The organism is Micromonospora sp. BS32 (assembly GCF_059089345.1).
Genome location: NZ_JBSSHR010000002.1, coordinates 333813 through 446351, shown reverse-complemented (window position 1 = coordinate 446351; position 112539 = coordinate 333813). Strand labels below are relative to the sequence as shown.

Annotated in this window: 102 protein-coding genes, 3 tRNA genes and 3 pseudogenes (2 of these 108 running past the window's edge); 59 read left to right on the top strand and 49 right to left on the bottom strand. The window is 72.1% G+C overall.

The window, feature by feature from the left end; genetic code table 11:
• A protein-coding gene (locus tag AC5RWQ_RS04850; RefSeq protein ID WP_494281511.1) for a hypothetical protein crosses the window boundary here: on the top strand, positions 1–280 show its 3' portion. It extends 1748 nt beyond the left edge of the window; only the last 280 of its 2028 coding nucleotides appear in the window; the start codon falls outside the window, past its left edge; its stop codon occupies positions 278–280.
• 16 nt (positions 281–296) lie between these two features.
• On the opposite strand, the gene AC5RWQ_RS04845 is transcribed toward AC5RWQ_RS04850, so the two are convergent.
• The 3 genes from AC5RWQ_RS04845 to AC5RWQ_RS04835 form a co-directional block, all read right to left on the bottom strand.
• Positions 297–1787, bottom strand: coding sequence for a glycosyltransferase family 87 protein (locus tag AC5RWQ_RS04845; protein ID WP_494281510.1), 1491 nt, complete (start codon positions 1785–1787; stop codon positions 297–299).
• Positions 1788–1903: 116 nt separating this feature from the next.
• On the bottom strand, positions 1904–4705 hold the full coding sequence (locus AC5RWQ_RS04840) for a transglycosylase domain-containing protein (protein WP_494281509.1): 2802 nt from the start codon (positions 4703–4705) through the stop codon (positions 1904–1906).
• 185 nt (positions 4706–4890) lie between these two features.
• Positions 4891–5349 carry a DUF5318 domain-containing protein gene (locus AC5RWQ_RS04835; protein ID WP_494281508.1) on the bottom strand — a complete coding sequence of 153 codons (459 nt, stop codon included), beginning with the start codon at positions 5347–5349 and terminating at the stop codon, positions 4891–4893.
• A 174-nt stretch (positions 5350–5523) separates the two neighbouring features.
• Between AC5RWQ_RS04835 and AC5RWQ_RS04830 the strand changes: the two genes are divergently transcribed.
• A complete protein-coding gene (locus AC5RWQ_RS04830; protein WP_494281507.1) occupies positions 5524–6162 on the top strand; it encodes a PadR family transcriptional regulator in 639 nt (212 codons plus the stop codon).
• 23 nt (positions 6163–6185) lie between these two features.
• Complete coding sequence (locus AC5RWQ_RS04825) at positions 6186–7265, top strand: inositol-3-phosphate synthase (RefSeq protein WP_494281506.1); 1080 nt, start codon at positions 6186–6188, stop codon at positions 7263–7265.
• A 73-nt stretch (positions 7266–7338) separates the two neighbouring features.
• On the opposite strand, the gene AC5RWQ_RS04820 is transcribed toward AC5RWQ_RS04825, so the two are convergent.
• The 3 genes from AC5RWQ_RS04820 to AC5RWQ_RS04810 form a co-directional block, all read right to left on the bottom strand.
• Positions 7339–8241: a hypothetical protein gene (locus AC5RWQ_RS04820; RefSeq protein ID WP_494281505.1), complete on the bottom strand. Its 903-nt coding sequence runs from the start codon at positions 8239–8241 to the stop codon at positions 7339–7341.
• Between the two features lie 184 nt (positions 8242–8425).
• Positions 8426–9340 (bottom strand): hypothetical protein, encoded by a 915-nt coding sequence (locus AC5RWQ_RS04815; RefSeq protein WP_494281504.1) that lies wholly within the window; start codon positions 9338–9340, stop codon positions 8426–8428.
• Positions 9341–9444: 104 nt separating this feature from the next.
• Positions 9445–9924, bottom strand: coding sequence for a methylated-DNA--[protein]-cysteine S-methyltransferase (locus AC5RWQ_RS04810; protein ID WP_334492414.1), 480 nt, complete (start codon positions 9922–9924; stop codon positions 9445–9447).
• 145 nt (positions 9925–10069) lie between these two features.
• Here AC5RWQ_RS04810 and AC5RWQ_RS04805 point away from each other — a divergent pair, with 145 nt between their 5' ends.
• From AC5RWQ_RS04805 to AC5RWQ_RS04795, 3 genes are all read left to right on the top strand, one after another.
• Positions 10070–10591 (top strand): NfeD C-terminal domain-containing protein, encoded by a 522-nt coding sequence (locus tag AC5RWQ_RS04805; protein ID WP_494281630.1) that lies wholly within the window; start codon positions 10070–10072, stop codon positions 10589–10591.
• Between the two features lie 28 nt (positions 10592–10619).
• Positions 10620–12122 carry a flotillin family protein gene (locus AC5RWQ_RS04800; RefSeq protein WP_494281503.1) on the top strand — a complete coding sequence of 501 codons (1503 nt, stop codon included), beginning with the start codon at positions 10620–10622 and terminating at the stop codon, positions 12120–12122.
• A gap of 162 nt (positions 12123–12284) precedes the next feature.
• Positions 12285–12704: a hypothetical protein gene (locus AC5RWQ_RS04795; RefSeq protein ID WP_494281502.1), complete on the top strand. Its 420-nt coding sequence runs from the start codon at positions 12285–12287 to the stop codon at positions 12702–12704.
• Positions 12705–12884: 180 nt separating this feature from the next.
• On the opposite strand, the gene AC5RWQ_RS04790 is transcribed toward AC5RWQ_RS04795, so the two are convergent.
• Positions 12885–14348 (bottom strand): CCA tRNA nucleotidyltransferase, encoded by a 1464-nt coding sequence (locus AC5RWQ_RS04790; RefSeq protein WP_494281501.1) that lies wholly within the window; start codon positions 14346–14348, stop codon positions 12885–12887.
• Positions 14349–14476: 128 nt separating this feature from the next.
• Here AC5RWQ_RS04790 and murJ point away from each other — a divergent pair, with 128 nt between their 5' ends.
• The 7 genes from murJ (at position 14477) to AC5RWQ_RS04755 (ending at position 23020) form a co-directional block, all read left to right on the top strand.
• Positions 14477–16234, top strand: a complete 1758-nt coding sequence (gene murJ / locus AC5RWQ_RS04785) for a murein biosynthesis integral membrane protein MurJ (RefSeq protein WP_494281500.1) — start codon at positions 14477–14479, stop codon at positions 16232–16234.
• A 447-nt stretch (positions 16235–16681) separates the two neighbouring features.
• Entirely contained in the window at positions 16682–18277 is a 1596-nt protein-coding gene (locus tag AC5RWQ_RS04780) for a protein kinase family protein (RefSeq protein ID WP_494281499.1), read from the top strand.
• 43 nt (positions 18278–18320) lie between these two features.
• Entirely contained in the window at positions 18321–19106 is a 786-nt protein-coding gene (gene sigM / locus AC5RWQ_RS04775; protein WP_494281498.1) for an RNA polymerase sigma factor SigM, read from the top strand.
• On the top strand, positions 19103–20164 hold the full coding sequence (locus AC5RWQ_RS04770; RefSeq protein ID WP_494281497.1) for an RsmA family anti-sigma factor: 1062 nt from the start codon (positions 19103–19105) through the stop codon (positions 20162–20164). Before sigM ends, AC5RWQ_RS04770 begins: the two co-directional genes overlap by 4 nt.
• A gap of 178 nt (positions 20165–20342) precedes the next feature.
• Positions 20343–21296: a thioredoxin-disulfide reductase gene (trxB, locus tag AC5RWQ_RS04765; protein ID WP_334492428.1), complete on the top strand. Its 954-nt coding sequence runs from the start codon at positions 20343–20345 to the stop codon at positions 21294–21296.
• Positions 21297–21330: 34 nt separating this feature from the next.
• Positions 21331–21654 (top strand): thioredoxin, encoded by a 324-nt coding sequence (trxA, locus tag AC5RWQ_RS04760; RefSeq protein ID WP_334492429.1) that lies wholly within the window; start codon positions 21331–21333, stop codon positions 21652–21654.
• 208 nt (positions 21655–21862) lie between these two features.
• Positions 21863–23020, top strand: coding sequence for an N-acetylmuramoyl-L-alanine amidase (locus AC5RWQ_RS04755; protein ID WP_494281496.1), 1158 nt, complete (start codon positions 21863–21865; stop codon positions 23018–23020).
• Between the two features lie 9 nt (positions 23021–23029).
• Here the strand turns inward: AC5RWQ_RS04755 and AC5RWQ_RS04750 are convergent, their stop codons facing one another.
• Entirely contained in the window at positions 23030–23698 is a 669-nt protein-coding gene (locus AC5RWQ_RS04750; protein ID WP_334492433.1) for a GNAT family N-acetyltransferase, read from the bottom strand.
• A gap of 293 nt (positions 23699–23991) precedes the next feature.
• On the opposite strand from AC5RWQ_RS04750, the gene AC5RWQ_RS04745 reads away from it, so the two are divergent.
• Together AC5RWQ_RS04745 and AC5RWQ_RS04740 are read left to right on the top strand one after the other, a co-directional pair.
• Positions 23992–25299, top strand: a complete 1308-nt coding sequence (locus tag AC5RWQ_RS04745) for an aminotransferase-like domain-containing protein (protein ID WP_494281495.1) — start codon at positions 23992–23994, stop codon at positions 25297–25299.
• Between the two features lie 7 nt (positions 25300–25306).
• Positions 25307–26287: a D-alanine--D-alanine ligase family protein gene (locus AC5RWQ_RS04740; RefSeq protein WP_494281494.1), complete on the top strand. Its 981-nt coding sequence runs from the start codon at positions 25307–25309 to the stop codon at positions 26285–26287.
• A gap of 342 nt (positions 26288–26629) precedes the next feature.
• Here AC5RWQ_RS04740 and AC5RWQ_RS04735 read toward each other — a convergent pair whose 3' ends face one another.
• The 9 genes from AC5RWQ_RS04735 to rpmH form a co-directional block, all read right to left on the bottom strand.
• Positions 26630–27433 (bottom strand): hypothetical protein, encoded by an 804-nt coding sequence (locus AC5RWQ_RS04735; RefSeq protein ID WP_494281493.1) that lies wholly within the window; start codon positions 27431–27433, stop codon positions 26630–26632.
• Between the two features lie 1884 nt (positions 27434–29317).
• Positions 29318–30334 carry a ParB/RepB/Spo0J family partition protein gene (locus AC5RWQ_RS04730; protein WP_494281492.1) on the bottom strand — a complete coding sequence of 339 codons (1017 nt, stop codon included), beginning with the start codon at positions 30332–30334 and terminating at the stop codon, positions 29318–29320.
• A 27-nt stretch (positions 30335–30361) separates the two neighbouring features.
• On the bottom strand, positions 30362–31714 hold the full coding sequence (locus AC5RWQ_RS04725) for a ParA family protein (protein ID WP_494281491.1): 1353 nt from the start codon (positions 31712–31714) through the stop codon (positions 30362–30364).
• Between the two features lie 231 nt (positions 31715–31945).
• On the bottom strand, positions 31946–32647 hold the full coding sequence (rsmG, locus tag AC5RWQ_RS04720) for a 16S rRNA (guanine(527)-N(7))-methyltransferase RsmG (protein WP_494281629.1): 702 nt from the start codon (positions 32645–32647) through the stop codon (positions 31946–31948).
• A gap of 118 nt (positions 32648–32765) precedes the next feature.
• Complete coding sequence (locus AC5RWQ_RS04715; protein ID WP_494281490.1) at positions 32766–33359, bottom strand: Jag family protein; 594 nt, start codon at positions 33357–33359, stop codon at positions 32766–32768.
• Positions 33360–33573: 214 nt separating this feature from the next.
• Positions 33574–34584, bottom strand: coding sequence for a membrane protein insertase YidC (yidC, locus tag AC5RWQ_RS04710; protein WP_494281489.1), 1011 nt, complete (start codon positions 34582–34584; stop codon positions 33574–33576).
• Between the two features lie 3 nt (positions 34585–34587).
• The gene (yidD, locus tag AC5RWQ_RS04705; protein WP_494281628.1) at positions 34588–34839 is read right to left on the bottom strand and encodes a membrane protein insertion efficiency factor YidD; all 252 of its coding nucleotides are present in this window, start codon (positions 34837–34839) and stop codon (positions 34588–34590) included.
• A gap of 32 nt (positions 34840–34871) precedes the next feature.
• Positions 34872–35288 carry a ribonuclease P protein component gene (gene rnpA, locus AC5RWQ_RS04700; protein ID WP_494281488.1) on the bottom strand — a complete coding sequence of 139 codons (417 nt, stop codon included), beginning with the start codon at positions 35286–35288 and terminating at the stop codon, positions 34872–34874.
• A 35-nt stretch (positions 35289–35323) separates the two neighbouring features.
• Positions 35324–35461, bottom strand: a complete 138-nt coding sequence (rpmH, locus tag AC5RWQ_RS04695) for a 50S ribosomal protein L34 (protein WP_067300964.1) — start codon at positions 35459–35461, stop codon at positions 35324–35326.
• A gap of 634 nt (positions 35462–36095) precedes the next feature.
• Between rpmH and dnaA the strand changes: the two genes are divergently transcribed.
• The 5 genes from dnaA to AC5RWQ_RS04670 all read left to right on the top strand — a co-directional run bounded on the left by dnaA (position 36096) and on the right by AC5RWQ_RS04670 (position 42670).
• Entirely contained in the window at positions 36096–37937 is a 1842-nt protein-coding gene (gene dnaA, locus AC5RWQ_RS04690; RefSeq protein WP_494281487.1) for a chromosomal replication initiator protein DnaA, read from the top strand.
• A 784-nt stretch (positions 37938–38721) separates the two neighbouring features.
• A complete protein-coding gene (gene dnaN, locus AC5RWQ_RS04685; RefSeq protein WP_334492453.1) occupies positions 38722–39855 on the top strand; it encodes a DNA polymerase III subunit beta in 1134 nt (377 codons plus the stop codon).
• Between the two features lie 38 nt (positions 39856–39893).
• Positions 39894–40766 carry a phosphogluconate dehydrogenase (NAD(+)-dependent, decarboxylating) gene (gene gnd / locus AC5RWQ_RS04680; protein WP_494281486.1) on the top strand — a complete coding sequence of 291 codons (873 nt, stop codon included), beginning with the start codon at positions 39894–39896 and terminating at the stop codon, positions 40764–40766.
• A gap of 16 nt (positions 40767–40782) precedes the next feature.
• Complete coding sequence (gene recF / locus AC5RWQ_RS04675; RefSeq protein ID WP_494281485.1) at positions 40783–41916, top strand: DNA replication/repair protein RecF; 1134 nt, start codon at positions 40783–40785, stop codon at positions 41914–41916.
• Positions 41906–42670, top strand: a complete 765-nt coding sequence (locus AC5RWQ_RS04670; RefSeq protein WP_494281484.1) for a DciA family protein — start codon at positions 41906–41908, stop codon at positions 42668–42670. The genes recF and AC5RWQ_RS04670 overlap by 11 nt, the downstream gene beginning before the upstream one ends.
• A 7-nt stretch (positions 42671–42677) precedes the next feature.
• Here the strand turns inward: AC5RWQ_RS04670 and AC5RWQ_RS04665 are convergent, their stop codons facing one another.
• Positions 42678–42908 carry a hypothetical protein gene (locus AC5RWQ_RS04665; RefSeq protein WP_494281483.1) on the bottom strand — a complete coding sequence of 77 codons (231 nt, stop codon included), beginning with the start codon at positions 42906–42908 and terminating at the stop codon, positions 42678–42680.
• 101 nt (positions 42909–43009) lie between these two features.
• On the opposite strand from AC5RWQ_RS04665, the gene AC5RWQ_RS04660 reads away from it, so the two are divergent.
• Positions 43010–43483 carry a MarR family winged helix-turn-helix transcriptional regulator gene (locus tag AC5RWQ_RS04660; protein WP_494281627.1) on the top strand — a complete coding sequence of 158 codons (474 nt, stop codon included), beginning with the start codon at positions 43010–43012 and terminating at the stop codon, positions 43481–43483.
• Positions 43484–43533: 50 nt separating this feature from the next.
• On the opposite strand, the gene AC5RWQ_RS04655 is transcribed toward AC5RWQ_RS04660, so the two are convergent.
• On the bottom strand, positions 43534–44088 hold the full coding sequence (locus AC5RWQ_RS04655; protein ID WP_494281482.1) for a hypothetical protein: 555 nt from the start codon (positions 44086–44088) through the stop codon (positions 43534–43536).
• Between the two features lie 525 nt (positions 44089–44613).
• Between AC5RWQ_RS04655 and gyrB the strand changes: the two genes are divergently transcribed.
• The 6 genes from gyrB to AC5RWQ_RS04625 all read left to right on the top strand — a co-directional run bounded on the left by gyrB (position 44614) and on the right by AC5RWQ_RS04625 (position 50592).
• The gene (gene gyrB, locus AC5RWQ_RS04650) at positions 44614–46560 is read left to right on the top strand and encodes a DNA topoisomerase (ATP-hydrolyzing) subunit B (RefSeq protein WP_334494012.1); all 1947 of its coding nucleotides are present in this window, start codon (positions 44614–44616) and stop codon (positions 46558–46560) included.
• Positions 46561–46690: 130 nt separating this feature from the next.
• Entirely contained in the window at positions 46691–49213 is a 2523-nt protein-coding gene (gene gyrA / locus AC5RWQ_RS04645) for a DNA gyrase subunit A (RefSeq protein WP_334494014.1), read from the top strand.
• A 3-nt stretch (positions 49214–49216) separates the two neighbouring features.
• Positions 49217–50095, top strand: coding sequence for a DUF3566 domain-containing protein (locus AC5RWQ_RS04640; protein WP_494281481.1), 879 nt, complete (start codon positions 49217–49219; stop codon positions 50093–50095).
• Positions 50096–50237: 142 nt separating this feature from the next.
• Positions 50238–50311 (top strand) — tRNA-Ile (locus AC5RWQ_RS04635).
• A gap of 45 nt (positions 50312–50356) precedes the next feature.
• Positions 50357–50485 (top strand): DLW-39 family protein, encoded by a 129-nt coding sequence (locus AC5RWQ_RS04630; RefSeq protein ID WP_218105107.1) that lies wholly within the window; start codon positions 50357–50359, stop codon positions 50483–50485.
• 31 nt (positions 50486–50516) lie between these two features.
• Positions 50517–50592 (top strand) — tRNA-Ala (locus AC5RWQ_RS04625).
• 6 nt (positions 50593–50598) lie between these two features.
• Here the strand turns inward: AC5RWQ_RS04625 and AC5RWQ_RS04620 are convergent.
• Positions 50599–51363, bottom strand: coding sequence for a site-specific integrase (locus tag AC5RWQ_RS04620; RefSeq protein ID WP_494281480.1), 765 nt, complete (start codon positions 51361–51363; stop codon positions 50599–50601).
• Between AC5RWQ_RS04620 and AC5RWQ_RS04615 the strand changes: the two genes are divergently transcribed.
• Positions 51343–52017 carry an HAD family hydrolase gene (locus tag AC5RWQ_RS04615; RefSeq protein ID WP_494281479.1) on the top strand — a complete coding sequence of 225 codons (675 nt, stop codon included), beginning with the start codon at positions 51343–51345 and terminating at the stop codon, positions 52015–52017. The genes AC5RWQ_RS04620 and AC5RWQ_RS04615 overlap by 21 nt on opposite strands.
• 230 nt (positions 52018–52247) lie before the next feature.
• Here AC5RWQ_RS04615 and AC5RWQ_RS04610 read toward each other — a convergent pair.
• From AC5RWQ_RS04610 to AC5RWQ_RS04585, 6 genes and pseudogenes are all read right to left on the bottom strand, one after another.
• A pseudogene (locus AC5RWQ_RS04610) lies at positions 52248–52463 on the bottom strand (tyrosine-type recombinase/integrase); the annotation flags it as partial.
• Between the two features lie 30 nt (positions 52464–52493).
• The gene (locus AC5RWQ_RS04605; protein WP_494281478.1) at positions 52494–53093 is read right to left on the bottom strand and encodes a site-specific integrase; all 600 of its coding nucleotides are present in this window, start codon (positions 53091–53093) and stop codon (positions 52494–52496) included.
• A gap of 193 nt (positions 53094–53286) precedes the next feature.
• Positions 53287–53769 (bottom strand): annotated as a pseudogene (locus AC5RWQ_RS04600) (GrpB family protein); the annotation flags it as partial.
• A gap of 174 nt (positions 53770–53943) precedes the next feature.
• Positions 53944–54720 (bottom strand): annotated as a pseudogene (locus tag AC5RWQ_RS04595) (transposase family protein); the annotation flags it as partial.
• A gap of 57 nt (positions 54721–54777) precedes the next feature.
• Entirely contained in the window at positions 54778–55353 is a 576-nt protein-coding gene (locus AC5RWQ_RS04590) for a hypothetical protein (protein WP_494281477.1), read from the bottom strand.
• A gap of 255 nt (positions 55354–55608) precedes the next feature.
• Positions 55609–56262: a hypothetical protein gene (locus AC5RWQ_RS04585; RefSeq protein ID WP_494281476.1), complete on the bottom strand. Its 654-nt coding sequence runs from the start codon at positions 56260–56262 to the stop codon at positions 55609–55611.
• Positions 56263–56477: 215 nt separating this feature from the next.
• Between AC5RWQ_RS04585 and AC5RWQ_RS04580 the strand changes: the two genes are divergently transcribed.
• Positions 56478–57131 (top strand): HAD family hydrolase, encoded by a 654-nt coding sequence (locus tag AC5RWQ_RS04580; protein ID WP_494281475.1) that lies wholly within the window; start codon positions 56478–56480, stop codon positions 57129–57131.
• A 7-nt stretch (positions 57132–57138) separates the two neighbouring features.
• Here AC5RWQ_RS04580 and AC5RWQ_RS04575 read toward each other — a convergent pair whose 3' ends face one another.
• Positions 57139–57531, bottom strand: coding sequence for a VOC family protein (locus AC5RWQ_RS04575; protein WP_494281474.1), 393 nt, complete (start codon positions 57529–57531; stop codon positions 57139–57141).
• A 30-nt stretch (positions 57532–57561) separates the two neighbouring features.
• Entirely contained in the window at positions 57562–57822 is a 261-nt protein-coding gene (locus tag AC5RWQ_RS04570; protein WP_494281473.1) for a DUF7660 family protein, read from the bottom strand.
• A gap of 163 nt (positions 57823–57985) precedes the next feature.
• Between AC5RWQ_RS04570 and AC5RWQ_RS04565 the strand changes: the two genes are divergently transcribed.
• A complete protein-coding gene (locus AC5RWQ_RS04565) occupies positions 57986–58939 on the top strand; it encodes an L-threonylcarbamoyladenylate synthase (protein ID WP_494281626.1) in 954 nt (317 codons plus the stop codon).
• 30 nt (positions 58940–58969) lie between these two features.
• On the opposite strand, the gene AC5RWQ_RS04560 is transcribed toward AC5RWQ_RS04565, so the two are convergent.
• Together AC5RWQ_RS04560 and AC5RWQ_RS04555 are read right to left on the bottom strand one after the other, a co-directional pair.
• Positions 58970–60475 carry a protein kinase domain-containing protein gene (locus AC5RWQ_RS04560; RefSeq protein ID WP_494281472.1) on the bottom strand — a complete coding sequence of 502 codons (1506 nt, stop codon included), beginning with the start codon at positions 60473–60475 and terminating at the stop codon, positions 58970–58972.
• 137 nt (positions 60476–60612) lie between these two features.
• Positions 60613–60903, bottom strand: coding sequence for a hypothetical protein (locus AC5RWQ_RS04555; RefSeq protein ID WP_494281471.1), 291 nt, complete (start codon positions 60901–60903; stop codon positions 60613–60615).
• A 165-nt stretch (positions 60904–61068) separates the two neighbouring features.
• Here AC5RWQ_RS04555 and AC5RWQ_RS04550 point away from each other — a divergent pair, with 165 nt between their 5' ends.
• On the top strand, positions 61069–61488 hold the full coding sequence (locus tag AC5RWQ_RS04550) for a CBS domain-containing protein (RefSeq protein ID WP_334491798.1): 420 nt from the start codon (positions 61069–61071) through the stop codon (positions 61486–61488).
• 92 nt (positions 61489–61580) lie between these two features.
• Here the strand turns inward: AC5RWQ_RS04550 and AC5RWQ_RS04545 are convergent, their stop codons facing one another.
• On the bottom strand, positions 61581–66050 hold the full coding sequence (locus AC5RWQ_RS04545; RefSeq protein WP_494281470.1) for a cation-translocating P-type ATPase: 4470 nt from the start codon (positions 66048–66050) through the stop codon (positions 61581–61583).
• Positions 66051–66268: 218 nt separating this feature from the next.
• On the opposite strand from AC5RWQ_RS04545, the gene AC5RWQ_RS04540 reads away from it, so the two are divergent.
• The 5 genes from AC5RWQ_RS04540 (at position 66269) to AC5RWQ_RS04520 (ending at position 69780) form a co-directional block, all read left to right on the top strand.
• Complete coding sequence (locus AC5RWQ_RS04540; protein ID WP_494281469.1) at positions 66269–66529, top strand: hypothetical protein; 261 nt, start codon at positions 66269–66271, stop codon at positions 66527–66529.
• An 80-nt stretch (positions 66530–66609) separates the two neighbouring features.
• Positions 66610–67986: an MFS transporter gene (locus AC5RWQ_RS04535; RefSeq protein WP_494281468.1), complete on the top strand. Its 1377-nt coding sequence runs from the start codon at positions 66610–66612 to the stop codon at positions 67984–67986.
• A 132-nt stretch (positions 67987–68118) separates the two neighbouring features.
• Complete coding sequence (locus tag AC5RWQ_RS04530) at positions 68119–68904, top strand: SDR family oxidoreductase (RefSeq protein ID WP_494281467.1); 786 nt, start codon at positions 68119–68121, stop codon at positions 68902–68904.
• Positions 68905–68941: 37 nt separating this feature from the next.
• The gene (locus AC5RWQ_RS04525) at positions 68942–69136 is read left to right on the top strand and encodes a hypothetical protein (RefSeq protein ID WP_494281466.1); all 195 of its coding nucleotides are present in this window, start codon (positions 68942–68944) and stop codon (positions 69134–69136) included.
• Positions 69137–69231: 95 nt separating this feature from the next.
• On the top strand, positions 69232–69780 hold the full coding sequence (locus AC5RWQ_RS04520) for a YbaK/EbsC family protein (protein ID WP_334491804.1): 549 nt from the start codon (positions 69232–69234) through the stop codon (positions 69778–69780).
• 56 nt (positions 69781–69836) lie between these two features.
• Here the strand turns inward: AC5RWQ_RS04520 and AC5RWQ_RS04515 are convergent, their stop codons facing one another.
• The 5 genes from AC5RWQ_RS04515 to AC5RWQ_RS04495 form a co-directional block, all read right to left on the bottom strand.
• Positions 69837–70469 (bottom strand): DsbA family oxidoreductase, encoded by a 633-nt coding sequence (locus tag AC5RWQ_RS04515; RefSeq protein ID WP_494281465.1) that lies wholly within the window; start codon positions 70467–70469, stop codon positions 69837–69839.
• Between the two features lie 20 nt (positions 70470–70489).
• Complete coding sequence (locus AC5RWQ_RS04510) at positions 70490–70915, bottom strand: SufE family protein (RefSeq protein WP_494281464.1); 426 nt, start codon at positions 70913–70915, stop codon at positions 70490–70492.
• Between the two features lie 64 nt (positions 70916–70979).
• Positions 70980–71405, bottom strand: a complete 426-nt coding sequence (locus tag AC5RWQ_RS04505; protein ID WP_494281463.1) for a CBS domain-containing protein — start codon at positions 71403–71405, stop codon at positions 70980–70982.
• Positions 71406–71462: 57 nt separating this feature from the next.
• On the bottom strand, positions 71463–73232 hold the full coding sequence (locus AC5RWQ_RS04500) for a proline--tRNA ligase (RefSeq protein WP_494281462.1): 1770 nt from the start codon (positions 73230–73232) through the stop codon (positions 71463–71465).
• A 213-nt stretch (positions 73233–73445) separates the two neighbouring features.
• A complete protein-coding gene (locus AC5RWQ_RS04495) occupies positions 73446–74825 on the bottom strand; it encodes a hypothetical protein (RefSeq protein ID WP_494281461.1) in 1380 nt (459 codons plus the stop codon).
• A gap of 383 nt (positions 74826–75208) precedes the next feature.
• Here AC5RWQ_RS04495 and AC5RWQ_RS04490 point away from each other — a divergent pair, with 383 nt between their 5' ends.
• Together AC5RWQ_RS04490 and AC5RWQ_RS04485 are read left to right on the top strand one after the other, a co-directional pair.
• Positions 75209–75979: an SGNH/GDSL hydrolase family protein gene (locus tag AC5RWQ_RS04490; protein WP_494281460.1), complete on the top strand. Its 771-nt coding sequence runs from the start codon at positions 75209–75211 to the stop codon at positions 75977–75979.
• 2 nt (positions 75980–75981) lie between these two features.
• On the top strand, positions 75982–76428 hold the full coding sequence (locus AC5RWQ_RS04485; RefSeq protein ID WP_494281459.1) for an imidazolonepropionase-like domain-containing protein: 447 nt from the start codon (positions 75982–75984) through the stop codon (positions 76426–76428).
• A 20-nt stretch (positions 76429–76448) separates the two neighbouring features.
• Here the strand turns inward: AC5RWQ_RS04485 and AC5RWQ_RS04480 are convergent, their stop codons facing one another.
• Both AC5RWQ_RS04480 and AC5RWQ_RS04475 read right to left on the bottom strand, forming a co-directional pair.
• Positions 76449–77660 carry a hypothetical protein gene (locus AC5RWQ_RS04480; protein WP_494281458.1) on the bottom strand — a complete coding sequence of 404 codons (1212 nt, stop codon included), beginning with the start codon at positions 77658–77660 and terminating at the stop codon, positions 76449–76451.
• Complete coding sequence (locus tag AC5RWQ_RS04475) at positions 77653–78183, bottom strand: RNA polymerase sigma factor (RefSeq protein WP_494281457.1); 531 nt, start codon at positions 78181–78183, stop codon at positions 77653–77655. Before AC5RWQ_RS04475 ends, AC5RWQ_RS04480 begins: the two co-directional genes overlap by 8 nt.
• Positions 78184–78297: 114 nt before the next feature.
• Here AC5RWQ_RS04475 and AC5RWQ_RS04470 point away from each other — a divergent pair, with 114 nt between their 5' ends.
• Complete coding sequence (locus AC5RWQ_RS04470) at positions 78298–79200, top strand: sulfurtransferase (protein WP_494281456.1); 903 nt, start codon at positions 78298–78300, stop codon at positions 79198–79200.
• A 48-nt stretch (positions 79201–79248) separates the two neighbouring features.
• On the opposite strand, the gene AC5RWQ_RS04465 is transcribed toward AC5RWQ_RS04470, so the two are convergent.
• Positions 79249–79818 (bottom strand): TetR/AcrR family transcriptional regulator, encoded by a 570-nt coding sequence (locus AC5RWQ_RS04465; RefSeq protein WP_494281455.1) that lies wholly within the window; start codon positions 79816–79818, stop codon positions 79249–79251.
• A gap of 101 nt (positions 79819–79919) precedes the next feature.
• Here AC5RWQ_RS04465 and AC5RWQ_RS04460 point away from each other — a divergent pair, with 101 nt between their 5' ends.
• Positions 79920–81083, top strand: a complete 1164-nt coding sequence (locus AC5RWQ_RS04460; RefSeq protein WP_494281454.1) for an FAD-dependent oxidoreductase — start codon at positions 79920–79922, stop codon at positions 81081–81083.
• Here the strand turns inward: AC5RWQ_RS04460 and AC5RWQ_RS04455 are convergent.
• A complete protein-coding gene (locus AC5RWQ_RS04455; protein ID WP_494281453.1) occupies positions 81055–82386 on the bottom strand; it encodes an MFS transporter in 1332 nt (443 codons plus the stop codon). The two genes, AC5RWQ_RS04460 and AC5RWQ_RS04455, sit on opposite strands and share 29 nt — an antisense overlap.
• A gap of 97 nt (positions 82387–82483) precedes the next feature.
• Between AC5RWQ_RS04455 and AC5RWQ_RS04450 the strand changes: the two genes are divergently transcribed.
• The 6 genes from AC5RWQ_RS04450 (at position 82484) to AC5RWQ_RS04425 (ending at position 91340) form a co-directional block, all read left to right on the top strand.
• Positions 82484–83110 carry a TetR/AcrR family transcriptional regulator gene (locus AC5RWQ_RS04450; RefSeq protein WP_494281452.1) on the top strand — a complete coding sequence of 209 codons (627 nt, stop codon included), beginning with the start codon at positions 82484–82486 and terminating at the stop codon, positions 83108–83110.
• A gap of 90 nt (positions 83111–83200) precedes the next feature.
• On the top strand, positions 83201–84538 hold the full coding sequence (locus AC5RWQ_RS04445) for an acetyl-CoA carboxylase biotin carboxylase subunit (protein ID WP_494281451.1): 1338 nt from the start codon (positions 83201–83203) through the stop codon (positions 84536–84538).
• A gap of 199 nt (positions 84539–84737) precedes the next feature.
• Positions 84738–85658, top strand: coding sequence for a hydroxymethylglutaryl-CoA lyase (locus tag AC5RWQ_RS04440; RefSeq protein WP_494281450.1), 921 nt, complete (start codon positions 84738–84740; stop codon positions 85656–85658).
• 212 nt (positions 85659–85870) lie between these two features.
• Positions 85871–87403 (top strand): acyl-CoA carboxylase subunit beta, encoded by a 1533-nt coding sequence (locus tag AC5RWQ_RS04435; protein ID WP_494281449.1) that lies wholly within the window; start codon positions 85871–85873, stop codon positions 87401–87403.
• A gap of 83 nt (positions 87404–87486) precedes the next feature.
• Positions 87487–88641: an acyl-CoA dehydrogenase family protein gene (locus AC5RWQ_RS04430; RefSeq protein WP_494281448.1), complete on the top strand. Its 1155-nt coding sequence runs from the start codon at positions 87487–87489 to the stop codon at positions 88639–88641.
• 113 nt (positions 88642–88754) lie between these two features.
• On the top strand, positions 88755–91340 hold the full coding sequence (locus AC5RWQ_RS04425; RefSeq protein ID WP_494281447.1) for an ATP-binding protein: 2586 nt from the start codon (positions 88755–88757) through the stop codon (positions 91338–91340).
• Positions 91341–91551: 211 nt separating this feature from the next.
• Here AC5RWQ_RS04425 and AC5RWQ_RS04420 read toward each other — a convergent pair whose 3' ends face one another.
• Both AC5RWQ_RS04420 and AC5RWQ_RS04415 read right to left on the bottom strand, forming a co-directional pair.
• Entirely contained in the window at positions 91552–93165 is a 1614-nt protein-coding gene (locus tag AC5RWQ_RS04420) for a hypothetical protein (protein ID WP_494281446.1), read from the bottom strand.
• A gap of 664 nt (positions 93166–93829) precedes the next feature.
• Positions 93830–94333 (bottom strand): MarR family winged helix-turn-helix transcriptional regulator, encoded by a 504-nt coding sequence (locus AC5RWQ_RS04415; protein ID WP_494281445.1) that lies wholly within the window; start codon positions 94331–94333, stop codon positions 93830–93832.
• A 102-nt stretch (positions 94334–94435) separates the two neighbouring features.
• Between AC5RWQ_RS04415 and AC5RWQ_RS04410 the strand changes: the two genes are divergently transcribed.
• Positions 94436–95017, top strand: coding sequence for a YceI family protein (locus AC5RWQ_RS04410; RefSeq protein ID WP_334491826.1), 582 nt, complete (start codon positions 94436–94438; stop codon positions 95015–95017).
• Between the two features lie 244 nt (positions 95018–95261).
• Entirely contained in the window at positions 95262–96740 is a 1479-nt protein-coding gene (locus tag AC5RWQ_RS04405; protein ID WP_494281444.1) for a glutamate-cysteine ligase family protein, read from the top strand.
• Positions 96741–96840: 100 nt separating this feature from the next.
• Here the strand turns inward: AC5RWQ_RS04405 and AC5RWQ_RS04400 are convergent, their stop codons facing one another.
• Positions 96841–98202 carry a hypothetical protein gene (locus AC5RWQ_RS04400; protein ID WP_494281443.1) on the bottom strand — a complete coding sequence of 454 codons (1362 nt, stop codon included), beginning with the start codon at positions 98200–98202 and terminating at the stop codon, positions 96841–96843.
• 145 nt (positions 98203–98347) lie between these two features.
• Between AC5RWQ_RS04400 and AC5RWQ_RS04395 the strand changes: the two genes are divergently transcribed.
• Entirely contained in the window at positions 98348–99028 is a 681-nt protein-coding gene (locus AC5RWQ_RS04395) for a PASTA domain-containing protein (protein ID WP_494281442.1), read from the top strand.
• A gap of 101 nt (positions 99029–99129) precedes the next feature.
• The gene (locus AC5RWQ_RS04390; RefSeq protein WP_494281441.1) at positions 99130–100026 is read left to right on the top strand and encodes a PASTA domain-containing protein; all 897 of its coding nucleotides are present in this window, start codon (positions 99130–99132) and stop codon (positions 100024–100026) included.
• A gap of 10 nt (positions 100027–100036) precedes the next feature.
• Here the strand turns inward: AC5RWQ_RS04390 and AC5RWQ_RS04385 are convergent, their stop codons facing one another.
• Complete coding sequence (locus tag AC5RWQ_RS04385; RefSeq protein ID WP_494281440.1) at positions 100037–100534, bottom strand: hypothetical protein; 498 nt, start codon at positions 100532–100534, stop codon at positions 100037–100039.
• 97 nt (positions 100535–100631) lie between these two features.
• A complete protein-coding gene (locus AC5RWQ_RS04380; protein ID WP_494281439.1) occupies positions 100632–100916 on the bottom strand; it encodes a hypothetical protein in 285 nt (94 codons plus the stop codon).
• A 632-nt stretch (positions 100917–101548) separates the two neighbouring features.
• Between AC5RWQ_RS04380 and AC5RWQ_RS04375 the strand changes: the two genes are divergently transcribed.
• The 3 genes from AC5RWQ_RS04375 (at position 101549) to AC5RWQ_RS04365 (ending at position 103195) form a co-directional block, all read left to right on the top strand.
• On the top strand, positions 101549–102430 hold the full coding sequence (locus AC5RWQ_RS04375) for a helix-turn-helix domain-containing protein (protein ID WP_494281438.1): 882 nt from the start codon (positions 101549–101551) through the stop codon (positions 102428–102430).
• Positions 102400–102621 (top strand): DUF397 domain-containing protein, encoded by a 222-nt coding sequence (locus AC5RWQ_RS04370; RefSeq protein WP_494281437.1) that lies wholly within the window; start codon positions 102400–102402, stop codon positions 102619–102621. Before AC5RWQ_RS04375 ends, AC5RWQ_RS04370 begins: the two co-directional genes overlap by 31 nt.
• A 163-nt stretch (positions 102622–102784) precedes the next feature.
• Positions 102785–103195, top strand: coding sequence for a hypothetical protein (locus AC5RWQ_RS04365; protein ID WP_494281436.1), 411 nt, complete (start codon positions 102785–102787; stop codon positions 103193–103195).
• Here the strand turns inward: AC5RWQ_RS04365 and AC5RWQ_RS04360 are convergent.
• The 4 genes from AC5RWQ_RS04360 to AC5RWQ_RS04345 all read right to left on the bottom strand — a co-directional run bounded on the left by AC5RWQ_RS04360 (position 103160) and on the right by AC5RWQ_RS04345 (position 105970).
• Positions 103160–103780: a hypothetical protein gene (locus AC5RWQ_RS04360; protein ID WP_494281435.1), complete on the bottom strand. Its 621-nt coding sequence runs from the start codon at positions 103778–103780 to the stop codon at positions 103160–103162. The two genes, AC5RWQ_RS04365 and AC5RWQ_RS04360, sit on opposite strands and share 36 nt — an antisense overlap.
• A 119-nt stretch (positions 103781–103899) precedes the next feature.
• Positions 103900–104706 (bottom strand): WecB/TagA/CpsF family glycosyltransferase, encoded by an 807-nt coding sequence (locus AC5RWQ_RS04355; RefSeq protein WP_494281625.1) that lies wholly within the window; start codon positions 104704–104706, stop codon positions 103900–103902.
• A complete protein-coding gene (locus tag AC5RWQ_RS04350) occupies positions 104703–105776 on the bottom strand; it encodes an NAD-dependent epimerase/dehydratase family protein (protein ID WP_494281434.1) in 1074 nt (357 codons plus the stop codon). The genes AC5RWQ_RS04355 and AC5RWQ_RS04350 overlap by 4 nt, the downstream gene beginning before the upstream one ends.
• 108 nt (positions 105777–105884) lie before the next feature.
• A tRNA-Leu gene (locus AC5RWQ_RS04345) sits at positions 105885–105970 on the bottom strand.
• A gap of 219 nt (positions 105971–106189) precedes the next feature.
• Here AC5RWQ_RS04345 and AC5RWQ_RS04340 point away from each other — a divergent pair.
• The 6 genes in view from AC5RWQ_RS04340 to AC5RWQ_RS04315 are tightly spaced (at most 30 nt apart) and all read left to right on the top strand, a layout consistent with a single transcriptional unit that may run on beyond the window.
• A complete protein-coding gene (locus AC5RWQ_RS04340) occupies positions 106190–106984 on the top strand; it encodes an FHA domain-containing protein (RefSeq protein ID WP_334494092.1) in 795 nt (264 codons plus the stop codon).
• Positions 106985–106990: 6 nt separating this feature from the next.
• Positions 106991–107476, top strand: coding sequence for an FHA domain-containing protein FhaB/FipA (locus AC5RWQ_RS04335; RefSeq protein ID WP_494281433.1), 486 nt, complete (start codon positions 106991–106993; stop codon positions 107474–107476).
• The gene (locus AC5RWQ_RS04330) at positions 107473–108915 is read left to right on the top strand and encodes a PP2C family protein-serine/threonine phosphatase (RefSeq protein ID WP_494281432.1); all 1443 of its coding nucleotides are present in this window, start codon (positions 107473–107475) and stop codon (positions 108913–108915) included. Before AC5RWQ_RS04335 ends, AC5RWQ_RS04330 begins: the two co-directional genes overlap by 4 nt.
• 30 nt (positions 108916–108945) lie before the next feature.
• Positions 108946–110433: an FtsW/RodA/SpoVE family cell cycle protein gene (locus tag AC5RWQ_RS04325; RefSeq protein WP_494281431.1), complete on the top strand. Its 1488-nt coding sequence runs from the start codon at positions 108946–108948 to the stop codon at positions 110431–110433.
• Positions 110430–111935 carry a peptidoglycan D,D-transpeptidase FtsI family protein gene (locus AC5RWQ_RS04320; RefSeq protein WP_494281430.1) on the top strand — a complete coding sequence of 502 codons (1506 nt, stop codon included), beginning with the start codon at positions 110430–110432 and terminating at the stop codon, positions 111933–111935. Before AC5RWQ_RS04325 ends, AC5RWQ_RS04320 begins: the two co-directional genes overlap by 4 nt.
• A 1-nt stretch (position 111936) precedes the next feature.
• Positions 111937–112539, top strand: the start of a protein-coding gene (locus tag AC5RWQ_RS04315) for a serine/threonine-protein kinase (RefSeq protein ID WP_494281429.1). It continues 825 nt past the right edge of the window; 603 of the gene's 1428 nt are visible here — the first part of the coding sequence; the start codon lies at positions 111937–111939; its stop codon lies off the right edge, out of view.

Below are 112539 nucleotides of genomic sequence, written 5' to 3'. Positions count from 1 at the left end.
CGACCAGCCGGTGATGCTCTGGTCGACCAGCTGGTTCCAGGACCTGGTCAACGGCGGCAGCGGCTTCACCCCGACCCTGCAGGACGACGTGCGTCGGGTGACGCTCTCCTTCCCCGACCAGACCAGCGTCGACTACCTGCGCACCCTGGGCGTGCGCACCGTCGTGGTGCTGCGCGACCAGATCGTCGGCACGCCGTGGGAGGTGACCGTCGACGCGCCGGTCGACCGGCTCGGCATCACCCGCGAGGAGGTCGGCAACGCGGTCGTCTTCCGTCTCTGAGGCGGCTTCGGGCGGCTCAGTTGGCGGGGGAGAGCGCAGGGCCTTGCCGGCGGGCGGGGAGCCAGGGGGCGTCGGGGGCGCCGTCGAGGACGCCGCCGTCCGGGTCGTCGGCGTAGGTCTGGCGTACCGCGTCACGCTCCGGGTGCAGGATCTCCTTGACCACCAGCACGCAGAGCAGCGCGACGGTGCCCAGCCGCAGCGTCGCGGCCAGCACGAAGACCCCTTCGGGGAAGACCGGCCGGGTGGTCGAGGCGCCGAGCAGCTCGCCGTAGAACGCGACGAAGTAGCAGACCTCGGCGAGCTGCCAGGCCAGGAAGGCCCCCCAGCGGGGGCGGGCCAGCACCGCCAGCGGCAGCAGCCAGAGCACGAACTGCTGTGACCAGACCTTGCTGAAGATCAGGAACGCGGCGACCACGAGGAAGCAGAGTTGGGCCAGCCGCGGCCGGCGCGGCGCCCAGAACGCCAGCGCGGCCACGCCGAGGCAGGCCAGCCCGAAGAGGGCGTACGACAGGTAGTTCAACGTCGGGATGTGGGTGTTCAACCACTGGAACGGCCCCTGATCGCCGGGGCCACCGCTGTTCACCTTGCCGTCCAGGTACCGCCCCACGTACCAGAGCGTGCCCCAGTCGATGGGCCGCGTGGTGTTCAGATCGAAGAAGCGGCCCCAGTTGTCCGGGTAGGCCGTGGCGGGGAGGACGTTGACCGCGACGACCGCCACCACGGCAGTGCCGACGGCGGTCAGCGCGGCCCGCAGCCGGTCGGCGCGCAGCGCGAGGACCAGGATCGGCCCGAGCAGGAAGAGCGGCCACATCTTCGCCGCGCCGGCCAGGCCGAGCAGCACCCCGGCCGTCGCCGGACGGCGTTTCGCCCAGGCGGCCAGCCCGAAGGCGGCCAGCCCGATGGCGAGGAAGTCCCAGTTGACGGTGGCGGTGAGGAAGAGCGCGGGGGCCAGCGCGAAGAGCGCGGCGTCCCAGGGTCGTCGGCGGCGCAGGGCGAGGATGACCGCAGCCGTGGCGACGGCCAACGCGCTGAGCGTGAGCGCGTTGAGGTTGTAGAACCACTGCCCCTGGTTGAGCTGCGGGTCGTCGGCGCCCAGGGCGTGTACCGGCAGGCCGATCGCGCCCATCATGTAGCCGGTGAGCACCGGGTACTCCACCGGGTGGTCCCGGTACGGGACCTTGCCCTCGTTGAGGCCCTCGGCGTAGTAGAGGGCGAGCACGTCGGTGTAGCAGAGCCGGGTGTACTGCACGTTGTTCTGCCAGGCGCCGTCCTGGCAGGGGGACTTCTGCACCCAGTGCAGCGCCAGGGTCAGGCAGACCAGCGCCAGCACGATCCGGGTCGCGGTCCAGAACCGCCGTTCCCGGCCGGCGGGCCGGTCGAGGGCGACCGCGTGGTCGCCGAGCGGGCCGCCGATCAGCTCGGCGGCACCGCGCACGAAGCCGTCCGAGCGGGACGGGTGGTCGCTGGTCCCGGCGTCGTCGATGCCGGCCGTCGACTGGGTGCTCATGGAGAGGCATCCTGCCGTACGACGGGGGCTCCCGTCCCACCCCGGAGGCAACGGGTGGAAAAAGCCCGACGGCGACCGGACGGGTGTCCGGCCGCCGTCGGCGGTGTCGCGCGGTGCTACTCCCGGGTGCGGGGCGGCAGGGTCGGCAGGATGCCGCCGCCGTTACCGCCGCCGCCCGGCCGGGGATCGGTCGGGTTGTCCGGGCCCTGGTTGCCGCCACCGTTGGGCACCTGCGGGCAGAACAGGCCGAGCGGGCCGCAGTCCTGCGGCTGGGTGGGCGGCGGCGGCGGCGCGGCCGGCTCGACGCCGTTACCGGCATCCTCGTCGCCCATCCCGGTCGGGTCCTCGATCTTGTCGGCGTCGGGGTCCACCCCGGCGATGGAGAGCGCGTTGTCCATGTACCGCTTCCACAGCTTCGCGGGGAACATGCTGCCGCCGACGTCCTTGCCGTTCTCGTCCTGGATGATCGGCTTCTTGACGTCGCGGCTGCCCACCCAGACCGCGGTGGCGATCTCCGGCGTGTAGCCCACCATCCAGGCGTGCGCGTTGTGCTTCGTGCCGTTGTACTCCCAGGTACCGGTCTTGCCGGCGGCGTCCCGGCCGTCGTCCAGCGCGGCGTGGTTCTTGCCGGGGATCTCCTTGAGCACGCCGGTGACCTCGTCGGCGACGTCCTTGCGGATGCGCTGCTGCGGGCTGAGCTTCTCGCCGGTGCCCGGCACCTTCTCCCACTTGCCGGAATCGGTGTTCTGCTTCTCCACGCTGAGCACGAAGTGGGCCTTGTTGTACTTGCCGCCGTTGGCGAGCGTGGCGAGGCCGTTGGCGTGGTCGAGCACCGTGATCGGGTACTGGCCGTAGCCGACCACCCGGTCGAACTTCTCCGGCGCGAGGTCGGCCGAGTCGTTCTTCATCAGGTCGTACGCCTTCGGCGGGTCGACCGTCCACATGGTGGTGACGCCGGCCTGCTTGGCCATGTCCAGCACCGTCGACGGCTTGATCTTCTCGGTGACGTGGAAGAACGGCACGTTGTACGACTGGACGGTGGAGTACTGGAGGGTGCACCACTTGCCGCAGGTCTTGGTCACGTCGCGGCCGGCGTTCTGCACCTCGTTGGCGAAGTTCTCGGGCTTGAACGGGGTGGCGTCCCAGTGCGACTTGATCGAGATGCCAGCGTTGATCGCCGCGGCCAGGGTGTAGACCTTGAACGACGAGCCCGGCGGGTGACCACCGGTCAGGTCGCCGTTCTTGTCGGTGTTCTTGCCGGCGTAGTCGTAGCCGGTGCCGTCGTCACCGCCGTAGTAGGCGAGCACCCGGCCGTTGCGCGGGTCGACCGAGACCACCGCCGACATCAGGTTCTTGGGCTGGCCGTCGAAGACGGAGCCCTTGGCGTCGGGGCGGGCGGCCTTCTCCACCGCGTCCTGCATCTTGGGGTTGATGGTGGTCTTGATCTTGTAACCGCCGTCGCGCAACTCCTCGACGCAGCTCGGCTTGCCCGGCGCGTTGGAGTTGGTGCAGATGCCCCACTGCTCCAGTTCCTCGCGGACGTAGTTGACCACGTTGCCCCGGGGGCTCTTCACGCCGAAGCCGGAACCGGGGTCGACGGGCTTCTGCAGGGTCTTCGTCGGGTAGACGGTGGGCCGTTTGGCCGCGTCCAGCCAGCCCTTGGTGACCATGCCCTCCAGGACGTAGTTCCACCGCTCCTGTGCGGCCTGCGGGTTGATCGCCGGGTCGTAGCCCCGGTGGGTGTCGCTCGGCTCCGGCTGCTTGATCAGCGCGGCGAGCACCGCGGCCTGGTCGACGGTGAGTTTGCTGACGTCGGTCTTGAAGTAGGTCTGCGCCGCCGCCTGGATGCCGTACGCGCCCCGCCCGAAGTAGATCACGTTCAGGTAGTGCTGCATGATCTCGTCTTTGCTGTACTCGTCGTTCAGCTTGGAGGCGAGGATCGCCTCCTTCACCTTCCGCGCGTACGTGTCCTGCTTGAGGTTGTCGTAGGCGTTGCGGGCGTACTGCTGGGTGATCGTCGAGGCGCCCTGCTTGTCGCCGCCCGAGACGTTGTTCCAGGCGGCCCGGACGATGCCCTTGTAGTCGACGCCGGAGTGCTCGTAGAAGTTCCGGTCCTCGGCCGCGGCGACCGCGTGCTGCACGTGCGGCGGGATCTGCTGGATGGTGACGAAGGTGCGGTTCTCGTTGCCGAGCTTCGCCAGCGATGTCTTCCCGTCGCTGGCGTAGATGGTCGTGGAGAGCGGCAGCGGCACCTCGTTGGGCAGCACCACGGTGGTCGAGTAGTAGGTGAAGCCGACCACGCCGACGCCGGCGAGCATGATGAAGACCGCGAAGCCGGCGATCATCATGTTGATCCGCTTGCGCTTCTTCGCCCGAGCGGCCGCCGCCGGGTCACCCGGCCCGCGACCGCCGCCGGAGCCGCCCCGCCCCGGCCCGTTCGGGCCGCCGGGGCCGCCTGGGCCACCGGGGTAGGACGACATCCCGGCCCGGCCCACCGTGGCCCGGCCGGCCGAGCCGACCGCAGCCGCGCCGACGCTCGCCCGCCCGGCGGAACCCACCCCGACCGATGCGCGACCGGCGGGGCCCGGGGCCGGGGAGACCGGCACCGAGGCCCGACCCGCGCCGGCCCGACCGGCCGCCGCGCCCGGTCCCGCCGGAGAGACCGGCACCGAGGCCCGACCCCCGCCGGCCCGGCCGACCGAGGCCGACCCGGCCGCGCCCGTCGCGCGCGGCGGCGGCACCGCCGCCGAGGCCCGGCCCGTCGGCGAGCCGACCGACGCCCGCCCGGCCGGCGCGGCGCCGCGTGCCTCACCCGCCGGGCGGCGGTACGGGTCGTCGCCGCCCGGTCCGGAGCCGCCGTTCGCGCCCGGTACCTGGGCCCGCGCACGCGGGGAACTGGGATCGCCGTACGAGTTCATTCCTCACACCCTGCCGGTCGCGGTGGGACGCGGGGGCGCCACCACCGGGTTGCCGTGAGTTGACACACGCGCGAAGGATCCGTCGCGCGCTGCACTATCGGTATCAATCGGGCCAATCGGGCCAGCAGGCTGTCGGTCGGGGTGCCCGTCGATCACGGCACCGGGTACGACCGGTCCAGCCAGGTTCACCGTTGCGCCTCTCGCCTTCGCCCATGGTTCGTGCCGACGCCGGGGGCAGTCACGCCGCCCACCGTGCCAGACTCGGACCCCTCCTCGGCCAGCCCGTCCCGGCCGAGCAGGTACTGCTCGACGAGATGGTTCCAGTCGCAGCCGAGGCAAACCTCCACCACGAAAACCTGGAACTCACGCAGCGTCATCGCCAACGCGGGCAACTCCGCCAAGGTACGCGCCTGGCCGGCGGACTGGCGGAGTTCGTCGCCGTAAATGTAGTGGACGCGGGTCAGGTTCTCGCTCCGGCAGATCGGGCAGCGCTCCTCGGTGGGCTCACCGTGGAAGCGGGCGGCGTTCTTCAGGTACGGCGAGGCGTCGCAGACGTCGTACGTGCCGACCCGGCCGGCCAGGAGTTCACGCAGCACCGCTCGCTTCCGGAGCGAGTAGTCGACCACCTGGCGCTGCGTACGCATGCGGTGAAGGGTACGCGGTCCGAACGGGTCAGGCGACCACCGTCACGATGCGTGAGGAGAGCGGCGCGGAACGGGGGTTTGCCCTGATGGTTGGTGAGGTACTAACGTGCGATGTATCGGTCCGATACATCGCGGCGGTTAACGACGCGTGCCGGGGGTAGGAAGGGATGGCCCGTGCTCGAGCTCGCCATCCTCGGCCTCCTGCAGGAGTCTCCGATGCACGGCTACGAACTCCGCAAGGAGCTCACGGCCAAGCTCGGCGCGATCCGGGCGGCGATCAGCTACGGGTCGCTCTACCCGACCCTGCGCAGGTTGCAGGCGGCGGGCTGGATCACCGAAGCCGCCGAGACGCCCGCGTCCGCCGAGGAGGTTCCCGCCCTGACCAGCCGGCGAGGTCGGGTGGTCTACAAAATCACCGCGGAGGGCAAGGAACGCTTCGGCCAGCTGATCGCGCAGGCCGGGCCCGAGACGTACGACGACACGGGCTTCGGCGTGCACTTCGCGTTCTTCGCCCGGACCGACCAGGCGACCCGACTCCGCATCCTGGAGGGTCGCCGCCGCACGATCGAGGAGCGTCGCGAAGGACTTCGTGACGTGCTGGGCCGCGCGGCCGAGCGCCTCGACGCGTACACCCTGGAACTGCAACGCCACGGGCTCGACGCCTGTGAGCGCGAGGTCCGCTGGCTGGAGGAGCTCATCGCCAACGAGCGCTCCGGCCGTGCCCCGACAGTCCCGCAAGCCGGGACGGCCGGCGGCCGACGAGAAGACAACAGCCCGCCCCCGCCTGGAACGTCCAGGAAAGAGCGGCCGTGATGAAGAAGAAGGAGGCAGACGCTATGGGCTCCGTCCGCGTCGCCATCGTCGGTGTGGGTAACTGCGCCTCGTCCCTCGTGCAGGGAGTGGAGTACTACCGCAACGCCGACCCGAACGACCGCGTCCCGGGTCTCATGCACGTCACCTTCGGCGACTACCACGTATCGGACGTGGAGTTTGTCGCGGCGTTCGACGTGGACGCCAAGAAGGTGGGCATGGACCTCGCGGAGGCGATCGTCGCCAGCGAGAACAACACCATCAAGCTCTGCGACGTGCCGCCGACCGGCGTCAGCGTGCAGCGCGGCCCGACCTTCGACGGTCTGGGTCAGTACTACCGCGAGATCGTCGAGGAGTCGGACGCCGAGCCGGTCGACGTGGCCCAGGCGCTGCGCGACGCGCAGGTCGACGTGGTCGTCTCCTACCTGCCGGTCGGCTCCGAGCAGGCCGACAAGTTCTACGCCCAGGCCGCCATCGACGCCGGTTGCGCGTTCGTGAACGCCCTGCCGGTCTTCATCGCCTCCGACCCCGAGTGGGCGAAGAAGTTCGAGGACGCGGGCCTGCCGATCGTCGGCGACGACATCAAGAGCCAGGTCGGCGCCACCATCGTGCACCGCGCGCTGGCGAAGCTCTTCGAGGACCGCGGTGTCGAGCTGCTGCGCACGTACCAGCTCAACTTCGGCGGCAACATGGACTTCATGAACATGCTGGAGCGCACCCGCCTGGTCTCGAAGAAGATCTCGAAGACCCAGTCGGTCACCTCCCAGATTCCGCACGAGATGAGCAAGAGCGACGTGCACATCGGCCCGTCGGACCACGTGCCGTGGCTGGACGACCGCAAGTGGGCCTACATCCGCCTGGAGGGCCGCTCCTTCGGTGACACCCCGCTCAACGCCGAGCTCAAGCTCGAGGTGTGGGACTCCCCGAACTCGGCCGGTGTCATCATCGACGCCGTCCGGGCCGCGAAGATCGCCCTGGACCGCAAGATCGGTGGCCCGATCCTGTCGGCCTCGTCGTACTTCATGAAGTCCCCGCCGGTGCAGTACGCCGACCACGACGCGCACGCCGCCGTCGAGTCCTTCATCAAGGGCGAGGTCGAGCGCTAGGTCCGCTGACACATCAGCGCCGACGAGGGGCCCGGGTCCGTACGGATCCGGGCCCCTCGTCGCGTACGCGGTGTTACTTCTTCGTCGCCCAGGACGGCTTGGGTGCGGCCTCCGACGCCAGTCCGGCGCTGACCGGCAGGATGGCCGGGTTGACCTCACCACTGGCGAGCGCGAAGGCGGTGATGTCGATGATCACGTGGGTGGTCCGCTGGGCGTAGACCGAGATCCACTGCCCGGACGTGCTGTAGGCGGCCCCGCTGACGAAGAAGTTGGACAGGGTCTGGTTCGCCTGGAAGTTGATCGTCGCGGCCGTCGGCACCGGGCCCGGCTTCGGGAAGACGGTCACGAAGCCGCCCTGCAGCGCGCCGGTCACCGTCAGGTTGCCGTAGACGGCGTCGAAGCCGTAGGCGAAATCCGCCAGGTGGATCTGGATGGTCTTGCCGGCCAGCAGCCGACCGGAGCTGTCCAGGTTGCCGCTCGGATTCGCGATCCGGGCCCGCCCGGCCGACGTGCGGGTGTCGATCGCGCGCTGCGGGACGACCGGCACCAGGCTGTTGGAGTTGATCTCGGTTCGCACGTACGCCGAGTAGGTCTCGACGCCGTAGTTGACGGACGCGGCCCAGAGCGTGCCGTCCTCCGTCATGGTGAGGGAGCCCATCTCGGCCTTGTCCGACGGCCGATCCCCGGCCGGGGTGAGGCAGAGTTGCGGACCCACGTACCGCACCCCGTCCTGCTCCTCGACCTTGGCGTTCTCCACGCGCAGGGTGGCGAAGCCGAGGTTCGAACTGCGCAGCACGGTGCTGGGGACGCCGGCCTCGTTGACCTGGCCCTGGAGCACCGGATCACCCGGCGCCGCCTGGGCCGGGCTAGCGGTGGCGGCACCCACCGCCGCGGTGCCGGCGAGGCCGGCGGCGACGGTGCCGGCCCGGCGCAGCAGGCGGCGGCGGTTGACGGCCCTGTCCTCGTTCTCAGTCATGATGATCCCCCGTGTGATCGATGACGTGGATAGCGTCCGTCGATGATGGCGGGAATCGACGGAGGCCACATCGACCGATCGGTCCGTCCGCCACGACCAGGCCCGGCGACGGCGAGGTCGGGTGCCGACCACCGCGAAGGGGTCAGGTCCGCGCGGACCTGACCCCTTCGTGACGTACGTGGCTCTACTTCGCCCAGGACGGCTTGCTCCGGCTGGCGATCCTCGCCCGCGGGTCCTGCGCGGCCAGTTCACCGTCGGCGGGCAGGATCGCCGGGTTGACCTGACCGGAGGCGACCACGAACGCGGTCGCGTCGAGGATCACGTGGGTGGTCCGCTGGGCGTAGATGGCGACCCAGTCACCGAGCGGGGTGATACCGCTGAGGAAGAAGTTGGACAGGGTCTGGTTGGCCTGGAAGTTGATCGTGGAGGCCGCCGGCACCGCGCCCGGGTACGGGAAGACCGTCACGAAGCCGGCCTGGAGCGGACCGGTCACCGTCAGGTTGCCGTAGACGGCCTGGCCCAGGAAGACGAAGTCCTCCAGGCTGACCTGGATGGTCTTGCCGGCCAGCAGCCGCCCGGAACTGTCCAGGTTGCCGGACGGGTTCATGATCCGGTTCCGCCCGGCCGCGGTCCGCGTGTCGATCACCCGCTGCGGAACGACCGGCACCAGGCTGTTCGAGTTGAAGTCCGTCCGCAGGTAGTCGCGGAACCGGTAGTCCCCGTCCGCGCCGGTGACCGCCCAGATCGTGCCGTCCTGGCTCATCGACACCGAGCCGACCTCGGCGACCTCGGAGATGATGTCACCGGCGGGCGCAAGCCGCAGGGCAGGGCCGGCGGTGGTGTTTCCGAACGGGTCGGTGCCGGTGGCGGTGTTCGCCAGCCGCAGCGCGGCGCTGGAGGTGACGGCGTTCTGCACGGTGGTCGAGGAGCCGCCGGAGTTGTTGGTGACGCCCTGCACCACCGGCTGGCCCTGATCGGCCTGGGCCGGGGCGGCGGTCGCGGCGCCCACCGCGGCGGTGCCGGCGATGCCGGCCGCGACGGTGCCGGCCCGGCGCAGCAGCCGGCGACGGTTGACGGTCTGGTCCTGGTCGTTGCTCACAGTGGTTCCCCCGTGCGGTCGCGAAGTGATCGAGGCTTCCATATGTCGAGGGAACGTGCCGCCGCGTCGTCGGGTTGCAGTCGGCGACCAGTTATTTTCGGCAGTCAGGACCAGGCCCGTCGCAGGGCCACCCCGGCCTCCAGCTCCAGCAGCCGCACCTTGCGCGGCAGCCCGCCGCCGAACCCGACCAGCTTTCCGCCGGCGCCGACGATCCGGTGACACGGGACGATCACCGGGATCGGGTTGCGGTTGCAGGCCACCCCGACCGCCCGCGCAGCACCGGCGTCACCCACCCGGCGGGCCACCTCCCCGTAGGTCAGCGTCTCCCCGTACGGGATGCGGGTCATCTCCCGCCACACCGCCCGCTCGAAGTCCGACCCGCGGAGCACCGCCACCGGTACGCCGAACTCGGTCAGCTCGCCGGCGAAGTAGGCCCGCAGCTCGTCGACCGCGCGCCGGGCCAGCGCGTCACCGGGCTGGTCGGCCGCCGACTCCACCCGGCCGAAGTGCGCGCCGCGGACCGCCTCGGCGTCGGTGGCCACGGAGAACTCGCCGATCGGCGAGTCGAGCACGGTCCAACGCATGCCGCCATTCTTCCCGACCGCTCCGACACCCCGCCGACCCCGGGGAGGTGACCCCGCCGGATCGTCAGTCCGGCCGGAACTGACCGACCGGACAGTGTCCATCGCGCCGAAATGACCGGGTGAACAGTTGCGGCACGTCGATACCGTGCAGGTCGTGGCCACGGGGACGCTCATCTTTCTGATCATCGGTGGAGCGGGTGTCGCCGTGCTGGCGCTCTCCCTGCTCGGCGCCGAACTCCTCCACTTCGGTCACCCCGATCTCGACGGTCCGGTCTCGGTCGAGGCGGTCACCGGCTTCCTCGGCGCGTTCGGCTTCGGCGCCGCGATCGTCAACGAACTGCTGGGCGGGCGTACCCCGGGGATGATCGCGGCGGCGGTGGCCGGCGGCGCCCTCGCCGCCGTGCCGACCGCGTGGCTGGCGACCCGACTGAGCCGGGCGGCGCGGAACATGCGTACCGACGCCACCCCCACCCGCGACGACCTGGTCGGAGCGATCGGCCTGGTGGTCACCCCGGTGCCCGCCACCGGCTACGGCGAGGTGCGGGTGCGCGTCGCCGGCCAGCCGGTGAAGCTCAACGCCCGCGCCGACCACCCGATCCCGGTCGGCGCGCGGATCTTCGTGGTCCAGGCGCTGAGCGAGACCAGCGTCCACGTCGAGTCCTACTGAACCCCCTCGCAGAGACGGAAGTCTGCCCATGTTCCTCGTCATCGCCATCGGCGGCGCGGTCCTCCTGGTCCTCGTCCTCGTGCTTTTCGTGCTCTCCCGGATCAAGGTGGCCGGGCCCAACGAGGCGTTCATCGTGACCGGGCGGAAGGGCCGGACCACGCAGACCGCCGACGGGGGCCGCTCCACCGACACGTCCGGCCAGAAGGTCGTGCTCGGCGCCTCGGTCTTCGTCCTGCCGGTGGTGCAGAAGCTCCAGTCGCTCGACCTGTCCAGCCGGCGGATCGACGTGGGCATCCGGGGCGCGGTCAGCAAGCAGGGCATCCGCGCCGACCTGCACGGTGTCGCAATCGTCAAGGTGGGCGGCACCGAGGACGCGATCCGGGCCGCCGCCCAGCGGTTCCTGCACCAGCAGGCCGAGATCGACAACTTCACCCGGGAGGTGCTCGCCGGCGCGCTCCGCTCGATCGTCGGCCGGCTCACCGTCGAGGAGGTCATCCGGGACCGGGCGGCGTTCGCCAGCGCCGTCGCCGAGGAAGCCGAGCACTCGATGACCAACCAGGGGCTGGTGCTGGACACCTTCCAGCTCCAGGACATCCTGGCCGAGGGCTCCTACCTGCAGGACCTCGGCCGGCCGGAGGCGGCCCGGGTGCTCAAGGACGCCGCGATCGCCGAGGCCCGCGCCCGGCAGCAGGCCGAGCAGGAGCGGCTGCTCGCCGAGGAGGCGATCGCCGAGGCCAACCGGAACCTCTCCCTCAAGCAGGCCGGCATCCAGGCCGAGATCGACGCCGCCAAGGCGCGGTCGGCGGCGGCCGGGCCACTCGCCCAGGCCGAGCGGGACCAGGCGATCCTCTCCGAGCAGCAGAAGGTGGCCGAGCGCAACGCCGAGCTCAAGCAGCGCCAGCTCGACACCGAGGTGCGCAAGCCGGCCGACGCCGCCCGGTACAAGGTCGAGCAGGAGGCGGAGGCGGCGCGCAACGCGGCGGTGCTGAACGCCGACGCGCGGCGGCAGGCCACCATCGCGGCCGCCCAGGCCGAGGCCGAGCAGGCCCGGCTCACCGGTGAGGGTGAGCGGGCCCGCCGGGCCGCGCTGGCCGAGGCGAACGCGATCGAGGGCGCCAAGGAGGGTGAGGCCGAGCAGCGCCGGCGTACCGCGATCGCCGACGCGGTCGAGCGGGAGGGTCAGGCCGAGGCGGCGGCCATCCTGGCCAAGGGGCAGGCCGAGGCCGAGGCGATGGCCCGCAAGGCCGAGGCGTTCGCCGCGTACGGCGAGGCCGCGGTGCTGGACCTGCTGGTCAAGGTGCTGCCGCAGGTGGTCGAGGCGGCCAGCGCCCCGATCGGCGCGATCGACAAGATGACCGTCATCTCGACCGACGGCGCCTCGTCGCTGACCAAGTCGGTGGCCGGCAACGTGGCGCAGGGCCTCCAGCTCGGCAGCGACCTCACCGGCATCGACCTGACCGGGCTGCTCGCCAAGCTGGGCGGCGCGCCCACGAACGGCCGGAGGACGGTCGAGGGAGGTGTCGAAGACTGACCCCGGCAGTCGATTCCATGCGGCGTGAGACGGCCTCTCATCGGGACACCTGCATGCGCCGATCGTTGCTAGCATCCCGATCACGCTGAACGAAGATCAGCACTGCCGCGCGGCACAGGTACGGGACGCCGGACCTCCCCTTCGTCGCTCTTGGAGGATCCCATGAAGAAGCCCGGTTCAAGGAAGCTTGTTCGACTGCTGGCCGCAGCGGCACTCGGTGCCCCGTTGGCGGTCGCCCCAGCGCTGCCGGCGTACGCCAGCACCTGCTACGACGGAGCCGTGCAGTGGTGGGCCAATCAGGCCGGCTCCGCCAACCAGTTCTTCCCGTCGTCGACCGGCTACTACACGACATCCAGCCGCTGTGCTGACATCAACTTCCGCCTGGGCAAGGAGTCCTTCACCGGCTACGTCCGGGTCTGCTTCACCAGCGCCGGCTACTGCAACAGCTGGAAGCGCTACGACGGCTCCGGCAACTGGCTGGTCATCGCCAGCACCGTGCAGGACGGCACGCGGTTCCGCGTGGAACTCGATTTCGCTGCTGCTGACTACGGCACCTATCCAGCCGGGCACATCGCCTACTGAGGTGAGGCGGCGCAGGCCGGGCGGACCCTTCGGGCGTCCGTCCGACGCGGCCGGCACCGTCATCCGTAGAACCGACGGCGTCCGCCGGTTTCCCCTGCTGGGGACTCCGGCGGGCGCCGTTGTTCGGACGGTCAGATGACCGCGACGACGAACTTCTCGCCGGTGCCGAGACGGCCGGCCTCAGCCGAGGACGCCCTGCTCCCGAGCCCAGCTCAGCAGGGCCGCCTCCGCCTCTTCACGGTCCAGCGGGCCGCGCTCCAGGCGCAACTCCTTGAGGTACTGCCAGGCCCGACCGACCAGTGGACCCGGCGGTAGGCCGAGCAGCTCCATGATCGCGTTGCCGTCGAGGTCGGGACGGACCCGGGCCAGGTCCTCCTCGGCGGCGATCCGAGCGATCCGCTCCTCCAGCGCGTCGTAGTCGGCCGCGAGCTGGGCCGCCTTGCGCCGGTTGCGGGTGGTGCAGTCCGAACGGGTCAGCTTGTGCAGCCGGGGCAGCAGGTCCTCGGCGTCGGTGACGTACCGGCGCACCGCCGAGTCGGTCCACTCGCCCCGGCCGTAGCCGTAGAAGCGCAGGTGCAGGCCGACCAGCCTGGTGACCTGCGAGGTGACGTCCTTCGGGTACCGCATGGCCTTCATCCGGGCCTTGGTGAGCCGGGCGCCGACCACCTCGTGGTGGTGGAAGCTGACCCGGCCGTCCGTACCGACCGCCTTGGTGGCCGGCTTGCCGACGTCGTGCATGAGCGCGGCCATCCGGAGCACGAAGTCGCAGCCGTCGGTCTCGTACGACACCACGTTGCTGACCACGGTGAGGGTGTGCTCGTAGACGTCCTTGTGCTGGGCGTGCTCGTCGATCTCCAGCTTGAGCCCGGTCAGCTCGGGCAGGAAGCGCTCGGCCAGCCCGGTGTCGACCAGCAACCGCAGCCCGGTGATCGGGTCGGCGCCGCAGAGCAGCTTGGTGAACTCGTCACGGATCCGCTCGGCGGTGATCCGGTCCAGGTCGGCGGCCATCCGGCCCATCGCCTCGCGCACGTCGGGGTGGACGGCGAAGCAGAGCTGCGCGGCGAACCGGGCCGCGCGCAGCATCCGCAGCGGGTCGTCGCCGAACGACTCCCGCGGCGTGCCCGGGGTACGGACCACCTTGGCGGCGAGGTCGTCCAGGCCGCCGTACGGGTCGGTGAAGCGGTGGTCGGGGAGGCTGACCGCCATCGCGTTGATGGTGAAGTCGCGCCGCTTCAGGTCGTCGGTGAGGTTGGTGCCGTACACCACGATCGGGTTCCGGCTGACCTGGTCGTACGCCTCGGCGCGGAAGGTGGTGATCTCCAGCTGCAGGCCGTCGCGCTGGGCCCCGATGGTGCCGAACTCCCGGCCGGTCTCCCAGATCGACTCGGCCCAGCCCCGGAGGATCCGCAGCGTCTGGTCGGGGTGCGCGTCGGTGCAGAAGTCGAGGTCGTCGCCGAGCCGGCCGAGCAGGGCGTCGCGGACCGATCCGCCCACCAGGTGCAACTCGTGCCCGGCGTCGGCGAACCGGCGGCCGAGCTCGTCGGCGACCGGCGAGACGCGGAGCAGCTCGGCGACCGCGTTGCGCTGCGCGGCGGTGAGCTCGCGGCGGTCGGCGGCGTGGGATTCGGAGGCAGCTTCGGACATGGGATCGCCAGCCTATCGGGCCGGGGCGGGATCTGGTCCGCCGGGCGCGGGTATGCGGTGACCGTTGACTAAGGTCTTGAGCGTGCGGACCGGTCCTCCGGCGCCGACGTACCCCTTGGAGGCTGGAGATGAGCGGCGGGCTCTACCGCAGCGCGAACGCCACGCCCGACGGCGCCATTCCGCCGACGGATGAGGCGACGTTCATCTCGGCCGAGCCGCTGAACCAGCCAGCGGTGGAGGCGACCGCGCCGCCGCCGGAGGTGGTCGGCGAGACCAGTGCCGCGGCGAACAGCGCGGTGATGGCGGTCGGCAGCCTGATCAGCCGGGGTACCGGGTTCATCCGGAACCTGATGATCGGCGCCGCGCTCGGCAGCCTGGTCGGCGACGCCTTCACGACCGCCCAGTTCCTGCCGAACCAGGTCTACGAGTTCCTGCTCGGCGGGGTGCTGACCAGCGTGCTGATCCCGGTACTGGTCCGGCGCCGCCGGGCGGACCCGGACCACGGTGAGGCGTACGCCCAGCGGCTGCTCACCCTGGCGGTGATCGCGCTGGCGGCGGCCGCCCTGATCGCGGTGATCCTCGCCCCGGTGCTGACCCTGCTCTACGCCAGCGGCAAGGACGACGACTACCGGGGCCTGGTCACCAACCTGTCCTACCTGATGCTGCCGATGCTCTTCTTCACCGGCCTCAGCGCGCTGATCGCCGCGGTGCTGAACACCCGGGGGCACTTCGCCGCGCCGATGTGGGCGCCGATCCTGAACAACCTGGTGGTCATCGGCACCTTCGGCCTCTACATCCTGGTGTACGGGGCGAAGGCCCTCCAGCCCGGGCAGCTGGGCTGGGAGCGGATCCTGCTGGTCGGTGGCGGCACCCTGCTCGGCGTGGCGGTGCAGAGCGCCGGCCTGCTGCCGGCGCTGCGCAAGGTGGGCTTCCGCTGGAAGTGGCGGTTCGACTTCCGCGAGCTGGGGCTGCGTGAGCTGGCGAAGCTCGGCGCGTGGATGTTCTGCTACGTCGCGGTCAACCAGCTCGGCCTCTTCGTGGTGGTCAACCTGCTCACCCGGGCCGCCGGCAAGAACGGCGACGGCGAGACGCGGGCCGGCATCCTGATCTACAACAACGTCTTCCTGCTGCTGATGATGGCGCACGGCATCATCGCCGTCTCGATCATCACCGCGCTGATGCCCCGGATGAGCGCCGCCGCCGCGGACGGGCGTTTCCGGGACGTCACCGCGGACCTGTCCCGAGGCACCCGGATGGTCACCGCGGTGCTCGCCCCGATCGCGGTCTGCTACGCGGTGCTGGCCGGCCCGATCTCCGTGGTCGTCTTCCGGTACGGCGCGTTCAGCGGCGACGACGCCGTGGCCACCTCCACCGTCCTGCTGGTCGCCGCGGTGGGCCTGGTTCCGTTCGCGATCAGCCAGCTCTTCACCTTCGCCTTCTATGCCCTGCCGGACACCCGCACCCCGGCGCTGGTCAACATCCCGGTGGTGGCGTTGCGGGTGCTGCTGCAGGTGGGGCTCTTCATCGCCTTCTCGGCCACGTTCGCGGCGGCCGGCATGATGCTCGGCAATGCCATCTCGTACGTGGCCGCAGCGGTCATCTCGGCGCTGCTGCTCCGCCCCAAGGTGGGCCGGATCGGGCTGGGCGGCATCATGCGCACCATGGGCAAGGTGGTCGTCGCCGCGCTCGGGGCGGCGCTGGTCGGCCTGGTGGTGGTGAACCTGCTGCCGGGCGACCCGGCGAACCTGAGCTGGCTGGCCGGGGTGGTCCAGCTGGTGATCGGTGGCGCGGTGATCGGGCTGACCTATCTCGGGCTGGCCATGGTGCTGCGGATCGGCGAGATCACCGAGGTGGTCGGGATGGTCCGCCGGCGCCTGGGCCGCTGAGTCGGGCGCGACGGGGTCGGCCGAGGGCGGTCGGCACGCAGTGTGAACGAGGATCACCAGCCTGGGGACACGCCTGTGGATAACTCCGCGTTTCCCCGGTGAGCAACCGAATCGGCCTGTGGACAACCAACCGTACGGATGAGCATGGCCGGCTGTTCGGGGGGAACCTGATCCGATGTCGCCGGTCGGCGGCGCCCGGGCTGGCCCGGGCGCCGGAGGCTTGTGGTGAACCTCTAGATTGGCCAGTACATGTGCCAGCAACGTGGGCGAGAACGGCCACGACCGGACAATTACCCAACATTCGGATGGTCCGCCGGGCGCGGCGGGAAGATGACATGTCGGGATGACGGGCAGTCCGGGTAAGGTCGCTCTCGACGGATACGGCAGACGGCCGGCGCCCGCGTCGGCACCATTGCCGGTTCCTTCGAAGGCGGAGCGGGAAGCCACATGCCCAGCAGCGTGGGTCCATCGATCGACACGATCACCGAGGGAGGACTGGTGACCCAGGTCGGCGAGGGTCAGGAGGCGGAGGAGACTGCTCCGCCCGTCATGACCTTCGGTGCTCCCACGGCCGGCGAGATCCTCGCCGAGCGGTACGAGCTGGTCGAGCACATCAACAACGACAGCGCCGGCCGGTTGGTCTGGCGCGGCGTCGACGTCATCCTGCGCCGGCCGGTCGCGGTCGTGCTGCGCTACCCGGGCGGCGAGCTGGCCACCGAGATGCTCCAGGCCGCCGTGGCGGCCAGCCGCGTCATCCACCCCAACCTGGTCGGCGTCTACGACGCGATCGACGAGGACGACCGGGCGTACGTGGTCCGCGAGTGGGTCGACGGCCACTCCCTGCGCGAGCTGGTCGCCGACGGTCCGCTCGACCCGGCCCGCGCGACGGCCATCGGCAACGCGGTGGCCAGCGCGCTCGCCGCAGTGCACGCCACCGGCATGGTGCACGGGAACGTCCACCCCGGCACGGTCATGATCAGCGACGACGGTCGGGTGGTCCTCGCCGACGCGCGCACCGACGGCGCGGACAGCCAGGAGAACGACATCCGGGCGGTCGGCGGCCTGCTCTACTTCGCGCTGACCGGCCACTGGCCGCACGCCGAGGCCCCGCTGCACGGCGCTACCGCCGGCCACGGCCGGGCCGCCATCCCGGACGCGGTCCGCGACGGCAGCGGCGCCATCGCCGCGCCCCGGCAGGTCCGCGCGGGGGTGCCCGCGTACCTCGACGACCTGACGATGGATCTGCTCGACGCCGAGATCAATTCGCCGTCGTCGGACGTGCTCGCCGCCGAGCTGGCCCGGCTCGACGTGCCGGCCGACGAACACTTCCTCGACCACGGCACGCTGCGCTTCACCGCCGACCCGGGCGACGAGCCGTCGCCGCTGGCCGCGGCGGGCGGCCGCAAGGTCGCGATCGGCATCGCCGGTCTGCTCGCGGTGGCCCTGGTCGGGCTGCTCATCGGGATCAGCGCGCTCGGCGGGGATGACAAGTCCCCGAAGACCGAGCCGGTGGCCCGCCCGTCGAACAGCACACCCGCGGCCGGCGAGCCCACTCCGGCCGCCGCCGCACCCGTCCGCTCCCTCGCGGTCGAGGACGTCCGGATCGTCGACCCGGACAGCAGGCTCCGGGACGAACTGGGCGACGCCGAAAAGGTCATCGACGGCAACGACGACAAGGGCTGGGGCACCGACACCTACACGAGCCCGAACTTCGGCAATCGGAAGAGCGGCATGGGGGTCTGGGTCGATCTCGGCTCCCCGCACTCGGTCAAGTCGGTGCAGGCCTTCCTGTCGGACACAGGTGTCACCGCCCAGCTCCTCGCGGGTACCGCCGACTTCCCGTCGACCTCCAGGGGCGACAAGGACCTGGTAAAGAGCTACAAGCCCGTCGGCGAGCCGTACACCGACTACGACGGCGTCACCATGACGTTCAACGCCTTCGACCCGGAGCAGAAGTACCAGTACCTGCTCTTCTGGATCACCAAGCTCCCGGCGGACGACATGCAGATCGACGTGCAGGAAATCAAGGTCCAGGGGTCGTGAGCCGCCTGCCGCGACCCCGGCACCGCATCCGACGGACGTGGTGATGGCCGGTCGCGGCGGGCGTACGCCCGATCCGGCGGCCGGCGACGCGGTGCCGGTGGTGCCGCCGCGACCGGTTCCGCTGGCCGCGGCCACCGACGTGGACCTGCTCCGCGCCCACGTCGCTGGGGACCGGGACGCCTTCACCGAGCTGTTCCACCGGCACCGCGACCGCCTCTGGGCGGTGGCGCTGCGGACCCTGGGCGACCGCGAGGAGGCCGCCGACGCCCTCCAGGACGCACTGCTCTCCGCCCACCGCGCCGCCGCCCGGTTCCGCGGCGACTCGGCCGTCACCACCTGGCTGCACCGGATCGTGGTGAACGCCTGCCTGGACCGGATCCGCCGGCGCCAGGCCCACCCGACGGTCCCGCTGCCGGACGGCACCCGCACCGAGGACGGCGGCCGGGGCGGCGTGGAGCCCGCCGCGCCGGCCCCCGACCACGACACCGCGCTGGTGGTACGCCAGGCCCTCGCCGCCCTGCCGATCGAGCAGCGGGCCGCGCTGGTGCTGGTGGACGTGCAGGGCTATCCGGTCGCCGAGGTGGCCCGGATCCTCGGCGTGGCCGAGGGGACGGTCAAGAGCCGCTGCGCCCGGGGCCGGGCCCGGCTGGCCGGCCTGCTCGGGCACCTGCGCACCGGTGCGTCGGAGGGCCCGTCGCACCCCGGCGGACGGGAGCTGCCCGACCCGGCGGACGTGCCCGGCGTCACCCCCGGGAACCGGGAGCGGGCCGAGGGCGTCCGATCAGGGTCGGGGCGATCCCGGCGGGACGCCCACCAGGAGGAGACGTGACGGCCCGGGAGTTCAGGGAGGTCGACCACGACCTGCTCGCCGACTACGTCGGCGGCGCGCTGGACGGCACCCCGGAGGAGGCCACCGTCGCCCGGCTCGTCCGGTCGGACCCGGCATGGGCCGACGCGTACGCCACCCTGGCGCCCGCCGTCGCGCAGGTCAGTGCCGACCTGGCCGGTTGGGGCGAGCCCACCCCCGAGATGCCGCTGGCGGTGCTGGACCGGCTCACCGCCGCGCTCGCCGGCGCAGGTCCGGCCGTCCCGGCAGCCGACGAGATCCCGGCCACCGCGGCCGTCACCACCGACACGACGACCACGGCCCACCGCCCGGACAGCCGCCCAGGCGGCCCGAAAGCCGGTGCCGGGACGGACGCTGCCACTCCCGGGTCGCCCGGCCGGGCCGGTCCGGCGGTCGTGCCGACGCAGGCCACCGGGCCGGTACGACGTACCGGAGGATCCGGGCCCGGCGAGGCCCGACCCGACCCGACCGGTCCCGGCCGGCGGCGTCGGCGCTGGACGCGGCTGGCGGGCCCGGTCGCGCTCGCCGCGGCGTCGCTCGCCGCGGTCGGCCTGGGGGTCGGACAACTCGTCGACCGGTCCACCGACGACGCGGCCGAGACGACCGCGGCCGCGCCCGCGCGCAGCGGAGCCGGGACGTGGTTCCGGTTCACCGGCGACCCGGAGCGCAGCGGCACCGACTGGACGCCGCAGACCCTCGCCGGCGGCTCCGCGGCCCCCCGGATCGCCAGCATCGCGCCGAATCTCCAGCCGGGTGACGGGTCGAGGGCGGAACCGGAGAAGCAGCGGTCGACGGCCGGCGGGCTGGACCGGCTCACCGACCGCTCGGCTCTGGGCGCCTGCCTCGGCGAGATCGCCGCCGCGCACGACCGCGGGCCGGTCGTCGTCGACCTGGTCGACTATGCCGCGTTCGAGGGCGAGCCGGCGCTCGTGGTCCGCTTCGCCGACCCGGCCGGGGAACGGTGGGCCTGGGTGAGCGGCGCCGAGTGCGGCGTCCCGGGATCCGGCGCGGACACCCGCTACCGGACGCGGGTAGGGTGAGGGCGCGGTCACCGGCCGTCCGTCGGCGCGTGACGTGACCCACCGGGTGACCGGCCCGGGAATCCCCACTTCGTACGATGGCGTTCTGTAGGTCAGTTGCCGGCGTCGCTGAGCCGCCGGCACTCGGATCGACATCGGTGCGCATGCCGGTGCCGAACACACACATCGGGAGACGGCAGTGGACGAGGTCCGCAACCTGATCATCATCGGCTCCGGGCCGGCCGGTTACACGGCGGCGGTCTATGCCGCGCGCGCCAACCTCAAGCCCCTCATCATCGAGGGTGTGCAGTCGGGCGGCGCGCTGATGACGACGACCGAGGTGGAGAACTTCCCCGGTTTCGCCGACGGCATCCTCGGCCCCGAGCTGATGGACAACATGCGCAAGCAGGCCGAGCGGTTCGGCGCGGAGTTCCTCACCGACGACGTCACCCGGGTGGAGCTGAACGACACCGGAATGATCGGTTCGGACGCGGTCAGCACGGTGTGGGTCGGTCAGACCGCGTACCGGGCGAGGGCCGTCATCCTCTCCACCGGCTCGGCGTGGCGGCCGCTGGGCGTCCCCGGCGAGCAGGAGTACCTGGGCCACGGCGTGTCGTCCTGCGCGACCTGTGACGGCTTCTTCTTCCGCAACCAGCACATCGTGGTGGTCGGCGGCGGTGACTCCGCGATGGAGGAGGCGAGCTTCCTCACCCGCTTCGCCGAGTCGGTCACCATCATCCACCGGCGCGACTCGTTCCGGGCCAGCAAGATCATGGCCGGGCGGGCGCTGAGCAACGACAAGATCAAGGTCGAGTGGAACACCACCGTCGAGGAGATCCTCGGCGACGACGGCAAGGTCAGCGGGGTCCGGGTGCGCAACGTGCACACCGGCGAGACCAAGGTGCTGGACGTGACCGGCGTCTTCGTGGCGATCGGCCACGACCCGCGCAGCGAGCTCTTCCGCGGACAGGTGGAACTGGACGACGAGGGGTACGTCAAGGTCCAGGCGCCCAGCACCCGAACCAGCGTGCCGGGTGTGTTCGCCGCCGGTGACGTCGTGGACCACACCTACCGGCAGGCGATCACGGCGGCCGGCACCGGCTGTGCCGCCGCCCTGGACGCCGAGCGCTTCATCGCCACGATCAGCGGCTGAACAACACCGAACGTAGTCCCGGAGGAGGGTCATAGTGGGAGCAACAAAGGTCGTCACCGATGCGAACTTCGCCACCGACGTGCTGAAGTCCGACAAGCCGGTACTGGTGGACTTCTGGGCCGAGTGGTGCGGGCCGTGCCGCAAGGTATCGCCGCTGCTCGAGGAGATCGCGGGCGAGATGGCCGACCAGGTCACCATCGTCAAGCTCAACATCGATGAGAACCCGGAGACCGCCCGTGCTTACCGGGTGATGTCCGTGCCGACCCTGACCATCTTCAAGAACGGCGAGCCGGTGCAGTCGATCGCCGGCGCCAAGCCGAAGGGCGAGCTGGTCCGGCTCATCGAGTCGGCGCTGTAAGCCCGTCGTACCCCCGGAACCCCGCACCCGATCTCCGGGCGCGGGGTTCCGTCTCTTGCGGGCCTGACCTGACCTGCACGAACTACGACACCCAGGGCAACCGGTCACGGTACGCTCCGTAGGCGTCCGCTAGGTAGAGCACCGTCGGAGGTCCGGTCTTCGGGGCCGTGACGCCCGCCAGCCAGCATCCGTGCAGAGGGGGTCGTGCGTGCGTCCGATCCGACCCGGTGACCAGGGGCCCGCGGTGACGGAGATCCGCACGGTCCTCACCGGCCTGGAGCTGCTGCCGTCGTCCGGCGCCGACGAGTTCGACGCCGACACCGAACGCGCCGTACGGGCCTTCCAGCAGTCCCGGGGCCTCAGCGTCGACGGCCGGGTCGGCGCCGAGACGTGGCGCGCCCTGGACGCCGCCCGCTGGCGCCTCGGCGCCCGCACCCTCTACCACGCCGTCCCCGAGCCGCTCACCGGCGAGGACGTCCGGTCGTTGCAGGAACGCCTGCTGGAGATGGGGTACGACGTCGGCCGCGCCGACGCCATCTACGGCATCCGTACCTCCCGCGCGGTGGCCCAGTTCCAACGCGAGGTGGGGTTGAAGCCGGACGGCTCCTGCGGCCCGCACACCATGGGCGCGTTGCGCCGGCTCGGCCGCAAGGTGGTCGGCGGACGCCCGCAGTGGCTGCGCGAGTCCGACGCGATCCGGCAGTCCGGGCCCACCCTGGTCGGCCGGACGGTGGTGATCGACCCCGGCCACGGCGGCACCGACCCGGGCGTCGTGGTGCCCGACGGGTCGCTGCGCTGGACCGAGGCGGAGCTGGTGCACGACCTCGCCAGCCGGCTGGAGGGACGGCTCGCCGCGGCCGGCGTACGGGTGCAGCTCACCCGGGGCCCGACGCCGGAGAGCTGCCTGCCGGACACCGACCGGGCGCAGCTGGCCAACTCGCTCGGCGCCGACGTCTTCATCTCGCTGCACACCGACGGGCACGCCAACCCGGAGGCCGAGGGGGTGGCCACGTACCACTACGGCACCGACAACGGCGTGACCTCGGCCACCGGCGAGCGGCTGGCCGGGCTGGTGCAGCGGGAGATCGTGGCGCGCACCGGGCTGCGGGACTGCCGTACCCACGCCAAGGCCTGGGACCTGCTCCGGCTGACCCGGATGCCGGCGGTACGCGTCGAGGTCGGCTACCTCACCTCGCCGGGCGACCGGGCCCGACTGGTCGACCCCCGGTTCCGCGACAAGGTCGTCGAGGCGATCGTCGCGGCGGTGCAGCGGATGTTCTTCCCGATCGAGCGGGACGTGCCGACCGGCTCGATCGACGTGAGCGAGCTGCGGGCGGTGGTGGCCGCCGGCGCGGTGGTCGACTGAGCGGCCGGCTCAGCCGGTGGTGGAGCGGGTGGCCGGGGCCGGCCGGACCGGGCGGAGCAGCGTCTCCGGGCTCATCGAGCCGAGCAGCTTCTCCAGCGCGTACTCGACGTCCGACTTCCAGCTCAGCGCGGTGCGCAGCTCCAGGCGCAGCCGGGGGTAGCGGGGGTGCGGCCGGACGGTCTTGAAGCCCACCGAGAGGAAGAAGTCGGCCGGGGCGACGCAGGCCCGGCTGGTGCTGTCGGCATCGTCACCGAACTTCGCGTCGCCGAACGCCTCGATCGCCTTGATCCCGCGCTTGGTGAGGTCCCGCGCCACGCCCTGGACGAGCATCCGGCCCAGCCCACCGCCGGCGAAGGCGGGCACCACGTTGGCGGTCATCAGCAGCGCCGCGTCGGCGGAGACCGGAGAGGTGGGGAAGGCCATCGAGCGGGGGACGTAGGCCGGCGGGGCGAACATGACGAAGCCGGCCGGCATGCCGTCGACGTACGCGAGCTTGCCGCAGGAACCCCACTCCAGCAGGGTCTGCGAGACCCACGCCTCCTTCTCCAGCCCCGGGTCGCCGGCCGCGCAGGCCCGCTCGGCAGAGACCGGATCGAGCTCCCAGTAGACGCACTGCCGGCACGATCGGGGCAGGTCTTCCAAGGTGTCGAGGGTCAGACTGACCAGACGTCGCGACATTGGCGCATCCCCACAATAGGCTCGGAGGTGAGACCAGCGCGGAACGTCGCCGCGTTTTCCTGCCCCCGACGAGCGATCGTACGCCGCCAGCCGACCGTACGGGAGGGGACGCGCGAACGCCCACCCGAGCCGGGTACGTCCGGTCCGGGATGTGGACGTCCTCACTGCCAGGAGGCCGCGGGTGGCCGACGGGGACTACGATCGAGCGACCGGCGTCCCGCGCCGCCATGGTCGCCGGCACCGCGGGTACCACACCGGGCGGGAGCCCGACCGACACCCGACGAGGTGATGTCATGACCGGCACGACGCTCGACGACTACACCGACCGGTATGCCCGGCGGGTCCGCGGGATGACCGCCTCGGAGATCCGGGCGCTCTTCGCGGTCGCCAGCCGGCCGGAGGTCGTCTCGCTCGCCGGTGGGGCTCCCTACATCGCCGCGCTGCCGCTGGACGCGGTCGGCGAGATGCTGGGCAAGCTCGGCTCCGAGCACGGCGTCACCACCCTCCAGTACGGCATCGGCCAGGGCACCCCGGAGCTGCGTGAGCGGATCTGCGAGGTGATGGCGCTCTCCGGCATCGACGCGTCCTGCGGCGCCTCACCGGAGGACGTGGTGGTCACCGTCGGCGGTCAGCAGGCGCTGGACCTGGTGGCCCGGCTCTTCCTGGACCCGGGGGACGTGGTGCTCGCCGAGGGTCCGACGTACGTCGGCGCGCTCGGGGTCTTCCAGGCCGCCCAGGCTCAGGTGGTGCACGTGCCGATGGACGACGAGGGGCTCGTCCCGGAGGCGCTGGAGGTGGCGATCGCCGACCTGGCCCGCGCCGGCCGCCGGGTCAAGTTCCTCTACACCATCCCGACGTACCAGAACCCGACCGGCGTGACGCTGAGCGAGGAGCGGCGCGAGCGGGTGCTCGACATCTGCGAGCGCGCCGGCCTGCTCGTGGTCGAGGACGACCCGTACGGTCAGCTGGGTTTCGAGGGTGAGGCGCCGGCGCCGCTGCGGGCCCGCCGCCGCCACGGGGTCTTCTACCTGAGCACGTTCTCCAAGACCTTCGCACCGGGCCTGCGGGTCGGCTGGATCCTGGCCCCGCACGCGGTCCGCGACAAGCTGGTGATCGCCAGCGAGGCGCAGATCCTCTGCCCGAGCGGCTATGCCCAGGCCGCCGTGGCGACGTACCTGTCGACCATGCCGTGGCGCGAGCAGCTGAAGGTCTACCGCGAGGTCTACCGGGAGCGCCGGGACGCGATGCTGGCCGCGCTGGAGGACCTGATGCCGGCCGGCACCACCTGGACCACGCCGGCCGGCGGCCTCTTCGTCTGGGCGAGCCTGCCGGACGGGCTGGACTCCAAGGCGATGATGCCCAGGGCCATCGCCGCCCGCGTCGCCTACGTCCCGGGGACCGGCTTCTACGCGGACGGCTCCGGTACGGGGAACATGCGGCTCAACTTCTCCTTCCCCTCTCCGGAGCGGATCCGGGAGGGTGTGCGCCGGCTGGCCGGCGTGATGGAGCAGGACATCGCGATGCGCAAGGTCTTCGGGGCGGTCACCCCGGCCGGTCGGCGACGGGGCGGCTCGGATGCCCCCGGCCCCGACTTGGCATGATTCCGGCATGGCTCACACCTCCGACGAGCGACCTGACCTGACCGACCCGCGCGTGCTGGTCCTCGCCGGCGGCCTCTCGTACGAGCGGGACGTGTCGCTGCGGTCCGGCCGGCGGGTGCTCGACGCGCTCCGCGCGGTGGGGGTGGAGGCGGAGCTCCGCGACGCCGACGTCGCCCTGCTCCCCGCGCTGGCCGCCGACCCGCCGGACGCCGTGGTGATCGCGCTGCACGGGGCCACCGGCGAGGACGGCTCCCTCCGCGGCGTGCTCGACCTCTGCGGCGTGCCCTACGTCGGCTGCGACGCCCGCGCCTCCCGGCTGGCCTGGGACAAGCCTTCGGCGAAGGCGGTGCTGCGGGAGAACGGCATTCCCACGCCCGACTGGGTGGCCCTGCCGCACGACCGCTTCTCCGAGCTCGGTGCGGTGGCGGTGCTGGACCGGATCGTGGACCGGCTGGGGCTGCCGCTGATGATCAAGCCCGCCCAGGGCGGTTCAGGCCTGGGTGCCGCCGTCGTCCGCGACGCCGCGGCCCTCCCGGCCGCGATGGTCGGTTGCTTCGCGTACGACTCGACGGCGCTGGTCGAGCGGTACGTGCCCGGGATGGACGTGGCCGTCTCCGTCGTTGACCTCGGCCAGGGCCCGCAGGCCCTGCCCCCGGTGGAGATCGTGCCCCGCAACGGCGTCTACGACTATGCGGCCCGCTACACCGCCGGGCGAACCACCTGGCACGCCCCCGCCCGGCTGGGCCCGGCCGTAGCCGGCACCGTCGCCGAGGTGGCCCTGGCCGCGCACACCGCGCTCGGGCTGCGTGACCTCTCCCGGGTCGACCTCATCGTGGACGCCGACGGCCAGCCGCACGTGCTGGAGGTCAACGTCTCGCCGGGGATGACCGAGACGTCGCTGCTGCCGCTGGCGATCCAGGCGGCCGGGCTGGACCTCGGGCGGGTGCTCGGGGCACTGGTGAGCCGGGCCGCCGCCCGCCGCTCCTGACCCGGGCCAACTTTCCTTCACCCGCGGCGTGGCTTCTGTGCTGCGCCCCGCCGGGCCACCGTCATACCGTTCCTGACCGACGAGTGGCCGGCCGTTCCTGACGACCCGTCGGCCGTTTTCTCGGCCGGGCCGTCGTCGGCCGTTCCAGACCGGGCCGCCATCCGCGGCTTTCCTGTCCCGGGAGCAGTGGTTCGCCGCTCCCGGCGAAGGCCGCCGTCCGCTGCGACGCTGCGCGAGCGCCCCGAGGTGGTCCGCGCCGCCGCCGAGGAACGCCGGCTCGCTGCATGGGTGCCAGCAGCGGCGGACCATGGTCGTGACCGGCCGAGCCCCCGACGCAGGTCGCTACCGGCGCTCGGCGACCTCCGCGGCGGCGTCCTCGTCGGCGCTCTCGCTGTCATTGCCCGATGTGTCGTCGTCCTCGACCGGCGAGCCGGACCCGTCGGCGTCGGACTCCTCCTCGTCGTCTGGCGGCACCGGGATCTCCTCGTCGGCTTCGATGACCGACACCGGCTCTTCCTCGGCGGCCTTCGCCTCCGCCGAGGACTGGGCGGCGATGCTGGACGGCGCCTGCCACTGGATCCGGGGCGGCTCCGCCAGCGGACGGCCACCGAACTCGGCCAACCAGGCGGCGACCATGGCCAGGTTCTCCCGCCACTGCGACTCGGAGATGGGCGGCAGGATGGAGTCCCAGAGGGAGAGGAAGGTGCCGCGCAGCTGGAGCCGTCCGTACGGCCGGGCCAGGAACCACATGTGCAGATGGGCGGAGCCGTCCCCCCAGCGGTTCACGTGGACCCGAGCGACTCCGTCCAGCGAACGGATGGCCTTTTCCAGCCGTACCGTCATGACGCCCAGTTCGGCGGCGAGCAGGTTGGGCAGGTCGCCCAGGTCGAGGTGGGAGCGGGATTCCAGGATCAGCACCATCGGCAGCCCGGTGGGGCGGTCCATGGCGCGTACCCGCCAGCGCTCACCCACCCAGATGTAGGCATCGTCGGGGGCATTGCAGGCGGTGCATTCCCGATGCCCCTCGCCCTTCCGGGGAGGTTCGACCGCGACCGGGTCCTCAAGGTGCTTGACGCGGAGATCGCCCTCGAAGGGAAACGACGGCCACTGGGTGAAGTCCGGAACTGAGGGAGGGGTGTCGTGCACGACGCTGACCCTAACCGAGTCGGCGACCGGTGTCCCTACCCCGATCGACTGCGGTGGGGAAAAGAGTTTTCGGGCTGGCCGAGCCGTCACCGAGGGCGCGCGAGACGCCTTGGAGAGCGGTTGTCCACAGGCTGATGAGATCACCACCACAGCCCGTCATCCACAGGTCAGAGCGCTGTTCTACGCGCTGTTTCACGTGAAACTGGCGGTGCCTGTGGAAAACCGCTGTGGATAACTTTGACCTCATCCACAGCGGGAGTAACAGAGGTTCCGGACCCGCTCTTCCCAACGAGCGGCGGGGGCGTTGGCTGCTGTCCGGGAGCCAGGTTTTCCACGGACGAATACCAAGGGTCGACCCTATTGAAGGGGGACCAGGGGCAGAGGCACGGGCCACGGGGAGCGCTCAAGCCGACCCCGGGCTCGGACGCACGCGACAACCTGCTTCCTTGATCCTCCACCATGACGGCGGGATGGCGGTCCCCCAATGGGGCCCCGTTTCACGTGGAACGGGCGGGTGCCCCGGGAGACGGCGGCAGCGCCCGACAGACGGCGGGGGCCGGGAGACGGCGGGGGCCGGGAGACGGCGGGGGCCGGGAGACGGCGGGGGCCGGGAGACGGCGGGGGCCGGGAGACGGCGGGGGCCGGGAGACGGCGGGGGCCGGGAGACGGCGGGGGCCGGGAAAGGCCGGCGCCGCGCACACAGACGGCGGGGGCCGGCAGGGACGGTGGGCACCGCCCCCAAGGGTGACGGGTGACGGAGACGGCGGGGCCCAGCCCACAGACGGGTGGGTGCCCCCACAGACGACCATGGCCCACGAACGGTGACGGCGCTTCATCGGCGCGCGGTAGTGCTAATGCCCGACAGAGGTCGGGAAACCACTGCAAAGCCGAGTCCAGCCGGTAGAGGCCGAAGCGGCTCGCGGTGCGCACGACGATCGAGCCGGGCGCAGGCCGAGCGGACGTGGCCCACGCCGAGGCGCCCGAATAGACAGCAGCGAAAGTCGCTGCCGAGGCGGCAACGGCGAACCCACAGCCACATCACCGACCGAAGTCGAGGCCCCGTGAGGATGGCGGCGGAAGTCCCAGACCGTTCGTTCCACGTGAAACGGGGACCAGCCGTATCGCGATGACGTCGTTCGTCGTGGCACCACTCCGATCCACCCCCATGGCTCGGTCCTCCTCCCTATCCCGACGTCGTGACCCACTCTGCTCAGGCTGAGGATCAGCCCGACGGGCTTTCGCCCCGCCCACAGGTGGTTCACGTGAAACGCGGTGGGGTGGCACGGATCAAGCTGGAGCTGACGCCCCAGCCCTCGGTGGACGGGCATCACAAGGGCCGAGCAACACCGTGCAAGCCAACGGTCTAGCAGCACACCTCGCGGGGCAACTTCGAGCTGGCCATGATGCTCCCGGTTATGGGGCCGCAACGGCCCCAGGCGGCCGGTCGCTTTTCGCTGACTCCCGCCCGCCAGGTGATCGAGGATGCCTCCCTCGCGGCCTGAGAGGGACACAGGCGCCGTTTCACGTGAAACACGGGCCAGGACCACGATCAAGCGACCGGGCTCGTCCTGATGGCTCACGGCGACCAGCAACCTGACCAATTCGGAACCACGGCGGCCCGCGTCAGCGGACCCGACCGCAGAGCCGCCAGCCACCGGCACCCGCCGGCCACCGACAGCCCGATCGAGGACCGCCACAGCGGGCCAGCAGGCAGGGATGCGGTGAACCCAGGGCCACTACGCGTCCCCAACGAGCGCGGGACGGTCCAGGAGCTTCCGAACGGATGCCGACAGGCCCACTCCACCGACGGGATCCAAGACCTGACATGCGGACCGGCCGCGTACCCGAGAGGGTGCGCGGCCGGTGATGCCGGGCTGGACCGGCTCAGTCCTCGGGCTCCTCCTGCTCGACCCCGATGATGCCCACGATCCGCTCAAGGTCGTCGACCGTGGCGAACTCGATAGTGATCTTGCCCTTGCTCCGCCCGATGTCGACCTTCACCCGGGTGTCGAAGCGGTTGGAGAGCCGATCGGCCAGATCGGTGAGCGCGGGGGCGTGCGGCTTGGACCGACGCTTCGCGGCTGCGGTCTTCGCCGGCCCGTCGCTGAGGGCCAGGGCCACAATCTCCTCGGTCGCCCGGACCGAGAGCCCCTCGGCGACGATCCGCAGGGCGAGTTGCTCCTGCGCCTCCGCCTCGTCGAGGCTGAGCAGCGCGCGGGCATGGCCGGCGGAGAGCACGCCGGCGGCGACCCGCCGCTGTACCTGCGCGGGCAGGTTGAGCAGGCGGATGGTGTTCGAGATCTGCGGCCGGCTGCGGCCGATCCGCCGGGCCAGTTCCTCGTGGGTGGCGCCGAACTCCTCCAGCAGTTGCTGGTACGCGGCCGCCTCCTCCAGCGGGTTGAGGTTCGCCCGGTGGATGTTCTCCAGGAGCGCGTCCCGGAGCATCGCATCGTCCTTGGTGTCCCGGACGATCGCCGGGATGTTCTCCCGGCCGACAGCCTGAGCGGCCCGCCATCGCCGCTCGCCCATGACGAGTTCGTACTTCTCGTCGTCGAGCTGGCGGACGACGATCGGCTGGAGGAAGCCGACCTCCTGGATGGAGGTCTTCAGCTCCTCCAGCGCATCCTCGTCGAAGACCTGCCGAGGCTGCTTCGGATTCGGCACGATCGCGTCGACCGGGATTTCGGCGAAGCGGGCTCCGGGCACGGAGCTCAACTGCGGCTCGGGCTGCACGGGGGTCACCGGCGCCGGCGCGGCCTCGACGGGCGCCTCGGTCGTCGGCAGTACGGCGTCCGCCGACACGGCCGGCGCGGGGGCCGTGTCCGTTGCCTCCTGCACCGGCCCGGTGGGGATCAGCGCTCCGAGTCCTCGACCCAGACCGCCACGGGGTCGGTTCTTCATGCAACGCCTCCCAGCGACTCATCCGCATTACGCATTCCGGCTCACCGGCTCCCGGGCGCCGCGCTCCGCGATCTCCTGGGCGGCCTCGAAGTAGCTCGTGGCCCCCCGCGATCCGGGATCGTAGGTCATCACGGACTGGCCGTAGCTGGGTGCCTCGGACACGCGGACGTTGCGGGGGATGACGGCCTCGAGCACCTTGTCGCCGAAGTGGTTTCGGACGTCCTGCTCGACCGCATCGGCCAGCCGGGTACGGCGGTCGTACATGGTGAGCAGGATGGTGGAGACCTCGAGCTTGGGGTTCAGGTGCTGGCGGACCAGGTTGATGTTGTTGATCAGCTGGTTCAGCCCTTCCAACGCGTAGTACTCGCACTGGATGGGGATCAGCACCTCCTGCGCCGCGACGAGCGCGTTGACCGTCAGCAGGCCCAGCGAGGGCGGACAGTCGATGAAGACGTAGTCGAAGTGACCCGGGTACGCGGCGATCGCCCGGGCGAGCCGGGACTCCCGAGCCACGACCGAGACGAGCTCGATCTCCGCGCCGGCCAGGTCGATGGTGGCCGGTACGCACCAGAGGTTCGGGATGCCTTCGACCTCCTGAGCCACCTCCTCCAGCGGCTCGCTGTTGATCAGGCAGTCGTAGACGTCCGGCACCCCGGTGTGGTGGGGGACGTTCAGCCCGGTCGAGGCGTTGCCCTGCGGGTCGAGGTCGACCACCAGGACCCGGTTACCGTGCAGGGCGAGCGCCACCGCCAGGTTCACCGTGGTCGTGGTTTTACCCACGCCGCCCTTCTGGTTGGCGACGCACATGACCCGGGTCCGCTCGGGGCGGGGCATCGTCACCTCGCCACTCGGATTAAGGATCTGCACGGCGCGCATAGCCTCCATAGCCAACGGTGGGTCATCCTCTTCGCGCGTCGGGGTTTCACGTGAAACGTAGGCGGCAGCGGCGGGGTCGCCGGCCATGCCACCCGCCGGGGAACCCGGCGTGTCGACGCCGACGGACGCGGAGTCCGACACGGCGCCCGGATGCGGCTGCTGCGGGACCACCGCGGTCGGCACATTTCCGGTCGGTGGAGTCTCGAACCGGGACGGCGCCCCGGCATTGCGGCGCACCGGCGCCGCGCGGTCGGTTGCGGCGTTGGCCGGTCGGTCGTCCGGGGCGGACGGCGCCGCCGGAGACGCGTACGACTCCGAGGGTGGGCGCGCGTCGCCAACCACCGGTACGTCCCGCCGCACGGCCGGGTCGCAGTCCGGCTGCTGGACGATCGGCTGGTCGCCGGTCGACCAGCGGTCGGTTTCACGTGAAACGGGGTCTGCCGCCGAGGTAGTGCCCTCGGGGCGTCTCACCCGTGGATCGTCGTAGCTGCCGTCGTCATGCACCTGTCATCCCTACCCGCTCCGGATGGTCGGTTCGCACCTCGTCAACCGGCCGCACGCGTGTTTCGCACCGCGGCGCGTACCGCCCGGCGGAATCGGGCGGGATCCCGTGCCCGGAACCCCGCCCGTCCCACACTATCGACGCGCAGTCAGCCTACGGGGGACGGGCGCGGCGGGTCCATCTCGGTTGTCAGGCGGTCATTTTCGACACGACGGGCCGATACCGCTCGCCGGTCAGCGGTTCCGCTTACGGCCGCCGCGTGAACTCTTCGGCGCCTTCTTCGCGGATGGTGGGCGGACCACCCGCTCGCGGACGATCTCCACCACGGTGGTCGCCGGATCGATCACCCCGACACCGCAGAGGTGCACTGCCGGCTCCCCACCACCGAGCCGGTTGACCGCCTCGGTGTGCTCGGCGATCTCCTCTGCGGCGGAGGCGCCCTTCAGAGCGATGACCCGGCCACCCCGCACGGCGAGCGGCAGGCACCAACTGGAGAGCCGGTCCAGAGGAGCGACCGCACGGGCGGTGACCACGTCGGCGCTGAACGGGCCGACCCCGGTCTCACCCGTCGCCGCCTCGTCCGCGCGCCCCCGGAAGACCCGCACCATCCTGGCCAGTCCGAGGTGTTCCACCGCCTCGATCAGGAAGGAGGTACGCCGAGCGAGCGGCTCGACCAGGGTGACCGTCAGATCGGGCCGGGCGATCGCCAGCACCAGTCCGGGCAGGCCGGCACCCGAGCCCACGTCGATCACCGACGCACCTTCGGGGATGCGTTCGGCCACCGCGGCGCAGTTGAGCAGATGGCGGTCCCAGATCCGGGGTGCCTCCCGGGGGCCGATCAGGCCTCGGACCACACCGTCGGTGGCGAGCAGTTCGGCGTACCCGGCGGCCAGGTCGAGCCGGTCACCGAAGAGCGTCCGCGCCGCCGCGGCCAGCTCGGCGGGGAGCGCGGCGTCCTCCGCCGAGGGAACGGGGTGGACAGGCGACGGCCCGGGCGGCGTACCACCCGGGCCGGTCACGGCAGCCGCCGTGTCGTCGTCGTGTGTCACCAGGTCAGTCCGCCGGCCGGACGATGATGCGCCGGTTCGGCTCGACACCCTCGGACTCGCTCTCCACGCCGCTCATCGCGTTGACGACGTCGTGGACGCACTTGCGCTCGAACGCGGACATCGGCTCGAGCTCGACCGCCTCGCCGTGCTCCTTGACCTTCTCGACCGCGTTCTTGGCGACCGCAGCGAGCTCCTTGCGCCGGGTGGCGCGGTAGCCACCGACGTCGAGCAGCAGCCGGCTCGGCGAGCCGGTCTGGCGGAACACCGCCAGCCGGGCGAGCTCCTGAAGTGCCTCCAGGGTGGCGCCCCGCTGGCCGACCAGGTTCTGCAGCTGGGCACCGACGACCTCGACCACGGGACGGCCGCCGGAGACCAGCTCGTCGATGTCGCCGTCGTAGTCGAGGACGTCGAGCAGACCCTCGATGTAGTCGGCCGCGATCTCGCTCTGCGCGAAGAGGTCGCTCTCGCTGGCGGACTTCTTCTCCTTGCCGCCGGTCTCGGTGTCGCCCTCCTCGGGCTCGTTCCCGCCGGTCGCCGCGGTCGGCTCGGTCTCCTCGTCCACGGACGGATCCGCGCTGGGGATGCTGGTGTCGGTCACGGTGTCATCTCCGTACTCGCTCGGCCGGACCGTCGGGTCCGCTGGTTTCCCGGGGCGACCGGCGGGAGAGGGCCGGTGCCACGGGCACGTCTGTACGGGCAGTGTCGCCCGTGACCGCGCGGGGCGCGGCGGGTTCCGGACCGGCGCCGGCCGTACGGCGGCTGCGCGGTGCCGGAGGGCCGCCGTCGGTCGTCCCGACGGCGGCCCGGGTGGCTCAGCCCTGGCGCTTGGCCGGGCCCTTCTTCGGGTTCACCGGCTTGGCACCCGGCTTGGGCCCGGCGACCTTCGGCGCGGCGGGCTTGGCCGGGGCCTGCGCTACCGGCTTGCTCCGGTTGAGGAAGCCGCCGATCTTGGCCGGCTGCGCCAGCCCCCGGTTGCCGGTGGTCGCCTTGCTGCCGGTGGTCGCCTTGCTGCCGGTGACCCCCTTGTTGGTCACCAGCGGCGGGAACTTCCGCAGCACCCACTGCTGCTGGCCGAGGGTGAAGAGGTTGTTGGTGACCCAGTAGATGATCACGCCGATCGGGAAGATCGAGCCGGAGATCAGCAGGGAGAGCGGGATGCCGTAGAGCATCAGCCGCTGCACCATCCGCTGCTGCGGGTCCTCCGCCCAGCCGGTCTTGAGGATCATCTGGCGGCTGGTCAGGTAGGTGGTGCCCATCATGACCAGCACCAGGATGCCGGCGATGACCTTGACGGTGGTGCCGTTGGCGTTGAGCCGGGCCAGCTCGTCGGCCGTGGAGCCGAACTTGCCGGCGATCGGGGCGGTGAAGATCTTCGCCTGCGACGCGGACGTGAACTGGTCGACCGACCACCCGTAGAGGGTCTTGGCCTCCTTGGCCGGGTCGAGCCGGCGCAGCACGTGGAAGAGGCCGAGGAAGACCGGGATCTGGAGGAACATCGGAAGGCAGCCCATCAGCGGGTTGGCCTTTTCCTTCCGATAGAGCTCCATCATCTCCTTCTGGAGCGTCTCCCGGTCACCCTTGTGCTTCTCCTGCAGCTCCTTGACCTTGGGCTGGAGCGCCTGCATGGCCCGCTGGGACTTGATCTGCTTGACGAAGACCGGGAACAGGATGACCCGGACGGTCACCACCAGGAAGACGATGGCGAGGATCCAGGACCAGTTCGTGCCGAGCACCGCGTTGACCGGCACCCCGATGGCGTCCCAGGCCGAGTGCCAGGTCAGCAGGATCCACGAGATCGCGTAGTAGATCCAGTCGAGACTCAATTCTCAGGCTCCAGTCAGGTCGGCACGGCGGCGGCCGCCCGGTTCCGGCACCGGGTCATGTCCACCTGGGTGGAAGGGGTGGCAACGCGACAACCGCAGGACCGTCAGGCCGGCTCCCCGCAACGCGCCGTGCCGGGCCACCGCCTCCAGGGCGTACGCACTGCACGACGGGTAGAACCGACAGCGGGCCGGCAGTGCCGGGCTTATCCAACGACGGTACGCGACGATGGGACCAATCAGCACCCGGGCACCCATGCTCGTCGGCCGCGGCGCGGCGGGTCCGTGGGTCACCGGGACCGCCGCCCCCGGGGCGCCCGCGCGGCGGCGATCGCTGCGTCGAGGTCGGCCCCGAGTCGGGCGTACGACGCGTCGGCGGCCGCGGGCAGCGCCCGGACCACCAGGGTGCTGCCGTCGGGCAGCGTGGCCAGTCGCTCACGGACCAGGTGCCGCAGTCGTCGACGGACGGTGTTCCGCACCACGGCGTTCCCGACCGCCTTGGACACGACGAAGCCGGCGCGGGTCGGTACGGAGGTCATCTCCGTACCGGCGTCCCGCGCCGGCTCCGGCGAGGTTGTCGCGGTGGGTTCCGGGGCCGCCGGCAGGGTGAGGTGGACGACGACCGAGCCTCGCCCGGCGCGTCGGCCACCCCGGACCGCTGCGGCGAAGTCGTTACTGCGCCGCAGTCGCTGTGCGGCCGTCAGCACGACTGCCCACGTTCCCGGGACCGGACCGGTCGGCCTCAGGCCGACAGGCGGGTGCGACCCTTGGCGCGACGGGTCGACAGGATGGCGCGGCCGGCACGGGTGCGCATGCGCAGCCGGAAGCCGTGGGTCTTCGCGCGCCGGCGGTTGTTCGGCTGGTAGGTGCGCTTGCTCACGTCAGGCTCTCCGTTTTCGTACGTCCCCAGCGCGGGTCGCCCGGGGTCGTGGTGGACCAGGCCACCTCGACGGTGGCCCACGATCGGTGCTGCCCGACGACGCGGGACCTCGGCGATGCGGGGAAGCGACCGCGGACAGCAAGCACCCATCACCCTAGCAGAGGGCGAAAGAGCAGCCCCTCCAGCCTACGCAGGGGTGCAATGACCGTCAAACAACCCAGCAGGGACGTCACCCCCAGGTGGAAGCGCGACCGAACTAGCGCTTTTCGCTGATGCCGACAAGGACGGCCAGCGTCGTCGGTTGATGGTGCCCCGTCGTCGCTGTTACCGTGCGCGTTTGCGGTCAGCGTCGGGGGTGCAGGGTTGACGCTGTCCGGCAAGACCGGACAAGGCAGTGAATCGTTCGGCACGGTGAACCCGCTTCGACGCCCCTCCCGCCAGGGGGGCAGGTCCGACCCGCGACCGGCGGGCGGCCCCAATCGGTCGGTACACACAGGCTGTGGATAACTTGTGGATGCCGGTCGGTCAGCCGTCCGGTGGTGAGGCACCACCCGCGCGAACGCGGTGGCGGGCCCGGAACGGCCGCTGGACCACAGCGGCGGCCGGGAGCAGAGGCGGAGGGGGTGGCACGACGGTGGCCGGAACGATCGACCTTGCCGCGGTGTGGACCGCGGCGACGGACGAACTCGCCGACGAGATCATCTCCGCGCAGCAGCGCGCGTACCTGCGGCTCACCCGGCTGCGGGCGATCGTCGAGGACACCGCACTGCTCTCCGTCCCGGACGCCTTCACCCGGGACGTGATCGAGTCCCGGCTGCGGCCGGCGATCACCGAGGCGCTCACCCGACGGCTGGGCCGCCCGATCCAGGTCGCGGTCACCGTCCGGGTCGCCGAGGACGCCGCCGGCCGGCCCGCCGGCACCGTCTACCGCAGCGACCCGGAGACCGCGCTGGCCGAGCTGGACGGCAGTAAGGACGACTTCGCCGCCGGCCCGCCCTCCTTCGCCGAGCAGCCCTTTCCCGAGCAGCCCTTCGGCGAGCAAAAGCAGGCATACCCGGAGCCGGCCTATCCGGATCAGTCGTACCAGGACCGGCCCGCCGACCCGACGCCCGCGCCGCCGTCGCACGACGGGCACCGCCCGGGGCTCATCCCGGCCAGCCGGGACGGCGGCCAGGACACCCTCTTCGGTGCCGGCTTCGCCGAGCCGATGCGGGCGAGCACCCCAGAGCGGCGCGGCTACGACGAGCGCTCCCGCCCCGAGGCGCCGGCCGCCGACACCCGCGGCTTCGAACCGGCGTACCGCGACCAGGCCCGTCCGCAGCGCGACCCGCACCCGCCCCGCGGCATGGCCCGCGACGGGGGTACGGACAGCGGCCCCGGCCGGGCCGGCGCCGACCGCCGCCCCGGCGGGGGGAGCGACCGCCGCCCCGGCGGCGCGGAGAGCGGCGGCAACCGGCTCAACCCGAAGTACATGTTCGAGACGTTCGTCATCGGCTCGTCCAACCGGTTCGCTCACGCGGCGAGCGTCGCGGTGGCCGAGTCACCGGCCAAGGCGTACAACCCGTTGTTCATCTACGGTCACTCCGGGCTCGGCAAGACCCACCTGCTGCACGCGATCGGGCATTACGCCACCACCCTCGGCAACGCCCGATCGGTCCGCTACGTCTCCACCGAAGAGTTCACCAACGACTTCATCAACTCGCTCCGGGACGACAAGACCAGTGCGTTCCAGCGGCGCTACCGGGACGTCGACATCCTCCTGATCGACGACATCCAGTTCCTGGAGAACCGCGAGCGCACCCAGGAGGAGTTCTTCCACACCTTCAACACCCTGCACAACGCGAACAAGCAGATCGTGATCACGTCCGACCGCTCCCCGCGCCAACTGGCGACCCTGGAGGACCGGATGCGGACCCGGTTCGAGTGGGGCCTGCTCGCCGACATCCAGCCGCCCGACCTGGAGACCCGGATCGCGATCCTGCAGAAGAAGGCGGCCCAGGAGCGGATGTACGCCCCACCGGACGTGCTGGAGTTCATCGCCTCCCGGGTGTCCAACTCGATCCGGGAACTGGAAGGGGCGCTGATCCGGGTGACCGCGTTCGCCAGCCTCACCCGTTCGACGGTCGAGCTGTCGTTGGCCGAGGAGGTGCTGCGGGACTTCATCCCGGACGGCTCCGGCCCCGAGATCAACGCCGACCAGATCATGGCTTCCACCGCCGACTACTTCGGGGTGAGCCTGGAGGACCTGCGCGGCCAGTCCCGCTCGCGGGTGCTGGTCAACGCCCGCCAGGTGGCCATGTACCTGTGCCGCGAGCTGACCGAGTTGTCGCTGCCCCGGATCGGGCAGGCCTTCGGTGGCCGGGACCACACCACGGTCATGCACGCCGACCGCAAGATCCGTCAGCAGATGGCCGAGCGTCGCTCGCTCTACAACCAGATCGCCGAGCTGACCAACCGGATCAAGCAGAACACCTGAGTCGTACGCCACGCCGGCGACCGTCGGCGGTTGGCGGGAGAGACGCCCGGGCCCCGGCGGCCGGGCGTTTTTTCATGCCTGTGGACGCCCGGAGTTGACCCTCGACCGGGTTGAGGGCCCAGGATCGGTGTCGTGTTCATCCACAGGTTCGACCGGTTGTCCACATCCCGGGTTCCACAGGCGGTGGATAACCACGCTCCGTTCGGGCTCGGTTACCCACAGACTGTGGACAAACCCTGGGGACGAGCCTGTGGACGCCTGGGGACGACCGGCTCGTTGTCCACCGACGACGGTCGCCCTGTGGGCAGCCTGTTGAAGGTTCTGGGGACAACGTCGATCGACGTCCGCCGCGTCGTCCACAGGACTGGGGAGAAACCCGGTGGATTACCGGTGGACAACCGGTGGACAACCGTGGACAAGTCTGTGGACGACACGGCCTGTGGACGCCGACCCGGGTTTACCCCCCGGTTCTCCACAGCCAAACCACCGGTGGATAACGTGTCTGAGCTGCGCCGACGCGAGTTCTCCACAGTTTGCACAGGTGCGATGAAGACGATGGGTTATCTCTTCTAAAGAATCAAAAACCAATCATCACCGTTGGACTTCCTGTGGATCGGGCCGGAGCGCTGCCGTCGGCAGTCACCCGGCACCTGGATCCAGAGGGTCGGGCGCACAGCCGATGCCCTCGCGCCCTAAGGTGCGATGGGTACCCGCACGGTCGGGCGGGACGGTAGGCAGCGGTCGGCATGAGAGAGTTGTCGCTGACGTCGACGCGGAGGCATTGATGAAGTTCCGAGTAGAGCGCGACGCGCTCGCCGAAGCGGTGGCGTGGACCGCGAAGAGCCTGCCCAACCGGCCGTCCGTACCGGTGCTGGCGGGGGTGATGCTCCGCGTCACCGACGGCAACCTCCAGGTCTCCGGCTTTGACTACGAGGTCTCCAGCCAGGTGGCCGTCGAGGTGCAGGGGGACGCCGACGGCGCCGCCCTGGTCTCCGGTCGACTGCTCGCCGAGATCACCAAGGCCCTGCCGGCCAAGCCGGTGGACATCGCCGCGGTCGGCGCCCACCTGGAGCTGGTCTGCGGCAGCGCGCGGTTCACCCTGCCGACCATGCCGGTCGAGGACTACCCGGCCCTGCCCGAGATGCCCGAGAGCGCCGGCACCGTGGATGCGGCGGCCTTCGCCGCCGCCGTCGCCCAGGTCGCCGTGGCCGCCGGCCGGGACGAGACGCTGCCGATGATGACCGGCGTACGCCTGGAACTCTCCGGCGGCACGCTGGCCATGCTCGCCACGGACCGCTACCGGCTGGCGCTGCGCGAGATGGAGTGGAACCCGGACGACCCCGAGATCAGCCTCAACGCGCTGGTGCCGGCCCGGACCCTGAACGACACCGCCAAGGCGCTCGGCCCGCTCGGCGGCCAGGTGACCATGGCGCTCTCCCAGGGCGCCGCCGGCGAGGGGATGATCGGCTTCACCGGCGGCACCCGGCGGACCACCAGCCGGCTGCTCGACGGCGCGAACTACCCGCCGGTGCGCTCGCTCTTCCCGGCCGCCCACAACGCCGAGGCGCGGGTCCCGGTGAGCACCCTGATCGAGGTGGTCAAGCGGGTCGCTCTGGTGGCCGAGCGGACCACCCCGGTGCTGCTGAGCTTCAGCTCCGACGGCCTGGTGGTCGAGGCGGGCGGCACCGAGGAGGCGCGGGCGAGCGAGGCGATGGAGGCCACCTTCACCGGCGAGCCGCTGACCATCGGCTTCAACCCGCAGTACCTGATTGACGGCCTGGCCAACCTCGGCGCCCAGTTCGCGCTGCTGAGGTTCGTCGACGCCTTCAAGCCGGCGGTGATTTCCCCCGCCGGCGAGGATGGCGAGGTTGTCCCGGGGTACCGGTACCTCATCATGCCGATCCGCGTGTCCCGCTGATCGCGCCCGCAGAACCAGACGCACGGAGGTAGGAGCAGATGCAGCTCGGCCTGGTAGGACTCGGCCGGATGGGCGGCAACATGCGCGAGCGGTTGCGCGCCGCCGGCCACGAGGTGGTCGGCTTCGACCACAACGCGGAGCTGAGCGACGTCGCGACCCTGGCGGAGCTGGCCGAGAAGCTGGAGGCGCCGCGCGCCGTCTGGGTGATGGTCCCGGCCGGGGTGACCGACACGACGATCGACGAGCTCGCCGGTGTGCTCGGTGAGGGCGACATCATCGTCGACGGCGGCAACTCGCGGTTCAGCGACGACGCGCCGCGGGCCGAGCGGCTCGCCGAGCGCGGCATCGGCTACCTCGACGCCGGTGTCTCCGGCGGCGTCTGGGGCCGGCAGAACGGGTACGCCCTGATGGTCGGCGGCGCCCAGGAGCACGTCGAGCGGCTGATGCCGATCTTCGAGGCGCTCAAGCCGGAGGGCGAGTTCGGCTTCGTGCACGCCGGCCCGGTCGGTGCCGGTCACTACGCCAAGATGGTGCACAACGGCATCGAGTACGGCCTGATGCACGCCTACGCCGAGGGCTACGAGCTGCTGTCGAAGTCCGAGCTGGTGACCAACGTGCCGGGCGTGTTCAAGTCCTGGCGCGAGGGCACCGTGGTCCGCTCCTGGCTGCTGGACCTGCTCGACCGGGCCCTCGACGAGGACCCGGAGCTGGCCGAGCTGAGCAGCTACACCGAGGACACCGGCGAGGGCCGCTGGACGGTCGACGAGGCGGTCCGGCTCGCCGTTCCGCTGAACGTCATCACCGCCTCGCTCTTCGCCCGGTTCGCCTCCCGGCAGGACGAGTCGCCCGCGATGAAGGCCGTCGCCGCGCTGCGCCAGCAGTTCGGCGGCCACGCCGTCCACAAGCGCTGACCGGTATCCACAGCCTGTGTACGTCCGCCGGCTCGAACTGGTCGACTTCCGCTCGTACGAGCGGGTCGGCGTAGACCTGGAGCCGGGGCCGAACGTCCTGATCGGCGCCAACGGCGTCGGCAAGACCAACCTGGTCGAGGCGCTGGGCTACGTGGCGACCCTGGACTCGCACCGGGTCGCCACGGACGCCCCCCTGGTCCGGATGGGTGCCGCCTCGGCGGTGATCCGCTGTGCGGTGGTGCACGACGGCCGGGAGCTCCTGGTCGAGCTGGAGATCGTGCCGGGCAAGGCGAACCGGGCCCGACTGGGGCGCTCACCCGCCCGGCGGGCCCGGGACGTGATCGGCGCGCTGCGGCTGGTGCTCTTCGCCCCGGAGGACCTGGAACTCGTCCGGGGCGACCCGGCCGAGCGCCGCCGTTACCTGGACGACCTGCTGGTGCTCCGGCAGCCCCGGTACGCCGGGGTGCGCGCCGACTACGAGCGGGTGGTCAAGCAACGCAACGCCCTGCTCCGCACCGCGTACCTGGCCCGCAAGACGGGCGGGTCGCGGGGCGGGGACCTGTCCACCCTGGCGGTCTGGGACACCCACCTGGCGCAGCACGGGGCGGAGCTGCTGGCCGGCCGGCTGGAACTGGTCGCCGCCCTCGCCCCGCACGTCACCAAGGCGTACGACGCGGTGGCGGCCGGCCGGGGCGCGGCGGGGATCGCGTACCGGCCGTCGGTGGAGCTGACCGAGCCGACCACCGACCGGGCGGCGCTGGCCGAGGCGTTGACCGTCGCGCTGGCCGAGTCCCGCTCGGCGGAGATCGAACGGGGCACCACGCTGGTCGGGCCGCACCGGGACGAGCTGAGCCTCACCCTCGGCCCGCTGCCCGCCAAGGGGTACGCCAGCCACGGCGAGTCGTGGTCGTACGCGCTGGCCCTGCGGCTGGCCGGCTACGACCTGCTCCGCGCCGACGGCATTGAACCGGTGCTGGTCCTCGACGACGTCTTCGCCGAGCTGGACGCGGGCCGCCGGGAGCGGCTGGCGGAGCTGGTCGGCGGGGCCGGTCAGCTCCTGGTGACCTGCGCGGTCGATGACGACGTGCCGGCGGCCCTGCGCGGCACCCGGTACACGGTGGGCGATCAGACGGTGCACCGTGTCGACTGATCCGGACCGCGCAGACGCCCGCCGCACGGGTGGCCCGAGCCGCGCCGCCGCGGGTGGGGCGCCCGGTGCGCGTACCCCCAAGGGTGCCGGAGCCGCCCCGGACGGCGGTGCGGCGCGACCGACCGGCACCGGCGCGGACGCCGCCCGGGGTGGGCGGAGCGCCGGCGCGGACGGCGTAGGCGCGAAGGGCGCGGACGCCGCGGCCGGCGGCTCGGCCGCGGGTGGTGCGGGTGATGGCGCGGCGACCGGCTCGGCTGCGGGGCCGGAGCTGGCCCGGGCGGTGCTGGACGCGGCGAAGTCCCGCCGGGAGTCGGCGGCGAAGACCCGTCGCAAGAGCGCGGTCTCCGGCGACGGCGGTGAGCGGCGGTTGCGCGGCTACTCCGGGCCGGGCCCGGACCCGCGTGACCCGCAGCCGCTGGGCGTGGTGCTGGAACGGCTGATGAAGGCGCGCGGATGGCAGCAGCCGGCCGCCGAGGCGACCGTCTTCGGCGCCTGGGAGAAGGTGGTCGGGGCGGAGATCGCCCAGCACAGCCGCCCGGTGAAGCTCGAGGACGGCGTGCTGACGGTGGAGGCGCGCTCGACGGCGTGGGCCACCCAGCTGCGGCTGCTCGCCGGGTCGTTGCTCAAGCGGATCGCCGGCGAGGTCGGCCACAACGTGGTGCTCAAACTGCACATCCACGGCCCGGCGGCACCGTCCTGGTCGAAGGGCCCGCGGCGAGTCCGGGGCCGCGGCCCCCGGGACACCTACGGCTGAGCCCGGGTCACCGCCCGGCGCGTCGGGCCTCGCGCTCGGCGCGCTTGCGTTCCCGCTGCTCACGGCTCCAGCGCTTGCGGTTCGCCAGGTCCCGCGTCCACGCCTGGCGGGCCTGCGTGGAACCGCCCTGCACGGCACCCTGGACCCCCTCGGCCGGGCCGGCCAGGTACTTGAAGGCCCAGGCCCACAGCGTGCCGCCCTCGCCGGGCGCCCGCTGCTGCCGCTTCGCCTCGCTCATCGCGCCTGACCTCTCCTCGATGCTTTGTGCCCCAATGGTTCGCACACCAATCATTGGTACGATAGCAACGACCATGAGGAGGCCGATCGGTGCGTGACCAGATGGACGGGGATCCGCTGGCGCTGGAACAGCAGGTGTGTTTCGCCCTCTCCGTCGCCGCCCGCGGGGTCGTCGCCGTCTACCGGCCGCTGCTGGAGCCGATGGGGCTGACCCATCCGCAGTACCTGGTCATGCTCGCGCTGTGGCAGCACGCGCCGCTGTCGGTCCGGGAACTCAGCCGCCTGCTCCAGCTTGACCCCGGCACGCTGTCGCCTCTGCTCAAGCGCCTGGAGGCGGCGGGCTACCTGCGGCGCGAGCGGGACCCCGCGGACGAGCGGAGCCTCGCCGTCACGCTCACCGCCGCCGGTCAGGCCCTGCGTGCCCGGGCCGAGCAGATTCCGCCGACGATCGTGGAACGGCTCGGGATGCCGGTCGAGGAGCTGCGGCGCCTGCACACGATGCTGACCGAGGTGATCGGCGCGGCGAACCGCGCCGCGACCGGCACCCCCGCCGCGCCGGGCTCGACGACTTCCTGACGACGCCGGCGAGCCGCCCGGTCAGGTCGACGGGGCGGCCCGGCACGGGATCAGGCGTCGGCGTAGACGGCGAAGCCGCGGTCGGCGCAGCGCCGGTAGAAGGCGGCCAGGACGCCGAGTTCGGCGCAGGTGAAGTCCCACTGCGGCGGGTCGCCGCTCTCGTCGCGCAGCCGGTCGAGCCGGCTTTCCAGCCAGCGCAGCTGCTGCTCGGCCAGGCGCCCGTCGCCCAGCAGCGCGCGGAGCACCTCGCTGACCGACTCGAAGCTCACCGCCTCGCCGTACGGCCGGTGCTGGGCGACGAACTTCTCCAACCCGCCGGCGATCCAGGCGCAGCCGTCCGGGTCGATCACCGGGTCCTCGTCCTCGGCGGCGGCCTCCGTGGCGTAGAGCACATTTTCGAGGCCGAGGATCAGGTCGACCAGCTCGGTGTAGGCGGTCGCCCGCACCGTGCCGGTCTTGGCGATGTGCTCGGCGAGCGCGGCGGTCGGCGCGGAGATCCCGGGGATGTCCACGATCTCACCGAAGTCCACGAACTCGGCCGGCGCGACCGGGTCGTAGAAGCGGCCGGTCCGCGGCCAGTGCACCGCGACATTGTCCAGCCCCATCTGGCGTCACCCCTTGTGAGCACGTGTCGGTTCGATCGCGTCGATCGTCCCGCTTGCGGATGGAAAAGATCAAGACGAGCACCGGTGGCGCCGCAAAGGTACGGTACGGCCGGTCTGCGCGCGACCCCTGGCCGGGCGTCCACCCGCCCGACGTTTCTCCGTGCGGCGCCGCCCCCGATCTTCGCCAGGCGTGTAGGGGGAGTCGCGGACAGCGCGGTTCGGCCGGCTACGGAGTTCTCAGACGCCGCGCAAGGGTGCCGAGTGGCGGTTGTGTCGTGAGCGCACAGTAAGATTGACCGCGAGACGAACACCCGGCACGGAGCGACGGACACGGGCCCCCAAGGGCCCTTGATCATTGTCCCGCGTCGGGTCGAGCCGATCGCGATCCGCGGGCAACCGCGGCGACCGGTGCACGCGCTCCGTGACCTGGACTTCCCGGGCCGGTCCGTGCGCCGACGTCGCGTCCTGTCCGCCGAACCCGCGCCTCCGCGCCCTGGCGCGGCCGGCGCGAGAAAGTGGCCGAGGGTGGCAACGCAGGACAAGCAGGAGTACGGCGCAGAGTCGATCACCGTCCTGGAGGGGCTGGAGGCGGTCCGCAAGCGGCCCGGTATGTACATCGGGTCGACCGGCGAGCGCGGTCTGCACCACCTCGTGTGGGAGGTCGTGGACAACGCCGTGGACGAGGCGCTCGCCGGCTACTGCGACACCATCGACGTGGTGCTGCTCGCCGACGGCGGCGTCCAGGTCACCGACAACGGCCGTGGCTTCCCGGTCGACCTGCACCCGAAGCTGAAGAAGCCGGGTGTCGAGGTCGCGCTGACCGTCCTGCACGCGGGCGGCAAGTTCGACGGCAAGGCCTACGCGGTCTCCGGCGGTCTGCACGGCGTCGGCGTCTCGGTGGTGAACGCCCTCTCCACCCGGATGGCGGTGGAGATCCACAAGTCCGGCTTCGTCTGGCGGCAGAAGTACCGCGACTCCAAGCCGAGCCCGCTGGAGAAGGGCGAGACCACCGACCGCACCGGCTCGGCGGTCACCTTCTGGCCGGACCCGGACGTCTTCGAGACCGTCGACTTCGACTTCCAGACGATCTACCGGCGCCTCCAGGAGATGGCCTTCCTCAACCGGGGTCTCTCCATCCACCTGCTCGACGAGCGGGTCGCCGAGGAGGAGGACGGCCGGCAGCGCGAGGTCACCTTCCTCTACGAGGGCGGCATCGCCGACTTCGTCCGGCACCTCAACGCCTCCAAGAACCCGATCCACAAGACGGTGGTCGAGTTCGGCGCCGAGGAGGAGGGCATGTCGGTCGAGATCGCCATGCAGTGGAACGAGTCGTACGGCGAGTCGGTCTACACCTTCGCCAACACGATCAACACGCACGAGGGCGGCACCCACGAGGAGGGCTTCCGGTCGGCGCTGACCAGCGTGGTCAACCGCTACGGCGCGGACAAGAAGCTGCTCAAGGGCGACGAGAAGCTCTCCGGCGAGGACATCCGCGAGGGCCTTGCCTCGATCATCTCGGTCAAGCTGGCCAACCCGCAGTTCGAGGGCCAGACCAAGACCAAGCTGGGCAACACCCCGGTGAAGAGCTTCGTGCAGCGGGTCTGCAACGACCGGCTGGTCGACTGGTTCGACCGCAACCCGGCCGAGGCCAAGATGATCATTCAGAAGGCGTCCCAGGCGGCCCGGGCCCGGATCGCCGCCCAGCAGGCCCGCAAGCTGGCCCGACGCAAGTCGCTGCTGGAGTCCGGCTCGATGCCGGGCAAGCTGGCCGACTGCCAGTCCACCGACCCGCGCGAGTCCGAGGTCTTCATCGTCGAGGGCGACTCGGCCGGTGGCTCCGCCAAGCAGGGCCGTGACCCGCGGACCCAGGCGATCCTGCCGATCCGCGGCAAGATCCTCAACGTGGAGAAGGCCCGGATCGACCGGGTGCTGAAGAACAACGAGGTCCAGGCGCTGATCACCGCGCTGGGCACCGGCATCCACGACGACTTCGACATGGAGAAGCTGCGGTACCACAAGGTGGTGCTGATGGCCGACGCGGACGTCGACGGCCAGCACATCCAGACGCTGCTGCTCACCCTGCTCTTCCGCTTCATGCGGCCGCTGGTCGAGCTGGGCCACGTCTACCTGGCCGCCCCGCCGCTCTACAAGATCAAGTGGAACAAGAAGGGCGACGACGCCCAGTACGCGTACTCGGACCGGGAACGCGACGGGCTGATCGCGCTGCGCCAGCAGAAGAAGCCCAACGCTCGCCCGGACGACATCCAGCGGTTCAAGGGTCTCGGTGAGATGAACTACCCCGAGCTGTGGGAAACCACCATGAACCCGGCGACGCGTACGCTGCGCCAGGTGACGCTCGACGACGCCGCGACCGCCGACGAGTTGTTCAGCGTGCTGATGGGCGAGGACGTCGAGGCCCGCCGGTCGTTCATCCAGCGCAACGCCAAGGACGTGCGGTTCCTCGACATCTGACGGACCCGGCGTGGCCGGCCGGTGTCCACCGTCCGGCCACCCGGTCCACAGAGTTATCCACAACTTGGCCGGTTTCCCACAGCCGTTATCCACAGCACGAAAACGACTCTGAGTCTGATAAGGGTTAACAGTGACCGATACTCCCGAGTCCACCCCGAACGAGCCGGAGATCCCGGAGACACCTCTCGCGGCGGTCGTGCAGCACGACCGGATCGAGCCGGTCGGCCTCGAGGTCGAGATGCAGCGCTCGTACCTCGACTACGCGATGAGCGTCATCGTCGGGCGGGCCCTGCCGGACGTCCGGGACGGGCTCAAGCCGGTCCACCGCAAGATCCTGTACGCCATGTTCGACTCCGGCTACCGGCCGGACCGCGGCTACGTGAAGTGCTCCCGCGTCGTCGGTGACGTGATGGGTCAGTTCCACCCGCACGGCGACTCGGCGATCTACGACGCGCTGGTCCGGATGGCGCAGCCCTGGTCGCTGCGCTACCCGCTGGTCGACGGCAACGGCAACTTCGGCTCCCCGGGCAACGACCCGGCGGCGGCCATGCGGTACACCGAGTGCAAGCTCGACCCGCTGGCCATGGAGATGCTGCGGGACATCGACGAGGACACCGTCGACCTCCAGGACAACTACGACGGCCGGGCCAAGGAGCCCACCATCCTGCCGTCGCGGATCCCCAACCTGCTGATCAACGGCTCCGAGGGCATCGCGGTCGGCATGGCCACCAAGATCCCGCCGCACAACCTGCGCGAGATCGGCGCGGCGGTGCAGTGGTGCCTGGAGAACCCGGAGGTCGACGAGGCCACCACCCTCGACGCCCTGCTGGAGATCGTCAAGGGCCCGGACTTCCCCACCCACGGGCTGATCGTCGGCACCCAGGCCATCCAGGACGCGTACCGGACCGGGCGCGGCTCGATCCGGATGCGCGCCGTGGTCGAGGTCGAGGAGGACAAGCGGGGCCGGCCCTGCCTGGTGGTCAGCGAGCTGCCCTACCAGGTCAACCCGGACAACCTCGCCGAGCGGATCGCCGAGCTGATCAAGGAGGGCAAGCTCGCCGGCATCGCCGACATCCGGGACGAGTCCTCCGGGCGTACCGGCATGCGGATCGTGCTGGTCCTGAAGCGCGACGCGGTCGCCAAGGTGGTGCTGAACAACCTCTACAAGCACACCCAGCTCCAGGAGACCTTCGGCGCCAACATGCTGGCCCTCGTCGACGGGGTGCCGCGCACGCTCAACCTGGCCCAGTTCCTGCGCTACTACGTCGAGCACCAGATCGAGGTGATCCGCCGGCGGACCGCGTTCCGGCTGCGCAAGGCGGAGGAGCGGGCGCACATCCTGCGCGGTCTGGCCAAGGCGCTGGACGCCCTGGACGAGGTGATCGCCCTGATCCGGCGCTCGCCCACCGTCGACGACGCCCGGCAGGGCCTGATCCGGCTGCTGGACATCGACGAGATCCAGGCGACCGCGATCCTGGACATGCAGCTGCGCCGCCTCGCCGCCCTGGAGCGGCAGCGGATCGTCGACGACCTGACGAAGCTCGAGATCGAGATCGCCGACCTCAAGGACATCCTGGCGAAGCCGGAGCGGCAGCGGAAGATCGTCTCCGAGGAGCTCGGCGAGATCGTCGCGAAGTGGGGCGACGAGCGGCGGACGAAGATCGTGCCGTTCGACGGCGAGGTCTCGATGGAGGACCTGATCGCCCGCGAGGACGTGGTCGTCACCATCACCCGCACCGGGTACGCCAAGCGGACCAAGGTCGACCTCTACCGCTCCCAGCGGCGCGGCGGCAAGGGCGTCAGCGGCGCCACCCTGCGGCAGGACGACATCGTCAGCCACTTCTTCGTATGCTCCACCCACGACTGGATCCTGTTCTTCACGAACAAGGGCCGCGTCTACCGGGCCAAGGCGTACGAGTTGCCGGAAGCCAGTAGGGTGGCCAAGGGCCAGCACGTGGCCAACCTGCTCGCCTTCCAACCTGACGAGCAGATCGCGCAGATCATTGAAATCCCGAACTACCAGGTGGCTCCCTACCTGGTACTGGCCACGAGAAACGGCCTGGTGAAGAAGACCCGACTCGAGGAGTTCGACTCCAACCGGTCCGGCGGCGTCATCGCGATCAACCTGCGCGATGAGGACGAGCTGGTCGGTGCTGTCCTCGTGGCGCCGGAGGAGGACCTGCTGCTCGTCTCGAAGAAGGCGCAGGCGATCCGGTTCAACGCCACCGACGAGGCGCTGCGCCCGATGGGCCGCGCCACCTCGGGCGTGATCGGGATGCGCTTCACCGACGACGACGTCCTGCTGGCCATGGAGGTGGTTCGGGAGGGCCTGGACGTTCTGGTGGCCACGAACGGGGGATACGCGAAACGCACCCCGATCGAGGAATATCCGGTCCAGGGTCGGGGAGGTAAGGGCGTGCTGACTGCCAAGATCACCGAGCGACGCGGTGGTCTGGTCGGCGCGATCGTGATCGACCCGGACGACGAACTGTTCGCGATCACGAGTAACGGCGGCGTCATCCGGACTCCGGTGAAGCCTGTACGCCGTACGCGTGACCGGAACACAATGGGGGTCAAGCTGATGGACCTCCCGGACGGCGTGACTATCGTGGCGATTGCTCGCAATGCCGACGAGCCTGACGAACAGGACTAGTTGATGACGGAGACACAGGCGAAGTCGGGGAACACGGGGACCTCGGCCACCCCGGTCGACGAGGAGGCCGCCAAGGGCGGCACAGCCGCGGCCGGTCGCGCTGCCGTGGGTCGGGCGACCGTCCCCGCCGATGCGCCTGCCCCGAAGTTCACCCGGGCCCCCGGCATGACACCGCCGCCGGAGACGCCGGGCGACGAGGGGTCGACCGAGAAGCCCCCGACAGCGGGGCTCGACGGGCCCTCCTCCGCCACCCAGCCGGCGGTTGCCTCGGCCAAGTCGGCCAACACCACCCAGCCGATCAAGGCGGGAGCCGCCACCTCCCCGTCCGGCACCGGCACCCAGCCGAGGGTGGGCGGCGGGGCGAGGCCGTCGCCCGACGGCCGCCCGGCAGCCGGAGGCCGTCCCGCAAACGGCGGAGGCCTGCCGCCGGGCATCGGTGGCGCCGTCGGGGCCGCTCGGGTCGGTGACGCGGTACGCGCCGCGCGTACCTCGGTCGGCTCGGCCGCCTCCCGCGGCCCGCGCCGGGCCCGGCTGAACCTCAAGCGGATCGACCCCTGGTCGGTGATGAAGTTCGCCTTCTCGGTGTCGGTGGTGCTCTTCATCGTGGTGGTCGTCGCCACCTCGGTGCTCTACCTGGCCCTGGACGCCATGGGCGTGTTCCAGAGCGTCAACGACAGCCTGACCGACCTGGTCAGCGCCGGCGGTGGGCAGAGCACCAGCGGCTTCCAGATCACCGCCAAGGGCGTCATCCTCAGCTCCGCGCTGATCGGCCTGGTGAACGTCGTGCTGTTCACCGCGCTCGCCACGCTCGGCGCGTTCGTCTACAACGTCTGCGCCGACCTGGTCGGCGGGATCGAGCTGACACTCGCCGAGCGGGACTGATCCGGCTCCACGACGCCGGGGCACCGCCGAAAGCGGTCGCCCCGGCGTCGTGCGTACGGGTAGGTTCAAAGTGGCGCGGGCGCGCCGGCCCCCCGATTTGGGGCCGAGCGACGCGATGGGTTAACCTTGCTCGTCGCCACGCGGGGCTATAGCTCAGTCGGTTAGAGCGCAGAGCTGATAACTCTGAGGTCGCTGGTTCGATTCCAGCTAGCCCCACCGCACACCGTTCCGACGGCACAGTCGAGCGCGAGGGGTCGCCCCATGTTCAAGAAGCTTCTGTTCCTGGTCGGCGTCGTCGGCGTTGCCGCGGTGGTGGCCAAGAAGGTCAAGGCTTCCAACGACGAGCGCGCCCTGTGGCACGAGGCGACCACCGCCCCCGACCTGCGCTGACACCCGGCACCAGGCGGCTCCGCCCGCCCTCGGGGCCCTAGCTCAACTGGCAGAGCACTGCCTTTGCAAGGCAGGGGTTAGGGGTTCGAGTCCCCTGGGCTCCACCAGCACTTTCACCGGTTGACCTCGGTCCCGAGTACAGCCATTCGTACAGCCAAGCGGTCACGCCGTGCCTCCTCGCCCAGCACCCGATCGATGGCCGAGGCAGCGTGACGAGCTCGCGCCGGCAGGACGTGCCCGTAGGTGTCGGCCGTCATCCGGATCGTGGATTGCCCGAGCAGCTCCATCACCGTTCGCAGATCCTCGCCCTGGTGGAGCAGGAACGTGGCGAACGCGTGCCGCAGGTCGTGTAGGTGCAGCCAGTCCAGGCCGGCCGCCGCGCGGAGCTGCTCGAAGCGCCGGTTGACGTTCCGCGGTTCCATCGCAGTACCGATGGTGCTGGCGAAGACCATGCCCAGATCCGACCACACCTCCCCAGCGGCGAGCCGTTCCTTGGCCTGACGCACCCGCTGCGCCCCCAGCGCCCGAACGGCCAGAGCCGACAGCGGCAGGGGCCGACTCGACCGGTGAGTCTTCGGTGGCACGAACTCCAACCCGCGATCCGTCCGCTGGAGCGTCTGCCGAACGAACAGCGCCCGTCCCGGCAGGTCTACATCCGACCACCGGAGGCCCAACAGCTCAGCCCGCCGGAGCCCGGTGGCCAGCGCCAGGGCGACAAGGTCGTTCGTCCGGTAGGGCGCTCCACCTTGTCGCCCTGGCCCTGGCCCGCTCCACGGTGTGTGGGTCGGCGGCAGACGGGATGGCAAGCAAGGTGACAGCGGTGACGATCTCAGTAGGATGCTGGGATGTCTCGACCAGTGATCTTCGACCTCTTCCATACCTTGATCCACGGGGCTGATGAGGAGCGTGACCGGGTAGTCGGCGAAATGGCGGTCATGGTCGGCGTGGCTCCGGCCGAGCTGGTCGCCGCGTACCACGCCACCTGGCGGGACCGGCTGGTCCGGTGGGACGTGGAGGAGACCATCCGCATCCTCGCCGGACGCCTCGGCGGCACACCGACCGACGCGCAGGTGGCACGGGCCGGTGAGCATCGGCGAGCCCTCGGACGCCGAATGCTCGACAGCGTCTCGCCCGCCACCCTGGACGTGCTCGACGCGCTACGCGCCGATGGTCGTCCGCTGGCCCTCATCAGCAACGCCACCTCGGACACCTCCGAGCCGTGGCCGCAGAGTCCGCTTGCCCGACGGTTCGATGTCGCGATCTTCTCCTGCGATGTCGGGCTGGCCAAACCCGACCCGGCGATCTATCACCTTGCTGCCGAGCGCCTGGGGGTCGAGCCGGCGGAGTGCTTCTTCGTCGGCGACGGCTCAAACGGTGAGCTGCCCGGGGCGGCAGCGGTCGGTATGACCGTCTTCCGGACCACGGAGCACAACGACACCGACCCCAGCTGGGGCGGGCCGGTTATCCATACCTTGGGTGAGCTGCCCGCCATACTCGGAGAGCCGTCCAAGGTCATGGAGCCGGCCGAGTAGAACGGTCAGTACAGCCACTCGTACAGCCAAGCCCGCCGACAGATACCGTCCGGGGCCGATGGCAGGCGACACGGCGAGCAGCTCAGCGCCAGTCACCGACCTAGGCAGACAGCCGTCTTGATCTTTGCAAGGCAGGGGTTAGGGGTTCGGGTCCCCTGAGCTCCACCATTTATGCTCCCCACCTGCGGCTTCTCGTTTTGTTTGATCGACAAGTACAACGTCAGTACAGATCAGGCTTGATCTTGACCTGAACGCGCCGACCGCAGGACGTTCCCAACGATGCCGCGAGGCCGGTCCCGCTTCGGCCACCAGTGCACGTACGTTTCCAACGTGATCCGCAGCGTCTTGTGCCGTAGCTGCCGCTGGACGTCCTGCGGTTCGGCGTGATTTGTGATCAGCGTCGTGGCGAAGAAATGCCGTAGCGCATGGAAGGTTCCGTGCTCCTTTGGCCAGCCAGCGGCTGCCCGCCAGTCGGCCTACTCTCGCGACCAGGTGCGGTCGGTGAACGGGTTGCCCCGCGTTGTGGTGAACAACAGCGGCACGACGCGCCGGACCGGGTCGCCGGAGGTGACGTCGATCAGCTCCACCGGGACGGGCGGGAAGTCGCGGACGTGCTCGGTGAGGACTTGGCCCACGACCGGGTCAAGATCGACCGTTCCAAACGAGCCCGCTTTGGGCTCGCTGAGGTAGAACCCCGCGTGCTCCTGGGGCGCGTACCGCAACTGCTGGACGATGTGCAGCTCTCCCCGGTCGCGGTCGACACAGCGGGCACCCTGCTCCACGCCGAGCGCTTCACCCAGCCGACAGCCCTGCCCAGCGCCCAGCCAGATGGCCGCCCGGTAACGAGGAGGCACGACGTCGAGCAGCGCCAGAACCTCGCGCTCCCTCGGCACCCACTTTGGCTCCCGAGAAAAGCCCCGCAGCACCTGAGCGAGCTTTACGCCGTCGCATGGGTTGTCGGTGATCACCTTGTCGGTCACTGCGGCGTTTAGCACGGCGTCGAGGAGTTCGAAGTACAGCTTGAGCGAGGTACGCGGCGTGCCCTCGTCCAAGCGCTGCGTCAGCCACTCCCACACACGGGTCAAGGCGGCCCGCAAGCGGCCCGCGCCGGCCGCGCTCGGCCTGCTGGCGGCGAAAGCGCCGGCATCGGCCGGCGCGCCGGCCGATGAAGGGCATGCCTCCGGCGGGGGCCAGACGACTCCGAGATGGAGTTGCCGAACGGTTCCGGTTCGTGAGTGGTGGGATGGCGAGGGGGTCAGCGCGTGCTGTTCAGCGCAGCCCGCATCGCTTAAGGATGTCGATGATGATCGCCGCCTTGCCCTGGACGTACAACGCCATGTCCATCGGATGTTCCTGGGCGACTCGGTGCTTCTCGGCCGCGTAGCGATCGCGATCTTCTGGGTGGGTGCGAAGCCAGTCTCTGAGGATCAGGTGCCGGAGGTACTCATCGCAGTCAGGGCCGAAGACGTGCAGATTCACCCCGTGGTCGTGGGTCCAGAGGCAGCGGTGCTGGTACCAGTCGGGGTCGCGGGTGCGTAGGAAGTAGCCGGCGGCTTCCAGCGGCGGCACGTAGGCATCTTCATCTGCCGGGTCCGCAACGATGAGGTCGATGTCGAGTCGATTCTTGGCCGCCAGACCGGGCACGGCGGTCGACCCTACGTGTTCGACCGCAAGCGCTTTGGCACCGAGCGCAGCCCGGATGGCCGCCTCCTCCTTGGCGAACATTGCGGGCCACTCAGGGTTGTAGGCGTCAATCGTGATGGGTGAGGTGACGTTCGCCGGACGGTTGCCGACTGCTCGCTTCGCAGCCTTGTCGCCGGTGAGATCCAGCGATGCCTTAGGCAGAGGTGGAATGCGCATTGGAGGCACCTTAAGGGACGTCTCGTAACTGGGTGAAGGCGTTGCCCGGCACCGGGTTGGTCTTCCCCCGGCGAGGGCGATGTTGTGCAGGTTGGCGATGCCGGAAGCGGTGTCGGTCAATGTGCGGGCGGCGCGGCGGTGGTCGCGCAGGATCTTCCAGGTCTTCATGCGGGCCAGGGCGTGTTCGACCTGCGCTCGGACGGTGCGGTGCTGTGCATTCAGGTCTTCCGTCCAGGCCGGCAGCGCACTGCCGTCGGAGGGCTTGCGGTACGGGATGATCACCTCGGGGTTGCCGCGGTAGCCGCCGTCGGCCATGACTGGCCGCCCGTCCAGCTTCTGGTCGATACCGGAGGTGCGGTAGACGATGGTGTCGTTGCGGTTGCCGGGCTGCGGGTCGCCGACGGCGATGACCAAGCGGGTGCTGGCGTCGATGGCGACCTGCAGGTTCGTCGAGTAGCGGTAGTTCTTGCTCGGGGCGGCCAGGCGGTGGTCCCGGGTCGGGACCAGGGTGCCGTCGACGATCGCGATCTGGTCCACCGGCCGCCGGCGCACCGGGGCCAGGGCCAGCAGCGGGCCGACGGTGTCAATGACCCGGTGCGCGGCGGAGTGCGACACCCCGAACAACGGACCGATCTGCCGCATCGTCAGGTTGGTACGCCAGTACGTGGCCACCAGCAGCACCCGGTCGGCAAGGTCGAGGGCCCACTGCCGGCCCGGCCGGCCGTCGGCGATGCCGTCGCCGCCACGCTCGGCGACCAGGCGGACCAGCCGCCGGAACTGGGCCGGCTGCAGACCAGTGAACGGGAAGATCCACTCCGGGCGGGCTGCAGAGATCACCTGCACCCAGACATCCTCGATGACCGTCCTTGACAGACAGACACCGGGGTTACGAGACATCCCTTAGGGGCGGGGCTCGCACATGCTCATAGCATCGCGCTCCCAGCTACTTCCTACGAGAGCGACGGGGTAGCGGACCTCGCTGACCTGCTTGTTGTCGGTCTCGACCGAAAACCGTACCGACAATGGCTCCGGCTGGAAGGCGATCGAGCACTCGAACTGCAGCTCGACGAGGATCTGACCGGTGCCGCCAGGGCGCAACAGCCGGGGTTGACCTATGTTGCGTATCAGAACGCCGGGCCTCTCCGCGTGAACCGCGTGAACCGTGATCGGCGCGGGGCCAGCGTTGATCAATAGCAGCTGGCCGTTCAGCTCGACGGATCCCTCGATGAACGAACCGCCAAGGTTGACCGATTCAGGCAGCGCCACGAGTGCGACCACGGTGGCCCGCTCCCGCTGTTCACGTGAGTCCCGCAGCTCACCGACACCGACACCGCCGAGCACCACGCCGGCGACGAAGGCAGCGACGAGGCGAAGGATCATCTTCTGTCTAGTCGCGACGTGGCCGTGGGTAGTGCTGCTCACGGCCGGCTCGTGATCGTGCTTGTCCAGATCGATCACTTCGTGCTCCGGCGACATGGCGACAGCCTAGGGCTTCGTCGACGGCGCACAAGAGCGCGCAGAGCATCATCAATGACCAGAGGCAGGAGCCAACCCAGGCTGCAAAGGGACACTATCACCGTCGTTCTGGAGTTGCCTTGAGCAAACCCCCGCCGACCTTGTCTCGGAGTCGGCGGGGGTTCTGCTCTGATGACGCGCGTGGTGCGTCGTGTGCGGCCCCTGATGAACCCGGCATTCCGTCAGGGCAAGGCAGGATCAGGGCCGCGCACTACGTCAGCGGGTGGTCACCGCGCTGCCCAGGTCCCAGCTGATCGACGTCGAGTACAGCGCGAACCGGTAGTCCCGGGTCTTGCTGATCCGGTAGGACATCGTGGCCTCACCCTTGCTGTTGGTCCACACCGACTTCAGGTTGTACCACTGCGTGGTGCCGCGCTCCCGGTACTGAAAGACCCCGCCGGCGGACCGCTTGAAGTAGTTGTTGTTCGACACCGAGTAGAGCAGCGAGGTGCCCTTCAGCGTCACCACGTCGCCGCTGCGCGACGAGGAGATCCACGCCCCGGCGGCGAGCTTGACGGTCGAGGTCGGCTGATTCTGCGCCTGGTCGTCGTAGTTGACGTCCCACGCGCCGCCCGGCCGCCAGGTGTGCGTACCGATGGTGTGGAAGCTGTAGACGTCCCACGTGTCGGTGGTGGTGTTGTCAAAGATCGTGATGTCCTGCCAACCGCGGGTCGGGTGGTAGAGATCCCACGCGGCATACGAGCAGGGCCCGCTCATGGTCAGCTTCAGACCGATGTACGGGCGACCGATCGCCACCCGGCCGGGTGCGCTCAGGACGCACGTTCCCGCGGCCTGCGCGGGGGCGGGCACCGCCAGCAGCACGGACAGACCGAGCAGGGCAAGCAGAAATGCCGAAGTACGACGAAGCAACTGGGATCCTCTCAAGTGCCGAAAGTCGGCGGGACGGTGTTCCCATTCCGCCGGCGCAGCAGGCTATCACCGGCACCGGCTCAAGGAGTGCCCCCGATCCGGCGACGGACAGATTGCGGGTCGAGAAGGATATGTCCCAACGGGTCCGAAATCGACGGACGCATTCAGACGCAGCGGATTCAATGACGTATCGCCGGCCGGTACGGTCGTTGACCATGCAGCGGCTGGCGCTCTTCGACCTCGACAACACCCTCGTCGATCGTTCGGAGGCGTTCGGGCGCTGGGCGGTCGAGTTCTGCGCCGAACGCCAACTGCCGGCTGACGCCGTGGCCTGGCTGATCGCCACGGTCCAGGACGGTTTCGTGCCCCGGGACTGGTTCTTCGGCGAAGTGGGGCAGCGCTTCGGCCTGACGGACCGGGTGGACGACCTGTGGGCGCGGTACCGCCGGCGCATCCCGGAACTGGTGACCTGTCGCCCGGAGGTGCTGACCTCGCTGGCGCTGCTGCGCGACGACGGCTGGGCGGTGGCGATCGTGACCAACGGTCAGGCCGACAACCAGTTGGGCAAGATCAGGCGTACCGGGCTGGACCGCTGCGTCGACGCCTGTGCGGTGTCCGGGGAGTTGGGGATCCGGAAGCCGGCGCGGGAGATCTTCGAGGCCGCGGCCCGCAAGTGCGGGCTCGATCTGCGGGACGGGGGTTGGGTGATCGGCGACAGCCCGGTGCACGATGTCGAGGGCGGACGCGCGGCAGGGCTCGGCAGCGTCTGGGTCAGCAGGGGAAAGGACTGGCCGGCCCACCTGCCCCGACCGGACCGCACCGTCGGCGACGTCCTGGCCGCCGTCGCGGTACTGCGCGGGGCAGAGTAGGGGCCGGCTACGCCGGGCCGAGCAGGTCCCAGCGGTTGCCGGCCACGTCGAGGAAGACGGCCACCTGGCCGTAGGGCTGGGTGCGCGGCGCGGAGACGAACTCCACGCCGTACGCGGTCATCCGGTCGTACGCGGCGCGGAAGTCGTCGACCTGGAGGAAGAAGCCGACCCGGCCGGCCGTCTGGTCGCCGATCACCGCCTCCTGCCGTGCACCGTCGGCGCGGGCCAGCAGGAGGCCCGTTCCTCCGCCGGCCGGCCGGACGACCACCCATCGCTTGGGGCGTCCGTCGTTGGTCAGCGACGGGGAGTCCTCGACCAGCTCGAAGCCCAGCGCCCCGGTGAAGAACCGGATGGCCTCGTCGTAGTCCCGCACCACGACGGTGCACAGGTCGATCCGCATCCGGGGAGCCTAGCCGGGCCGCGGGTGGGGTCAGTAGTCGTGGCAGGCGGCCGCGAGCGCGTCGGCCACCAACTGCCAGGCCGCCCCATCCGGCGCCGGCTGGCCCGCCCGGCGTTGCAGGCGCCCACGATCGCGCAGCTGGGTGGCGCAGGCGGCCAGGAACTGGTCCAGCTCCGGGTTGACCACGGCGTCGGGCGCCCGGACCACGTCGTCGGCGAGCCACTGCATCCAGGTGACCAGGTCGTCCAGGCTCCGCACGCGCTTCGTCGGCTGGCCGTCGGCTGAGGTCATGAGCGCTCCCAGGGGTCGGGGATCCTGCGACCTGTGTACCCCGCCAGCACGTTCCGCCGGGGGCAGGTGCGGCAAACGACGGGGTGGCACCTCGCCCCTGACCGGACCACCCGGCCGGGCGGCAGGCTAGCGTCGGGGCGTGAGCACCGGAACTCCCCGCGTCCTGCCCGCCGACAGCGGTGTCGCCGAGGCCGCCGCCGTGCTGCGCGCCGGCGGCCTGGTCGCGTTCCCCACCGAGACCGTCTACGGGCTCGGGGCGAACGCCCTCGACGCGCGGGCCGCCGCCCGGATCTTCGAGGCGAAGGCCCGGCCTAGCTTCGACCCGCTGATCAGCCACCTCGCCGACGCCGCCGACCTGGAGAAACTCGTCGGCCCGGTGCCGCCGGCGGTGGCCGCGCTGGCCGCCCGGTTCTGGCCCGGCCCGCTCACCCTCATCGTGGACCGGCCCGCCGAGATCCCGCCGATCGTCACCTCCGGGTTGGACACGATGGCCGTCCGGGTGCCCGACGAGGCGTCCGCGCGGGCGCTGATCCGGGCCGCCGGGGTGCCTGTGGCCGCCCCCAGCGCCAACCGGTTCGGGCAGCTCAGCCCCACCCGGGCCGAGCACGTGGTGCGCGGGCTGGGCGCGGCCGTCGACGTGGTGCTGGACGGCGGGCCGACCCGGTGCGGGATCGAGTCGACCATCGTGGACGCCCGCGGTGACCGGCCGGTGGTGCTGCGGCTCGGCGCGCTGGCCGTCGAGGAACTGGTCGAGGCGGTCGGGCCGGTGACCGTACGGCCGGGCAGCTCCGGGCAGCCGGTGGCACCGGGGACGCTGGCCGCGCACTACGCGCCGCGTACCCCGCTGCGGTTGGTGACCGCCGTGGAGCCGGCGGCCGGCGACGGCGCCCGGCGCGGGTTCCTGGCCTTCCGGGAGCCTCCGGCCGACGGGTACGTCGCGGTGGAGGTGCTCTCCCCGGCCGGCGACGTCACCGAGGCCGCCGCCCGGCTCTTCGACGCCCTGCACCGGCTCGACGCGGCCGGGGTGACCGAGATCGTCGCCGAGGCCGCCCCCGAGGTGGGGGTGGGGCGGGCCGTCAACGACCGGCTGCGCCGGGCAGCCGCCACCTGGCACTGACGACCCGGTGCACGCCCGCGGCCCCCGTTCTCACAACTCGGCGGCGATCCGGTCGACGCCGGCGGTCAGCTCGTCGTAGCCGGCGGCGCTGAGCTTGCCGCCCCGGAGGAGCTCGGCGAGCTTGTCGCGCAGCTTCTTGATCTGCTCCTCAGCCTGCTCCGGGTCGTCCTCGGCGATCTCCTTGGCGATCGCGTCCACCTTGCTGTGCAGGTCCTTGGCCGCGTCCGGGTTCAGCTGGCCGCTATCCACCTGTTCCTGGATCGATAGGCGCATCGCGACGACGGGGTCGGCGGGCGGGGCCGGCGTACGCGAGACGGCCGGTGGGCTGGGCGCCTCGCTGGTCTTCAGGGTGGTCGGGGTGGTCGGGGTGCTCGGGGCCGCCGGGGCTGCCGGCTCGACCGTCCGGACCACCGGGGTGGTCGGGGCCACGGTCGCCGGGCTCGGCCGTACGGCCGTCGTGTCGGCGGGCACCGACGTGCCGGTGGGCGGCGCGACCGACGTGCCGGTGTCGGGGCGTAGCAGCGCGGCGGCGACCAGCGCGACCAGCGCGACGCCGAGGACGCCGGCCGTCACGAGGAGCAGGGCGCGTCGCCGTCGTACCGGTCGTCCCCCGGTGCCCGGGTCTGTCCGCACCGCCATGGCCACGACCGGGGCGCTCGGACCGGACCGGTCGGAGTCGGAGCGCTGCGGCGGGAGGGAGGGCGGCAGGACGTCCGGGGACGTCCCCAGGGCCGCGAGGCGGTCACGGACCTCCCCGGCGTCGGCCGGCCGGGCGGCCGGGTCCTTGGCGAGCAGCTCCGCCACCAGGGCGTCCAGCGCGGCGGGGAGGCCCGAGCGGCGTTCGCTCAGCGGCGGGGGCGGGTCGTTGACGTGCTGGTGCAGGACGCTCAACGGATCACCCGTGAACGGCGGCGTGCCGGCCAGCATGGCGTAGAGGGTGCAGCCCAGACCGTACAGATCGGATCGGTTGTCGACCGGCAGCCCGAGCGCCTGTTCGGGCGCCATGTAGGAGCTGGTGCCCAGCTTGGTCGCCGGACCGGTCAGGGTGGCGTGCCCCGCGGCCACCGCCAGCCGGGCGATGCCGAAGTCGCAGATCTTCACGGTGCCGGACGGGGTGACGATCAGGTTCCCCGGTTTCACGTCCCGGTGCACCACGCCGGCCGCGTGCGCCGCGGCGATCCCGTCGGCGGCCTGCACGGCGATCGCGATGGCCTGCTCCACGGGGAGCGGTCCGTCGGCGATGAGCGCCGACACGGTCCGTCCCTCCACCAGTTCCATGACCAGGTAGGAGTCGTCCTCCTCGCTGCCGAAGTCGTAGACCGCGACGATGTGGGGATGGCTCAGCCGGGCCGCCGCACGCGCCTCGCGGTCGAACCGTTCGGCGGCCAGCGGCTCCCTCAGGCCGGCGGCGGAGAGCACCTTGATCGCCACCGGTCGGTCCAGTCGCAGGTCGCGGCCCCGCCAGATTTCGCCCATCCCACCGCTGCCGAGCAGTTCCTCGGACCGGTAGCGGCCACCGAGCACACGTTTCAACACGCGGTCAGTTTCTCCAGTCGCGGCCACCGCTACACCCCACGACGCGCCCCGCGACGGCGCGCGGCACGGTCAACTGTGCCGCGCCGCGCCACCGTCACCTGGTACCCCGTGTGCGGAACCGACACCGGGGAGCGGTGCTATGCCTCCTGGTGCGTGACGTCGAGGTTGACGAAGCGGGGCTCCGCCTTCGCCAATCGCCGCATCCGCTCGGCGTACGTGCCGGTCTCCGGCTGGCCGCTGTGCGCCATCGCCTGCTCGTAACTGTCGAACTCGGCGACCATGACGAAGTGGCCGGGCCGCTCCCGGTTCTCCGCGACGGTCATCCGCGCCGGGGCGTTCGACAGCTGCTGCTGTCCCCACTCCTCGCTCAGCGCCCGCACCTCGTCGGGCCGGTCCGTGTCGTACTCGATCACCTGGACGAACGACATGTCGTCACCTCCCGGCGGCGGATACCCGGGCCGTTGCCGTCCATACCGCCGCCACCCGGGTACCGGCGGCCGGTCGAGGTCGCGTGCATGGTCACCCGGACCGAGGGTACGAATTCAGACAACGACCCCCGGAAGCAACGACCCCGGAAAGCGAGGTGGCACATCATGCCGACCGCACGCGAAATCATGACCAGCGACGTGACCTGCGTCCGCGAACAGGACGATCTCCGGGCCGCCGCGAAGCGGATGGCCGACCTGGGCGTAGGTTCCCTGCCGATCTGCGGCGACGACAACCGCCTGAAGGGCATGCTGACCGACCGGGACATCGTGGTGAAGGTCCTCGCCCAGGGCAAGGACCCGGCCAACGTGACCGCCGGCGAGCTGGCTCAGGGCGAGGCCGTCACCATCGGCGCCGACGACGACGCCGCGGAGATCCTGCGCACCATGGGCAAGCACAAGGTACGCCGGCTGCCGGTGATCGACGGGCACGAGCTCGTCGGGATCGTGGCCGTGGCCGACGTGGCCCGATCCCTGCCGGAGCGCCCGGTGGGCGACCTGATCGAGGCGATCTCCGAACGCTCCTGACCGCCACCATCCCTGATCGCCGCCCTCGGCTCCGGCCGGGAGGCGGCGATCGGCGCATCCGGGTGTCAGAGGCGGTGCCGACGAACGTCACCTCAGCCTGTTCCGTCCCCATCCCCGCTCCGTACCCCCGACCCGGCGGGCGAACCCGGCGGCGGGGGGAGGCGCTCGACCAGCCGGCTGAGCGCGCCGTTGGCGAAGGTGGCGCCCAGCGCGGAACCGGCGGCAATGCTCCAACCGACCGGCCCCAGCGGGGTGCAGCCGAAGAACTGGCTCACCCCCGGCGTCTGCACCACCCCGGCCAGCACGCCCAGCGAGACAGCGGTGGAGGCGAGCACCATCGGGCTGGTGCCACCGGCCAGGACGGTCTGACCGAGCTGGGTGCCCACCAGGGACACCAGCGCCACCGTGCCGGCCCGCCGCCGGCGACCGGTGTACCGGGCCAACGTCCAGCCGGCCGTCGCGCCCAGCGTGGTGGCCGCCGCCCGCAGACCGATCTCCCGGGTCATCGTCTCGCCCAGCGAGGTGTCCGGCCCCTCCCGCAGCAGCCCGTCGGCGCGGTCCGCGGCGGGCGGCCGGACCGCGATGGCCAGCGCCGGCGCCAGGTCGGTGAGCAGGTTGACCAGGAGCAGTTGCCGCCCGGTCAGCGCCGACCGGCCGGTGCTGGCGGCGGTGAGCACGCTGAACGCGATCTCGCCCAGGTTGCCGCCGACCAGGATGCTCAGCGCGTGGCGAACCGAGGACCACATCGCCCGCCCCTCGACCAGGGTGGCGATGATGGTCTCCAGCCGGTCGTCGGTGACCACCAGGTCGGCGGCGGCCCGCGCCGCCGGAGTGCCCCGCTGACCCAGCGCGATACCCACATCGGCCAGCCGGATCGCCGGCGCGTCGTTCGCGCCGTCCCCGGTCATCGCCACGGTACGGCCGCACTTCTGCAACGCCTGGATGATCCGGACCTTGTGCGTCGGGGTGCACCGGGCCACCACGTCGGTGCGGGCCAGCCGCTCCCCGAGCGCGTCGTCGTCCAGCTCGTCGAGTTCGACGCCGGTGGCGACCCGCTGCTCCTCGTGGTCCGGGCTGATGATCGACGCGATCGCCTCGGCGGTGGCCGGGTGGTCACCGGTGATCATGATGGTATGCACGCCGGCCTGCCGGATCCGGCGGACCGCGGGGGCGGCGCTCTCGCGTACCCCGTCGGCGAGCGCGACGAAGCCGACGAAGACCAGGTCGCGTACCTCGTCGTCGGTCACCGTCGAGGTGTCGACCCGACATTCGGCGACGGCGAGCACGCGGTGCCCGGCACCGGCCCGGTCGGCGAGCATCGCGTGCAGCCTGTCCCGCCCCTCGCCGTCCAGGTGCTCGTCCCGGCCGCCCGGGGTACGCCACGCCGCGCAGCGGGGCAGCACCGTCTCCGGCGCCCCCTTCACGCTGAGCAGCAGCCGCCCCCCGGTCCGCCCGACCGTGGCGAGGTAACCGCGGGACGGCTCGAACGGCAGCCCGCCCACCGCCTCCCAGCCGTCCGCGCCGGTCTGCTCGGTCACCCCCGCGTCGCGGGAGCCGTACCGGACCGCCCGGTCGGTGTGCTGCGGCAGCTGCTCCGGGTCGTCCGCCGCCGGGGTGGCCCGCAGCGCGGCCGCCAGGGTCAGCCGCAGGGTGTCGTCGAGCTCGTCGACCGGGGCGTACCGGCCGTCGTAGCCGACCCCGGCGAGCAGCAGCCTGCCCTCGGTGAGGGTGCCGGTCTTGTCGAAACAGAGCACGTCGACCCGGCCCAGCGCCTCGATGGTGCGCGGGTTGCGGACCAGGGCGCCGTGCTCGGCCAGCCGCCGGGCCGCCGCCAGCTGGGCCGCGCTGACCAGGAACGGCAGCCCCTCCGGCACCGACGCCACCGCCAGGTTCGCGGCGGTCGCCGCCGTCTCCGCCAGCGGTACGCCGCGCAGCAGCCCCGCCCCGGCCACCGCGATCGCCGAGCTCGCCGCCATCGGGAGCGCGGCGCTGGTCAGCCTGCCCAGTCGGGTTTCCACCCCGCTGGCCGGCGGCGCCTGCCGCGCCATCGCCAGGCTGCGCCCGCTCTCGGTGTCCGCCCCGGTGGCCACCACCACGGCGGTGCCGTGCCCGGCGGCGATCGTGGTGCCCTCGTAGAGCATCGAGTGCCGGTCAGCGACGGCGTTGGCCACCACCGGCTCGTCGCTCTTGCCCACCGGCAGCGATTCGCCGGTCAGCGACGACTCGTCCGTCTCCAGGCCGTCGGCGGTCAGCACCCGGCAGTCGGCCGGCACCGCGTCCCCCGGGCCGAGGGTGACCACGTCCCCGGGTACCAGGTCCTCGGCGGCGACCACCCGCTCGGTGCCGTCCCGGCGGATCCGGGCGGTCACCGCCGAGCGGGAGAGCAGCTCGGCCAGGGACCGTTCGGTGTTGCGCTGGTGCACCGCCCCGATCAGCGCCGAACCGCCGACCACCCCGCCGACCAGCGCGGCGTCGACCAGCGACCCGAACGCGGCGGAGAGCACCGCCCCGGCGGCCAGTACCGGGGTGAGCGGGTTGGCCAGCTCGTCGACGAAGGCGCGGAGCAGCCCGCCGGTCGCCGGCCCGCCGTCCGGGCCGGCGCGGTGCCGGCGGCGCGCCTCCGCGTCGGTGAGTCCCTCCGGGCTGCTGTCCAGCTGCCGGAGCACCGTGTCGACCGGCATCAGGTGCCAGGCGGTGGTGGTCGGGGGCGCCGTGCCGGTCGGGCCGGGCAGCCGGTGGGCCTGCCACACCCCGTTACCGAAGGCCACCGCGGCCGCGCCGTTGACCGCGGCGAGGGTGCGCCCCGGCAGCAGGTGGGGGTCGGCGGTGAACGCGCCGAGCGTGCCCAGGCCGGTGCCGGCCATCGACAGCCGGATGTTCTGCCTGGTCATCCGCTGGGCCACCCCGGCCGCCTCGATGATCAGCGCCGGAATCCGCAGGTCGGTACCGACCAGCAGGTGGGCGCCCCACGGCGGCAGGTCCTCCGGGCCGGCCACGCCGAGGCCGCAGTCGGCGGCGGCGATCCCCCGGCGATCCCCGGAGACCAGCAGCACCACCGCGCCGTCGCGTTGCAGGGTACGGACGGAGTCGGCGAGTTGGTCGCCACCGGGCAGGACGGCGTCGGCGAAGCCGTACCGCTGGGGGTCGTCGGTGGCCACCACCAGGCGCAGCCCGGCGGACCGGGCGGCGGCGGGCAGCGCGTCGACACCGGGTGCCGGTTCCGGCTCGACCCGGATGACGGCGGCGAGGGTGCCCTGGTGGGCGAGGCCGAGCAGCGGCCCACCGCCGTCGCGCAGCCGGCGGCTGTCCGGGGTGTCCCCGGGGTCGTCGGCGGCCAGCCCGTCCAGCGGCCCGAGTTGCCAGCCGTCGGCCTCCCGGGTGCCCTCCGGGTTGGTTGGGTCGAAGAGCGCGAAGGCCCGGCCGGCCACCTCCCCGGTCTCCGCGTCGGCGAGCGGCGCCAGGTCGGCGAGCACGCCGCGGGCCGAGCCGAGCACGGCGGCGTCCAGCACCACGGTGTCGATCCGGTCGAGTTCGCGCAGCACCTTGCGGTCCATGGCGATCACTCCGCGCCGGGCGAGCATCCGGCCGAGCTGGGCGGCGTACCCCTCGCGGCCGCTGCCCGGGGCCTTGGGCAGCGATGACAGGGCCAGCGCGGCGGCCCGCTTACGGCCGGCGAACGGCAGCGCCGCCGCACCGGCCAGCGCGCCGGTGGCCAGCATCGAGGAGATGTACCGCTCGATCGGGCCGTCCGGCATCGGTCGGGGACGCTCCCCGTCAAGCGTGCGGGCCACCGCCCGGTCCGGGTCCCCGGTGAGCCGGGGCTCGGCCTTCTCCCAGGTGGCGAGCTGTGCCCGCGCCTCACCCCACTGGACGAGCCGCTGTGCGCCGTCGAGCACGATCCCGGCCCAGCCGCCGGTGAGGCCCTGGACGACCGCCTCGGCGAGCGGGAAGAGCACCTCGGCACGCGGATCGGCGCGCAGGCCCCGGCCGGCGAGGGCGTGCAGTTTCGGGTGCAGGTCGATGGCGCCGAGCAGGCCGGCCACCTCGCCGGGGACCGGGGTGAACGGCAGGATCCGGGTGGCCGCGGAGATGGTCAGGCCGAGCGCGTCGGAGGCGAGCGCGCCGAGCGTGCGCGGGGTGCGCGGACCCTCCTCGGGCGGGTGCGGCGGGGGGATCTCCGGGTCGGGTTCGTGCGGGCAGACCCGTTCGGTGCGGGCCACCGTGGCGATGAGGTCGCGCAGCTTCGGCTTCGGCTCCTCGACGGCCACCACCACCCGGCCGGACGGGGCGTTCACCCGGGCCCAGGCCACCCCGGGCAGCCGCTCCAGCGCCGCCTCGACCTGGCGGGCCAGCCGGTCGCCGCCGTCCTGGCAGACGCCGTGCACCTCGATGTGGTGCCGGCCGTGGCGGGACCAGACCCGGCGGCGGGTCAGCCCGGCCGCGCGGGCCAGCCGCGACGCGGCCGCGCCGACGGTACGGGAGGCGCCGCCGACCAGCGGCGGCACCGCCGGCACCGGCAGCGGCGGCAGTACGCGACCGGCGACCCGGCCCAGTGTCGTCATCGAGCGGTACGGCCGGGCCGCCGGCCCTGCTTCCCGCCGTCCACCCCGCCCCTGCCGTACGCCATCTCGCCTCCCGCTTCCGTGGGACGGCCTGGCTTCCCGGTGCACCGTCCGTTATGCCCCGCGAGTGGGAGAAGTTCGCCCCGCTGGCGGGGCATGGACCCCGACACCGGTGGAATCCGGGTCGGGTCGGGGAACCGAAACCGGGGGAGGCCGGGATGAGCACGCTCACGCGACACCTCAGCGGTGGCCACGAGACCGTCCGCGCGTACGCCCACCGGGTGCAGACCCCGACGCTCGGCGAGATGGCGGTGCCGCCGCCGGACAAGGTCGCCTACTACGCGGGGCTGGGCGTGCTCGCCGCGCTCCAGGTCATCGAGTGGCCGCTGGCGCTGGTCATCACCGCTGGTCACCTGCTCTCCGATCAGCACATGTCGGGGCTGGTGAAGGGGGTCGGCGAGGCGCTCGAGTCGGCCTGACGAGACGCGGCTCACCGTTGACCTGAACCCGGGTTGAGGGAGCAGGCTGGGTCCGTGCGAAATGATCCACGGGTGCCCCGGTGACGGCCGTCGCCGCCCCGGCCGCCCCCGCCGACCGCCTGTACGACCCGCGACTGCGGGCGATGACCGTGGGCAGCGTCGCGCTGGTCTCCCTGCTCGCCTTCGAGGCGCTGGCGGTGGGCACCGCGATGCCCACGGTCGCCCGCGCCCTGGACGGTCTCTCCCTGTACGCGCTGGCCTTCGGTGGCTCGTTCGCCGCCAGCGTGCTCGCCATGGTGGTCTCCGGAATCTGGTGCGATTCCCGGGGGCCGCGCGCCCCGGTCTGGGGCGGGGTGGTGCTCTTCGTGGTCGGGCTGCTGCTGGCGGGCAGCGCCGGCACGATGGCGGTGCTGGTCGTCGGGCGGGCGGTGCAGGGCCTCGGATCCGGCCTGCTCATCGTCGCGCTGTACGTGGTGGTCGGGCGGGCGTACCCGGAGCAGTTGCGGCGGCGGATCTTCGCCGCGTTCGCGGCGGCGTGGGTCGTACCGTCGCTGGTCGGTCCGGCGGTGGCCGGGCTGATCGTCGAGCACCTGGGCTGGCGCTGGGTCTTCCTGGTGGTGCCGGTGGTGGCCGTGCCGGCGGTGCTGCTGGTGGAGTCCGGCCTGCGCACCCTCGACGCGCCGGCCGTCGTGCGGCCGCCGGCGGGGGCGCTCGCCCGGGTCGGTTGGGCCGCCGGGGCGGGGGCGAGCGCCGCGCTGCTGCACTACGGGGGGCAGCAGCGCGGCGCGTCCGGCGTGCTGCTGGTGGTGGTGGGGCTGGCCGGCCTGGGCTGGTGTGCGCCGCGACTGCTGCCGGCCGGTTTCCTCCGCGCGGCGCGGGGCCTGCCGACGGTGATCAGCCTGCGCGGGCTGGGTGCGGCGTCGTTCGCCGGGGCGGAGGTGGTGATCCCGCTGATGCTCTCCCGGGAGCGGGGCTTCTCGCCGACCGCCGCCGGCCTGGTGCTGACCGTCGGCGCGCTGGCCTGGTCGGCCGGTTCCTGGGTGCAGGGGCGGCTGCCCGCGCCCCGCTCGTCGGCGACGCTGCCCCGCCTCGGCTTCGTCTGCATCACCGCCGGGACGGCCACCGTCGCGCTGACGGTCGCGCCGGTCGTGCCGGTGGCGCTGGGTGTGTGCGGGTGGGCGCTGGCGGGGGCCGGGATGGGTCTGCTCTTCCCCTCGCTGTCGGTGCTGACCCTGGCCCTGTCGGCCCCTGCCGAACAGGGGCGGAACAGCTCGTCGTTGCAGCTGGGCGACGCGCTCTTCACCGCCACCGCGTTGGCGCTGACCGGCGCGGTGCTCGCCGCCGGTGCGACGCCGGGACCGGCGAGCTATGCGGGGACCCTCGCGGTGGCGGTGGGTTGCGCCCTGCTCGGTGCCCTGCTCGCCGGTCGGGTGGTGTCGGCGCCCGCCGCGCGCTGAGCCAGCCGGTCGTCCGCCGTTATCGACTCCGGATCCTGGTCGTCTTCCTCATCCTGGTGACGGTGACCTGTCGAGTGCGCGGTCACCACCGGCCCGGCCACCTCGTCGTGCCGGTGACAGGGAGGGTTGCTGATGAAGGTTCTGGTGACGGGCGCGGGCGGCACGTTGGGTCGGGCGGTGCTGCCCCGGCTGCGCGCGGACGGTTTCGAGGTCCGGGCGATGAGCCGCCGGCCCCGGCACGACCCGGGGGCGGACTGGGTGGTCGCCGATCTGGAGACCGCGACGGGGTTGGCCGAGGCGGTGGCCGGCGTGGACGCGGTGCTGCATTTGGCGTCGCTGCCGGGCGGCGGTGGGCGTACCCATCGGGTGGACGTGCTCGGTACCCGGGAGCTGGCGGTGGCTGCCGGCCGGGCCGGCGTGGGTCATCTGCTCTACGTCTCGATCGTCGGCGTCGACCGGGTGCCGCTGTCCTACTACCGGCACAAGCTGGCCGCGGAGCACGTGGTGGCCACCGGCCCGGTGCCGTGGACGGTGTTGCGGGCCACCCAGTTCCCGGTCTTCCTCGACCGGCTGCTGCGCACCTCGGGGCGGCTCGGCCCGGTCGTCGGCGATCCGGCGGTGCTGGCCCAGCCGGTCGACCAGCACGAGGTCGCCGGCCGGCTCGCCGAGCGGCTCACCGCCGGACCGCTGAACGGGATCGAGGAGTACGGCGGGCCGCAGGTGCTCCGCTTCGACGAGGCGGTACGCGCCTGGCGGGCAGCCCGGCCCGGATTCCGGCCGCTGCTGCCGGTGCGGTTTCCCGGCGGGCTGGGGCGGGCGCTGCGCTCCGGTGGACTGACCACCACCGCCACCCCCACCGGGAAGCGGACCTGGGCCGACCACCTGGCCGACACGTACGGGGGATCCGGCCGGAGATGAGACTTCTCCCGGTTCACGTTCGTCTTACGGTGACGCCATGCTCACGCTCATCGCCACCGTGGTCCTGTACGTGTTCGGGTTCGTCTTCCTCTACGGGGTGATCCGGGTCGCCGTCCGGCACGGGATGGAGGACCTGGAGGACCGCCGCCCCCAGGCGCTGCGGTCCGCGCGGTCCGCCTCGGCCGACGACCAGGCGTTCATGCAGCAGAACGCCTTCCTCGGCGGCAACTGACCCCCCTCCGTGGGCGGGTACGGCCGGGGGCAGGCGTGCCGGGACCGCCGCCCACCGGGCGGAACGGCGCGACGGGTGCGAGGATCGCACCCGTGATGGGGACGCTGAAGACCGAACCGGCCCGTGCTCGCCTGGACCTGCTGGCGCCGCCGGTCGCCGCGGCGCTGGAACAGTGGTCGGCCGAGGCGCCGGTGGACGTCGACGACGTGCTGGTCGCCCCGATCGACGCTGACCTCGCCGACACGGCCGCCTTCTGTGCCGCGTACGAGGTGGGCCTCGACGTGTCGGCGAACTGCGTGGTGGTGGCCGGCAAGCGGGAGGGCGAGATCCGGTACGCCGCCTGTGTGCTGCTCGCCACCACCCGGGCCGACGTCAACGGGGTGGTCCGGCGGGCGCTGGACGTCCGCAAGGCGAGCTTCGCGCCGATGGCCGAGGCGGTCGAGCTGACCGGTATGGAGTACGGCGGGATCACCCCGATCGGGCTGCCGGAGTCCTGGCCGATCCTGGTCGACGCGCGGGTGATCGCCGCGCCGCACGTGATCATCGGATCGGGCGTGCGGCACAGCAAGATCGCCATTCCCGGGCCGGCGCTGGGCGCGCTGCCCGGCGCGCGGGTGGTCGACGGGCTGGCCAGGCCGGCCTAGCTCGTCACGAGCGTCGATCTCGTTGCACGTGAAACATCGCCGGTGTCGATACCGGGTCAGGCGGCCGACTCCCGGTGCTCCACCTCGCGCAGCGCGGCGAGCAGCGTCTCGGGCTCCTGCGCGCCGGTGACGCCGTACTTGCCGGCGAGCACGAACGTCGGCACGCTGGTCACCCCGAGCTGGTGGGCGGTGGACAGGTCGGCGGCGACCTCGCGGCGGCCGAGGTTCGACTCCAGGTACTCGCGGGTCTCCGCCTCGTCCAGGCCGACCTCGGCGGCGATCTTCACCAGCGCGTCACGGGAGCCGACGTCGACCCCGTCGGTGAAGTACGCCCGGTAGAGCGCCTCGACCGTCTCGCCGCCCCGGCCGCGCTCCTCGGCGAATCGGACCAGCCGGTGCGCCTCGAAGGTGTTGGCGCTCACCGCGCGGTCGAAGTCCAGCTTCAGCCCGACCCCGGCGGCCACCTCGGTCACCTGGGCGAACATCTGCTCGGCCCGTTCCCGGCCGCCGAACTTGGCGGCCAGCGCGTCGACCAGCGGCTTCGGGTCGGTGACCGGCGACGGGTCGAGCTGGAACGGCCGGTACCGGATCGTCACGTCGCCGCCGTACGACTCCAGCGCCTGCTCCAGCCGGCGCTTGCCGATGTAGCACCACGGGCAGACGACGTCGGCGTAGATCTCGATCTCCATGAGAGGGAACAACCCCCGGCTCAGCCGAGTTGTTCCCGGACCTGCCGCTTCAGCCGGCCGAGGATGGCCGTGCCGCCGCGGACCCGCAGCGGGCTGATCGCCTGCGACAACCCCATCCGCTGGTAGAGGTCGTCCGGCACGGCCAGCACCTCGTCGGCGCTCGCCCCGGCCAGCCCCTCGGCGAGGATGCCGGCGAAGGCGCGGGTGGTCGGCGCCTCCGGCGGGCAGTCGAAGACGGTGCTCACCGTCCGGTCCGGGTTGACCCGGGCGCGCAGGAAGAAGGCGGTCTGGCACTCCGGGACCTGCTCCAGCTCGTCCCGGTCGGTGCCGGCGGGCAGGGGCGGGATGACGTCGGCGTATTCGAGCAGCAACTCCAGCACCAGGTCCTTCGGCGCGGCGGCGAACTCCTCGACGATCTCGGCCAGCTTCGTCGGCATCTCGGGCATCCCGCCAGGCTACCGCCGGCCGCCCGGTGCCCCCGGGTCGCCGGGGCACCGGGCGGACACCCGGTCAGGTGGTCGGGGTGGCCTCGCTGATGTCGGCCAGCGCCGAGGTGGGGTCGAGCTGCATCGCCAGGTCGCCCAGGGACACGATGCCGACCAGCTTCCGCTCGCTGTCGCAGACCAGCACCCGCCGGATGTTGCGCTCCCGCATCAGCGAGACCGCCTCCCCGGCCGTGGAGTGCTGCTCGATCATGACCACCTCACGGGTGATGATCGAGCCGATGGTGGTCTTCGAGGGGTCGGCCCGTTCGGCCACCGCCCGGACCACGATGTCCCGGTCGGTCAGCAGCCCGGCCAGGCTCGCACCGTCGGTCACCACCACGTCGCCGATGTCCGCCTCCTTCATCACCCTGGCCGCCTCGTCCAGAGTGGTCTCCGAGGACAGGTAGACCACCTGCTTGGTCATCACGTCGCTGACCCGGTAACCGGTCATGAGAGCCTCCGAAATGCGCATAAGCCGATTCGAGAGCGATACCCCGTGACGCCAGCGCTACACCATGTCCCCGCGCGTCCGGCGCACCTCGTCCACCAGCCGCTCGACCAGCCCGTCCAGCGGCACCTCGGCCCGCTCGCCGGTGGCCCGGTCGCGCAGCTCGACGTACCCCTCGGCGAGACGGCGGCCGACCACGACGGCGCGCGGGATACCGATCAGCTCGGCGTCGGTGAACTTCACCCCGACGGAGACGGTGGTCCGGTCGTCGACCAGCACCCGCAGGCCGGCGGCGGAGAGGCGTCCGCCGAGGTCGAGCGCCGCGTCCACCTGCGGCCCCTTCCCGGCCGCCACCAGGTGTACGTCGCACGGCGCGACCGCCGCCGGCCAGACCAGACCCCGCTCGTCGTGGTGCTGTTCGGCGATCGCGGCGACGGCCCGGGAGACGCCGATGCCGTAGCAGCCCATGGTCGGCCGGACCGGCTTGCCCGCCGCACCCAGCACGTCCAGGGCGAACGCGTCGGTGTAGCGGCGGCCGAGCTGGAAGATGTGCCCGATCTCGATGCCCCGGCGCATGGTCAGTTCACCCGTGCCGCAGGCCGGGCAGGGGTCACCCGGGCGCACCTCGGCCGCCTCGATCGTCCCGTCGGGGGTGAAGTCCCGCCCGCAGACCACGTCGGTGGCGTGCCGGCCCGGCTCGTTGGCGCCGGTCAGCCAGGCGGTGCCGGTGACCACCCGGGGGTCGACCAGGTAGCGGACGCCCAGCTTCGCCAGGAGCTGCGGGCCGATGTACCCGCGGACCAGTTCGGGGTGGGCGGCCCAGTCGTCGAAGACCGCCACGGTCGCCGGGGCGAGCGCCGCCTCGACCCGCTTGAGGTCCACCTCCCGGTCGCCGGGCAGGCCGATGACCAGCACGTCCGCCGACTCGGCGCCCGGCCGGCGGACGGCCAGCACCACGTTCTTCAGCGTGTCGGCGGCGGTCCAGTCGCGGCGGCCGGCGAGACCTCGCGTGTTCGCCAGCTCCACCAGGGCGGCGATGGTCGGCGTCTCCGGGGTGTCGTGCACCGTCATCGCCGACCGGACGTCCGGGTCGGTCGCCTCCGGGGCCCGGGTGGTCACCGCCTCGGTGTTCGCCGCGTAGTCGCAGGCCGTGCAGCCGACGAAGGTGTCCTCCCCGACCGGCGTCGCGGCCAGGAACTCCTCCGACGCCGAGCCGCCCATCGCCCCGGACATGGCGGACACGATCGTGTAGTCCAGCCCCAGCCGCGTGAAGATCTTTTCGTAGGCCTCGCGGTGCCGGTCGTAGGCCGCTTGCAGCCCCGCCTCATCCAGGTCGAACGAGTAGGCGTCCTTCATCAGGAACTCCCGCCCGCGCAGCAGCCCGGCCCGGGGACGGGCCTCGTCCCGGAACTTCGTCTGGATCTGGAAGATCGTCACCGGGAAGTCCCGGTACGACGAGAAGAGGTCCTTGACCAGCAGGGTGGCCAGCTCCTCGTGGGTCGGGGCGAGCAGGTGCTCGGCGCCCTTCCGGTCGGCCAGGGTGAAGAGGAGGTCGCCGTACTCCGTCCACCGCCCGCTGGTTCGGTACGGCTCCGCCGGCAGCAGCGCCGGGAAGTGCACCTCCTGGTCACCGATGGCGGTCATCTCCCGCCTGACGATCTCGGTCACCCGGTCCAGCACCAGCTTGCCCAGCGGCAGCCAGGCGTACCCGCCCGGCGCGGCGCGACGGATGTAGCCGGCGCGCAGCAGGAGCCGATGGCTCGGCACCTCCGCGTCCGCCGGGTCCTCGCGCAGGGTCCGCAGCAGCGTCGTCGACGTACGAAGCAACATCAGCGCAGCGTACGGCCGGTGGCGCGGGATGGGCGATCCTATTCCGGCGGGCGAGGTGCTGGTTCGGGCGCTACCAACTTGATGACGCGAACGAATCACCGCGCCGCACCTGCGCGGTGAGCAGTCGATGCGCCCCCGGTGGGCCTGAGAGCCAGGCCAATCCGTGCGAGCGTGCCGGCGGGGCCACCGTCCGGTGACCCCGCCACGCCGCGCTCAGCGCATCTTCGCCTTGAGGTACGCGAGCCACGCCTTCTCGAACTCCTCGTACGAGACGCCGAGCACCTCCCGGGTCACCTCGTCGATCTCCTTGCTGCGGTAGTGCTCGGTCACGAACTGGAACATCTTCTGTTCCCCGTACTTCTCGACGATGTAGCCGATCGCCGAATGTCCCAGCCAGTAGTGGTAGATGACCCGGCCTTCCAGGTCCCAGGTCTTGCTACCCGGCAGCGAGTACGGGTAGCCGATCTCCCGGGTCACCGCCCGCGCCTCGGTCGTACGCTCGCTGGTCGTCCAGGGCTTCCGATCGTGGCCGAGGTACTCCGCGAACCCCTCGACCACCCACTTCTCCCGTTCGCCGAGGAGGTACTTGCCGGGGCGGCGGGCGGTGAGGGTGCCGACCACGGCATGGCCGATCTCGTGCCGGAAGATCTCCAGCTGCCGGCTTCGGGTGCCGTTGACGAAGTGGTACCTGTCGGCGACGTCGATCACCACGCGGGTGGCTCCGACCTCGGGGCGCCCCGCGTCGTCGTCGCCGTCGAGCACGCCCTCGGGCGGCACCGGGATCGCGATCCCGGACTCCTTGGGGGTCTCCTTCGTGGTCCGGTAGAGGGAACCCAGCTCCTTCTTGCCCTTGACCAGGGAGATGACGAAGCCGGGCGGCGCCTTGGCCGTCACCCCGCCGTCCCGCCAGGCTGCCAGGTCCGCGGTCGCTGCCTGCTCGGCGACGGGAGCGTATCGCTGCGCCTCCGCGCGCAACGACCCATCGACGATCAGCAGGGCGTGCGGGGTGCGCTCGACGTGGATGCTCCGCCACTTGTCCCAAGGCGCCGGATAGTGGGTGATCGAGTCTCGCTTGCGCTCCTCAGGTCGGCCACCGGCCCTGGTGACCTTCAGCGGGGCCGCCTTGTCGGGCTGGACGATCGTCCACTGGTACCACTCCTCGACCGGGTTGAGGTCGAACCCGTCGAACCGGTGCACGAACGCCACCGTCACGTCGACCTCGTATCCGCCACCGACCGGGCGGAAGTCGCCCTTCGTCAGGTACCGGTACCGGACGTCGGCCAGCGGCAGCTTGCTGAGGTTCCGGAACAGGCTGGTCTGCCCCGCCACCAGACCCTTCGTCGTCGGGTCGAACGGCGCCACGAACGCCTTCTCGTCCCGCCCCGTGAGCGCCCTGGTGTGCTCGGCCAGCAGCGCTTCGATCTTCTCCGGCCTGATCGGGTTGTACTTGTCGTCGAGCGCGTCGGCCGACGCCGCGTTCTGCCGGTCGAGGTACGACTTGAGCACGAGCACCGATCCGGCGCACAGCGACAGCGCCAGCACCACCGAGCTGAGCACGATCCACAGCGCGCGCCGGGACTTCCGGGGCGGCACCGGAGGTGGACCGTACGGCCCCGGCGGTGGGTACGGTGGCGGCCCGTACGGACCGGGCGCGCCCTGCGGCGGACCGTACGACCCCGCCGGAGGGGGGACGGGCACGCCGCACGGCCCGGGGGGCCCCGGCGGGGGCGGGGGAACGGAGGGTCGTCCCTCGGTCATGATGGCGTCCTCGCTCGTGTCCGTGGAGATCGGCGGCAGCGTCCACACCGGCACCGCCCCGATCGAATCGCGTCATTATTTCTGCCCACCCGCCCGTTTTCTGTCCCGTGCGGGCGGGTGGAGGCGTGGGCAGCGCCACGTCCGGGCGCGGCCGGCACGCCGCACCTGCCCGGTCGATGCCAGACTGGTCGCCGCAGGCAACGACTGAGGGAGGCGGCGTGCGCTGGCGCAGCTTCGTGGCGGTGGGGGACAGCTTCACCGAGGGCATGGACGACGCGTACCCGGACGGCACCTACCGGGGCTGGGCCGACCTGGTCGCGACCCGGCTGGCTGCCGAGGCCGGCCCTGATTTCGGGTACGCGAACCTGGCGATCCGGGGACGCCTCTTCCCGAGCGTGGTCCAGGAGCAGGTGCCATCCGCGCTGGCGATGAAGCCTGACCTGATCAGCTTCGCCGCCGGCGGCAACGACGTGCTGCGCCGCAACTTCGACCCGCACGCGCTGGTCGCCCGCTTCGACGACGTGGTTCGCGAGCTGCGCTCCGGCGGCGCCGACGTGATCCTCTTCCGGTTCGCCGACGTGATGGCCCGGCTGCCCGGCCAGCGCCTCGTCGCCCCCCGGATCGAGCTGCTCAACCGGTCCGTCGGGGAGACCGCCGAGCGGCACGGCGCCATCCTGGTCGACCTGTACGCCGACGACACGTTCCGGCTGAATCCGATGCTCTGGAGCACCGACCGGCTGCACCTGTCGGCCGCCGGGCACCGCCGGGTCGCCGGCCAGGTGCTGACCGCGCTCGGGGTGGGCTGCGACGAGGAGTGGCTGCTGGTCCCCGAGCGGCCGGCGCCGACCCCCTGGCTGGCCGCCCGCGCCGCCGACCTGCGCTGGGCCGGGCAGCACCTCGCCCCGTGGATCAAGCGCCGGCTGACCGGTCGCTCCTCCGGCGACACCGTCACCGCCAAGCGTCCGCTGCTCGGCCCGGTCACGGACTGACCGTGCGAACCATCCACGCCGCTCCTTTCCTGCGACCGACCTCCCTCGACGAGCCGACACCGGACGGGGCGGTCCTCGTCGTCGGCGACCGGATCGGCGCGATCGGCACGGCGGACGAGCTGACGGAGGCGTACCCCGGGGTGCGGGTGCGGCGGTGGGCCGGCACCCTCGGGCCGGCGCTCCTGCACGACGGACCGCTGCCCCCGGCGCCCACCCCGCGCGAGCGGGTGCACGCCCTGTTCCGGCTCGGCGCCGGCGCGGTGCTCGCCGCCCACGTGGCCGACCCGGGCCTGCGCGCCGCCGCCGTCCGCAACGACGTCGCGATCCTCGAACGGGGACGTCCCACGGAGCTGATCCTGAGCGGTCGCGCCGACCTGGCGGTCTTCGCCGAGGACGGCTCCTGCCTGGCCACGGTCGTTGCGGGCCGGCTGGTGCACCGCCGGGCCTGATCCCCGCCGGAGGCCGACCGTCAGGAGAACCGGGTCCAGGTGCGGTCCACTCCCGAGCCGACCCCGACGATCCGCCAGGTGCCGTCGCCTTGGAGCACGATCGTGCCGTCCGGCAACGAGCTGACCGTCACCACGCTGCTCCCGCTGTGCGCGAGCGCGTCCCGCAGGGCCGGCTGGTCGACGTAGCGGCCGTCGATCCAGAACCCGACGCGCCCGTGGCTGTTGACCAAGATCGCCCCGTCGCCGGCCGCGGCGAACCCGCCGTCGAGGGGCACGTTCGGTAGACCCGGACGCTGCTGCCAACGGTCGCCGACCAGCCGCCACACCCCACCCCGGCCGCTGTCGACCAGCCAGACCTCAGTGCCGTCCGGCGAGACGGCGGGACGGGTCTCCGCCGGTACCACCGGTAGCCGCTGCCAGGTGATCCCGCCGTTGTCGCTGACCACCACCGTCGACCGGCCGTCCTTCATGGTGGCCAGCCAGAGCCGGCCGTCACCGCCCTCGACGAGCTGGGGCGCGGCATCCGTGTCGAGGGAGAGTGGCGGCTGGTGCCGAAGCCTGCCCGAGCCGACCCGGACCAGCTCGAAACGAGCGCACTCCTGCTGCTCTCCCGGGCAGGTCAGCCGGAATCCGCCGGGGGTGGCCCAGGCCTTCTCGGCATCCAGCGGCACGGCCGCGTCGGTGGGGACCCGCCGGAGGCTGTCGTCGAGGCCGGCGACGAAACGGTCGGACAGGAGGAGGTACTCGCGACGCGTCGCGAGGACGAGCTGCTCCGGGGCGTTCGAAATCAACTGGCCGCTGCCGTCGGAATCCGGGATGCCCCGGCCCTGCCAGGTCACGCCGCCGTCGGAGGTCCGGGCGACCGTCTGCCGGCAGCCGACCGTGGCCTCCCGGGTGCAGCCGTTCAACAGCGCCCAGGCGTGCCGTGCGTCGACGAGGCGCAGGTCGGTCAGGCGGCCGGTCGCCCCGGGCACGGCCACCGTCCGCTCGGGCAACGGGCCTGACACCAGGGCCGGTGGCGTGGGTCGGGGGGTGCCGTCGCGGCCGACGCCGGCGAGTACGCCCGTCGGGGCGCCCACTAGCAGGGCGGCGAGTCCGGCCAGCAGGCCACGGCGACGCCGGCGACGCTCGCGTACCCGGCGCTGGGCCACCGCCACCCCCGGGGGGCGGAAGGTGGGTAGGGCGTCCGCCTCGAAGTCGGCGAACAGCTCCGTCACCGCGGTCTCAGGCATGGGGATCCTCCGGTCGCTCGGTGAGGTGGGTGGCCAGCGCGGCGCGACCGCGGGACAGCCAGGAGCGGACGGTGCCCTCCGCCACACCTTCCTGCTCGGCGATCTCCCGCGTGCTCAGCTGGCCGAGGTGGTGCAACACGATCGCCCGACGCTGGGACGCCGGCAGCGTGGCCAGCGCCCGGACCAGTGCCACCCGGTCCGGCTCCGGTCCGGCCACGTGCTCCTCGCGCTGGCGGGCCAGGTGGCGTACGGCGGTACGGACCCGGCGCAGTCGGCTGGTCGCCAGGTTCCAGGCGACCCGGCGGACCCAGGCGGACGGGTCGTCGTACCCGCTCACCCGCTCCCAGCGTTCCAGCAGCCGGCAGAACGCCTCCTGGGTGAGGTCCTGCGCCTCGGCGTGGTCTCCCAGATAGGCGTAGAGCTGTACGGCGAGCCGGTGGAAGTGCGCCTGGTAGAAGTCGGTGAAGTCGTCCACGGCCGTCGGGACGACCCGGGGTGGTCCGGTCTCTTGCCGTACGGTCATCTCGATCCTCTGTGGTGAGCGGGTTCCCCACTGTCACGTGTGCGCCGCCACATCCGCTGCGCCCGATCGCGGATGGCCGGTCCTCGCCCTGACATCCGGCGTACCTTGGGGCTCATGCCTGTGCCGAGCGATCCGAATCCCCGCCTCCAGTCGTACGCCGATCCGCAGCGCCTGGTCACCACGGAGTGGCTGGCCGAGCACCTGGGCGACGAGGGCCTCGTCGTGGTGGAGTCCGACGAGGACGTGTTGCTCTACGACACCGGTCACCTTCCGGGCGCCGTCAAGGTCGACTGGCACACCGAGCTGAACGACCAGGTCACCCGGGACTACCTCGACGCGAAGAGCTTCGCCGAGCTCTGCGCGGCCAAGGGCATCGGCCGCGACGACACGGTCGTCTTCTACGGCGACAACTTCAACTGGTGGGCCGCGTACGCCCTCTGGGTCTTCACCCTCTTCGGCCACCCGGACGTGCGGCTGCTCGACGGCGGCCGGCAGAAGTGGATCGCCGAGGGACGCGAGCTGACCCGGGAGAAGGTGACCCGCCCCCGCGCCGAGTACCCGGTGCCGGAGCGCAACGACGCGCCGATCCGGGCGTACCGCGAGCAGGTCATGGCGCACGTCGCCGCCGGCCGGCCGCTGGTCGACGTGCGCTCGCCCGCCGAGTACACCGGCGAGAAGCTGCACATGCCGGACTACCCGCAGGAGGGCGCGCTGCGCGGTGGGCACATTCCGGGTGCGGTGAGCAAGCCGTGGAAGTCCGCCGCGAACGACGACGGCACCTTCAAGTCGGCCGACGAGCTGCGGGCCATCTACACCGACCAGCTCGGGCTGAGCCCGTCGGACGACGTGGTGGCGTACTGCCGGATCGGTGAGCGGTCCAGCCACACCTGGTTCGTGCTGCACCACCTGCTGGGCTATCCGCAGGTGCGCAACTACGACGGCTCGTGGACCGAGTGGGGCAACCTGGTCCGGGCACCCGTCGTCAAGGGCGACCAGCCGGGCGGTCTCGCCGGCTGACGGACCCACCAGGCGGACGGCCGCGACCCCTCGGGTCGCGGCCGTTCGTCATCGCGGGGCCGGCCCGGTGAGGTAGCGCTGGACGGTCGGCGCCACCCAGGCGACCAGCTCCGCCGGGTCGGCGTCGGCCACCGGGGGCAGCCGCACGACGTATCGGGTGAACGCCAGGCCGAGGATCTGGCTGGCCACCAGGCCGGCCCGCCGGGCGGCGGTGGCCGGGTCGGCGACGGTACGGGCCACCGCCGCGCCGAGCTGGTCGGCGAAGATCGTCCGCATCCGTTCGGCCGCGCCGGGGTTGGTGCTGGCCGTCCTCAGCAGTGCGACCAGGGTGCCGTCGCCCTCCCAGCGGTCCAGGAAGTGCCGGACCAGTGCCTCGCCGATCCGGTCGGCGGGCAGGTCGGCCAGCTCGGGCAACCGCAGGTCGAACTCGGCCGCCGCGGCGAAGAGGCCCTCCTTGCTGCCGTAGTAGCGCATCACCATCGACGGGTCGATCCGCGCGTCGGCGGCGATGGCCCGGATGGTGGCACGTTCGTACCCGTCGGCGGCGAACCGCTCCCGGGCGGCGCGCAGGATCGCGGCGCGGGTGGCGTCCGAGCGTCGGGTGGGCGGCGCGGTCATGTCCACGACTGTAGGCCAACAAGCGTTGACTTCGTAGCCGGGCCGCGCCTAGTCTTGCCTACAAGCGTTGGCAAACAGTTGTTGGCAAACGGAGGTGGGACATGCTGCCCGAGCAGACCGACGTCCTGGTTATCGGAGCCGGCCCGACCGGCCTGGCGGTGGCGGCGACCCTCGCCGGTCACGGGGTGGACGTGACCGTGGTCGACCGGGCGGCGGCGCCCGCGACCACCTCCCGCGCCGCCGTGGTACACGCCAACACCCTGGAGGTGCTGGACCGGATCGGCGCCGCTGCGCCGCTGACCGACCGGGGCCTGCGCTCGGCCCGGTTCACCGTCCGGGACCGGGACCGGGTGCTGCTCAGCGTCCCCTTCGGCGACCTGCCGTCCCGCTTCCCGTACGCGCTGCTGGTCTCCCAGGCCGAGACCGAGGCGGTGCTCGCCGATCGGCTCACCGCGCTCGGCGGCCGGGTGCTCCGGCCGTACCGGATGAGCGGCCTGGACCGCGACGGCGTCGGCGCGGTGGTCCGGTTCACCGACGGCTCCACCGTGCGCGCCCGCTGGGTGGTGGGCGCCGACGGCATGCACAGCACCGTCCGCGAACTGGCCGGCATCGACTTCCCCGGGCCGGCGGGCGACGGCGAGTCGTTCCTGCTCGCCGACGTCCGGGTGCGCAGCGCGCTGCCCCGCGACGAGGTCTCGCTCTTCCTCGCCCGCTCCGGGCCGCTGGTCTGGGCGCCGCTGCCCGACGGCCTGATCCGCCTGGTCGCCGCCGTGGGCGAGGCCCCCCGCGACCCGGACGCCGCCCTGCTCCAGGCCCTGCTCGACGAGCGCGGCCCGCAGCGCCGGCCGGACCGGGTGACCGAGGTGCGCTGGGGCTCCCGGTTCCGGATCCACCACCGGATCGCCGACACGTTCCGGGCCGGGCCGGTGCTGCTCGCCGGGGACTCCGCGCACGTGCACAGTCCGGCCGGCGGGCAGGGGATGAACCTCGGCATCTGCGACGCGGTCGCCCTCGGCGACGCGCTGGCCCAGGTGCTCGCCGGCGCGCCCGACGCCGTCCTCGACCGGTACGCCGAGGCCCGCCGCCCGCTCGCCGAGGAGGTGGTCGGCTTCGCCGGCCGGCTCACCCGTCTCGCCACCCTGCCCCCGGCCGGCCGACCCCTGCGCGACCTGCTGCTCCGCGCGGTCTCCGCCGCCCCGCCGGCCCGACAGCGGCTCGCGATGAACCTCTCCGGCCTCACCCACCGGGAGTCGATCCCCGGCTAGGCCGAGCCGCCGGGACGCCGGCAGCTCCTCGGGGCGTGGCGCGCCGCGGCCCCGGCTCCGCTCGCAACACCCGCCACGCCACCGCGCTGACCAGCCCGAACACCACGGCCGCCGCCCCGACCACCGGTCCCACCCCGTACGCCGCCCCGGCAAGTCCGGCCAACGCCGCCCCGACGGGCGCGGTGAGCAGACCAACCATCCGCTGCGCCGCGCCCACCCGACCGAGCAGCCCGGTCGGCACGTGCCGCTGCCCGTACGCCGCCCAGAGGCTGTTCCACACCGTGCTGCCGGCGGCGAAGAGGGCCAGCGCGACACCGCCGGCGACCGGCTGGCGGACCAGCGCGAACACGGTCAGCGCGACGGTCTGCGCAGCCAGCACGAGGCGCAACGCGACGACCGTCCCCGACCGGGCGGCCAGCCGACCGGCACCCAGCGCCCCGGCCAGCCCGCCCAGGATCGCGGCGGTCATGAACAGGCCGTACCCGCCCGGCGGGACGCGCAGCACGTCCAGCGCATAGAGCACCAGTACCGCCAGCAGCCCGCTGATCGCCAGGTTGCTGCCGGCGGTCAGCACGGTCAGCCGCCACAGCATTGGCTCGCCCCGCAGGAACCGCAGCCCCACCCCGATCTCCCGCCACACCGACGGCCGACCCCCTGGCTCCTGACCAGGGCCGCCAGCCGGGCCGATGTGCTCGGCGGTTCCGGCCGGGCGGGTGGCGGCGGTTCCGGCCGGGCGGGTGGAGAGGGCGAGGATGAGCAGGGCGGCGGCGGTGAAGCTGAGCGCGTCCAGGGCGAACGGCAGCGGGGGCGAGGCCGCGAAGAGCAGACCGGCCAGGGGTGCGCCGAGGAAGCCGCCGGCCACGGCCGTACCGGCCTGGAGGCGGCCGTTGGCCCGGGGTAGGGCGGCCGGCGGGACCACCGCCGGGAGCAGGGCGAAGGCGGCGGCGTCGAAGAGCGCGCCGAGCCCGGCGAGAAGGAACGCGGCGCCGGCCAGCACCGTCAGGTCGGCCCTGCCGGTGGCCACCGCGACGGCCAGCCCGGCCACCACCGTCGCCCGCAGGCCGTCCACCGCGGCCATCGTCCGGCGGCGGTCCCAGCGGTCCGCGTACACCCCGCCGAGCAGGCCGAAGAGCAGCGGCGGGAGCTGCCCGGCCACGGTCACCGCGGCGATCGCGCGCGGGTCGCGGGTGAGGGTCGCGGCGAGCAGGGCCAGTGCCGGCGTACGCAGGGCGTCGCCGAACCGGGAGGAGACGGTCGCGGACCAGAGCAGCCGGTAGTCCCGGCCGAGTGGGGAAGCGGTCATGCCGCCGAGCCTCGGGGCTCGACCCACTCGAGGGTCAAACCCGACCGACGGGTAACCGAGCCTCCACCACGCTCCGCCCGCGGTCTAGGCTTGCCCGGTGGCGGTGGAGCAGCAGGCGCGGAGTGGGGCGGGCGGCGCGGCGGGCGCGGGTCGGCGCCGGTCCCGGCGCGACGAGATCCTGGAGATCGCGGTCGGCCTCTTCGCCGCCCGGGGCTACCACGGCGTGTCGATGGACGACATCGGCGCCGCAGCCGGGGTGACCGGGCCGGCCCTCTACCACCACTTCGCCGGCAAGGAGGCGATGCTGGCCGCCGCGCTGATCCCGGTCAGCGAGGGGCTGCTCGCCGGCGGGAAGGACCGCGCCGCCGGCCACCCGGACGACCCGCGTGAAGCGTTGGAGTCGCTGATCGACTTCCACGTCGACTTCGCGCTGGCCAACCCGGCGGTGATCGCGCTGCACCTGCACGAGCTGGACCGCCTCCCCGACGAGCCGCGCCGTCGCATCCGCAAGCTCCAGCGGCTCTACGTCGAGGAGTGGGTGAGCGTGCTGACCGCGCTGCACCCCGGCCTGCCGGACGGCGAGGCGCGGGTGCTGGCCCACGCCGCGTTCGGCCTGATGAACTCGACGCCGTTCCTCGGCGGTGAGGTGGACCGGCGGCGCCGCGCGGCGCTGCTGCGCGGGGCGACGCTGGCGGCCCTGCTCGCCCCCACCGACCCCGCCTGACACTCCGCCCGGGGGCCGGGCGACTCGTGAGTAACGGGCGGCTCATGGTTCCCTGTCACCCGTCCCCACCCCCGGACGCTGGGAGGAAACATGATCGAGTCGCTGTTGGTCGCCAACCGGGGCGAGATCGCCCGCCGGATCATCCGTACCGCCAGGCGGCTCGGCATCCGCGCGATCGCGGTGCACTCGGAGGCCGACGCCGGCCTGCCGTTCGTCACCGAGGCCGACGAGGCGGTCTGCGTCGGCCCGGCCAACCCCGCGCAGAGCTACCGGAACGTCGAGGCGATCCTCGCCGCCGCGAAGACCACCGGCGCACAGGCGATCCACCCCGGGTACGGCTTCCTGTCGGAGAACGCCGAGTTCGCCCGTACCGTCGAGGCCAGCGGCCTGATCTGGGTCGGGCCCGGCGCGGACGCGATCACCGCGATGGGCGACAAGATCAACGCCCGGAACCTGATGGCGGCGGCCGGGGTGCCGGTCGCGCCCGGGACCACCGAGCCCGCGGCCGACCTCGACGCGGCGGTCGTCGCCGCCGCGGAGATCGGCTACCCGGTGATGGTCAAGGCCGCGGCCGGCGGCGGCGGCATGGGCATGGGGGTGGCCACCGACGAGGCGGCGCTGCGCACCGAGTACGACAAGGTGCGCGCCTTCGCCGAGCGGATGTTCGGCGACGGCTCGGTGCTGCTGGAGCGGTACTTCCCCCGGGTACGCCACGTCGAGGTGCAGATCCTCGGCCTGGCCGACGGCCGGGTGGTGGCGCTGGGCGAGCGGGAGTGCTCGGTGCAGCGGCGCAACCAGAAGCTGGTCGAGGAGTCCCCGTCCCCGGCGGTCTCCCCGGAGCTGCGGTCGCGCTTCCTGGCGGCGGCCGTGCGGGCCGGCGAGGCGGTCGGCTACCGCAACGCGGGCACCGTCGAGTGCCTGCTGGATCCCGCCACCGACGAGTTCTTCTTCCTCGAGATGAACACCCGGCTGCAGGTGGAGCACCCGGTGACCGAGCTGGTCTACGGGGTGGACCTGGTCGAGGAGCAGCTGCGGGTGGCGGCCGGCCTGGCGCCGACCTTCGACCCGGCCGCGCTCGCCCCGCGCGGGCACGCCATCGAGCTGCGGATCAACGCCGAGGACCCGAAGCGCTTCCTGCCCGGCCCCGGCGTGGTGAAGACCTGGGTGGAGCCGACCGGTGAGGGGGTGCGGGTCGACTCGGGCTACGTCGCCGGCAACACCGTCACCCCGTTCTACGACAGCCTGATGGCCAAGCTGATCGTCAGCGGCGCGACCCGCGCCGAGGCGATCGATCGGGCCAAGGCGGCAGTGGCGAACTTCGAACTGACCGGCCCGAAGTGCAACCTCCCGTTCTTCGCCGAGCTGCTGGAGAACGAGGAGTTCGTCTCCGGTGACTACGACACCGGCATCGTGGGCCGGATGCGCTGAGTCGTTCCGGGGGCCGGGTCAGCGAGCGGCCCGGCCGCCGGGGCTTCCGGGGTGAGGGACGATGGCACGGCATCCTTTGCTCTGCTTCCCTGGAAGCAACACCGAGTGTCCGGATACCGGACGATGACCGTTGCCTCCGCCGCAGCAGAGCAAAGGACGCTGCGGTACCCGCCAGGACCCCGTCACAGTGAGGTGACCGATGAGCCAGCTGCCAACATCCGTGTCGATCCGTGAGGTCGGGCCGCGGGACGGACTCCAGAACGAGGAGCCGATCCCCACCGACGCCAAGGTGCGACTGCTCGACGCCCTCTCCCGGACCGGGGTACGGCGGATCGAGGCGGTGTCGTTCGTGCACCCGAAGGCGATTCCGCAGATGGCCGACGCTGACGAGGTGTGGCAGCGGGCCACCAGGGTCGACGGCGTGCGCTACTCGGCGCTGGTGCCGAACACCCGGGGCGCCCAGCGGGCCCTGGCCGCCGGCTTCACCGAGATCGAGGTGGTGGTCTCGGCCAGCGACACGCACAACCGGCGCAACGTCAACCGCTCCACCGAGGAGTCCCTGGACGACATCGCCGAGCTGATCGACCTGCTGCACGGCGCGGGCGCCCGGGCCGAGGTGATCGTGGCGACCAGCTTCGGCTGCCCCTACGAGGGGGACATCGACCCGTACCGGGTCGCCGGCATCGTCGACCGCGTGGTCCGCGACGGCGCGGACCGGGTCGCCTTCGGCGACACCACCGGCATGGGTACGCCCCGCCGGGTCCGTGAGCTGATCACCGCGGTACGCGACCGCAATGCCAACGTCCCGGTGCTCCTGCACTTCCACAACACCCGGGGCACCGCGCTGGCCAACCTGCTGACCGCGCTAGAGCTGGGGATCACCGAGTTCGACGCCAGCGTCGGCGGCCTCGGCGGCTGCCCGTACGCCCCGGGGGCCAGCGGCAACCTGGCCACCGAGGAGGCGGTGCACATGCTGCACGACATGGGCATCGACACCGGGATCGACCTGGACGCCCTGATCGAGGCGGCCGAGCTGGCCGAGGAGCTGCTCGGCAAGAAGCTCCCTTCCGGGGTGCTGCGCGCCGGCCCCCGCACCCGCCTCACCCCGCTGCCCGCCTGATCTTCCGGCCCGCCTGATCCCACGCCCGCCGGATCCCCGCCTGGAGCGGGACGGGGTCGGAGCGCGACACGCCCACGCGCGGTCGACTCCCGGGTGGCCCGGCCAACCGAGCGGTGGGTCGTCGGAGGGGTCCCGGATGCGCTAGCCTAACGATCGTTCAGGTCAGTCGGTGCGCTCACGAGGTGGCCGGCACAGGTGGCGAGGGAGTCGGCGTGACGCTCGACGGTGAGGCACTGGAGCAGCTGCGCAAGCGCGCCCGGGCCGGCGGTGCGGACAAGTACCACGCGGCGAACGCCGCCAAGGGCAAGCTCTTCGCCCGCGAGCGGGTCGCGCTCCTGGTCGACGAGGGTTCCTTCGTCGAGGACGGCCTCTACGCCAACGCGATGGCCGAGGGCCTGCCCGCCGACGGCGTGGTCACCGGCACCGCCACCATCGACGGCCGGCAGGTATGCCTGATGGCCAACGACTCCACGGTCAAGGCGGGCAGCTGGGGCGCGCGTACCGTCGAGAAGATCATCCGGATCATCGAGCGGGCGTACTCCACCGGCGTGCCGATGGTCTACCTGGTCGACTCGGCCGGCGCCCGGATCACCGACCAGGTCGACCTCTTCCCCGGCCGGCGCGGCGCCGGCAAGATCTTCTGGAACCAGGTCCGCGCCTCCGGCTCCATCCCGCAGGTCTGCGCGCTGTTCGGGCCGAGCGCGGCGGGCGGGGCGTACATCCCGGCGTTCTGCGACGTGGTGGCCATGGTGGACGGCAACGCCAGCATGTACCTCGGCTCCGACCGGATGGTCGAGATGGTCACCGGCGAGAAGACCACGCTCGAAGCGATGGGCGGGGCGAAGGTGCACTGCGCCGAGTCCGGCGTCGGGCACTTCCTCTGCAAGACCGAGGCCGACGCGCTGGACGTGGTGCGGCGCTACCTGTCGTACCTGCCGGCGAACTGGACGCAGCAGCCGCCGGCCGCCGAGGCCGTCGAGGCGTCCGACAAGGTCGACCTGGCCGCGCTGGTTCCGGCCAGCGAGCGGCAGGCCTTCGACATGCGCCGGTACGTCAAGGGCCTGCTCGACGACGGCTCCTTCTTCGAGATCCAGGCGCTCTGGGCCAAGGAGCTGACCATCGGCTTTGGCCGGCTGAACGGCGAGGTCGTCGGCGTGGTCGGCAACAACTCGATGTTCAAGGGCGGAGTGCTCTTCGTCGACTCGGCCGACAAGGCGACCCGGTTCGTGCAGCTCTGCGACGCGTTCAACGTGCCGCTGCTCTTCCTCAGCGACGTGCCCGGGTTCATGGTCGGCAGCGTGGTGGAGAAGCAGGGCATCATCCGGCACGGCGCCAAGATGATCACCGCGATCTCCGAGGCGACCGTACCCAAGATCTGCGTGGTGGTCCGCAAGGCGTACGGCGCGGGCCTCTACGCGATGGCCGGCCCCGGTTTCGAGCCGGACGCCACGATCGCGCTGCCCACCGCCAAGATCGCGGTGATGGGCGCCGAGGCCGCGGTCAACGCGGTCTACGCCAACAAGATCGCCGCGATCGCCGACGCCGACGAGCGGGCCGCCTTCGTCGCCGCGAAGCGCGAGGAGTACGAGCGGGACATCGACGTCGTCCGGCTCGCCAGCGAGCTGGTGATCGACGCGATCGTCGAGCCGCACGAGCTCCGCGACGAGCTGGTCCGCCGCTTCACCGCCGCCCGTGGCAAGGAACGGCACTTCTCCCGGCGCCGGCACGGCGTCACCCCGGTCTGACCTGCCCCGACCCGCACCACCCGACGCGGCGTCACGAGCGCCCGGCGGCCCGTCCACCGAGGACGTCCCACCAGGAGGATCAGATGGACTTCCGGCTCAGCGAGGAACAAGAGGCGCTGCGGGAGAGCGTGCGGGAGTTCGCCCGCGAGGTCGTCGCCCCGGTCATCGGCGAGCACTACGAGAAGCACACCTTCCCGTACGAGATCATCCGCCAGATGGGCAAGATGGGCCTGTTCGGCCTGCCCTTCGCCGAGGAGCACGGTGGCATGGGCGGCGACTACTTCGCGCTCTGCCTGGCCCTGGAGGAGCTGGCCCGGGTCGACTCCAGCGTGGCGATCACCCTGGAGGCGGCGGTCTCCCTCGGCGCGATGCCGATTTACCGGTTCGGCACCGACGAGCAGCAGGCGCAGTGGCTGCCGAAGCTGCTCAGCGGCGAGGCCCTGGCCGGCTTCGGGCTGACCGAGCCGGGCACCGGCTCGGACGCGGGCGGCACCCAGACCCGGGCGGTCCTGGACGAGGCGACCGACGAGTGGGTGATCAACGGCTCGAAGGCGTTCATCACCAACTCGGGCACCGACATCACGGCGCTGGTCACGGTGACGGCGGTGACCGGGATCCGCGAGGACGGCTCGAAGGAGCTCTCCACGATCATCGTCCCGTCGGGCACCCCGGGCTTCACGGTGGCGCCGGCGTACTCGAAGGTCGGCTGGAACGCCTCGGACACCCACGAGCTGACCTTCGACGACTGCCGGGTGCCGGCGGCCAACCTGCTCGGCGAGCGGGGTCGGGGCTTCGCCCAGTTCCTGCGGATCCTCGACGAGGGCCGGATCGCCATCGCCGCGCTCGCCGTCGGCCTGGCCCAGGGCTGCGTCGACGAGTCGATCAAGTACGCGAAGGAGCGCCACGCGTTCGGTCAGCCGATCGGCAACTACCAGGCGATCCAGTTCAAGATCGCCGACATGGAACTGAAGGCGCACACCGCCCGGCTGGCCTACTACGACGCCGCCGCGCGGATGCTCGCCGGTGAGCCGTTCAAGCGGCAGGCGGCCATCGCCAAGCTGCACGCCAGCACGGTCGCGGTGGACAACGCCCGGGAGGCCACCCAGATCCACGGCGGCTACGGCTTCATGAACGAGTACCCGGTGGCCCGCTTCTGGCGGGACTCCAAGATCCTGGAGATCGGCGAGGGCACCAGCGAGGTGCAGCGCATGATCATCGCGCGGGATCTGGGCATGTGACGCGCTGGCAGGGTCCCGCCCCCGGCGGGGCCCTGTCGGATTTCCGCAGCCCTGCGTCGGCTGGACGACTCACCGCTGCCGGGCGTCGTATCCCGTCCGTAACCTTCCTGCCCATGACTCCGGATCATGATCATCCGTCCGGCCCGGGTGGTCGTACCCCGATCGGGGAGCTGGTGCGGGCGCACCGGCTGGCCGCCGGCCTCACCCAGGCCGAGCTGGCGGAACGGGCCGGGGTGGGCGTGCGGACCGTGCGTGACCTGGAGCGCGGCCGGTCCAGCCGGCCGCAGCGCACCACCGCCGAGCTGCTCGCCGACGCGCTCGGCCTGACCGGTGTGACCCGCGCCGCCTTCCTCGCCAGCGCCCGCGGCCACGCCGCCGGCCCGGCCACCGCCGGGCGCCCGCACCGTCGGGCCGCCACCGGCCCGCGAACCCTCGAACCCCACCCCTCCGGTACGCCGATCGCGCTCCCGCCCCCGGTCGAGCTGATCGGCCGGGAGCGGGATCTCGCCGACCTGGTCACGCTCCTCAGAGCCGAGGCATGGCAACCGTTGGTGAGCCTGGTCGGCCTGGCCGGGGTGGGCAAGACCGCGCTGGCCCTGGCCGCGGCGCACACGGTCGCCGACGCCCACCCGGGCGGGGTGGCCGGGGTGCTGGTCGGCGAGGGCTCCGACGCCGCCGACGTGCTCGCCGCGGCCAGCGCGGTCCTCGGCGCGGCCCGGCCGCCCGAGCTGGCCGCCCGGCTGCGCGGCCGGCCGGCACTGCTGCTGGTCGACGCGGTCGAACGGGCCCCCGACCCGGTCGCCGAGGCGCTGCACCGGCTCACCGACGCAGCCCCCACCCTGCGGGTGCTGGCCACCGGCCGGCACCCGGTCGGCCTGCCCGGGGAACTGGTCCGGCCGGTCGCCCCGCTGGACGTCCCCCCGCCGGACGCCGACCCGGACGAGGTCCTCCGCTGGCCGGCGGCGGCACTCTTCACCGCCCGGCTCACCCGGGTACGCCGGGAACCACCCGACCCCACCGAGCTGGCCGCCCTCGCCGCGCTGGTCCGGCGGCTGGGCGGGCTGCCGCTCGCCATCGAGCTGATGGCCGCCCGGGGTCGGATCCTCGACCTCAACGCGCTGCTCGACCGGTACGGCGACCGGGTCCTCGACCTGACCACGCCCGACCCGGGGCGGCGCGGCTGGGAGGCCGCCGAGCCGTCCGGGAGCGGCGATCCGGGGGCGGCGGTGGCGCTGACCCTGCGCGACGCCGTGGCGACCAGCTACCGCCTGCTCGCCGACTCCGAACGGGCGGCGCTGCGCCGGCTCTCCGTGTTCGCCAACCGGTGGTCGGTGGAGCTGGCCGAGGAGCTGCTCGCCGAGGAGGCCGACCGCGACGGGACGGTGGCGGTGGACCCGGTGCCGTTGCTGGACCGGCTGGTCGAGCTGGGCCTGCTCAGTGTGCGCGGCGCCGGCCCGTTCCGGTTCCGGCTGCTGGACGCGGTCCGCGAGTTCGCCGCCGAACGGGCCGCCGGCCGCGGTGAGCTGACCGCGATCCGACGCCGGCACGCCGTCGTCGTCGCCCGACTGGCCGGCCGGACGGCACCCGACCTGGTCGGGGCGAAGCTCCCCGTCGCGGTACGCCAGCTCGACGAGGTGACCAGCGACATCAGCGCGGCGCTGGCACACGCCGCCACCGACGACCCGCTCACCGCGCTGCGCCTGGCGGCGGCGCTGCCCCGCTGGTGGCGGCTGCGCGGGCGGGACGTCTCCGGCCGGCAGTGGCTGCTCCGGCTGCTGGCCGATCCACGTACCGCCGGCGCCGATCCGGTGCTGCGGGCGTGGGCGCTGCTCGGCGTGGCCCGGCTGGCGGCCGAGCACGGCGCCGGCGGGCAGGAGCTGCCGTCCGCCCGGGCCGCCTTCACCCTCTTCACCGCGCACGACGACGTCACCGGCGAACTGGAGGCGCTCACCGTGCTCTGCGCGCTGCTGCACGCCACCGGCGGGTACGACGAGGCGCGCGAGCACGCCCAGGCGGTGCTCGCCCTGGCCACCCGGCACGGCCGGGTACGCGACATGGCGGTCGCCCAGAACAACCTCACCTGGCACGAGATCCGCCTCGGCGACCTGGGCGGCGCCCGCCGCCGGCTGGCCGCGGTGGACCGGCTGGCCGCCCAGTGCGGGGAGCGCCGGTTGCGCCTGTTGGCCCGGGCGAACCTGGCCGAGGTGGCCCGCCTGGCCGGCCGGTACGCCGAGGCGGTCGAGCAGGGCCGGCGGGTGGCCGTCGCGCTCGCCGAGCTGGGCGACCCGGGTCACCGTCGACGGGTGCTCGGCACGGTCGGTCTGGCGCTGGCCCGGGCCGGGCGGGCCGACGAGGCCGCCGAGGTGCTCGCCGAACTCCGCGGCGAGGAGCGCCCCGGGCCGGGCGAGGGGATCTGCGCGCTGATCGAGGGGAGCGTGGCGCTGGACCGGGGTGACCGGGAGTTGGCGGCGGAGTGGTTCGGCGCCGCGATGGCGGCCGGCGCGGACGGGCAGGACCGGCGGGACGTGGTGGAGGCGCTGGTCGGGCTGGCCGCCAGCACCGGCGACCTGGCGGTACGGGAGCGGCTCGACCGGGTCTGTCGGGAGAGCAGGATCCGGCTGCTGCCGTACGAGGAGGATCTGCTGCGCGGCGCGGTGGCCGGACAGACCGGGCGGACGGCGGGCGATTCGGCCGCCTGACCCGCGGGGGCGCGGCGCGATCAGGACCAGCCGCTTGCCATGGTCGCGGGTGAGGGCCCGGAGAGCAGTGACGCAGGCGGCCAACCGCCGGGTGGTCCGTCCCCTGGCTCTCCACGATCCACTCCGCGGCGACGGTGCCCACCCGGTACGTGCCCGGACCCGGTACGTGACCGGACGGGCGGGCACCGTCGTCGCTTTCGAGGCGTGCCGCTCAGGCGCCCTGGCCCCGGATGGTGACGGCGTGGCTGGTGTAGGCGTATGCGTAGGTGGCGTCGCCGTCGAAGCGGATGTGGTACGTGTACTGGCCGCCCACCGGGGGCGTGTCCGTGATGGTGAACGAGCCGTCAGCGGCGAGCGGCACCGGCGGCAGGTCAGCCCCGACGGAACCATTCTTGTTGGTGTAGACGCGGTAAACCACGATCGACCCGGAGGCCGGGGTGGGCACGTTGCCGGCGGTACTCATCCGACCAGTGAGCGTGAGGGACTTGTTGGCGTTACCTGTCGTCGGGCCGGTCACGACCAGCGAGGTGGGGTGCTGGGTCACGTCGACCTTGGTCGTGGTCTTCGACCAGCGGACGGTGGAGCTGCCGTCCCAGATGGCGGTGTAGCTGACGCTGCCGCCGACCGGCGGGGTGTCGGTGACGGTGAAGGTGCCGTCCTCGGCGGTGGCCACCCCGGGCAGGGTGGCGGTGGTGCCGTCGGGCAGCGTGCGGCTGATCTCGATCGGCTGTGCCCCCGGCGCGGAGCCGTCGGGGAAGGCGAGCCGGCCGGTCATGGTGAACGGGTCCAGCGCGGTCGCCGGGGTGGTGGCCGACAAGTTCAGCGTGGACGCCGGCAGGAAGGCGCCCTCCAGCCGCCACAGGTAGTACCGGTTGTACGGCCAGTCGTTGAGCAAGGCGTAGACGTCGTCGCCCAGCACGGAAAGGCTGCCGGTGACCAGGTCGCCCTTGTAGGTCATCTGGGCCTGGAGGGTCTTCGCCCCCGTCCCGGCGTCGTACACGCTGGCGTAGGGGCCGTAATTCGAGCCGTAGAAGGCGGTGGCGACGTGTGCGCCGTCCGGGCTGAGCGCGATCGCGCCCGGCGCGCCCGGGTAGTCGGCCCCCGAGCCGTAGCTGCGGACCTTGGTCAGGGTCCTGGTATCCCAGACGTCGAAGCCGGAGGTGGCGAAGACCGAGATGGCCTGGGTGCCGTCGGGCGTGATGGTGAGATCGGTCAGGTTGGACAGGTCGTTGTCGGCGCCGTCGATGACGCCTCGCAGCGTCGCCGGGGTGGTGCTGACGTCGTACACCCGGGGGCTGGCGGGGTTGATCCCCGCCTCGGCGGTGAAGACCGTGTTCCCGGCGCCGGCGACTAGGGGCGCGCCGTACATCCGGGTGGCGACCTGGACGGGCGTGGGCGCCGCCATGGACAGGTCGAGGCCGAGGACGCCGCCGACAAAGTCGTTCTTGATGCCGTAGCCCACCCAGAGCTGGTCGCCGTCGAGAGACAGGTTTGCCGGTGACGGGTACCCGGCCAGGTTGATCCGTCGGACGACGGCGAGGGTGGGCCCATCGATCTCGGCGATCTCGTTCGAGCCGGACAGCGCCGCGTAGACCCGGCTGCCGTCGGGCGTGACGGCCAGGCCGGTCGGGCTGGCCAGGCCGGTGATGCTACCGGTGAGCGTGCCGTGGGCGTCGGCGACCACGATGCGGTCGTTCGCGGAGACGAAGACCCGGCCGCCGGCCGCGGCCGTGTCGACGACGCCGGTGACGCCTTGGATCAGGGTGGCGGTGTCCCTGGCGGCGGCGGGTGCGGCGGCGGTGACGAGGCCGACTGCTGCGGCCATCGTCGATGCCAGGACTGAGCCGATCACTGTGCGGAATCGCACGTGCGGTCCCCTTTCGGTGGTAACCCCGTGGTGCCGCGGCGGCCGGCGGAGCCGGTGCCGGGCTGCGACAAGATCGTCGCGTCATGGGATTAGGCGGGCTTCAAGCCAGCACCGTTACACAGTGGATCAAAATATCCGTCAGTGAGTTACACTCGCTGCCGATCGCCACACGCCGAGACCATCCGGATCGAGGTGGGCTGCCCGTGGCCGGTGTCCTGCCAGCTGCTGCTTCGGCGGCGTCCGGTGGTGCGCCTGGTGGTAGTCAAGGCTGTCCACCACGAACCGCAGGGTACGCAGGCACCTCTCCTGGCGGCGCGCCTTGTGCGGTGCTCCGGCCGAACCTCCTGGTCGCCGACGGCGCGCCCCCATCTTGATCGGCAGCCCGCCAATTGAAGTCTTCAGCGAGGGCCGACACCGCGGGGTGGCGCGGGGTGGCGCGAGCGAAGAAGCCCCCTGGTCAACCCCTCGCTCAATCGCTCGCGCCGGCACCCCCCGGTGCTCCCCCGCGGGAGGAAGGCTAACCAACCTTGCCGCCCGCTTTGTTGGCATTGGCGGGATTGTCCGGATCGGCGGCCGCAGTTCTGCCGGTTGTTCTGCCGGTGCGTCAGGCGGGGCTGGTGCGTCAGGCGGGGCTGGCGTGTACGGCGGGCGCCGGGTCGGTGCTGCCGGCCGTCGCCCCGGGGTGCACGGCGTCGCGGACCCGGCGCAGGCCGTCCAGCATGGCGTCGAGGGCCGCGGGTTCGAGCTGCCCGGTGAACCACTGCTCGATGATCCGCAGGTGACCGGGGAGCGTCTCGTCCAGCCGCTTCAGGCCGGACGCGGTCACCACCGCGTACGAGCTGCGCCGGTCGGAGGGGCAGGCCCGGCGGCACAGCAGCCCGTCGCGTTCCATCCGGTCGACCACCCGGGTCACCCCGCTGGTGGAGAGCGAGGTCTGCGCGGCCAGATCGGTCATCCGCAGCTGGTTGCCGGGGGAGCGGGCGAGTCGCATGAGCACCTCGAACTCGACCGCGGAGAGGCCGTGCTGTTCGTACTGGGCGGCGAACCGGGCGGTCAGCCCGGCGTGCGCCTCCACGAGCAGGCCGACGGCGGTGATCCGGGGGTCGTCGAACACGTTCTGATCCACCTGGTCATCCTATCAGTGGTTGACACGGGGAATATTGCTACGGCTATAGTTGCTCAGACAGACGTTGGGCTACTAAACAATCTCCCCCTGGAGGGCAGTTCCATGACCAGCAGCACCGAGTCGGTTACCCGCGACTGGGAAGGCCTTACCATCCCGACCGCCGGCACCTACCTGCTGGACGCGGCGCACAAGCGGGTCGGCTTCGTCGCCCGCCACATGATGGTCAGCAAGGTGCGGGGTGAGTTCGCCGAGACCTCCGCCACCATCACCATCGCGGACGACCCGCTGCAGTCCTCGGTCTCCGCCTCCATCCAGGCGGCCAGCATCAACACCGCGCAGGCTGACCGCGACGCGCACCTGCGCAGCCCGGAGTTCCTCGACGCCGAGACCTTCCCGACGCTGGAGTACCGCAGCACCGGCGTGAAGTCCCGCAAGGGCAACGAGTTCGTCCTCTCCGGTGAGCTGACCATCAAGGGCGTCACCCGCCCGGTCGACCTGGAGGTCGAGTTCGAGGGCGTCGGTCGCACCCCGTTCGGCCAGGACGTGTTCGGCTTCACCGCCACCACCGAGATCGACCGGGAGGACTTCGGTCTGACCTGGAACGTCGCGCTGGAGACCGGCGGCGTGCTGGTCGGCAAGAAGATCAAGATCGAGATCGAGGGTGAGGCCGTCCGCCAGGCCTGATCCGTCGACCGCCACCGCGCCGAGGCCCCTGCTCCCCTGAGCAGGGGCCTCGGCGGCTTTCGGTGCGAATCCTCACGGCTTGTCCGCCGGCAGACCCGGGTGCGGCCGGCCGTCGCTGGGTACAGATGGCCGGAGCGCCCACCGACCCGGCTCTGGCCCTGGCGAGGTGGGCGCTCTTACCGTGGTGGTTCACAACGCGCGGCGGGACGGCACGGTCCCGCGGCGCCTCGCGCCGGGAGGACACATGGGTAGGGACGTCGAGCAGGGCGCCTTCTCCCGAGAGGACCGGGTCCGCTACCGGCAGAAGGTCCGGCGCTGCCTGGACGTCTTCGCGCTGATGCTGGACGACTTCGGCTTCGACGCCGACCGGCCGATGACCGGGCTGGAGATCGAACTCAACCTGATGGACCCGGCCGCCGAGCCGGCGATGCGCAACGAGGAGATCCTGGCCGACATCGCCGACCCGCTCTTCCAGACCGAGCTGGGCCAGTTCAACCTCGAACTGAACGCCGAACCCCGGCTCCTCGAGGGGTCCGGCCTCGCCGACTACGAGCGTGACCTGCGCAGCAGTCTGACCCGGGCCGACGAGCGGGCGGCGAAGTCCGACGCCCGGATCGTCCTGGTCGGCATCCTGCCCACGCTCACCGAGCGGCACCTGGTGGCCGACAACCTCTCCACCAACGAGCGCTACCGGGTGCTCAACGACCAGATCGTCGGCGCCCGGGGCGAGGACATCGAACTGGACATCCGGGGCGTCGAGCGGCTCCGGACGCACACCGACTCGATCGCGCCCGAGGCGGCCTGCACCAGCCTCCAGTTCCACCTCCAGGTCGCGCCGGACAGCTTCGCCGACTACTGGAACGCCTCCCAGGCCATCGCCGGGGTTCAGGTCGCGGTCGGCGCCAACTCCCCCTTCCTGTACGGCCGGCAGCTCTGGGCCGAGACCCGGATCGCCCTGTTCGAGCAGGCCACCGACACCCGGCCCGACGAGCTCAAGGCCCAGGGGGTACGCCCCCGGGTGTGGTTCGGGGAACGCTGGATCACCTCGATCTTCGACCTGTTCGAGGAGAACGTCCGCTACTTCCCGCCGCTGCTGCCGATCTGCGACGACGAGGACCCGGTCGAGGTGCTGCACGCCGGCGGGGTGCCGGAGCTGAGCGAGCTGCGGCTGCACAACGGGACGGTCTACCGCTGGAACCGGCCGGTCTACGACATCATGAACGGGCGTCCGCACCTGCGGGTGGAGAACCGGGTGCTGCCGGCCGGGCCCACCGTGGTCGACATGCTGGCCAACGCCGCCTTCTACTTCGGGCTGGCCCGGGGGCTGGCCGAGTCGGATCGGCCGATCTGGAGCCAGCTCACCTTCAGCTCGGCCGAGGAGAACTTCCACGCCGCCGCCCGCCGGGGCATCGACGCCGTGCTGCACTGGCCCCGGCTCGGTGACGTGCCGGTGACCAAGCTCGTCCTCGACACGCTGCTGCCGAAGGCCGCCGCCGGGCTGGACCGGTTCGGCGTGGCCCCGGCCGAGCGGGATCGGCTGCTCGGCATCATCGAGCAGCGCTGCCGTACCGGCCGCAACGGCGCGGTCTGGCAGACCGAGGCGGTCTGGGCCGCCGAACGGCACCGCGGCATGGACCGGGCGGCCGCCCTGCACCACATGGCCAACCGCTACGCCGAGCTCTCCCGCAGCAACGAGCCCGTCCACAGCTGGCCGGTCGACTGACCACCGGCCTCCCCACCTGCGGGTGGGGAGGCGGGAGCGCGTGGCGCGTCGGCGGGGATCTGACCGGGTGAGGGCAGCGCGGGGATCGGTCCGGGAGGGGTCAGCGGGGCCGTCTGCCGGGGCGGGGGGCCGGGGGCGGAGCGGTTGGCTCGCCGGTGGCCAGGCCGTCCGTCGGTGTCCCGGATGCCGCTGGAGGGCTGGTCGTCGCGTCGAGCGCAGGGTCCCCGGTGGTGGAGATCGTCGGGGTGGACGAGGCAGACCGGGTGCGCCGGGCCGGGCGGGCGCGTCCGGTCGCTCCCGTCGCCGTACCGGCCGTACCCTGCCCGCCGGACGCTTCGGCTCCGGCGGGCGGCGGTTCGGCGAGGGTGGCCGGCGCAGCGTCGGCGGGCGTGACCGCGGATGCCCGGCCCGGCGCGGTCGTCCGGTCGTCGACCGTGTCCCTGCGGCTCGCGGCGTTGCGCCGCCCTGTGGTCTCCTCGGCACCGGTGGCCGGCAGCGCTTCGGCGGTGGCCGGTCGGTCGTCGTGCTCGCCGGTCCGGGGGCGGGGCACCGCCGCCACCGCGGCCGGGCCGGCGTCGCGCAGCTCGGCCCGCTGGGCGAGCGCGGCCACCAGGATCGAGCCAGCCGCGCCGACGATCACCGCGTACGGGGCGACGAGGTGAGCGGAGACCTGCTCCGGAGCGATGGTGGCGAGCCGGGGTACCGCCAGGAAGTAGGCGATCGCGACCAGCAGCGGCCCGGCCGCACCGGACACCGCCGCGCCCAGCCGCAGTCGGGACGATCGGGCGGTACGCCGAGCGGCGAGCGCGCCGATCACCAGCGCCGAACCCACCGCGAGCAGCGCCCCGGGCCAGTAGAGGTAGTCGCGCAGCCAGAAGCCAGCCCGGTCGTGGCTGATCTGCCAGCTGCCGAGCTGGGCGGCGGTCAGCCCGCGACCGGCGAGCACCCCGTCCACCACCGAGACCACGGCGAGCAGCCAGAGCCAGCCGACCGTGGCGATGACGTTGTTCGCGGCCGCCCGCGAACGCAGCGCCCAGACGGCGGTCAGCAGGCCGACCAGGACGCCGATGCCGGCGTACCCGGCGGCGAGGCTCTGTGGGGAGAAGGTGTCCGGAACGGTGGCCGTCCGGGCCGGCACGGCGACCAGCAGCACGGTGATGAGCGCGCCGACCGCACCGGCCACGGCGAGCGTCGCCCGGTGCAGGCCACCGCCGGTTTCGTCGGTCGCGCCGCCGCGCTCGAGCAGCCGTTGGGCGCAGACCGCGCCGACGACGGTGGAGACGGCCGCGATCCAGGTCGCCCAGGCGAGGCTGGCGAACCAGGTCGCCTCGGTGGTGCCGGCGCCCGCCGGCGCCCAGTTGATGATGCCCAGGCCGTAGCCGAAGCCCAGTTGTGCCGCGCCCATGCCGGCAGCGACGCCGATCGCGGTGGCGATCGATCCTCCCCAGCCCCGTGCAGCCATGCCGGGGAGCGTAGCGTCCCCTGGTCGGTGCGGCGAGCCGTGCGACGGAGGCACCACGGGCGGTGACCGGCGGGCGGCGGCCGGTGCGCGGCGGGGGCGGTGGTCGGCGACCGGTACCGTCGCCGGTGACGAGGCGGGGAGTGCGATGACCGACGGGTACACCGGGCAGGACGGGGATGGGCGGCCGGGTCGAAGGACCCTGCTGCTCGGCGGCGGGCTGGCGGTCGTCCTGTTGGCCGCCGTCGGCGCCTCCGCCGGCTGGGTGCTGGCCGGGCATGATGGCCGGCCGACCGCCGGGCCGATCGCCACGTCGACGGCCCCGCCGACGGAGGTGAGCAGCCCCGCCGAGGACACCCCCACCGAGCGACCGACCGCCGGCTGGACGACCACCCCGCCCGCGCCCCGGACGGAGGCCGGCGGCCTGACCGTGCCGGCCCTGGTGGGCACGGACTTCGACGAGGCCCGCGACGAACTGCACGATCGCAAGCTCGGCTGGCAGCTCGTCTTCGGCACCGGTACGGGCCGGGAGGTGGCGCGGACGGAACCCGTCGCCGGCACCCCGGTGAAGAAGGGGACCACGGTGCGGGTGTACGTCGCCGGGCCGGCCCCCGAGGTGGCCGTGCCCGACCTGGTCGGGGACGCCTGCGAGGAGGCCGCCGACGAGCTCGGCGAGAAGGGCCTCTACCCGCGCTACCGGACCGGACGGCGCGGCACGGTCACCGCCCAGGAGCCGGCGCCTGACACGACGGCGCACTGGAACGACCGGGTGGCGATCTCCTGCGGGACCGCGGAACCCACCCCCACCGACGCCTTCCTGACGCGGTGACGGGCGGTTCGCCGCGCTGATCCCGGCGGCCGGTGCACCCGGGCGATACCTTGGACGATCGAGGGTCGTGACGGCCGCGCCCCGTGCGGAGAGGACGTGCGATGAGCGACGACCGCCAGGAGCCGCCGGCCGACGCGACCCGTCCGCTGCCCCGCGGTGGTGACCAGCCGGTCGACGACGCCACCCGCCCGCTCCCGCGCGACGCCGCCCAGCCCGGCGACGACGCGACCCGGCCGCCGCCGCCGCACCCCGGCGGCGAGGCCGTCGGTCCTCCGCCGCTGGATGCGACAGCCCGGCACGAGCCCGTGGACGCGACAGCCCGGCACGAGCCCGTGGACGCGACCGCCCGGCACGAGCCCGTGGACGCGACCCGGCCGCTGCCGCCGGGCGAAGCGGCCCGGCAGGCGCCGGCCGCACCGCCGGTCTGGTCCGGACGGGCCGGGGTGCCGCCACCCCGGCCAGCCGACTACCGCGAACCGGCCGAGTGGTACCCCGACGACCAGCGCGGCCGCCGCTGGTGGGCGCCGATCCTGCTGGGCATCCTCGCCCTGCTCCTGCTCGGCGTGCTCGGCGCGGGCATCTGGCTGGCGCTGCGGGCGTCCGACGACGCCGGGCCGGAGGAGTCACCGTCGCCGCTGCCCACCAGCGCCCCGGTGACCACCGCCGCGCCGACCACCACCGCGCCGACCACCGAGCCGCCGAGCACACCACCGACCACCACCGTGGCGGCCCGGATCCCGATGCCGCCCCTGACCGGGCTGTCGAGGGCGACGGCGCAGCGGGTGCTGGACCGGCTGGGGGTGGCGTACCGGGTGGAGGCCCGGACGTCGGACCAGCCGGCGGGGACGGTGATCGAGACCGACCCGGCGGCCGGCGAACCGGTCGGCCCCGACGAGGAGGTGACCCTGGTGGTCGCCGAGGCGGCGGAGTCGCCGTCGGTGTCGCCGACCTCGAGCGCCACGGCCACGCCGACGGCCGAGCCGACCGCCACCCGCTGACCGCGCCCGGTCACCACCTTCGGCGTCTGGTGCCGACCAGTCCCAGGCCGGCCAGCGAGATGGCGAGGCCGAGCAGGCCGGAATAGAAGAGCGACTGGCTCAGGTCCTGCTGGTGCGCGGAGGAATGGGAGCGCTCGGCCCCGGTCGTCGTGCCGCCGCCACGGTGGTCGCCCGGTTCCTGGCCGGCCGCGCCAGCTTCCTCCCGGTCCGTGCCGGTGGCGGGGTCGTCGCCGGCCCCGGCGCCGTGCCGGAGGGCGCCCCGGTCCGGCGTGTCCCAGTCGGCGATCCCACCGCCGTCGACCGGATCGTCGGGCGGTGCGGTGCCCTCACCGGCCACGGTGATCTCGGGTGCCGGGACCGGCTCGGCGAGCCGAGTCGCCGATTCGGCCGGGTACCGCACCACCACCACGAGCGTGGTGGCGGCGCCGACCAGCGCCAACAGCCCGAAGGCGTAACCGATACGGGACCTGTGGTGCCGCCGCGCGGCGGGCATATTGACCATGGCCATCCCAGGTTCAGGGTCCGGGACGCGCGGGGTGACTTCTGCCGGGGTGGGCGTACCGATTCTATGGCGATGGCACGCCCGCCGACCGGCGATTGCGGGCTCAGCCCACCGGGATCGGGCTCCGGTTGATCGGCCGCCGGGCCCGTACGGTGTGCTGGCGCTGCGTCGGGGCGGCCTGCAGCTGCCGGAGTCCGGCCTGCTGTACGAAGATCGACCGCCGGTTGACGGCGTCCCCCGCCGCGTTCAACTCGTAGCCGTCGAGCCAGAGCCAGCCGTCGTAGGTCGGCCAGTCGAGCACCCGGATCACCCGGAAGGTGATCGGTTTGAGGAACTGGACACTCGCCGCGCGAGTCACGTGCAGAACGTCACCGGAGCGGGGAAGCACATGGGCTCCTGGGGAGGGAGTGGCCGGCGTACCGGCCGGGCTGATCGTGGGGAGGGCTTTGCTGGTGCTCCGGCGCCGGGCTCGTGCCTCGTCAACCGGTGGATCGGTGGCGGTGGTCGGGCCGTACCCGCTGGTGGCGGACCGCCACCCGACCATCACCGGTTGCTCCCGGGTACCGCTCCCGCCGCCGCAGCCGTCGGGCGTGCAGCGGCGGGGTCATCAACCCGGGGCAGGTCTTGTCGTCGCGTATCGGCGGGGGTGTCTCGCAGACCGTCCGATCCGGGTGGGATCGCCACGCCGGGGAAGCGTTCGGAGACGGTGTGTGACCCGAGCCATACGGACAGAGTGCATGAGCGTCGTGCTTCATGCAAGTTGCACGTCGACTTTTGCCGATACATGAGCGCGACACGAGATCGAAGGCGCTTGAAGCCGCCACCCCCGGGGCGGCACACTGGACGCCGGTTTCGCCCGACGCGGCCGGTCGACGACCGGCACCACCCCAGCCGCGAACGATCGCCCGCCGTTCGTCGGTCGCGCCCTCGGCGGGTGTCGCCGCAGGCGCGAGCGACCGGAGGTAACCGGGTGAGCGCGAGGAACCGGCATCCGCTGCCAGCGGCGCCCGGGGTGGCACCGTGAGCGAGCGGCGCAGTCCCACGATCCGTCGGCGACGGCTGGGCGCGGAGCTCCGCCGCCAGCGGGAGGCGGCGGGCATCACCATCGAGGTGGTCGCCGAGCAGCTGGAGTGCTCCGCCTCCAAGATCTCCCGGATCGAGACCGGCCACACCTCGGCCACCCCGCGGGACGTCCGGGACATGCTCCGGATCTACGGCGTGGTCGGCGTCGAGAGCGACGAGTTGGTGCAGATCGCCCGGGAGGCCCGGCAGAAGGGGTGGTGGCATCCGTACAGCACCGTGCTCGTCGGGGCGTACGTCGGGCTGGAGGCGGCGGCCAGCTCCATCCGGGCGTACGAGCAGCAGGTGGTCCCGGGCCTGCTGGAGACCGAGGAGTACGCCGGGGCCATGATCCGGGCGGCCCGCCCGGACTTCACCGTCGAGCAGGTGCAACAGCGGGTGCGTGTCCGTCTGGGCCGTCAGTCGTTGTTGATCCAGGATGATCCGGTCGATCTGTGGGTGGTGCTCGATGAGGCGGTGCTGAGCCGGCCGGTGGGCGGCGACGCGGTGATGCGTGGCCAGCTCAAGCGGCTGGTGGAGGTGGCGGAGCTGCCGAACGTGACGCTCCAGGTCCTACCTTTCGAGGTGGGAGCGCACGCCGGCATGGACGGTACCTTCACCATCCTCAGCTTCCCCGAAGCGAGTGATCCCGATGTCGTGTACGCGGAGAACGCCACGGGTGGGCTCTTCCTTGAGAAGAGCGACGAACTGCAGCGGTATAGCTTCATCTTCGATCACATTCGAGCGGCGGCCATCCGCCCGGAGGAGTCCATCGCTCACATCGCAAAACTGGCAGAGGAGCCGTTGTGGAAATGGCGACCAAGAGGTTCACCGTGGACCTGACGCGCGCGACGTGGTTCAAGAGCTCGAAGAGCGGGCCGAACTGTGACAACTGCGTCGAGGTGGCGTACGTGACCGGGGCGGTCGGGGTTCGGGACTCGAAGGACAAGACAGGCCCCGCCCTGGTCTTCGCCCCGGGGGGCTGGCAGGCCTTCGTCGCCAGCGCCCGGAACGGCGCCTTCGACCAGCACTGAATCGCACACTGACCAACCCGGCGTGGCGTTGACCGCGGGCCGGTCGGGGACGCTCCCGGCCGGCCCGTCGCCACATCCGCCCCGTCTCGTTGAACCCGTCGATACGGCGTTGCAGGACAACTCCACCGCACGGATCGACGACCGAACGAGGCAGGCGAGACGGATGACGACGATCGGTTCAGACAACCTCCCCAACGGCCCGGGCAAGAGCGAGCGGTTCGGGGGCAAGTACCGTGGCGCCCGCCGGGACACCGTGTTGACGGACGTGACGTCCACCGACACCGAGATCGGTGGCCGGGACGTCGGGGCGCCCGCGCCGGAACAGGCCGGCCCGCCGCTGTCGCTGCCTTCCCTCGACCCGAACCCGCTCACCGAGCCCTCGTTCCCGCCGGCCGGCTGGCCGATGGAGCCGACCGAGTCGCTGGTCGATCACCCGCTGCTGCGCGGTCTGCTGATGGAGTTGCCGCCCAGGGGCAGCGTCCCGCCGCCGGGTTGGCTGGACCGCTGGTTCGAGGCGACCCGGGCGATCCTGGAGCTGCTATACGTGCAGGGCCCGGGGAGTAGCGGACGCTGACACCGGCGCTCCGACCGGTGCCGGGGCCTCCGGCATCGTCCGCTCAGCGAACCGGCTGTGCCGCAGCGCGTGCCGTACCCCGATCGCGAGGACGGCGAGACCGCCGACAGTGATCGCCGGCCCGGCCGTGCCCGGTCGGGCGGCGAGGTCGAGACCGGCAGCCGCCAGCAGGGGTGGCACCGTGGCCAGCGCGGTGACCTGCAACGGCAGGCCGATCAGCGGGTGTGCCGCCATGGCCCGCAGGCCGTACGGCGCGGGCGTCACCGGCGCGGCGGCGAACGCGCCCGCCCCGGCCCGCAGCCGCCGCGTGCGGCGCAGCGTGCAGGCCGCGACCGCGAGCGCCGGGCCGGCCGCCAGTGCCAGGTCGCCAGCCGCCCGGTCGACCGGCGTCGCGCCGGCGCTGGTCAGGCCGGCCGCCAGCGCGGCCCCCGTCAGGCCGAGGCCGGTCACGGTCAGGGCGAGCAGCCATCCGGTACGCCGGCGGAGTGCCCGGGCCCGGTTCAGGCGGGGCAGTCCGTCCGCCACCACGCCGGCGGCCAGCCAGACCGCGGCGATCGGCAGCAGCACAATGAGACGCTCATCCATGGGCCCAGCCTTGCCCACATCGGACGCTCGGGAATCCGGGCCGGCCCCCTGTTCGACCCCCACCTTCTCCCGTAGGGGGTCACCGCACCGTCGGTCGCCCGCCCCGACGCGATCGCCGGTCAGACGGCGAAGGTCGAGGGCCGCTCGGTCGCCGGCGCGGGCGGCCTGGCCTTCCACACGCCGGTCTTCTGGCCGGCGAGCCGGGTCAGGTAGGCCGGGTTGAGGATGACGTAGCGGCGCCAGAGCCGCTTCGGCTCCAGTCCGAGCCGCCAGAACCACTCGAGGCCGGCCCGCTGCATCCACGCGGGCGGCTGCTTGAGCAGCCCGGCGTGGTAGTCGAAGGCGGCACCGACGGCCATCAGCGGCATGTCCAGCAGCGGGCGCATCGCGTACGCGAAGACCTCCTGGCGGGGGCAGCCCAGCCCGACCAGGACGAGCCGGGCACCGCTGGCCCTGATCCGGTCGGCGATCTCGACGTCCTCGCCGGGCTGCACCTCGCGGAACTTCGACGGCTCCACCCCGGCGATCTTGAGGGCCGGGAACATCCGCTCCAGTGCCGGGATCAGCTTCGCCAGGGTCTCCTCGGTCGAGCCGTACAGGTAGACCGGGAGCTCCTCCTCGGCGAAGCGGCGCAGCACGTGCAGGGTCAGCGTCGGGCCGTAGACCCGGTCCGCCAGGCCGACGTGGTGCAGCAGGTTGAGCGCCCAGCGGACCGGCTGGCCGTCCGGGGTGACCACGTCGAAGGAGTTGAGCCGGGCATTGTGCGCCGGATCGAGCACCCCGGTCATCACGCCGTGCACGGCGAGCGCGGTCAGCGCCAGCGGGCGCCGGTCGTGGGCCGCCGCCACCACCTGCTCGGTCGCCGCGGCGTAGTCCGTGGCGTCGACCAGGACGCCGAGGACGTTCCGCTTGCCCTGCGCGGTCATGCCTGGGGTACCCACTTGTCGACGTTGGCCTCGTAGGTTTCCCGCATGATCATCGGTACGTCGTAGACCTGCTTCCAGTCCGGGTAGTCGGCCTGGAACGCCTCGTTCGAGCCGATCCACCACTTGTGGTCGCCGATCCGGTTCGCCTCGACATACTCGGAGATCATCTCCTGGCCGGTGATCTGCTCGGCCAGCGTGAACGCCTCGCGCATCGAGGTGTTGGAGTGCCGGCCGCCGCCCAGGTTGTAGACCGCCGCCGAGCGCGGGTTGCGGAAGAACGCCTCGAACGCGGACACCACGTCCGAGCTGTGGATGGCGTCCCGGACCTGCTTGCCCTGGTAGCCGAAGATCTTGTAGGTGCGGCGCTCCATGTTCGCCCGCATCACGTACGCCAGGAAGCCGTGCAGCTCGGTCGCCGAGTGCGCCGGGCCGGTCAGCGTGCCACCCCGGAAGCAGGCGGTCTTCATCCCGAAGTAGCGGCCGTACTCCTGCACCATCACGTCGGCGGCGACCTTGGAGGCGCCGAAGACCGAATGCAGGCAGGCGTCGATCGACATGTCCTCGCGGATGCCCTGCTCGTACGGGTGCCCGGCCTCGATCTCCCAGCGGGTCTCCTGCTCCACCAGCGGCAGGCTGTTGGGCCGGTCGCCGTAGACCTTGTTGGTCGAGCAGTGGATCACCGGTGCCTCGATGCAGTGCTCGCGCACGTTCTGCAGCACGTTGAGGGTGCCGCCGGCGTTCACGTCGAAGTCCGTGAAGGGATCGCGCACCGCCCAGTCGTGCGAGGGCTGCGCGGCAGTGTGGATCACCACGGCGATGTCCCTGCCGTACCGCTGGAAGAGCTTCGCCAGCGCGTCCCGGTCCCGGATGTCGATGCTGTGGTGCGAGTACGCCGACCCCAGCTCGTCGGTCAGTCGGCGGACGTTCCACGCGGTCGACGCCTCGGCGCCGAAGAACTCCTGCCGCATGTCGTTGTCGATCCCGACCACGTCCAGGCCGAGACCGGCGAAGTGCCGGACCGCCTCGGAACCGATCAGACCACCCGAGCCGGTCACCAACGCGACAGTCACACGCCACTCCTGTCAGTAGGAGGCAGGGAAACCACCGGAGCATAGCGTGACGTCCGGCACGCCCCGATACGACGCGAGGGCCCCGCAGCCGCGGAGCCCTCGTCGATCTGGTGGGGATGGGGGGAGTTGAACCCCCACGTCCTTTCGGACACACGGACCTGAACCGTGCGCGTCTGCCATTCCGCCACATCCCCGTGGCTTTGACCACGAACACTGTAGCCTGTCCCGGCCCCGCTGTCGCCAGCGGCCCTGCGGCGTGGTGTCTCGGTCGTGCCCTGACCGGTTACGCTCCGTAGAGCGTCACCGTTCGTGGCGGACGAAACATTAGCACGCCGGAACGGGCCTCTCCGAACGGGCCGGCGCGCGATGGCCGAGCGGCGCGCGAGCTGCATGCGCCCCGTCCAGATACCATCATGTCCTCGGGACCCGAGGAGGAGCCGGTGAGCGTGCTGCAACGCTTTGAGAAGCGTCTGGAAGGCCTGGTCGAAGGGGCCTTCGCCAAAGTCTTCAAAGGGGTGGTCCACCCCGTGGAGATCCTCAACGCCATGCAGCGGGAGGCCGAGGCGCACAAGGCCATCCTGGCTGGTGGCCGCACGTTGGTGCCCAACCGCTACGTGATCGATCTCTCGCCGTACGACCACAGTCGTCTGGCGCCGTACGCCGCCGCGCTGGCCCAGGAGCTGGCCCAGTCGCAGGCGGAGTTCATCGGCGAGCAGGCGTGGACGGTCTACGGCGACGTGATCGTGGAGATCGAACGCGGCGAGGGACTGGACACCGGCATGTTCCGGGTCACCGCCGAGGTCTACACCGGTGGCGAGGTCGCCCCGGTCTCGTCGCCGGGCGGCTACGACGCCGGCCCGCCGGCGTACCCGTCGTACGACCAGGGTGGCGGCTACGGCCCCCCGCCGGGACACGGCGGTGGCACCCGCAACGTCCGGCTGGTCTCCGGCGACGGCCGCACCTACCCGCTCCAGATGGGTTCGACGGTGATCGGCCGCGGCGACCAGGCCAACCTGCGCCTGCCGGACGTCGGGATCTCCCGGCGACACGCCCGGCTGGACTTCGACGGCGGGCAGGTCGTGCTGACCGACCTGGGGTCGACCAACGGCACGATGGTCAACGGCCAGCGCGTCTCGGCGGTCGCCCTCAACCCGGGCGACATGATCCAGCTCGGCACGACGACGTTGACCTTCCGCGTGGACGGCTGACCCGCGTTGCCGGAGCTCGTCATCACCGTCGCCCGGTTCGGGTTCCTCATCCTGCTGTGGATCTTCGTGTTCACGGTGGTCGGCGTGATCCGCCGTGACCTCTTCGCAGGAGCCCGGACGGGCCGGCTGGTGGCCGCGCCCCGTGCGGTCGGCGCGTCCACCGGGCAGGCGGCGAAGCCGGCCAAGGCGAAGCGGGGCAGGGCGGCCCACCAGATGGTGGTCACCGCCGGTCAGTTGGCCGGCACCCGGATCACCCTCGGTGAAGCGCAGATCACTATCGGTCGGGCCGAGGACTCCACCCTCGTCATCACCGACGACTACGCCTCCGCGCGGCACGCCCGGCTCGTGCCGCGCGACGGGCAGTGGTTCGTCGAGGATCTCGGCTCGACTAACGGCACGTACCTGGATCGCGCTAAGGTCACCGGACCAACCCCCGTCCCCCTCGGCGTGCCGATCCGGATCGGCCGCACCTCTCTCGAATTACGGCCATGACTCTGACCCTGCGCTATGCGGCCCACAGCGACCGCGGTCTGATCCGAGACGGAAACCAGGACTCCGTCTACGCCGGACCGCGGCTTCTCGCCGTCGCCGACGGCATGGGCGGCATGGCCGCCGGTGACGTCGCCAGCAACATCGTCATCGGTGCCATGGCGCCGCTCGACGAGGACGTCCCGGGGGACGCGCTCGTCGACGCTCTGCGCTCGGCCGTGGGCACCGCCAACCAGCAGCTTCGCGACACCGTGGACGCCAACCCGCAGCTGGAGGGGATGGGCACCACGCTCACCGCGACCCTCTTCTCGGGCAGCAAGCTCGGCATGGTCCACATCGGTGACTCGCGGGCCTATCTCCTGCGCAAGGGCGAGTTCGCGCAGATCACCAAGGACGACACCTACGTCCAGATGCTCGTGGACGAGGGTCGGATCAGCGCGGAGGAGGCGAGCAGCCACCCCCAGCGCTCGCTGCTCACCCGCGCCCTCGACGGCCGGGACATCGACCCGGAGTACAGCGTCCGCCAGGTGCTGCCGGGCGACCGCTACCTGATCTGCAGCGACGGCCTCTCCGGCGTGGTGAGCGCGGAGACCATCGGCGACACCCTGCGGGAGTACACCGACCCGCAGCAGTGCGTCGAGCGGCTGGTGCAGCTCGCGCTCCGCGGCGGCGGCCCGGACAACATCACCGTGATCATCGCGGACGCCACCGACCAGGACATCGTCGAGGCGAGCCCGATCGTCGGCGGCGCCGCCGCCCGCGACCGGGGGATGGCCACCTCGGCCGACGTCTCCACCCCGGCGGCCCGCGCCTCGGCGCTCTCCGCGCCGCGGAACCCCGCGCCGGAGGAGCCGGCCGCCTCCCGGGACGACGAGTCGGACCGTCCCCGGCGCCGGCCGCTGCGTACCGTGGCGATGCTGGCGGCGCTGCTGGTCATCCTGGGCGGCGGTCTCTTCGCCGGCTGGAGCTTCACCCAGCGGCAGTACTATGTCGGGGCGACCGAGGACGGGCAGCTCGCGGTCTTCCGCGGGGTCCCCGGTCAGGTCGCCGGTCTCGACCTGTCCCGCGTGCACTCCACCAGCCCGGCCAAGCTGGACGACCTCACGCTGGCCGCGCAGGAGCAGGTCAAGCAGGGTATCCAGGCCAAGAGCCGGCCCGACGCGGTACGCCGGCTCGCGGAGCTGACCAACGACGACCCGGCCAACCCGAACCTGAAGCCGATCTGCCCGCCGAGCCCTACCCCGACCCCGGTGGCCAGCACGGCGCCGGTGACGCCGACGGTCACCCCGGTCGCGCCCGGCCCGGCGGCGCCCACTCCGGTCGCCAGCGGCAGTCCGGTCGTCCCCTCGGCGACCCCCGCGCCGACCACCACGCCCGACGCCTCGGCCTCCGACGCGGTCCCGCCGGGCGGAGACCCGGCGGGCTGTCGGTCGCCCGAGTGACCGTCGGCTGAGACTCCAAGGGACCGATCCGTGACCGCAGCGGCCACACCGGCAGCCTCGCCCGCCTCGACGGGCGAGCAGCCCGGCGTACGCCTGGCGCGGTCCCGGCGTAACGCCGAGCTCTCGCTGCTGCTGCTGGCCATGGTGCTGGTGGCGGCCTACGGGGCGATCGTCGAGGCGAACCTGCTCGACACCGTCACCCCGGACTTCTGGATGCCGGCCGCCGTGCTGGGGGTGCTCTTCCTCGGCATGCACCTGGTGATCCGGTTCCTGGCGCCGTTCGCCGACCCGGCCCTGCTGCCGGCGGTGGCACTGCTCAACGGAATCGGGGTCGGCTTCCTGCGCCGGTACGACCTGGCCCGGGCGGACGCGGTCGACCGGGAGACGCTGGCGATCTTCGCCGGCACCGGGGGGCGGCAGCTGGCCTGGACGCTCGCCTCGGTGATCCTCGCCGCGGCGCTGCTCTTCGTGATGAAGGACCACCGGGCGGTCTCCCGCTACGCGTACACCCTGGGTCTGGCCGGCATCGTGCTGGTGATGATCCCGGCGGTGCTCCCGGCGCGGTACTCGGAGATCTACGGCGCGAAGCTGTGGATCCGGATCGGTGGGTTCAGCATCCAGCCGGGTGAGTTCGCCAAGCTGGCCCTGCTGGTCTTCTTCGCGTACTACCTGGTCCGCAAGCGCGAGGTGCTTTCGCTGGCCAGCCGGCGGATCCTCGGCATCGACTTCCCCCGCGGCCGGGACCTCGGCCCGGTGCTCGCGGTCTGGGCGCTGAGCCTGCTGGTGCTCGTCTTCGAGAAGGACCTCGGCACCTCGCTGCTGTACTTCGGCATGTTCGTGGTGACGCTCTACATCGCCACGGAACGGGTCAGCTGGCTGCTCATCGGTCTGCTGCTCTTCTTCGGCGGCGCCTACCTGGCGTACGTGCTGGGCGGGACGATCGGCGGTCCGTTCGCCAACTTTCACCTGCGCGCCGAGATCTGGCTGGACCCGTTCTCCGACCCGTACGAGAAGGGCTACCAGCTGGTCCAGGGCCTGTTGGCGCTGGGCAGCGGCGGGCTCTTCGGCACCGGGCCGGGCGCCGGCGAGCCGACCCTGATCCCCGAGGTGCAGAACGACTTCATCTTCGCCGGCATCGGTGAGGAGATCGGGCTCTTCGGTCTCACCGCGCTGCTGGTGACCTACCTGCTCATCGTCGAGCGGGGGTTGCGGGCCGGGCTGGCGGTGCGGGACTCGTTCGGGAAGCTGCTCGCCGGTGGCCTCGCCTTCACCCTCGGGCTCCAGGTCTTCGTGATCGTCGGCGGGATCAGCAAGCTCATCCCGCTGACCGGTCAGACCACCCCGTTCCTCTCCGCCGGTGGCTCGTCGCTGATGGCCAACTGGCTGCTCATCGCAGTGCTGCTCCGAGTCTCCGACGCCGCCCGCAAGCCGGTGGTCACCGGTGGCCCGGCGGCCCGGCCCGCCGGTGGGCCGCCGGAGCAACTGCACGGTGCACCCACGGAGGTGATCCGCCCGTGAACGCACCTCTGCGCCGCGTCGGCGTAGTCGTTCTGGTCCTGTTCGGTCTGCTCTTCGCGAACCTGAACTGGATCCAGGCCTACAAGGCCGACGAATACCGCAACAGCGACTACAACGGCCGGGTCCAGGTGGCCGAGTACGAGCGCCGGCGCGGCAACATCGAGGCCGGCGGCACCGCGGTCGCCACCAGCAAGGAGACCAGCGGCAAGCTGAAGTTTCAGCGCACGTACCCCGGCGGGGCGAAGTACGCGCACGTGCTCGGCTTCAAGCCGGTCAACGGGAGCGAGACCGGCATCGAGCGGATCGAGAACGACTTCCTCGCCGGCACCAGCGACGCGCTGATCGCCAACCGGATCAAGGACATGTTCACCGGCGACGAGACCGGTGGCGGCAACGTGCTGCTGACACTCTCCAAGCGGGCCCAGGACACCGCGTACGACCAGCTGCGCAACAACGAGAGGGGCGCCAGGCGGGGCGCGGCCATCGCCATCGACCCGCGTACCGGGGCGGTGCAGGCCATGGTCTCGATGCCCAGCTTCGACCCCAACCCGTTGGCCAGCCACGACACCACCGCCGCGGCAACGGCGTACAACGAGCTGGACAAGGACGCCGACCGGCCGCTGACGAACCGCGCGCTGGACGAGACCCTGCCGCCCGGCTCCACCTTCAAGATCGTGGTGGCCGCCGCAGCGCTGGAGAACGGGATTACCAAGACCACCCAGATCCCGGCCGGGGCCACCTACACGCCGCCGACCTCCGGCTCGCCGATCAAGAACGCCGCCGCGACGATCTGCCCGGAGCCGCAGGTCAGCCTCCAGGAGGCGGTCCGGGAGTCGTGCAACACCGGCTTCGCCCAGCTCGGCGTACGGCTCGGCGCCGACACCATCAAGGAGAAGGCCCAGCAGTTCGGCTTCGAGCAGAAGGACCTCACCGTCGGCCAGCTCGGCGAGGACGGTCTCAGCGTGGCGGCCAGCCGTACCGGCGACATGGAGGCGCCCGGCGGCGCGACCGACCCGGCCGCGCTGGCCCAGTCCTCGATCGGGCAGCGCGACGTGCGAATGACCCCACTGCAGGGCGCGATGATCGCCGCCACGGTCGCCAACGGCGGCAGCGAGATGCGGCCCTTCCTGGTCAAGCAGCTGCTGGGGCCGGACCGGACGACCGTGTATGAAACCGCCAAGCCGCGGGAGCTGCGCCAGCCGGTCACCGGCCCGGTCGCCGGCGACCTGCGGGACATGATGGTCAGCGTCGTGGAGGGCGGCACCGGCAGGAAGGCGCAGATCGACGGCTACACGGTCGGCGGCAAGACCGGCACGGCGGACGTCGGCCCTGGCATCCCGCCGCACGGCTGGTTCATCGGCTTCGTGCTCGACAAGAACGGCACCCCGATCTCTGCGGTGTGTGTGGTGCTCGAGAGGGCCGGCGACGGCGGCAGCGGTGAGGCGGCCCGGATCGGCGGTCAGATCATGCGGGCCGCGATCCGGGACTCCGGGGGCCGCTGACATGCTCAGCCCCGGCGTCCAGCTCGGCAACCGCTACCGCCTCGACGAGCGGATCGCCAGCGGTGGCATGGGCGACGTCTGGCGCGGCACCGACCAGGTGCTGGGCCGTACGGTGGCGGTGAAGAGCCTGCTCCCGGCGCTGCTCGACGACCCCGACTTCGCCGAACGGTTCCGTGGCGAGGCCCGGACCATGGCCACCATCAACCACCCCGGCGTGGTCGATGTCTACGACTTCGGCAGCGACCAGCAGATCGCCTTCCTGGTGATGGAGTACGTCGAGGGCGACGCGCTCTCGGCCACCCTGAGTCGGGTCGGCCGGCTCACCCCCGCCCGGACGATGGCCCTGCTCGCGCAGGCCGCCGAGGCGCTGCACGCCGCGCACGAGAAGGGCATCGTGCACCGCGACGTGAAGCCGGGCAATCTGCTGGTCCGGCCGAACGGCACGCTGGTGCTGACCGACTTCGGCATCGCCCGCTCCGACATGGTCGCCCAGCTCACCGCCGCCGGCTCGGTGCTCGGCACCGCCTCGTACATCTCGCCCGAGCAGGCCACCGGCGCGGTGGCCACGCCCGCCTCCGACGTCTACGCGCTCGGCGTCGTCGCA

Bases quoted from the DNA above. Each gene is read 5' to 3' on its own strand.
- AC5RWQ_RS04845 (WP_494281510.1), bottom strand. From the start codon at position 1,787: ATGAGCACCCAGTCGACGGCCGGCATCGACGACGCCGGGACCAGCGAC.
- AC5RWQ_RS04840 (WP_494281509.1), bottom strand. From the start codon at position 4,705: ATGAACTCGTACGGCGATCCCAGTTCCCCGCGTGCGCGGGCCCAGGTA.
- AC5RWQ_RS04835 (WP_494281508.1), bottom strand. From the start codon at position 5,349: ATGCGTACGCAGCGCCAGGTGGTCGACTACTCGCTCCGGAAGCGAGCG.
- AC5RWQ_RS04825 (WP_494281506.1), top strand. From the start codon at position 6,186: ATGGGCTCCGTCCGCGTCGCCATCGTCGGTGTGGGTAACTGCGCCTCG.
- AC5RWQ_RS04820 (WP_494281505.1), bottom strand. From the start codon at position 8,241: ATGACTGAGAACGAGGACAGGGCCGTCAACCGCCGCCGCCTGCTGCGC.
- AC5RWQ_RS04810 (WP_334492414.1), bottom strand. From the start codon at position 9,924: ATGCGTTGGACCGTGCTCGACTCGCCGATCGGCGAGTTCTCCGTGGCC.
- AC5RWQ_RS04800 (WP_494281503.1), top strand. From the start codon at position 10,620: ATGTTCCTCGTCATCGCCATCGGCGGCGCGGTCCTCCTGGTCCTCGTC.
- AC5RWQ_RS04795 (WP_494281502.1), top strand. From the start codon at position 12,285: ATGAAGAAGCCCGGTTCAAGGAAGCTTGTTCGACTGCTGGCCGCAGCG.
- AC5RWQ_RS04790 (WP_494281501.1), bottom strand. From the start codon at position 14,348: ATGTCCGAAGCTGCCTCCGAATCCCACGCCGCCGACCGCCGCGAGCTC.
- murJ (WP_494281500.1), top strand. From the start codon at position 14,477: ATGAGCGGCGGGCTCTACCGCAGCGCGAACGCCACGCCCGACGGCGCC.
- AC5RWQ_RS04780 (WP_494281499.1), top strand. From the start codon at position 16,682: ATGCCCAGCAGCGTGGGTCCATCGATCGACACGATCACCGAGGGAGGA.
- sigM (WP_494281498.1), top strand. From the start codon at position 18,321: ATGGCCGGTCGCGGCGGGCGTACGCCCGATCCGGCGGCCGGCGACGCG.
- AC5RWQ_RS04750 (WP_334492433.1), bottom strand. From the start codon at position 23,698: ATGTCGCGACGTCTGGTCAGTCTGACCCTCGACACCTTGGAAGACCTG.
- AC5RWQ_RS04745 (WP_494281495.1), top strand. From the start codon at position 23,992: ATGACCGGCACGACGCTCGACGACTACACCGACCGGTATGCCCGGCGG.
- AC5RWQ_RS04740 (WP_494281494.1), top strand. From the start codon at position 25,307: ATGGCTCACACCTCCGACGAGCGACCTGACCTGACCGACCCGCGCGTG.
- AC5RWQ_RS04730 (WP_494281492.1), bottom strand. From the start codon at position 30,334: ATGAAGAACCGACCCCGTGGCGGTCTGGGTCGAGGACTCGGAGCGCTG.
- yidD (WP_494281628.1), bottom strand. From the start codon at position 34,839: ATGGGTGCCCGGGTGCTGATTGGTCCCATCGTCGCGTACCGTCGTTGG.
- dnaN (WP_334492453.1), top strand. From the start codon at position 38,722: ATGAAGTTCCGAGTAGAGCGCGACGCGCTCGCCGAAGCGGTGGCGTGG.
- gnd (WP_494281486.1), top strand. From the start codon at position 39,894: ATGCAGCTCGGCCTGGTAGGACTCGGCCGGATGGGCGGCAACATGCGC.
- AC5RWQ_RS04665 (WP_494281483.1), bottom strand. From the start codon at position 42,908: ATGAGCGAGGCGAAGCGGCAGCAGCGGGCGCCCGGCGAGGGCGGCACG.
- AC5RWQ_RS04660 (WP_494281627.1), top strand. From the start codon at position 43,010: ATGGACGGGGATCCGCTGGCGCTGGAACAGCAGGTGTGTTTCGCCCTC.
- AC5RWQ_RS04655 (WP_494281482.1), bottom strand. From the start codon at position 44,088: ATGGGGCTGGACAATGTCGCGGTGCACTGGCCGCGGACCGGCCGCTTC.
- AC5RWQ_RS04640 (WP_494281481.1), top strand. From the start codon at position 49,217: ATGACGGAGACACAGGCGAAGTCGGGGAACACGGGGACCTCGGCCACC.
- AC5RWQ_RS04630 (WP_218105107.1), top strand. From the start codon at position 50,357: ATGTTCAAGAAGCTTCTGTTCCTGGTCGGCGTCGTCGGCGTTGCCGCG.
- AC5RWQ_RS04620 (WP_494281480.1), bottom strand. From the start codon at position 51,363: ATGGAAGAGGTCGAAGATCACTGGTCGAGACATCCCAGCATCCTACTG.
- AC5RWQ_RS04590 (WP_494281477.1), bottom strand. From the start codon at position 55,353: ATGTCGCCGGAGCACGAAGTGATCGATCTGGACAAGCACGATCACGAG.
- AC5RWQ_RS04580 (WP_494281475.1), top strand. From the start codon at position 56,478: ATGCAGCGGCTGGCGCTCTTCGACCTCGACAACACCCTCGTCGATCGT.
- AC5RWQ_RS04575 (WP_494281474.1), bottom strand. From the start codon at position 57,531: ATGCGGATCGACCTGTGCACCGTCGTGGTGCGGGACTACGACGAGGCC.
- AC5RWQ_RS04570 (WP_494281473.1), bottom strand. From the start codon at position 57,822: ATGACCTCAGCCGACGGCCAGCCGACGAAGCGCGTGCGGAGCCTGGAC.
- AC5RWQ_RS04555 (WP_494281471.1), bottom strand. From the start codon at position 60,903: ATGTCGTTCGTCCAGGTGATCGAGTACGACACGGACCGGCCCGACGAG.
- AC5RWQ_RS04550 (WP_334491798.1), top strand. From the start codon at position 61,069: ATGCCGACCGCACGCGAAATCATGACCAGCGACGTGACCTGCGTCCGC.
- AC5RWQ_RS04545 (WP_494281470.1), bottom strand. From the start codon at position 66,050: ATGACGACACTGGGCCGGGTCGCCGGTCGCGTACTGCCGCCGCTGCCG.
- AC5RWQ_RS04540 (WP_494281469.1), top strand. From the start codon at position 66,269: ATGAGCACGCTCACGCGACACCTCAGCGGTGGCCACGAGACCGTCCGC.
- AC5RWQ_RS04530 (WP_494281467.1), top strand. From the start codon at position 68,119: ATGAAGGTTCTGGTGACGGGCGCGGGCGGCACGTTGGGTCGGGCGGTG.
- AC5RWQ_RS04525 (WP_494281466.1), top strand. From the start codon at position 68,942: ATGCTCACGCTCATCGCCACCGTGGTCCTGTACGTGTTCGGGTTCGTC.
- AC5RWQ_RS04520 (WP_334491804.1), top strand. From the start codon at position 69,232: ATGGGGACGCTGAAGACCGAACCGGCCCGTGCTCGCCTGGACCTGCTG.
- AC5RWQ_RS04515 (WP_494281465.1), bottom strand. From the start codon at position 70,469: ATGGAGATCGAGATCTACGCCGACGTCGTCTGCCCGTGGTGCTACATC.
- AC5RWQ_RS04510 (WP_494281464.1), bottom strand. From the start codon at position 70,915: ATGCCCGAGATGCCGACGAAGCTGGCCGAGATCGTCGAGGAGTTCGCC.
- AC5RWQ_RS04505 (WP_494281463.1), bottom strand. From the start codon at position 71,405: ATGACCGGTTACCGGGTCAGCGACGTGATGACCAAGCAGGTGGTCTAC.
- AC5RWQ_RS04500 (WP_494281462.1), bottom strand. From the start codon at position 73,232: ATGTTGCTTCGTACGTCGACGACGCTGCTGCGGACCCTGCGCGAGGAC.
- AC5RWQ_RS04480 (WP_494281458.1), bottom strand. From the start codon at position 77,660: ATGCCTGAGACCGCGGTGACGGAGCTGTTCGCCGACTTCGAGGCGGAC.
- AC5RWQ_RS04475 (WP_494281457.1), bottom strand. From the start codon at position 78,183: ATGACCGTACGGCAAGAGACCGGACCACCCCGGGTCGTCCCGACGGCC.
- AC5RWQ_RS04470 (WP_494281456.1), top strand. From the start codon at position 78,298: ATGCCTGTGCCGAGCGATCCGAATCCCCGCCTCCAGTCGTACGCCGAT.
- AC5RWQ_RS04465 (WP_494281455.1), bottom strand. From the start codon at position 79,818: ATGACCGCGCCGCCCACCCGACGCTCGGACGCCACCCGCGCCGCGATC.
- AC5RWQ_RS04460 (WP_494281454.1), top strand. From the start codon at position 79,920: ATGCTGCCCGAGCAGACCGACGTCCTGGTTATCGGAGCCGGCCCGACC.
- AC5RWQ_RS04455 (WP_494281453.1), bottom strand. From the start codon at position 82,386: ATGACCGCTTCCCCACTCGGCCGGGACTACCGGCTGCTCTGGTCCGCG.
- AC5RWQ_RS04445 (WP_494281451.1), top strand. From the start codon at position 83,201: ATGATCGAGTCGCTGTTGGTCGCCAACCGGGGCGAGATCGCCCGCCGG.
- AC5RWQ_RS04440 (WP_494281450.1), top strand. From the start codon at position 84,738: ATGAGCCAGCTGCCAACATCCGTGTCGATCCGTGAGGTCGGGCCGCGG.
- AC5RWQ_RS04430 (WP_494281448.1), top strand. From the start codon at position 87,487: ATGGACTTCCGGCTCAGCGAGGAACAAGAGGCGCTGCGGGAGAGCGTG.
- AC5RWQ_RS04425 (WP_494281447.1), top strand. From the start codon at position 88,755: ATGACTCCGGATCATGATCATCCGTCCGGCCCGGGTGGTCGTACCCCG.
- AC5RWQ_RS04420 (WP_494281446.1), bottom strand. From the start codon at position 93,165: ATGGCCGCAGCAGTCGGCCTCGTCACCGCCGCCGCACCCGCCGCCGCC.
- AC5RWQ_RS04410 (WP_334491826.1), top strand. From the start codon at position 94,436: ATGACCAGCAGCACCGAGTCGGTTACCCGCGACTGGGAAGGCCTTACC.
- AC5RWQ_RS04405 (WP_494281444.1), top strand. From the start codon at position 95,262: ATGGGTAGGGACGTCGAGCAGGGCGCCTTCTCCCGAGAGGACCGGGTC.
- AC5RWQ_RS04400 (WP_494281443.1), bottom strand. From the start codon at position 98,202: ATGGCTGCACGGGGCTGGGGAGGATCGATCGCCACCGCGATCGGCGTC.
- AC5RWQ_RS04395 (WP_494281442.1), top strand. From the start codon at position 98,348: ATGACCGACGGGTACACCGGGCAGGACGGGGATGGGCGGCCGGGTCGA.
- AC5RWQ_RS04390 (WP_494281441.1), top strand. From the start codon at position 99,130: ATGAGCGACGACCGCCAGGAGCCGCCGGCCGACGCGACCCGTCCGCTG.
- AC5RWQ_RS04385 (WP_494281440.1), bottom strand. From the start codon at position 100,534: ATGGCCATGGTCAATATGCCCGCCGCGCGGCGGCACCACAGGTCCCGT.
- AC5RWQ_RS04370 (WP_494281437.1), top strand. From the start codon at position 102,400: ATGGCGACCAAGAGGTTCACCGTGGACCTGACGCGCGCGACGTGGTTC.
- AC5RWQ_RS04365 (WP_494281436.1), top strand. From the start codon at position 102,785: ATGACGACGATCGGTTCAGACAACCTCCCCAACGGCCCGGGCAAGAGC.
- AC5RWQ_RS04360 (WP_494281435.1), bottom strand. From the start codon at position 103,780: ATGGATGAGCGTCTCATTGTGCTGCTGCCGATCGCCGCGGTCTGGCTG.
- AC5RWQ_RS04355 (WP_494281625.1), bottom strand. From the start codon at position 104,706: ATGACCGCGCAGGGCAAGCGGAACGTCCTCGGCGTCCTGGTCGACGCC.
- AC5RWQ_RS04340 (WP_334494092.1), top strand. From the start codon at position 106,190: ATGTCCTCGGGACCCGAGGAGGAGCCGGTGAGCGTGCTGCAACGCTTT.
- AC5RWQ_RS04330 (WP_494281432.1), top strand. From the start codon at position 107,473: ATGACTCTGACCCTGCGCTATGCGGCCCACAGCGACCGCGGTCTGATC.